This is a genomic window from Achromobacter spanius, from assembly GCF_003994415.1.
Lineage (GTDB): Bacteria > Pseudomonadota > Gammaproteobacteria > Burkholderiales > Burkholderiaceae_B > Achromobacter > Achromobacter spanius_C.
In genome coordinates, this window is sequence record NZ_CP034689.1 from 6,480,122 (window position 1) to 6,594,081 (window position 113,960).

Here is a 113,960-nt window from a genome sequence, read left to right on the forward strand (position 1 = left end):
GCGGTTCATGTCACTGCGCGGCCAGCGCCTGTTCAACCGAAGCCATCACCGCTTCGCGCGACGGCGAAGCGCCCCGGTCACCCAGGCTGGCGGTGTAGTTGGACCCGACCAGCGGGGTGCGAACCGGTGTGGAGGCACGGTAAATGCCGATGGTCGGCCGGCCCAAGGCGGCGGACAGGTGCGTCAGGCCGCTGTCCAGACCGACCATCAGGCGCGAGCCGGCCAGCAGGCGCGCCACGTCCGTCAAGTCCATGCGGGGCATCACTTCCGCCCCGTCCATGCCTGCCACCAGCAGGCTGGCGCGTTCAGCTTCCTGGTCGTTGCCCGCCAGCAACTTGAGCGCACAACCGGCATCGCGCAGGCGACGGAACACCGCGCGCCAATCGTCCTCGGGCCAAAGTTTGTCGTCGCGGCTGGCCGAGGGCATGATCACGGCATAGCCGCGGTCGGTATCCAGGTGATGCAGGCGCGGTAGTTCCTTGGCATCCAAGCCGGCGCTGGAGACTTCGTGAACCGGGTCGGCACCGCCCTCCCGGCCCTGCGCCGCCTGGCGCAAAAACGTCTGCAGGCCGAAATCGGGCAAGCCGCCGTGCTGGTAACCAAATGTCAACGCCGCGAGCTTGCGCTGGCGAATGACGGCCGGTTGCCAGAATTCCACCCGATGCCGTACGTCATAGAACAGTGATGCGAGAGGCTCGCGCGCCGAACGCCAGTCCAGCCCGTGACGCACGCCGCGCGCCTGCCGCACCAGCCACGCGGACTTCAGCAGGGCCTGCATATCCAGCACAATGTCGTACTGCTTGGACCGCAAGCGCTCGCGCAACGCCCTGCGTTCGGCTCTCACTTGCGCCGACCACCAAGCCTTGCGCCAGCGGCGGTGGGCCACCTTGATGACCTCATTGACCGCTGGATGCCACATGGGAATTTCGGCGAAAGCCTCTTCGGCGATCCAGTCGATTTCGGCGTCCGGCACATGGCGGGCGATGTCGGAAATGGCGGGCAGCATATGCACCAGATCGCCGAGTGACGACGTGCGGACAATGAGAATGCGAGTTGGCATCAAGTCTTAGTCTAGAGGTTTCCCAACGCAACCCCGGCAGGCGCCAGGGACGTTCACGGTATCATTCCCGACTGTGCCGGGGCGCACATTCGAAGAATCCCGGCAATTTACAACAAACTCATCACAATGAATCTTCCTCCGATTAGTGATCGAAAGATCCGTTTTGCCCTGGTCGGCTGCGGGCGCATCTCCAAGAATCACATTGCCGCCCTTGCCCAGCATTCCGACCGCGCAGAACTGGTTGAGGTCTGCGACACGAATCCTGAATCGTTGCGCAATGCAGTACAGGCGACAGGCGCCAGGGGCTTTGCCTCGCTGACGGAACTGCTGCAGCAGGGCAATGCCGACGCGGTGGTGCTGGCCACCCCCTCCGGACTGCATCCATGGCAGGCGGTGGAAGCCGCGCAAGCCGGGCGCCACGTGGTGAGCGAAAAACCCATGGCAACCCGCTGGGAAGACGGCAAGCGCATGGTCAAGGCATGCGATGAAGCCGGGGTGCGTTTGTTCATCGTCAAGCAGAATCGCCGCAACGCGACGCTGCAGTTGGTCAAGAAAGCGATCGATAGTGGCCGTTTCGGTCGCATTTTCATGGTGACGGTCAACGTATTCTGGACCCGCCCGCAAGAGTATTATGATGCGGCTCGCTGGCGCGGAAAATGGGAATGGGACGGCGGCGCCTTCATGAACCAAGCCAGCCATTATGTCGATCTGCTGGATTGGTTGATCGGTCCGGTGGAAAGTGTCTACGCCTATACCGCCACGCTTGCCCGCCGTATCGAGGCGGAAGATACTGGTGTCGCGGCAGTGCGCTGGCGCCACGGCGCCATGGGCTCCATCAATGTCACCATGCTGACCTATCCGCAAAACCTGGAAGGTTCCATCACCATCCTGGGCGAAAAGGGCACGGTGCGCGTGGGCGGCGTGGCGGTCAATCGGATCGACGAGTGGAAATTCGCCGACGAGCAGGCCGACGACGCCAAGATCCGCGAAGCCAACTATGAAACCACTTCGGTCTACGGCTTCGGCCATCCTCTCTATTACGACAACGTCATCAAAACGTTGTGCGGAGAATGCGAGCCTGAGACCGACGGTCGCGAAGGTCTCCAGTCGCTGGCTCTATTGACGGCCATCTACCGTTCAGCCCGCGACGGTATTCGTGTCCCCCTGCCACTGGACTGAACTTCATGAGCATCCACCCCACCGCTATCGTCGACGCGGGCGCCCGCGTCGGGGCCGGAACGCGAATCTGGCATTGGGTCCATGTCAGCGCCGGCGCCGTGATCGGCGCCGGTTGCTCGCTGGGCCAGAATGTCTACGTCGGCAATCAGGTCCGTATCGGTGACCGCGTCAAGATTCAGAACAACGTGTCGGTCTATGACAACGTCACCCTGGAGGACGATGTCTTCTGCGGGCCGAGCATGGTGTTCACCAATGTCTACAACCCCCGCGCGGCCATCGAACGCAAGAACGAATACCGCGATACGCTGGTCCGCCAGGGGGCGACGCTGGGCGCCAATTGCACCATCGTGTGCGGTGTGACGGTTGGTCGCCACGCCTTCGTGGGCGCCGGCGCGGTGGTGAACAAATCGATTCCGGATTTCGCTCTGGTGGTTGGCGTGCCCGCCCGCCAGATCGGCTGGATGAGCCGTTACGGCGAACAATTGGACCTGCCCCTCAGCGGAAACGCCCAGGCCATCTGTCCCGCGACCGGTGAGCGGTACGTGTTGAACAACGGCGTTTGCGAACTAGCGTGAGCCCCATGCAATTCATCGATCTCAAGAAGCAATATCAAGTCCTGCGTGATCCCATCAACACCCGCATCCAGCAGGTGCTGGACCACGGTCAGTACATCATGGGTCCGGAGGTCAAGGAGCTTGAGGCCGCGTTGCAGGCCTATACGGGTGCCAAACACTGCGTCACCGTCGCCTCCGGCACGGAAGCCCTGCTGATGTCGCTGATGGCGCTGGGCATCGGGGCAGGCGATGAGGTGATCACCACTTCGTTCACCTTCGTCGCCACGGCCGAAGTCATCGTGCTGCTGGGCGCCACCCCCATTTTTGTCGACGTCGAACCCGACACTTGCAATATCAAGGTCGCCGATATCGAAGCCAGGATCAGCTCGCGCACCAAGGCGATCATCCCGGTGTCCCTTTATGGGCAATGCGGTGACATGGACGAAGTCAACGCCATCGCGGCCCGGCACGGCATTGCCGTAATCGAGGACGCCGCCCAGAGCTTCGGCGCCACGTACAAGGGCAGGAAAAGCGGCAACCTGTCGACGATTGGCTGCACCAGCTTCTTTCCCAGCAAGCCGCTAGGCTGCTATGGCGACGGCGGCGCGATTTTCACCAATGACGACGCGCTGGCGCAGGCATGCCGGGAGATTCGCGTCCACGGGCAATCAGCCCGCTACTACCATACCCGGGTCGGGGTGGGCGGCCGCATGGATACCCTGCAGTGCGCTGTCGTGCTCGCCAAGCTGGAGCGCTTTGGCTGGGAAGTGGAACAACGGATCCGGATCGGCGCGCGCTATCAGGCCCTGTTCGCTGATGTGCCCAACGTGCGGACCGTCACCGTCCGGCCCGACCGCGACAGCGTCTGGGCCCAGTTCACGATCATGGTGCAGGATCGCGATGGCATCATTGCCGCGCTGAAGGCGGCGGACATCCCTACCGCCATCCACTATCCGCGTCCGATCCACACACAGCCGGCTTACAGCCGGTACGCGGATGGGTCCACCCCGGTCTCTGAAATGCTGGCGAGCCAAGTGCTCAGCCTGCCCATGCATCCCGACCTGGACGCGGAGACGCAGAACCATATCGTCCAAACGGTCATGCAGGCCGCTCGCTGACACCATGGCGCCTTCGTACTCCCCGGTTTGCCCTATGGCAGGAAACAGCGGAGCGGCGGCGCCACACGCCACCCAATGAATATTCTCCTGATCAATCACTATGCCGGGTCGCCGCGCCATGGCATGGAATTCCGGCCCTACTACCTGGCTCGGGAATGGATCGCGCAAGGTCACCGTGTCACGATCGTGGCAAGCAGCGTGTCCCATATCAGACAGCGTAGCCCGGAGTTCAACGGTCCAACGCATGCCGAGACCCTCGACGGCGTGGACTATCTCTGGCTGCGCACACGTCCCTATCGGGGCAATGGCGCGGCTCGCTTGCTGAACATGCTGCAGTTCACCGGCTTGCTCTACCGACACGCCAAGGCCTTGGCGGCCGAGCGGCCGGACGTCGTGATCGCCTCTTCGACCTATCCCTACGACATCTGGCCCGCTCGCCATATCGCCCGGCGTGCCGGCGCCAAGCTCGTGTACGAATTGCACGATGTCTGGCCGCTGACCCCGCAGATGCTCGGCGGCTTCTCGAAATGGCATCCAATGATTTTCTCGATGCAATGCGCCGAGAACTACGCCTACGCCCATGCAGATAAAGCGGTCTCGTTACTGCCGGGCACCGAAGCCCATATGCGCGACCATGGCTTGCGCGGCGACAAGTTCGTCTACATCCCCAATGGCATTGACCCAGGCGCTGCTCCCACGCCAGTACCCGATGCAATCCGCACGCAAATTGCACAGTTCCGCGAGAAATTTGAAACTCTTTGCATCTACGCGGGCGGACATGCGGTCTCAAACGCGCTGGATCCCTTTATTGAAGCGGCCGGCCGCCCTAGTGCGCAAAATATAGGACTGGTACTAGTGGGAAATGGGGCCGAAAAGGATAGACTGCAACGCAAAGCGCGCCAGCTGGGATTGGCCAATGTGCAATTCCTGGATCCCATCCCCAAGACGGCAGTGCCGTCCCTGCTGGCCCTGGGAGACATGGCGTACATTGGCTGGCGTGACAGTCCGCTGTACGCCCAGGGGATGAGTCCCAACAAGTTGTTCGATTACATGATGGCGGGATTGCCGGTGGTCCACTCCACCAGCTCACCTTACGATATCGTGCAGGACGCAGGCTGCGGTATCAGTGTCCCGGCCGAAGACGTGGACGGAATCGCCAACGCGCTTGGCAGGCTCGCAGGCATGACTGCGGATCAACGACGCCAGCTGGGCGAAAATGGCCGTGGCTTCGTCCAATCGCACCACGCCTACCCAACCCTGGCTGCCAGATTCTTGCAAGCGCTGGGGCCCGCGCCGCGTCAGCAGAAAGAGGTCTGAATTCCTAAACCGCGTACTATCTGCCCCTGGGCTGAGATGCACATGAGAAAATTCCTTGGTTTTTCGCCCCTGTTCCCAAGACAGATGCGTGACTCATCAAAAATCAATAAGCTGGCTTGCGTTCGTGAATACGCGCCGGCATCACATCGCAGTATTGTGTCTGGCCAGCCATGAATCCATTTATCCCTTTCGCCCTGCCCGATATCGGGGACGAAGAAATCGAAGCCGTCACCAAAGCCATGCAATCCGGCTGGTTGACCACCGGCCCGAACGCGCGTGAATTCGAAATCGAATTCGCGCGCTATCTCGGTGGCGACGTGGAAGCAGTGGCCGTCAACTCCGCAACAGCGGGCCTGCATCTCGCTCTGGAAGCCATCGGTGTCGGCGAAGGGCATGAAGTCATCACGCCGTCACATACCTTCACCGCGACGGCCGAGGTCGCGCGCTATCTGGGCGCCGAGCCCGTGTTGGTCGATATCGACCCCGAAACGTTGTGCATTTCGCCCGCGGCCATCGAGCGCGCGATCACGCCCAAAACCCGGGCGATCATTCCGGTCCACTACGGCGGCCTGTCCTGTGACATGGACAGCATCCTGGCAATCGCGCGCAAGCATAATCTTCGCGTCATCGAAGACGCCGCGCATGCTCTGCCCACCACTTGGCAAGGCGACAAGATCGGCACGCTGGCCAGTGACCTGACCGTCTACAGTTTCTACGCCACCAAAACGCTGGCCACTGGCGAAGGTGGCATGGTGATCACGCGCGACCCGGCACTGGCCAAGCGCTGTCGCGTCATGCGCTTGCACGGTATCGACCGCGACGCCTTTGATCGCTACACGTCCAACCAGCCCAGTTGGTACTACGAAATCGTTGCGCCCGGCTTCAAGTACAACTTGCCGGACACCGCCGCGGCCATGGGACGGGTGCAACTGCGCAGGCTGCACGAGATGCAGGCCCGGCGCGCGAATATCGCCGACGCCTACAACACGGCGTTCGCTGATTTGCCGCTGACATTGCCCCCGCGTCCGGGCAATGCGGACATGCCGCATGCCGCTACCGACCTGCATGCCTGGCACCTGTATGTCGTGCGCCTGCACGACCAGAATCCAGCCCATCGCGACCAGTTCATCGCCAAGATGGCCGAAATAGGCATTGGCTGCAGCGTCCACTACGTGCCGTTGCACCTGCAACCCTACTGGCGCGACCGCTACGACCTGACCCCCGAGATGTACCCGCAATCGCAAGCGGCGTTCAACTCCATGGTCAGCCTGCCGATCTACTCGAAGATGACCGACGCCGATGTGGCGCGCGTTATTGAATCGGTGAAAGCCCTATTGTTCTAGGACGCTGGATGCTAAAGCGTCTTTTCGATATCTGCTGTTCGGCGTTGGGCCTGCTGGTGCTGCTGCCCTTCCTGGCCGTGCTCGCCATCGCGATCAAGCTGGACAGCCCCGGCCCGGTCTTCTTCCGGCAGGAACGCGTGGGACGCCGTGGTGTTCCGTTCCAGATCCACAAGCTGCGCAGCATGCAGGTACGGCAATCCGGCATCGACCGCCAGATCACCGTTGGCGCCGACGACCGCATCACCCGCGTAGGGAAGCTGATCCGCCAATGGAAACTCGATGAACTGGTGCAACTGATCGACGTACTCAGAGGCGACATGAGCCTGGTCGGGCCCCGGCCGGAAGTCCCGCGCTATGTCGCGATGTATCCAGTCGAGACGCGCGATGAGATCCTGTCGGTCAGGCCAGGCATCACTGACTTGGCCTCGATCCACTTCCGCAACGAAAGCAAAATCCTCGCCCAGTCGACAGATCCCGAGCGTGCCTACCTGGAAGTCATCCTGCCGGAAAAACTCAAACTGCAACAGCAATACGTGCGAACCCGCAGCTTCACGGGTGATCTTGGAATTCTCCTCAAGACCGCTGCCGCAATCTTCCATTGAGCCAATACCTCGAGCATACGCAACATGAAAATCGCGCTCCTGGGACCCGCGCACAGCATCCACACGATTCGGTGGGCCAATGGCCTGGCGAACCGAGGCGTGGACACGCACGTTCTGTCGCTCACCAGCCAGGATGACGCCTACAATCCGCGCGTGTCGTTGCACCGTCTGCCCTGGGGTCCGCCGCAGGGCTATCTGCTGGCGGCTCCTGCGTTGCGTCGCACGCTGCGCGAGATTGGCCCCGATCTGCTGAATACCCACTATGCCACGGGCTACGGCACCCTTGCTCGGCTGGCCGGTTTCACGCCCTCGCTGCTGTCCGCCTGGGGTAGCGATATCTACGCCTTTCCGTACAAGAGCGGCCTGCATCGCCGTGTCTTGCGCGGCAATCTGGACCGGGCCACCGCGGTAGCGGTCACCGGGCAGGCAATGGCCCGGCAGGTGCGTCAATTCACCGACCGGCCCGTGCATATCACCCCGTTCGGAATCGATACCGAGTGCTTTTCGCCAGCGCCGACGCCCCGGCCCGACAACGCCGGCCCCATCGTCATCGGCACGGTGAAGGGCCTGGAAACCACGTACGGCATCGATATCCTGCTGCAAGCGTTCGCTCAACTCCTCTCCACCCTCGAAGCCGATGCCTCTGCGGCCGCTAGCCGGCTGCTCCTCAAGATTTACGGTTCTGGCTCCCAGGCGCAGGCACTGCAGGCCATGGCCACCGAACTCGGCATCGCCGATCGCACCCAATTCCTCGGTCATATCGCCCACAGTGACGTCCCAGCCGCCCTGCGGGATCTGGACGTCTACGTGGCGTTGAGCCGGATGGACAGCTTTGGCGTGGCGATTCTCGAAGCATGCGCCTGTAGCATCCCGGTGCTGGTCTCGGATGCCGATGGCCCCGCCGAGATCGTGGTCGACGGCGTGACGGGCTATGTCGTACCCCGGCTGGATGCCGGCGCCGCCGCGACGCGGCTCCGGCAACTGGTGGCGGATCCGGCGCTGCGCCGGCAGTTAGGCGAGGCCGGCCGCGCACATGTCCAAATGCACTATTCTTGGCAGGCCAGTCTCGACAGCATGCTCGGCGCCTATCAAAACACGTTGCGGCAATACCGCAATACCGACGCAGGCACGCCATGACCTTCCTTCCCTATCTGGTCATTGCTAGCTACGCCAGCATCCACTTGCTGGAATATCTCAGTTATTACGCCCGCGTGGCGGGTCGCGTCGCCGGCAAACCCGTGACCGGCTATGCCATCCAGAACGCCACCACCACCGTTACCCGCTTCTTTTATCTAGCACTCCTACCCCTGCTGGGATTCATGGTGGACCGGCAGGTGCCTATATCGCTGTACATCAAGATGTGCCTAGGCGCGCTGATCTGCGCCTCCCTGCTGTCCTTGGCGGCGCGTTCCATGCGTTATGCATGGATTCGCCTACTTGCCAATTTCGTGCTACGCCGCGCTGGCCAGCCCCTCCTGAGCGCCGCGCAGATCCGCGCGCAACTGGACGTTCCATCCAATCTGAAACTGCGCAAGATCGTTGTGCTGGCCGCTGCGGTGTTCCTCTGCTACAGCCTGGGCGTACTGCTTTCGTACTTCTTCGCACTGGTTTTCCACGATTACCGGAGCACCATTTCACAACTATCCGGCATCATCAATGGCGCCGCCACGGTGCTGCTGACCTTCATCCTGGAGCCGAGGGTGGCGCGCATTGTCGACGACCATGCCACCGCCGATGTCTACCACGCCGTCCAGGCGATGCTGACGGGCCGGCTGATCGCAATCGGGCTGATCGCCCCGGTGCTTTTCCTCGGAATCAGCTATGGCTTCGCCTGACACTGAGCCCATACGCGTTTTCCGGCATCCTGCCACCATCGCCACATTTTCCTTCCTGCTGGCCTTCGCCGGCTCGTCCATACACCTGCTCGAGCCGCTGCGCCCGTTCCACTGGGGAGCCGGGCTGATCGTGGTGCTGTTCGCGATCAATCCCGAGTGGCGGCGCACGCTGGCGCAGACCCGCTCACGCATGGTGGTTGCCGTAGGAGGCGGCTTGATCCTGGCGTCATCCCTCTGGATGGTCGATTCGGGTCGCTACCTCAATTACGCTCTTTTCTTCACCATCGGCGCACTCTATATGGTGCTCGCGGAGACCATGGTTCGGCGGGGCATAGCTTTCGAACGCTGGTTTGTACCATTAGCGATCTACTGGTTCGTGACCGCCCTCTTCCCGATTTTCGATACATGGACCAACTCCACCCTGTTCCGGGACAGTCTGCCCATTACCGGTGGCGTCTGGTACAACATCAACGACATGGCGACGGCGCTGGTATTTGCGTGCGTGATCTGGATGCTGAGCCGGCGCCGCCTGCCCTGGTTCCTGTTTGCCGCGGCCTGGGTTTACGCCCTCGGCCTTAATCGACGCGCCGATGTGCTGGCGCTGGCCATTCTGGGATTGGGCTACTTGCTAATGGGGCTGAAAAACGTCATACCGCGGCTGCGCTTCGTGCTCGCCTGGGTGGCGGCCAGCGCGGCTGGCATGGCGCTGCACGGCGGCACCTTCTATATCGGGGCACTGCCCTCTCTGGTCCAGGAACCGCCCTTCCATCAATGCACCAACGTGCCGGCGGACGCCGTTCCTCTGGGCATGATCGCCGCGCAGTGCGTGCGCCCGCCTCCTGGAGTCGGCTCGGCCGATTGGCCGCCGCCGGTACCGCACGCGCCGCCGCTTCCGGCTACGCCAACCCCGGCCCCCTCCGCTGCGGCAGTACCGGGTGTGCCCGCCGGGCCAGCAGCCGCCGCGCCGGTCGCGCCCATCATCCCCTCCCCGCCCGCCACAGGCGCCACGGCATCGGCTGAGTCCATGGCCGCGCCGCCGATGCCACCCGCGGCAACGCCCACTACAACGGATGTCGTAGCCCATGGCGGTGACGTGTCGTCCGCCATCCGCAGCAAGATCCTGTATGAGATGTACGAGACGGCGCAGCACATGTCCTGGTGGAAATGGTTCACCGGCCTGGGTGTGGGGCAACTGAATGTGACCTGGCCGCTCGACAACCGCGCTTGGGCGTCGCCGCATTTCTTTTGGCTGGAAATGTTCTTTTTCTTCGGCTTGCCTTGGATCTTTTTCATCGGCTGGCTGTTATGGCGCGCCGACCGCTTTGGCCGTCTGGCGCTGATCGTGGTGTGCGCGGCCGGCATCGCGCCGAGTTCACTGGTATATTTCCAGCCCTTTTGGTTCCTTCTGGGCGTAGTACTGGCCACTCTTCCCAAGCGTCCGGATGACCTGGACAACCACGCCTGATCGCCAAAGGCGGAGCCGACCTCTTTTCAGCAACACGACATAACATGGTGCTTCCCTACGCGTTCAGGCGGATTTTCGTGAATCTGCCGCGGCCCGCGAAACAATTGCTGTCCGTGGCAGTTGACGCCGCCATCCTGTTGGCCGCGTTCCACCTGGCATTGTGGTTGCGCTTCGAATTGTTCTTCCTCACGCCACAATATCTGCTGCTGTCGGTCGTTGCCTGTGGCGGGGGCATAGTGGCAATGGCGGCGCTGGGCGTCTACTACTACATCCTGCGCTACATGAGCGAGCGCGTGATTCTGTCGATAGTCGGCGGCGTACTTGTATCGGTGATGGTCGTCACGGCGGCCAATACCTTCTTGCACATTTCCTCGGGCCTGTCGCGCGGTGTACTCGTCATATACGCCTCGCTAGCACTGGCTGGCTTGCTGGCCACCCGCTATGCCGCGCGCCGAGCGCTTTTCCCGAATGACGCCCGCGTCACCGCGGAACGTGAGCCCGTGCTGATCTACGGCGCGGGTGGCGCGGGGTCGCAACTCGCGGTCACATTGCGGGCGGGACCACATTACTATCCAGTCGCAATGCTGGACGACAATCCCAAAAAGCACCGGCTGATGGTGGCAGGTCTTCGGGTACACGCACCGTCGCAGTTGGAACGCCTCGTCACCAAACATAACGCAAGGCAGTTGCTGATCGCGATGCCGTCGGCCTCGCGGCCGCGGATCCGCTCCATTGTGGAGATGGCCGAACCCTACCATCTACGCATCCGCCTCGTCCCCAGCATGAAGGAACTGATCGAACCATCCAACGGCGTACGTCTGCGCGACGTCCAGGTGGAGGATCTACTCGGCCGCGACCCCGTGGCGCCCATCGGACAATTGCTGGGGCGATGCGTCACTGACCGTATCGTTATGGTCACGGGAGCTGGCGGCTCCATAGGTTCGGAACTGTGCCGCCAGATTGTGGCGCTGCAGCCACGTAAACTGATTCTTTTCGAAGTTTCTGAAGCGGCGCTATATAACATCGAGCAGGATATTTCTCGCCTGGTCAAAAAAGAGGAATGCGAAATAATCGCAACGCTGGGCTCAGTACGTGACAGGGAATACTGCCTGGACTTAATGCGGCGCCATTCGGTGGAAACCATCTACCATGCTGCCGCATACAAACATGTTCCGATCGTCGAAACTAATATCTCCGAAGGATTGCGCACCAACACTTTCGGCACATTGATGCTTACCCAGGCTGCGATTGCAGCAGGAGTAAAGGATTTCGTGCTGATTTCCACCGACAAGGCCGTACGACCGACCAATGTCATGGGTGCCTCCAAACGCATGGCAGAACTGGTCCTGCAGGCCCAGGCGCAGATTCAGGACGCCACGCGCTTTTCGATGGTCCGGTTCGGCAATGTGCTGGGCAGCTCGGGCAGCGTGGTGCCCCTATTCCGCAAGCAGATCCTAGCCGGCGGGCCCATCACTCTGACCCATCCCGACATCACCCGCTATTTCATGACGATTCCTGAGGCGGCCCAATTGGTGCTGCAAGCGGGCGCCATGGGGGGATCAGGCACGGTGATGGTGTTGGATATGGGCGCTCCTGTACGCATCCAGGAACTGGCCGAGCGGATGATCCGTCTCTATGGCCTCACGGTAAAGAGTCCAGAACAACCCGACGGGGACATCGAAATCCGCATTACCGGTCTGCGCCCTGGCGAGAAGCTCTACGAAGAGCTACTTATCGGCGACAACGTTCAGGAAACGCCACATCCCCGCATCATGAAGGCAACCGAGTCGTGTTTTTCCCATACCGAGCTCATGACGCAACTGACCGCCCTGGACGCCGCGTTGACGGCGTGCGACCACGCTCGGATTCTTCAGCTTTTGCGCCAAATCGTCAGCGAATATTCGCCGGCGCAACACTGACAGCGTGAACCACGCGCAGTTAGTGCGAAAATCGCCTGTCAAGCGATGTTTTGACTCTACTGGCAACAGAACTCAGCACCTTCATCAGTGCCCGGCGGTGGCAAAGCCGGTAAACTAATGCCAGTGAAAATCCGGTAGAAATTTCGCATAGCGTGGTTGCCGCTCGAGCCCCAGGCTATGAGAATTTTCTATAAATAGCTTGATTCTATTGGTCTCTCGAAATCCGCATCGTATTAATGAGAATTATTAACGATACGTTTAACGAGAAACTTCGTTCGGGTTCTGGCTGGTTTCAACCCGCGGAATCCATTAATCATTTGTCAGTCTGAAATAAAGACATCAGGGAGTTATCTTGAAAGTACTCGTCACGGGCGCGGACGGTTTTATCGGCTCTCATCTTACTGAAACCCTAATCGCTCGGGGCTACGACGTCCGTGCTTTCACGCTGTATAACTCATTCAATTCCTGGGGTTGGCTGGACCAGAGTCCGAAACACATTCGCGAGAAACTCGACGTTTTTTCAGGCGATATCCGCGATCCCCACGGCGTTAAGGCAGCGATGCAAGGCTGTGACGCGGTATTGCATCTGGCGGCCTTGATTGCCATTCCATTTTCTTACCATTCGCCGGACACGTACGTCGATACCAACGTCAAGGGCACGCTGAACGTGCTGCAGGCCGCACGCGAACTCGGTATTAAACGGGTCATCCACACATCGACCAGTGAAGTGTATGGCACGGCACGTTTCGTTCCTATTACTGAAGAACATCCTCTACAAGGACAATCGCCCTATTCGGCCTCAAAGATCGGCGCGGACCAACTGGCCTACTCGTTCCATGCCTCGTTCGACCTGCCGGTCGTGATCGCCCGGCCGTTCAATACTTACGGTCCGCGCCAGTCCGCCCGCGCCGTGATTCCGACGATCATTACGCAGATTGCCAACGGGCAACGCCAGATCAAACTGGGCGCGGTATCGCCGACCCGCGATTTCAACTTCGTTAAAGATACGGTTTCCGGCTTTATCGCCGCACTGGAAGGCACTGGTGGCCTGGGCGAGGTGGTCAACTTCGGCAGCAATTTCGAAATCTCCATCGGTGATACCGCGAAGCTGATCGCCGAAGTCATGGGCAAGGAAATCGAAATCGTCACCGACGAAGCGCGCCTGCGCCCCGAGAACTCCGAGGTGGAGCGACTCTGGGCCGCCAACGCCAAGGCCAAGGCGCTGTTCAACTGGGAACCATCCTATGGCGGCCGCGACGGCTTCAAGCGCGGCCTGGAAGAAACCGCCGAATGGTTCCGAAACCCGGCCAACCTGGCTGCATACAAAGCTGACCGCTACAACATCTAAGCAGCACGCCATGTCCGAAAAACACTATTCGCTTGAACAGCAACTGCTTGCCGGCCTGCACCAGGTTCTCGGCAAGCCCGAATCGCTTGTTGCGTTGCACGAGCCCGAATTCCGCGGCAATGAGTGGTCGTACGTCAAAGAGTGCATCGATACCGGCTGGGTGTCTTCGGTCGGCAAATACGTTGATGAATTCGAACGCCGCTTGGCGGAGGTCACAGGCGCCAAGCACGCCGTAGCCATTGTCAACGGCACGGCCGCGCTGCAAATCGCCTTGAACCTGGCTGGCGTCAAACCAGGCGACGAAGTGATCATCCCGGCGCTGTCTTTCGTCGGCACCGCCAATTCGGTCTCGCACTGCCAGGCCATCCCGCATTTCGTCGACAGCAACATGGACAGTCTCGGGCTTGATCCCGAGCTACTGGAGGCGCATTTTGAACGCATCGGCGAACACACACCCGGCGGCCTGCTCAATCGGCTGACGGGCCGCCGCATCGCAGCGATTGTGCCGATGCACGCTTTCGGCTTCGCCGTCGATCTGGACCGGCTGATGGCCGTGGCACGCCGCTTCGGCGTGCCCATCGTGGAAGACGCGGCCGAATCGCTCGGGACGACCTACAAGGGCCGTCATACGGGCACCTTTGGCGACCTGGGCATCCTGAGCTTCAATGGCAACAAGGTGATCACCACGGGCGGCGGCGGCGCCATCATTACCAATGATTCCGAACTGGCACGGCGCGCCAAGTACCTGACCACGACCGCCAAACGTCCGCATCGCTGGGAATTCTTCCATGACGAGGTCGCCTACAACTACCGCCTCCCCAACTTGAACGCCGCGTTGGGCTGCGCCCAACTGGAATTGCTGCCCGAATTCTTGCAGCGCAAACGTGTCCTGGCAGACAACTATCGTCAAAGCTTCGAAGCCACACCTGACATCGCATTCGTCTCCGAGCAGGCGGATTGCCACAGTAACTACTGGCTGAACGTAGTGCGCTTGAGAACGCCGGATATCGAAGCCCGCAATCGCTTGCTGGACGTTTCGAATGAAGCCGGTTTCCAGTGCCGCCCCGCCTGGACGCTTCTGCACAAGCTGCCCATGTACACCGAATGCCCACGTGCCGAACTGCCGGTTGCGCTGGCGCTCGAAGCCAGCCTGATCAATATTCCCAGCAGCCCCAAGCTCTCCGGAAAGCGCGCATGACGCACGCACGCACCGTCTGCGTTGTCACCGGCTCGCGGGCCGAGTACGGTCTGCTCAGCAGCACCCTGCGGGCGATTGACGCTGATCCCGCTCTGGCATTGCAGATCATCGCCACCGGCATGCACCTGTCGCCCGAATTCGGGCAAACCGTCCGGCAAATCGAAGCGGACGGTTTCACCGTGGATGCGAGAGTCGACATGCTGATCTCGGCCGATACGGAAGTCGCGGTCACGAAATCGCTCGGCCTTGGCGTGATTGGCTTTGCCGATGCGTACGAGCGGTTGGCGCCGGACATCGTGCTCGTACTTGGAGACCGTTTCGAGATCTTGGCCGCAGCGCAGGCCGCTCTGTTGGCTCGGATTCCGCTGGCCCATATACATGGCGGGGAAATCTCCGAAGGCGCCTTCGACGAGGCGATTCGGCATGCGATCACCAAAATGGCGCAATGGCATTTCGTGGCTGCCGAACCGTATCGCAAACGTGTGGTACAGCTCGGTGAAGCACCCGAACGCGTCTTCAATGTGGGGGCGCCTGGGCTGGACTATTTGTCGCAGCAGACGTGGATGTCGCCTCCAGAGCTGGCCGAATCGCTCGAGTTCCCCCTGAGGTCGCCGTTATTCCTCATTACCTACCATCCGGTGACGCTGTCCGGCAAATCCCCCGTGGGTCCCATGCAGGAACTGCTGGGGGCGCTGGAGGAATTTCCCCAGGCCACGCTGATCTTCACTTATCCGAATGCTGATACCGGTGGCCGCGCGTTGATCCAGTGCATCGACGACTTCGTTGCCAGGCACGCTGAACGCGCCAAGGCATTCGTGTCCCTGGGACAAAAACGCTACTTGAACCTGATGCGGCTGGCGGATCTTGTACTTGGCAATTCCTCAAGCGGATTGACCGAAGCCCCCGCCCTGCGCAGGCCGACGGTAAACATCGGTGATCGGCAAAATGGCCGCCTTAAGGCGGCCTCCGTGATTGACGTGCCCGAAAGCCGGGGCGATATCGTCGCCGCCATCCGACAAGCGTTATCACCAGTCTTCCAGGAAACCCTGCGCACCACCGAGTCGCTGTATGGCTCCGGCAATGCTGCGGCGGCGATTGTGGCTCAACTCAAACAGTCGCTGCCCGACATCCGGAAGCGTTTTTTCGATATAACGCACGGAAACTGACATGAAGACATTTATCATTGCCGAAGCGGGAGTGAACCACAATGGTTCGCTCGATATGGCAATACAGCTAATCGACGCCGCCGCGTCGGCCGGCGCCGACGCAGTCAAGTTCCAAACCTTCCGCGCCGCGCAACTGGCCTCGAAGGTGGCTCCCAAGGCGCACTATCAGACACGCACCACATCCAGCGCGGAAAGCCAGTTCGACATGCTTAAGAAGCTCGAACTTGACGAAGCCGCACACCTGAAACTGATTGCCCACGCCAAAACCCGCGGCATCGAGTTCCTCTCGACGCCGTTCGACAGCACCACCCTTGATCTCCTGACCGGTCGCTTAGGCCTGACCACCATTAAGGTTTCGTCCGGCGATATCACCAACGCGCCCTTCCTTCTGGAAATCGCCCGCGCCTCGCAACGCGTCATCCTCTCGACGGGTATGTGCGCCTTGTCCGAGGTCGAAGCCGCGTTGGGCGTGCTGGCGTTCGGCTTCGTCGCAGCAGTCGATGCCCCGCCCGGACCGGCGGCTTTCGACGCGGCATACGCCTCCGACGCCGGCCAAGCCGCCCTAAAGGCACGCGTCGCGGTCCTGCATTGCACCACCGAATATCCCGCGCCCATTGCCGAAGTGAATCTGCGCGCCGTCGAAACACTCAGGGCTGCATTCGGCCTGGAAACCGGCTATTCCGACCACACCGTCGGCATCCACATCCCGATCGCCGCCGTGGCGCGTGGGTCGACCATCATAGAAAAACACTTCACACTCAATCGCGAGTTGCCGGGCCCCGACCACAAGGCGTCGCTAGAACCCACTGAGCTGACCGCGATGGTTTCGGCCATCCGGGATATCGAAGTCTGTCTGGGCGACGGCATCAAGCGCCCAACGGCTTCCGAATCCCGCAATAAGATCGTTGCACGCAAGAGCTTGGTGCTGGCCCGGAACGTGGCAGCTGGAGAACCGCTGGCGCTGGCCTGCAAGCGCCCCGGCAACGGAGTGTCGCCGTATCTCTACTGGCAGTTGTCCGGTACTCCTGCTAACCGCCAATATGCCGCGGACGAGATCCTGGATGCGTGAGTTGCCCATCATCATTGTTGGCGCAGGTGGACACGGACGCGTGGTCGCGGACGCGCTGCAGGCTGCGGGACGACCGGTGCTCGGCTTCACCGACAACGATCCTGCCGCCTGGGGCACGACGCGCTGCGGCGCTCCGGTTCTAGGCAATGATGACGTGCTGAAAAGGCATGAACCGCAATCCGTGCTGCTGGCAAACGGCCTGGGCACGACCCGCGTCTCGACGCTGCGGCGCGACGTATTCCTGAAATTCAAGGCGCAAGGCTATCGCTTCGCCACTATCGTGCACCCCAGCGCCACCGTCTCCGAACACGCCTCGATCGGTGAAGGCTGCCAGGTCATGGCACGCGCGGTGGTCCAGGTGGGCGCGACCGTCGCCGCCAATACGATTATCAATACGGGCACGATTGTCGACCATGACTGCACGATCGGCGTACATAGCCACCTGGCGACCGGCGCGACTCTCTCGGGCGGCGTTACAGTCGGCGAAAACTGCCATATCGGCGCTGGTGCCACCATCATTCAAGGTGTGTCCCTGGGCGATCATTGCCTGGTCGCCGCGGGCGCCGTGGTTGTGCGCGATGCCGCTACGCGGTCCCGGCTAGCTGGCGTGCCCGCAAGACCAATGGAAAAGACATGAAAAACTGGAAGACCCTGCTGGTGCAACCCAGCACCCCGATCCGCGAAGCAATGTTAAAGATCGACGCGGCTGGCGCCCAACTTGCCATTGTCGTGGACGACGACGGCAAGTTGCTGGGCACCCTTTCGGACGGCGACATCCGCCGCGGTTTTCTCAAGGGTCTGTCCCTGCCCGACACGGTCGACAAGTGCATGAACCGCACCCCCCACGCTGTCAGCGCCGCTGACAGCCGGGACGTCAGCGTGGCGCTCATGCGCCGGCTGAAGCTGCACCAGATGCCCATCGTCGACAACGCCCAACGTGTTGTCGGCCTGGAGGTGCTGGACGACTATCTGCTGCCTGCCTGCCGCGAGAACTGGGTGGTATTGATGGCCGGCGGCCTGGGAACGCGATTGGGCGAACTGACCAAATCCACCCCCAAGCCGATGCTGAAGGTGGGCGATAAGCCGTTACTGGAAACCATCGTCCGCAACTTTCTGGACCAGGGCTTCAAGAACTTCTATTTCGCGGTAAATTACATGGCCGAAGTCATTGAAGACCACTTCGGCGATGGCGAGAAGTTCGGTGCGCAGATTCGCTACCTGCGCGAGAACAAGCGCCTGGGTACCGCCGGCGCGCTCAGCCTGATCCCCGAGATGCCCACCGAACCGCTGATCGTGGCCAACGGTGACCTGTTGGCCGATATCGATTATTCGCACATGCTCGATATGCATGTGGACACCGAAGCGGTAGCGACCATGGGCGTCAGCGAATATGAATTCCAGATTCCCTATGGCGTAGTGCACGAGCAGGGTGGTGATATTTCGCATATCGAGGAAAAGCCGGCCCACAAGTCGCTGATCAGCGCTGGCATCTACGTCCTGTCGCCGGCCGCACTCGAATTGGTGCCGAAAGACCAGTTCTTCGACATGCCCACGCTGTTCGAACAAATGATCGACCACAAGATGCGGTCGCGCGTATATCAAGTCCATGGTTATTGGCTTGATATCGGGCGGCTGCCTGACTACCAAAAGGCGAACTCGGATATCAGCCGGGTTTTTCAGTAACACCGAGCTTTATTTTCCCGACTAGACATCGGAAGCACTTTTCCCCCTGGATATTGAATCATGGCAAACCAACACACTCTCATCGTTGCGGAAATGGCCTGGGCTCACGACGGCTCGATCGATAAGGCCATCGGCATCATGAAGGCCGCCAAGGACGCGGGCGCGGACGCTATCGGCATCCACATCACCGACCTGCCCACGTACATGGTTCCGCACTATGGCAGCGGCGAGGGCCGTGTGTCGGCTGGCAAGGAACACATGCAGGTCTACAAGTACCTGCAGGATATCAATCCGTCGAACGACGATTGGGTCCGCTTCGCCAAGGAAGCGCGCGCCGCGGGCATCGCGCTGTGCGTCATGGCGAATGACCAGGCCAGCCTGGCATTCTGTGAAGCTCAACTGCAGCCCGAGTATTACGTGCTGACGGCCGCCGCCTTTGTGGAAGAGGAGTTCATCCACGCGCTGGCCAAGACCGGTCGCCCTACGCTGTTCCGCGCCGGTGGTGCCACCATTGGCGAAGTCGAAAATGCGCTCAACATCTTCAAGGCCAATGGCGGCGGCGAAGTGACCGTGCTGCACGGCTTCCAGAACTATCCGACCAAGCTCGAAGACACCAACGTCCAGCAAATGCAGACGATGGGCAAGCTGTTCGGCGTGAAGGTCGGTCTGGCCGACCACATCGACGGCGCAGACCCCATCGCCAAGGCCATCCCCATGCTGGCGTTGGCGCTGGGCGCAAGCTGCCTGGAAAAGCACATCACCTGGGATCGTGCGGAAAAGGGCGAGGATTTCGAGGCTGCCCTGAACCCGAGCGATTTCAAGGAATTCGTCGCCTACGTGCGCGCCGGTGAAATCGCCCTGGGCCAGGAAAACTGGACGGCCCTGTCGCCTGCCGCCGAGCGCTACCGCTCGGTATCGCGCAAGCGCATGGTAGCGGCGCGTCCGATCGCCTCGGGCACGGTGCTGACCCGCGCCGACATCACCTTCAAGCGCGGCGACGTCGGCATGAGCCCGGCCCAATTAAATGCCGTCATCGGTCGCACTACCAAGTCTAGCCTGGTCGAGAATGACGGCATCGCGCTGGAGGATTTGGTGTGAAGATCGGCTGCCTACTTTCCGTACGGGAAAAGGCTACCCGCCTGCCCAAGAAGGTCTTGCTGGACGTGGCTGGCAAGCCGCTGACGGCGCGCCTGCTGGAGCGGTTGGCGATGGCCAAGGGAATTGACGCCGTCATCCTGTCAACGTCGACACACAAAGACGATGCCGTGCTGGCGGACTTGGCCAAGAAGGAAGGCTTTGCGGCCTTCCGTGGCAGCGAAGAAGATAAGCTCGACCGCTACTACCAGACCGCCAAGCAATACGGTCTGGACGCGGTTGTGGTGGTGGATGGTGACGATCCTTTCTGCTTCCCCGAGGCCATCACAATGGTCGCCGAAGCGCTGCGTCAGGGCGACGCAGACTGCGTCTACCTGTCCGGCCTGCCGCTAGGCGCCGCTTCGACTGGCCTGACCACCACCGCGCTGGCACGCGTGCTGGAACTCAAAGATGAACTGGACACGGAAGTCTGGGGCGGCTATTTCATCGGCTCGGGCAAGTTCCGCGCCAAGGAAATAGCCGTCAAGGACGCCGCGCTGAATCATCCCGGCATCCGACTGACGCTCGACTACGAGGAAGACTATGCGCTGGTGTGCGAAGTCGTCAAAGCCTTCGACAACCGCACGGACTTCTCCAGCTTCGAGTTGATGGACCTACTGGTCAACCGCAGGCCCGACCTCGCCACTCTCAACGCCAGTGCCCAAGTGAAGTACGAGAACCACCTGCAAAAGGCAGCTCCCGTAAAGTTCAAGTAATCGCGAGATAGATCAATGAAGCTTCTAGTTGTAGGTCTTGGATCCATGGGCAAGCGCCGGGTGCGCAACCTGCTCGCCAATGGCATTTCGCCCAGCGATATCATTGGCGTGGACAAGCGCGAGGATCGCGCGGAAGAGGCGCGCACCAAATACGGCATCACGGCCCACACGACGCTGCGGGATGAAGACGTCGCCGCCACCAATGCCTTCGTGATCTCGACGCCGCCTGACCACCATCTGCCCTATGCGCAGAAGGCTGCCGCGCAGGGCAAGCACATGTTCATCGAAGCCAGCGTGCTGGCCGAGGGCCTGGAAGAGCTGGCGCAGGAAGTCGACAGCAAGAAGCTGGTCGCATTTCCATCGTGCACCATGCGCTTTTTCGCCGGCCCGCGTCGCGTACGTGAGTTGGTCCAGTCCGACGCCATCGGCAAGGTGCTCGCCTGGCAGTACCAGAGCGGCCAGTATCTGCCTGATTGGCACCCTTGGGAGCCGATCACCGACTTCTACGTCTCGAACCCGGAAACTGGCGGTTGCCGCGAAATCGTCCCGTTCGAGATGGTCTGGCTGGAACCCCTATTCGGCGCCGTGACCGACATCGACGGGCGCCACGCCAAGCGTTCGGACATGCCGGCCGCCATCGATGACATCTACATGCTGCAAACCCGGCATGAGTCTGGCGCGCTGGGCCAGTTGATCGTCGATGTGCTCAGTCGCTCGGCGGTACGCCACCTGCGTATCACTGGCTCAGAAGGCACGCTGGAGTGGGACGACAGCGCTAAACGCATCCGCGTCTACAGCGCCGCCACTGGCCAATGGACGGAAGAATCGGTGGGCCTGGGCACCGTGGAATCAAAGTACATCAATCCCGAAGAACCGTACATTGAGGAAATCCGTACCTATCTGTCTTGTATCCAGTCCAAGACGGCACCGACGTACACCCTCCGGGACGACATCAAGATTCTGGATTTGCTGTATCGCGCCGAGGAATCGGCAAAGACAGGCCGGCGAGTCGCCGCCTAGGCTCCAGCGAGGAAAACTCCATGCAATTCGAAAAGAGCAAAGCTTATGGGAAGATCGCGAACCAGCTGATTCCCGGCGGCGGTCATACCTACAGCAAAGGCGACGACCAGTTCCCTGAACTGTCGCCCGGCTTCATCACGCGCGGCAAGGGATCCCAAGCATGGGACCTAGATGGCAACCAGTTCCTTGACTGGGGCATGGGCCTGCGCTCGGTCTGCCTGGGCCACGCCTACGAGCCGGTGCTCGACAGCGTGCGGACGCAGCTCGAGAACGGGGTCAATTTCACGCGGCCCGCGCCGCTGGAAGCCGAACTCGCCCAACTGCTGGTGGACTTGGTACCCTGCGCCGAGATGGTCAAGTTCGCCAAGAACGGCTCCGACGTCACCACCGCCGCAGTCCGCCTGGCGCGCGCCTTCACCGGCCGCGACATGATCATCCGCTGCCTCGACCACCCGTTCTTCAGCGTGGATGACTGGTTCATCGGCGATACCGCCATGGACGCCGGCATCCCCCAGAGTTCGAAGGACCTGACGCGCCATTTCCCGTTCAATGACGCCAAGGCTTTGGAGCGCCTGCTTGAAGAGAACAATGGCAAGGTCGCGTGCATCATCCTGGAGGCAGCAGCCACGTCCGCGCCGGTGCCGGGTTTCTTGGAGCGTGTGCGCGAGCTGGCTACCCAGCATGGCGCAGTGCTGGTGTTCGACGAAATCATCAGTGGCTTCCGCTGGAATGTGCGTGGCGCCCAGCATTTCTATGGCGTGACGCCCGACCTTGCCACGTTCGGCAAGGCCATGGCCAACGGCTTCTCGCTGTCGGCCTTGGTGGGACGGCGCGACATCATGGAACGCGGCGGCCTGGATCACCCACATCCCCGCGTATTCCTGTTGTCGACCACCAACGGTGCGGAAACGCATTCGCTGGCCGCATCATTGACCACCATCAAGCTGCTGCGTGACACGTCGATCATCGAAGAGAACTGGAATGTCGGCAAACAGCTGACTGCTGGCTTCAACCGTTCGGCCCAGCAATACGGCATTGGCGAACGCGCCAAGATGGCCGGAGTGGAAATCAGCCCCTGGTACGCGTTCTACGATGCGTCCGGTAAGGTGGACATGGCCCTGCGTACGCTGTTCCTGCAGGAGACCATCCGTCAGGGTGTGCTGATCCCTTACATCGCCATCTCGGCCTCGCATCGCCAGGCAGAAGTGGACCGCACGCTGGAAGCGATGGATGCAGCATTGAAGGTCGTCGCCAACGCCATCGACAAAGGCAGCGTCGAAGGCCTGCTGACCGGCCCCGTAGTCAAGCCAGTCTTCCGCAAGTACAACTAGTACCGCAAGCCATCGAACGGCATCCCCACGTGCCCGCCAACTCCAAATAGGGGTTGGCGATCACGAACCGTCGGCCCAAGACCGCGAATCCGCGCCCACAAGGCGCCCGGGCCGTCGCCCGACGCATCTGTATTGACACCCCGGCAGTGGCCCAGCTCGGACCCTGCCGTCTTTTCCTTTGCCAGATCGAACTTTCGACATGACTACCGCCACTGAACTGTTCAAATTGAACGACAAGATCGCCGTGATTACCGGCGGCGTCGGCATTCTCGGCCGTGGCTATTGCCGCGCCATGGCCGAACTGGGTGCTACGGTCATCATCGCCGACCGCAGCCAGGAAGACTGCGACAAGCTGGCAACGACGCTTGCCGCCGAAACCGGCTCGCGGGTCGTCGGCATGGCCGTGGACCTGAGCTCAGAAGCCTCGATCAAGGATTGGGCCAAGCGTATCCTGGATACTTTTGGCCATGTCGACGTGCTGATGAATAATGCGGCGGCCAAGGCCGATGGCTTCTTCGCACCTCTAGAGTCCTATTCGCTGGAGACCTGGAACGCGGTAATGGCGGTGAACGTCAATGCACTGTTTCTGACAGTTCGCGAACTGGGACCGTCGATGGCCGCACGGGGTTCGGGCAGCATTATCAATGTCTCTTCCATCTATGGGCTCGTCGGCCCCGACCAGCGCATCTACGAAGGTTCTTGGTATGCCGACCTGGGCGGCGCCATCAATACCCCGATGATCTACTCGACCACCAAAGGCGCCATCGTCTCAATGACGAAATACCTGGCGACATACTGGGGCCCCAAGGGCGTGCGTGTGAACTGCATCACTCCTGGCGGCGTGTCGTCGGGCCAGAACGAGGAATTCGACACGCGCTACTCCGCCCGTGTCCCGATGGGCCGTATGGCACAGGCTAACGAAATGATCGGCGCCGTCATGTACCTGGCCGCCGACGCCTCCAGTTACGTCAACGGACAGAACCTAGTCGTCGACGGTGGCTGGACGGCCTGGTAGACGCAGCTCTGCTTAGCCTGCTTCCACTATGAGCATCAACAGGATTTACAGCAATGATCAATAAGCAATGGCGCGCGCTGAGTCCCCAGCCCGCACCTGACAGTTTCGTACTCAAGGTAACGCCGCAAGGTATCGTCGAGCGCAAGCCCGCATGGAAGGAACGCCTTCACCAACTCGGCATCGATCTGCAACGGATCCGCTTCATCGTGGGTTCCGAGGCTCGCACCCGTATCTTCGACAAGGCGTTGGGCCAGGCTTGGTTGCTGCTCGAGCCCATTGTCATGGCCGTGCTTTACTTCTTCATCACCACGGTTATCTTCACGTACAGCGGAGAACAGCGTCAGTTCCTTTTTATCCTGACTTCAGTGGTGTTCTGGCGGTGGTTCTCGCGCACCATTGACGGCGCGCCGCTCAGTATCATCGGCTATGGCGCGGTGCTCAAGCAGACACGCTTCCCGGTCATCATGGTGGTGCTGGGCTTTATGGCCACCGAGACATTCTTCTTCCTGATGTCCTTCATCGTGCTGGCGGTGTTCCTCGGATGGCATGGAGCGTTCCCGACTACTGCGTATGTCTACCTGCCATTGGTGGTCGCGGCGCAATTCTCGCTAATGCTCTTCCTGACGGTCGTATTCGCCGTGATTGGCACCTTCATCAAGGACCTGAGCGGTGTGCTGTACGCCGTGACCGGCATCTGGTGGTACCTGTCTCCCGGTATCTATCCGGTATCCAAGATTCCCGAGCAGTATCTCTGGATCTACATGCTCAATCCGTTCGCCCACATCCTGCCCGCCTATCGCGACATCTTAATAGACGGTATTGCGCCGGCCACCGGCCCACTGTGGTTGATCCTCGGCGTGTCCTCGGTGCTCTGTGTGCTGGCAATCCGCGTTTTTAACTGGGCGCGCTACTATTTCTTCGCGTTCCTGTAAGGCGCTAGGCGAATCATGAGTCTCGAATCGAAAATTCTTCCTGCGTCGCTGCACGCCATCTTGGAAACGGCGGACAACGGCTTTTTCACAACCGCCGCACAAGCCTGCGCGAATGTGGCGCACGGCGAGGCGCTGCCCGCCGACCTGTTCCGCGCGCTTGGCGATTTCGACACTTCGCCTGCCCTGCTGGACGCCTATCTGGAGGCGCAAGCTACACAGACTGGCGCCAGCCGCATCTTCAGAACTTGGGCGATGTCTCGCGGGCAGGAATGGCTGGAGCATTTCACCCAGGAAGGTAACGGCACGGCGCGGCCAGGGCCGGGGGTCGAACTCGTCACGCTCGGCGCACAGAGGATTTCGCTCGAGTATTCGAACCTGCCGGCCGGCGGCAGCTATGCTGTTCACTTCCTGGCCAGCTTCCCGAGCAACATCGGCGACAATTTCTACCTCGCGCTGGAAGGTGCCAATGGGAGCGAGAGCATCCGCTTCAGTAACTCCAACGTCTCCCTCATCCACGATGGCGTGGTGTTTGCCTGCAATGCGCGGGTACTAAAGCTGTACTCCCTGGTAGTTAACGACACCTCGGCGCGTCTGTACGTCAATGGCGTGCTCGAAAAGAGCAAGCAACGCGCGGGACACCGCGATTTCGACCGCTTGGCCATACGGCTGCTGGGCGACCCGGGTCCCGATCTGGGTGGCTATATCCATGGCATCGAGATCCAGCATACGCCCTCCGCGGTCCTGCAGCCGTTCGGAGAAGACCGACCCCTGTTCGCCACCCGCGCCGTCGAACTGATTGACAGCGGCGATACCAGCAAGGTGTATCACCTGCTCAAAGGTGTGGATGAGAAGTGGCTGTCCGGCATCGAAGACAAGATCCTGGCGCTGCTCGAAACGCAGTTGACCAAGCACGGCGTACAGGAATGGATTTATGACACGCTGCTGAACTGGGTGTCGCCCGACCGGGCGGCGCAATGGACCAAGGAACACGAAGGCTCGCTGCCCACGCCCATTCTTTCCGTCAATCACCTCACGGCACAGTTCATGCTGACGCCGAACAAGCGCTTTGCACTGAGTTCGCTGATCAAGCGATCGGGAAGGGAGCGGTTCCTGGTGCTTGATGACGTCAATTTCGACGTCTTTCCCGGCGACATCGTCGGTATCGTTGGTGCCAACGGCGCCGGCAAAAGTACCCTGCTGAAAGCGGTGGCAGGCCTGCTGCCTATCCACAAAGGCGAGATCATCCTGCGTGCCCACCACCTGCTGTTGAGCGCAGGACTGGGTGCGCGCAACGAACTCACCGGCCGCGAGAACATCTATCTAGCCGGCACCTTCATGGGCTTGTCCAAGGCGCAGTTGGACAAGCTGTTCGATGAAATCTGGGAATTCTCCGAGCTGGGTCCCGCCATCGACAAGCCCTTCAAGTACTACTCGGACGGCATGAAGGGGCGTCTGGTGTTCTCCCTGGCGACCAGCGTGTCGCCAGACTTGCTGATGCTGGATGAATTGCTCAGCGCGGGCGACATCAAGTTTCAGAAAAAGGCCGCCGACCGCATGAGTCAGTTGATCGACCGCGCCAAGGCCGTGATCATCGTCACCCACAGCATGCCGTTCGTTGCCCAGCGCTGCAACAAGGCGGTGCTGATCTCGGGTGGCAAGATGAAGGCTTACGGGGACCCCCAGGAAGTCATCTCGCATTACCTCAATGTGTTGCACATGGGCGATGCCAGCCCCGGTACGGATTTCAATCCCCTGGACATGGCCATCCAGCAACAAATGCAGACCAGCGGGTTTGCAGACACGGCGCGCCACTAATGAACGCACCGACGGTCCAGCCAGAATCGCCCCTGTCCCCTGGCAGCGGCCCCAAGCCATTGGTTTTTGTACAGGGCGTACTTTCCGCCACGCAGATCCGCGAGGCCTGCGAGGGTTTCGTAAACGCGCCAATCTGCGTCGAGGCAAGGTCGATGGGGGGGTTTCATGGCGATCCCGACGTCCGGCACATCTCCGAGTTCGGTCCGACCGATCCCGCCGATTCAGCACGAGCCAAGGCGCGCGACTGGGTAGCAGAGTTGTCCGCAACGGTGTTGAAGACCACCGGCAAGCCGATATATCAATCTTTCACGTACCAAGGCATCAGCGCATGGTGGTTCCTGGAGATCGCCTTCCAGGAACCAGCCTACCTTGCCATACGCCGCCAGGAAGCATTGCGCAAGGCCGCAGCCGCCCACGGCGACCAAGGCTGGGTGTCCCTGGGTGGCAGCCTGTACAGCCGGCTACCGGTCATGGCGGCGCCCATCAAGGGCCTGAATAAATCCGAACGCGCCCGCCTACGTTTCGACATCAAGACGGCCCGCTCGATCGCGAATCGGCAGTCGCTGAAGGATTTCCGAGACTGGATGCAGCGCACGGCGCGTGACCTCTACCGTGGCCTCTGGTTGGCGCAGCAACGGCGCGCGGATGTACTCAGCGTCATAGAGCTCGAAAACCTGCGGCGCCATGTGGATATAGGTGACGACGGCGTTACCGCGGTGCTGCCGTATGCAGAAGACGTCATCGAACAGACTCACGAGGCTCTGGGTGACCGCTATTCAGTGCATGCCAAGCGGGATGTCGACGTACCGACCGAGGGCTGGGACTTCCTACGCTCAGCGCTGCCTCCGCTCACTCTTAAGTCGCTGCCGCCCCCCTTCCTGCGGGCGCTGCACGAAGTATTCGAGATCAGCCGGCCTGTAATCGGCGGCTATCTGACGCTGCCCGTGCTGGTGGAAATTCTGACCGTGCGCCTGGCGGAGTTCGACGCCTATCTGCGGGTGCTGCGCAAGATAAAGCCGAAGGCCTTGTTCATGTATAACTGGGAAGGTGTGTTCCGCCCCTTGACCACCGCCGCCTTGCTCTCAGGATGCCGCGTCGTGGGCGTGCAGCAGGCGCTTGGGCCCTACCTGCATGCGCTGGATCACAAGCGCTTCGGCTACTACAGCGTCACCAACCCCCTAGGCTTCGCCACCCCGCACAAGATTGCACTGTGGGGTGACATGCATAAGGAACAGTTCCTGGATTTCGGCTACCGCGAAGACCAATTGGTCGTAACCGGGTACGCTCGCGTCGACAAGCACGCACGACTGCGCGCGCACAGCGAGGAAAGCCGTAACGCGAGGCTCAAGCGACTCAAGCTCCCAACCGATTGCCGCTATCTGATGTTCACCGGCCAGTCGAAGGTGCTCGATACCTTGCTGCTACGCGATGACCACTTCATCGACACGATCTCGACCCTGTGCCGCCTCGGCCAGGAATTTAACTTCCGCATCATTATGAAGCCCTGGACCAGCGACGATATGCCGCTGATCGAGAAAATTGCCACACTGAACCGCGACCGCATCTGGATCGCACCCCAGGATGTAGTGTTGGGCAATGCCGACCTGTTGGCGGTGACCGACTGGATTGTCGGTACCTTCTCGTCGATCCTTGGCGAGGCCACGGTAGCCGGCAATGCGTGCGTGCTTCTGAATTACCCCGAGTCCCGCTATTACTTCGACCTTCCCCATGTCGAGAACTATCGCGGCATGATGCCCTTTGTCGACCAGCCACAGGATTTAGAGGCCGCCCTTCGGCCTTTGCTCGAGCACGAGGCGGTGCGGCGTGAGTCGGTCGAGGCGGCGCGCAAGCTCGCGCAGCGTATTTTCGGCCCCTGCGACGGACAAGCGGCATCGCGGATCACCGCACTCATCCTGCAGGAAGCGGGCGTCCGCCAGGGTACGGCCAGCGCGGATCTATAGTCCGCAAGATCTGACGCATGATGACCACCCCTTCTATTACCTTCGTCCTCGATCCTGCACCGTGGCGAGACGCCCGCGACGGCTTCGCTGACACGTCGTGCTTCTACACGGATTCCATCGAGACAGAGGCGGCGCTGGCCCAGGCCGGCTTGACGTCCCGGTATCTATATCGCGATTGCGACGTCATCTTCGACAGCGCAGCCACCGCCGCGCTGTCGTGGCTGGCCACACTGCCTGAGCGTGCACGCGCCAGCGCCAGCGGATTCACCACGCTGTTCGACGCAGACACGCCATCCCTCTGGAACCTGTGCCACGACTCGCTGTTTGAAATTCGCGGCGGCATTTTCGAGTCAATTCTGCACCTGTTCCTGGTGCGGCAGATAAGCCGGAATCATCCCGGCGCCACGATCAATATTCTCGCGCCACAGGGGCATGCGATCGCCGCCGCACTCGCGCAGCTACCCGGCGTCCGGCTCAATCCGGTCTGGACCTCGCACGAGGCTGCGCCGCAACCATTGCGGCCACCCGGCAAGTTGGCAGGGATCTGGCGCCGCTTGGACACCCTAGTCATCGCCAAAGGCCTGATGACATTGCGCCGAATAATCGAAGGCCGCCGCTCGAACAAAAGACGGCTAGCGCTATTCTGCTCGCTTGGTGACATGACCAAGACGTTCATTGGCAAGGACGGAAAGCAGTTCATCAGCGATGTCTATTACGATCATATCGAAGCGGAGATCCGTGCCGAGTTTCCCGACTACGTAAAGACGGGCCTGCACCCGGCGCGCGCTGGCGGCGGTGCGCTGGCTCAGCAGTTGCATGCCTGGCGCGCCATCCTGACAGGCCAATACCGTCCCTGGTATACGTACGCCCGCTTCGCCGACATGCGAGCCATCTGGCGAGCCCGGCGCGACTTCCAGGCCCGCTTTGCCACCTGGGACACCGAGCCCGCGTTCCAGGCGTTGTTCTCGGCCGACGGCATGGAGTTCTATCCCCTGGTACGCGCAGCGCTGGCCGAACTGATGCCGTCATTGCTGGCCGCGGGTGCGCTGCATTCCGCGATCGCACAGCGCTTCGTTGCGCACGAGCGCATCGGCCGCGTCCTCGCCGTGGAATCCTTTTCCAACCTGGGCCGTTCGCTGGCGTTGGCGGTACACCAGGCCGGCGGAGAGCTCTGGGGCGTACAAGGCGGCATCATTACCCCGCAACGCGTCACCAATGCCGGCTTTTACCTGCCCGCCCTGGAATCCGATACACGCTTGATCCCGGATCGCTTCTTTGTGTGGGGCCCCGGGTACCGCGATACGCTGTTGCGCTACGCGCTGCCCGCACAACGCTTGGATATCATGGGATTTAACCGGTCGGCCGACCTGCCGCAGACGGACAGAGCCTCCCCCCGCGCATTCTGTATTTGACCGGCGCCAATGCGCTGGTCTGTCCGTACCTGATGACCGTGGAGGAGGAAGCCTTCACACTTCGCGCCCTCGCCCGACATCTACCGCGGGGGGCTGATCTGGTGGTGCGAACCCACCCGCGCCATGTTCCCGAAGACTACGAGCGCATGCTTGAGGGCTTACCGAACGTCCGCGTGGTTTCGGGCACGCAAACGGAACTGGCTACTGAGCTGGCCCAGGCCGCCGTGATTGTGGGCAAGGCCAGCACCGTACTTCTGGAAGCGGCTAACGCCAACCGGCCTGTCCTGCTCATCAATCTGGCGGGCACCCCAGAGTTCACTGGTTTCTCGATCGCCACGCCGCCATTGCCTTACGTGACCCGCCCCGATCAGATAGAGCGAGCATTACAGGCCCTGCTAGACGCCCCCCCTGATCAATTTCACTCCGCAAGCCGTGAGTTTTCGAATCAATGGTGCGCCGGCGACGGCCCATCTGCGGCACGTTATCTTGTGCAGCAAATGAAAGCGCGGCCGCTATGAAACCGCTTCCCCATATCCTCTTTGCCTGTAGCAGTGCGCTGCACGTCAAACTGTTCACGCCGACCTTGCGCACCTTGCTGGAACAGGGAAAATTGCAGCCGGTCATGGTGTCGCTGGACAGTTTCTATCGCGGCATTCACGGAAACGTCGCCTCGGCCGTCGCGGCCCAGCGTCTGGATCTGCCGATGGAGCAGATCTCCACCATTCGTGCCGACGATGGGTCGCGTCTGGTCCGCACGATGAAGCGCGCTTTGGCCGCGCGACGTGATGGTATGCGAGATTTCAGGCAGATGCTGGTTCGCAACCAAGCAAGACTCCTGGTGCTGGGCAACGATACAGGCCATCTCGAACGCGCCGCGATCGCCGCAGCGCAATCCTTGCGCATTCCGACTCTACTCGTCCAGGACGGTTTCGTCTCCGACCAATTCTCGCTCGATTGGCGAGGCCGCCTGCATTTGCTACGCACCAAGGCATGGCTAGCTCTGGGTGGAGCACAACTGGGCCGTGTTCCGTATGGCATGGGTGGATGCGACCATATCGCCGCACATGGCGAAAGATGGGCCAAAATTCTGTCCGACAGGCAGCCGAGTCCGGGCACCACGGTACATATCACCGGTCATCCCAGCCTGGATATCTCCCATACCGAACCAGGCGTGTTCGACACCCGCGACGTGCTGTATTTCTGCACCAACTTCCTAAGTGGGATGGGAGATGCTCATGCCCATGAGAGGCAGATTGAGGAACTCCTGCAGCTACGCGGTGTGCTCGACCGGCGCTTGCCGAAGGGAGCCATCCTGCACATCAAATTGCACCCCGCCGATGACGTGGCAGCCTACAAAAGGCTGCAAGATGTACCTGGGCTGCAATTACATGTCGACATCGAGTTAAGCGCGCTGGTCGAACGTGTGTGGCTTTGCGTCACCAATATTTCGTCCGCCGCCGTGGAGAGCATCGCACGTGGGCGTATCTGCCTGATGTCGGGAATTTCGGTACGTTCGCCATATGACCAGCGTCTGTTCTCCTCGCTGCCCGGCACCAAATTCACCACTTGGGAAGAATTCGATACGCTTCTGGACACACTGGCAAACCCAGCCCAGTACCATGCGATGTTAGATACCGAACGACAGGAGATCCGGATGTATTTCGACTTTCGTCCGGACGCCCTGGCGCCCGCACGCCTTGCCGAGCTGATCGACTTGCTCACCGCTGGCACGGCGTCGCCAGCAGCCCCGGAATCTTCTCGGCCATGAACACCTTCGCTCTTGCCGGGGCCGCCACCGGAATGCCCGGGGCGCCGCGCTGCTCCGTCGTAATCGTCGCCTTCAACTGCTGGGACCTGCTGCACCCTTGTCTGGAAGCCCTGATGACACAGACTATGCCGCCCATGCGCATCGTTGTCGTCGACAATGGCAACGAATCTCCCGACGACGTCGCGCGACTGGCGCATCACACCAATCTGGTCTACGTCAAAGCGGCTGGCAACCTGGGTTTTGCCGCTGGCAATAACCTGGGATTCGCCCACGTGGGTGATTGCGAATGGATTGCACTGCTGAATCCGGACACCGTGCCGCATCCTGAGTGGTTGGCGCGGCTGGCGCAGGCCACCCTCGACTATCCGCAGTTTGCCTTTTTTGGCTCACGCCTGCTGCGAGCAGATAATCCGGCCTTGCTCGATGGCAATGGCGATTGCTATCACGTCAGCGGCTATGCGTGGCGTAGCGGTATCAATCGGCCGGCCACCGCCTATTCCACGGATAACGGTGAGATATTTGCACCCTGCGCGGCGGCCGCACTATACCGGCGAGATATTATTCTTGCCGCCGGCGGGTTTGACGAAGATTTTTTTTGCTATATGGAAGATGTTGACCTCGGTTTCAGGCTGCGCCTAGCGGGCCATCGCTGCCTGGGCGTACCCGGTTCGACCGTATTGCATGCTGGCTCGGCCGTGACCGGAAAACAAAGCGAGTTCTATATTTATCATGGACAGCGCAATCTGGTCTGGACGTTTGCCAAGAATATGCCGGGGTACCTGTTCTGGCTCTTCCTGCCACTGCATATCGCGCTCAACATGCTTGGAATCGCGCGGTATGTCCGGCGTGGCAACTTTCGGGGTGTCATGCGCGCCAAATGGGATGCCATTCGCGGCTTACCAAAAATCTGGCGCAAGCGCCGGGTCCTGCAGCGCAACCGCTTGATCGCGCCCTTGCAACTGCTCCGCGTACTGAATAAGAAACCGTATAAAGACTAGCGCGCAGACAGCGCGCACTACAAATGAAAAGCCCTACTTCGATCATCATCGTGAACTACAACGCCGGCCCAGGATTGGCGGCCTGTGTCTTGTCAGCTATCGATGACGTGCAGGAAATCATCGTGGTCGACAACGCATCCGCGGATGACAGTCTGGCCATCCTCGAACAACGCTGCGCCGGTCGCGACAATCTAGTCATCCTACGCAACCCCGACAACCAGGGCTTCGCCAAAGCGTGCAATCGCGGAGCCCACTCAGCCAAGGGCAAGTATCTACTGTTTCTGAATCCGGATTGTGAACTGCAGCCTGGCGCGCTCGCGCGCCTGCAGGCGGTGTGCGAAGCAGATCCCAGGGCGGGCATGGTCGGCGGCCTGCTGCTCAATCCGGACGGCACCGAGCAGGCCGGTGGCCGGCGCGCCGTGCCCACGCCGTGGCGTTCCTTTGTGCGGGCATTCGGCCTGGCCCGACTTGCCAAGCGTTGGCCGAAACTCTTCACCGATTTCCACCTGCACAAGCAGCCGTTGCCACCCGCCCCGATCGAAGTCGAGGCCATCTCAGGCGCGTGCATGTTCACCCGTCGTGAAGCGCTCGACGAAGTCGGCCTACTGGACGAGGAGTACTTCATGCACTGCGAAGATCTGGACTGGTGCATGCGGTTCTGGCGGGCACACTGGAAGATTCTATTCGTGCCGGACGCGAAGGTGCTGCACTATAAGGGAGTCTGCAGCCGGTCACGACCCGTATTCGTGGAATGGCACAAGCACCGCGGCATGATGCGGTTCTACCACAAGTTCTTCAGTCACCAGTATCCAGGCGCCTTGATGTGGCTCGTCACCGCCGGCGTATGGCTGCGTTTCTCGCTAGTCTCGCTGTACCACACGCTGTGCCGATGGTTCGGTATCCAGGGACGCAAGAATGGCTGATGGCCGCCGCGTCGCCGTTCTGGGCGGATCGAGTCTGGTCGGGCAAGCCGTGCTGCCGCTACTGGCGGCGTCCGGATGGCATGCGTGTGTGTATTCCCGTCGTCCACGCCCGTCCGGCCTGGACGTGACGGGCATTCCGTGGCGCCTGATGCCACCCGTGCTCGCCTCTGACGAGGCGCAGATTCCTTGGTGGTTGTGCCTGGCGCCCATCTGGACACTGCCTCAGTATTTCGCGGCGCTGGAAGCCTGTGGCGCGCGCCGGGTCGTGGCGTTGTCCTCGACCAGCCGATTCACCAAGATCGATTCCAGCGACGACGAGGAAAACGCTGTAGCACAGCGGCTCACGCAAGCGGAAGAACAAGTGCGGCAATGGGCTGAACGCCGCAATATCGAATGGGTGATCTTGCGACCAACGCTGATCTACGGCTTCGGCCAAGACAAAAACGTCTCCGAGATTGCCCGCCTCATACAGCGCACTACGCTGTTTCCACTCTTGGGACCCGCTCAGGGGCTGCGCCAACCCGTCCACGCTCTGGATATTGCCAGCGCCTGCGTCGCGGCATTGACCTCGCCTGCGGCCGCCGATCAAGCCTACAACCTGTCCGGTGGCGAGACCTTGCCCTATCGCCAGATGGTGGCACGAATTTTCGAGGCCCTGGGCCGACCGGTACGAATGATCGCCATCCCGCTGTTCATGTTTCGAATCGCGGTATGCCTTGCGCGCGTGCTACCTCGCTTCCGGAAATGGTCGCCCGCCATGGCGGAACGGATGAACCGCGATATGGTGTTCGACTATACCGCCGCCCGCCAGGACCTTGGTTTCCGCCCTCGCCCCTTCCATCTTTCACCAAACGACATCCCGGCATGAATCCAGGCCTTATCCTCCTGAGCGCCGCGCTGCTGCTCTCCGGTCTCGTCACCGTGCTGACGCTGCGTTTCGCAGCCCGGCTGGGCCTGATCCAGGCGCCCAATCAGCGCTCGTCGCACGAGGTGCCCACACCAGGAGGCGGCGGCGCGGGTATGGCGGTGGCCGGTGTCGTCTCCGGATTGTGGATCGCGACGCAAAGCGCGCAGCCGCAAGCGTGGGTAGCGCTCGCTGGCGCCGGCGGCATCCTGGCCCTGGTCGGCTTCCGCGATGATGTCGCGCCTGTTTCAGCACGCGTGCGCTTCTTGGTACAGATTGGGGTATGCGCCACGCTCCTGATCGTGTTGCCCCCGTTGCCACCATTGGTCCTGCCGGGCGGTTGGTCACTGAGTGGCGCTATGCAACTGGCCCCGCTACTGTTTATTGGAATATGGTGGGTCAACCTGTTCAACTTCATGGACGGCGTGGATGGCCTGGCCAGTGTCCAGGCTCTGTTCATGGCAGTGGGGGGTGCCGTACTGACCGCAGTCGTCGCGCCCGCTGTTCCCGACAGCCATCCCATCTGGCTCTGGAATTTGGCGTTAGTGGGTGCGATCACCGGTTTTCTGCCATTCAATTGGCCTCCGGCAAAGATATTCATGGGTGACGTGGGCAGCACATTCCTGGCCTTCTCTCTGTTCGCACTTGCCCTGCTGTCGGCCTCGGCAGGCTGGATGCCGCTGACGACATGGTTGATTCTTGCCGCCGTATTCGTATCGGATGCCACGTCGACGCTATTGCGCCGGATGATGGCAGGCGAGCGCTGGTTGCAGGCCCATCGCAGCCATGCCTATCAGCACCTTGCACGCCGTTGGCATGGACCGCGCAAGCGTGGCCACCGCCGAGTCACCTGCCTTGTGCTGGCCGTGAATGTATTGTGGTTGGCGCCCCTGGCAGCGGCCAGCGTCGCCTGGCCTAAATGGCAGTGGGCGTTCGCCGTGCTTGCCTATTTGCCGCTGGTCGCCGCGGCCATACGCCTGGGCGCCGGACGTTCGGAAACCGCGGCCAGTCAGTCGAACACCTGAGCTTCAGCCAAGACCACCCCGGCCTGATCCTTGGCCGACAGGGCCGGCACACCCTCGAATGGCCAGTCGATGCCAATCGACGGGTCATCCCATTTGAGGCTGCGCTCGTGCTCCGGTGCGTAATAGTCCGTCGTCTTGTAAAGAAAGCTGGCGTAATCCGACAACACCACAAAACCATGCGCGAAGCCTTCCGGCACCCATAGCTGCTGCCGATTTTCCTGGGACAGGACCGCGCCGACCCATTTCCCGAACGTGGGCGACGACTTGCGCAGGTCTACGGCCACGTCAAACACTTCGCCTTCCACCACCCGTACCAGCTTGCCTTGCGTGCGCTGGATTTGATAGTGCAGCCCGCGCAACACGTGGCGGGCCGACCGCGAATGATTATCCTGCACGAACTCGACCTTACGACCCACCGCCGCGTCAAACGCGGCTTGGTTGAAACTCTCGTAGAAATAGCCGCGCGCGTCGCCAAACACCCTGGGTTCGATCAACAGCACGTCACGAATGGCAAGCGGAGTGGCCTTCATCAAAACACCGATTCGTTCAGAATACGCAACAGGTACTGACCATAACCATTCTTGGCCAAAGGCTGCGCCAGCGCTTCGAGCTGCGGCCCGTCGATCCACTTCTTGCGGTAGGCAACTTCTTCGGGACAGGCGACTTTCAAGCCCTGGCGATTCTCCAGCGTAGCGATGAACTGGCTCGCGTCCAGCAGGGAATCATGCGTACCCGTATCCAGCCAGGCGTAGCCGCGGCCCATGATTTCGACGTTGAGTTGATCCTGTTCCAGGTACAAACGGTTCAGATCCGTGATCTCGAGTTCGCCCCGCGTCGATGGACGGATTCGCTTGGCCAGCTCGACCACCTGGCGATCATAAAAATACAGGCCCGTGACCGCGTAGTTCGATTTCGGCTGCGCCGGCTTTTCCTCGATCGACAGCACCTTTCCTGCCTGGTTGAACTCGGCCACGCCATAGCGCTCCGGGTCCAACACATGATAGGCAAACACGCTGGCACCCTGCTCACGCCGCATTGCGCTGCCCAGTAGTTGCGGAAAGTCGTGACCATAGAAGATGTTGTCGCCCAGGACCAACGCGCACAAGTCGTCGCCGATGAACGACTCGCCGATCAGGAATGCCTGCGCCAAGCCATCGGGAGACGGCTGCACCGCATACTGGAGGTCCAACCCCCAGCGCTCTCCGGTACCCAGCAATTGCTGAAACCTGGGAATATCCTGTGGTGTGGAAATAACCAGAATTTCCCTGATGCCAGCCAGCATCAGCGTGGTCAGGGGATAGTAGATCATCGGTTTGTCGTAGACCGGCAGCAACTGCTTGCTAAGCGCCAACGTCGCTGGATGCAGTCGGGTACCGGATCCGCCCGCCAGGATGATGCCCTTGCGCTTCATGATCGATTTTCCTGTTTGGTGAGTTGATCCACGACGCGGTCCACGTGAATCGTCCAATGGGGCAATTGCAGCCCCAACGCCTCGGACAAGGCGGCGCAGTCCATGAGGGAATTCCGCGGCCGGACGGCGGGCAAGGGATAATCTTCCGTGTTGATCGCCGTGATGCCGCGTTCGTCGACCTTCAACGCCACGCCGTTGTGGCGAGCGCGAGCCACGACATGCCGAGCCAAACCGCACCAGGACGTCATGCCAGATGCGGTCAGATGGTATACGCCCGCTGCCAGCGCGCCACGTTGGTAGGCCACGATCGCCAGCGCGGTCGTATCCGCCACCAGTTCGGCGGCCGTCGGGGCGCCGAACTGGTCGTCCACCATGCGCAGGGCATCACGGCTGCCAGCGAGCCGCAGCACCGTCTTCACGAAATTCGCCCCGGTCGCTGACACCACCCAGCTGATGCGAAAGACCAGCGCCTGGCAGCCGCTCTGAACGATAGCCCGTTCGCCTGCCAGTTTCGAACGCCCATACGCGTTCAAGGGCGCGGGCGTGTCGGTCTCGCGATATGGCCGATCCAGCGTTCCATCGAACACATAGTCCGTGGAGTAGTGCACCAGCAGAATGCCAGCCTGCCTGGCGTAGGCCGCCAACGCCGCGACCGCGACAGCATTGACCGCGTCGGCGGCATCCGGCTGGCTTTCGGCTTGGTCCACCGCCGTATAGGCAGCCGCATTGACAATCAGGTCGGGCGCGCAGGCGGCCAGCATCGACGGCAAGGTGTCGGGGCTGGCCAGATCGGCGTCTTCCCGCCCCCAGGCAGTAACCTCCGCCAGCGGCAATAACGTCCGCCGCAATTCCTGCCCCACTTGGCCATTGGCACCGATCAGCAGAATTTTCATACGTCGTACTGTACCTTCATCCAGTTGCGGTACGCACCGCTGGTCACGTCCGCCACCCACTGCGGATTATCCAGATACCACCGCACTGTCTTACGGATGCCGGACGCGAAGGTCTCGGCCGGCTTCCATCCCAGCTCTCGTTCCAGCTTGCGCGCATCAATGGCGTAACGTCGGTCGTGGCCAGGGCGATCCTTGACAAAGGTGATCTGCGCCTCGTACGGCTGGCCGTCCGTACGCGGCTTGAGCTCGTCGAGCAGACGGCAGATGGTCTTGACGACGTCAAGGTTGGACATTTCGTTCCAGCCGCCCACGTTATAGGTCTCCCCTGCCCGGCCGCCCGCCAGCACGGCACGGATAGCGCTGCAATGATCCTTGACGTACAGCCAGTCGCGAATCTGCTGGCCGTCGCCGTAGATCGGCAGCGGCCGATCGCCCAGCGCGTTGTGGATCACCAGCGGAATCAGCTTCTCGGGGAAATGATAGGGGCCGTAGTTGTTCGAGCAATTCGTCGTCAGCACCGGTAGCCCGTAGGTATGGTGGTAAGCGCGTACCAGATGATCACTTGCCGCCTTGCTGGCCGAATACGGACTGTTGGGTTCGTACCGGTGCGTCTCGCTGAAGGCTGCGTCTCCGGGTGCGAGCGAGCCATACACCTCGTCGGTGGAGATGTGCACGAAGCGAAAGGCCGCACGTTCCGAAGACGGCAGCGCGGCCCAGTAGGTCCGCACCACTTCGAGCAGATTGAAGGTGCCGACTATATTGGTCTGGACGAATTCACCTGGCCCGAGAATGGATCGATCAACATGTGATTCTGCAGCGAAATTGACCACGGCCCTCGGACGGTGCTGCGCAAGCAGGGACTCAACCAACTTGGTGTCGCCGATATCGCCCACCACCAGCTCATGCCGCAGATCGCCATTCAGCGACGCCAGATTGGCGGGATTGCCCGCGTAGGTCAGCTTATCCAGCGTGACCACCGGTTCGCCAGAGTCGCCCAACCAATCGAGCACGAAATTCGAGCCAATGAAACCGGCCCCACCGCTAACAAGAATGCTCATGGAAATGCGCGCCAGAGTAGATTGCCGCCACCCCTCGGGTTATGACCGGCGGAACTCGGTATTTTACCTCTACGCCATGGGGATACCCAGGTCCCCTGCAGCGCCTGCCGAAGTATGGTTGGCATTTCCGTGGATTAAGTCCAAAATGAACTTACAACTACGCCAAGCAAGGAGACAACCATGCGCATTGCAGATGCCCAATGGATTCCCTCCACCCAGCACCAAACCTGGGATTCCCTCACGGATCCGGCGGTGTTGCAACGATGCATACCGGGATGCGTGAACGTGACGCAACGGTCCGCTACCGAATACGCCGTCACCTTGCGGGCCAACATCGCGGGGATCGACACTGACTACGAGGGCGAGATCCTGCTCTCGGACGTCAACGCCCCTGACAGTTGCACGCTGGTCTTCGAAGGCAAGGGCCGCGCGGCCTGCCTGGCCATCGGGACCGCCCAGGTCAACCTCAGCACCAAGGACCAAGGCACCCGCGTCGCCTACACCGTGGCCGGCATGGCCGGGGGCAAGCTGGCTGAGTGCGGAGAAGGCCTGCTGCTGAAAGCGGGCGACAAAATCATCCAGAAGTTCTTTGCCGCCTTCATCGACCACATGGCTGCCCAGCCACGCGTCGCGCCTCCCCCCCGCCTCCCGAACCCGAACCCCGCGGTCTGTCCAATTCCCGTTGGTCTTGGCTGTTGGTCGTATTGGTTATCGCGGTTTTCTGGGGTTATCACTCGTTTTACAAGTGAAAACCCTAGTGGGCCGGTGATATCCTAGGCGGCATGACTCCGCCGCCGCCACCGACACAGCCAGCCGCCGATTCCACTCGCTCTCGACGAGACTTGCTGATGGCCATGGCGGGCGTATCGGCGACGGTGGTGCTGGCCGCGCTGGATTCCACCATCATCAGCACCACACTGCCTCGCGTGGCCGAGGCCCTGAACGGCATGGCGCTCTACGCCTGGGTGGGCACCGGCTATCTGCTGGCCACCGCGGCGTCCATCCTGATCTTTGGCCGGCTGGGCGACATGTTCGGCCGCAAACCCTTGATGCTGGTTTCCGTGCTGATCATCGCGCTGGGCTCCATCGCCTGTGGACTGGCGCAGTCCATGACCCAGTTGATCGTGTTCCGCACCTTGCAAGGGGTAGGCGGGGGCATGATGATCGCCACTGCTTTCGCGGCGCCCGCCGACCTGTTTCCCGATGCCAAGCAGCGGGTGCGCTGGATGGCGCTTGTGTCCGCCGCCTTCGCCATGGCCAGCGGAATCGGCCCGGTGCTGGGTGGCGCGGCGACCCAGGCGCTGGGATGGCGCGCGGCGTTCTTCATTTCTCCGATTGCAGCGGCCGGCGCATTTTTTCTGCTGGCCCGGTACTTCCCCCGTATCCGCCCCATTCACGACGGCAGCCGAAAGATCGACTGGGTGGGCGCCATCCTGCTGGTCTTGGCCGTGGGCGCTCCGCTCGCAGCGCTGGAACTGGCCTTTGCCCAGGGCGAACATGCCCATCCCCTGCTGGGCGCCATGTTGGCGGTGGTTGGCGTGGCCGCCATCGCCATCCTGATTCCCACTGAACGCCGCGTAAAGTCGCCCATTTTTCCGCTGCGTGTGCTGGCGGGGCAGGAATCCCGCCTGCTGAACCTGGCCGCCATGATGGTGGGCGCGGTGATGTTTGTGCTGATCTTCTATAGCCCGCTGTTGTTGCAGCAGGTGCTGGGCTATTCCCCCAGCGAAGCGGGTTTGCTGCTGACTCCGCTGGTCGCCGCGATTTCGGTGGGCAGCATCATCAATGGCCGGATGTTTCCCAAGCAGGCCGAACCACAACGCCTGATGGTGTTCGGCGGCCTGCTGCTGGCGGGCGGCACGCTGATGGTGCTGTTGATCTCGCCCGGGACGTCGGCATGGTGGATTCTTGCCGCCTTCTTCGTCAACGGCTGCGCGCTGGGATTCCTGCTTCCCAACCTGACGCTCTTCATGCAGATGCTGAGCGAACGCCGCGACGTGGGCGTGGCGTCGGCGCTGGTCCAGACCACGCGCGCGATCGGCAGCGCCTTGGGTACCGCGCTGGTGGGCATCATGATTTCACACGGCACGGTACTAAACGGAGTGCGGGCCGGCCTGGTCTTGTGTATTGTCCTGTCCCTGGCCTGTGCGCTGCTTGCGCATCGGGTCAAGATGAAGAATCTGGTCACTGGCCGGAAATAAGGCAAACCGAGATACATCATGCGTCAACGCAATCTGTTGGACCTGCTGCTGCTGGCGGCGGTCTGGGGCGGCTCTTTCCTGTTCATGCGCCTTGCCGTGCAGGACTTCGGGCCCATCGCCCTGATCGAGTTGCGTGTCGGCCTGGCCGCGCTGTTCCTGCTGCCGGCGGCCATCTGGCGCGGCAAGCTGCCCTTGATTGCGCGGCACTGGAAGGCGCTGCTGGTGGTGGGCACCTTGAACGCCGCCGTGCCCTTCCTGCTGTATGCCTACGCGGCACAATCGCTGGGCGCGGGGTTCCTGTCGGTGGCCAACGCGGTGACGCCGGTATGGGGCGCGGTTGTCGGGTGGCTGTGGCTGAAAGACAGGTTGCCCTGGATGCGGTCGCTGGGCCTGTTGATTGGTTTTGTGGGCATTATCGTGCTGGTGTGGGACAAGCTGAATTTCCAGGCCGGGGGCACCGGGCCCGCCGTGCTTGCCGCCGTGTCGGCGCCCGTGTTCTACGGCATCGCCGCCAACTGGACCAAGCGTTTCCTGACCGGCGTGGACGCCTTGGCCAGCGCCACGGGCAGCATGATCGCCGCGTCGCTCGTGCTGCTGCCGCTGGCGATATCCGCCTGGCCGGAGACGCCAGCGTCGATGACCGCCTGGATCTCCACGATCTTGCTGGCTGTCGTCTGCACGGGCGCGGCCTACATCATCTTCTTCCGGCTGATCGCCAATGTGGGGCCGACCGGCGCCGTCAGCGTCACCTTCCTGGTGCCGATCTTCGGCGTGGTGTGGGGCGCGTGGTTGTTGGACGAGAGCATCACGCCGTCCATCGCGCTGGGGGCCGCCATCATTCTGATAGGGACCGCGTTGGCGTTGGGGCTGATCAAGCGCCGGGCCTGAGCAGGCGCTTCAGTATTTATCCGACGACCCCGTCAACGCCACACCTATACGCAGCAGCGTGTAAGACACCGCGTCCACCCAGCGCCGCAACCATCCCCGGCGCTGGTAATCCAAGGGCCGGATGAAGCGGCCGCCTTCGCGGATGGCCGTTTCCAGGCGTTCTTGCAGGTCCCACGCAAAGGGCTGGCTGTCGATGACGACGTTGGCCTCGCGCGCCAATAGCAGGCTGAACGGATCCAGGTTGGACGAGCCCACCGTGGCCACGTTATCAATGACGGCAACTTTGGCGTGCAGGTATCCCGGCATGTACTCGAAGATCTCGATGCCGTCGCGCAGCAGTTGGTCGTACAGGGAACGGGTGGCGTGGTACTGCATGCGGTATTCGACCTTGCCCTGCAACAGCAGCCGCACCCGCACACCGCGCGCGGCGGCTTTGGCCAGCGCGCGGCGGAACTGGCGTCCTGGAAAGAAATAGGCGTTGGCGATCAAGATATCGCGGCGCGCCTGCGTGATGCCATACAGATACGCGCGTTCGAACGTCTGGCGATACCGCAGGTTGTCACGCAGCACCAGCGCCGCGCGCAATGTGCCGCAAGGTTCAACCGGCGCATGGTGCGGCTTGGTGAGCCGCATGCGGCTCCAGTCGCGCGGATGGCGCCGCAACCGCGCCCAGTTCAAGCGCACCCACAGCAAGTCCTGCGCATAGGCCGCTTCGGTGACGAGCGGGCCTTCCACCTGCACCGCGAAATCAAAGCGCGGCGCGGATATGCCGTCCGTGGGATCCAAATCATCGTAATCGTCGATGACGTTGATGCCGCCGATGAACGCAATGCGTCCATCCACAATGCTGACCTTGCGATGCAGCCGTCGCAGCCGGCTGCGCGACGGAATAAAGCGAGCGAACCAGCGCGGTTCAGGCCGGAAGATGCGGCATTGGGCACCTGCGTCCAGCAGCATCGCGCGCACGTGCTCGACGCTCATGGCGCTGCCGAAGCCATCCAGCACCACCCGCACTTTGACGCCGCGCCGCGCCGCCGCCGTCAGGCACTCCAGCACCTGCGAACCGGTGCGGTCCACCATGAAAATATAGGTTTCCAGATGCACGCTGACCTGCGCGGCATCGATAGCCGAACACAGCGCGGGGAAGAAGTCGGCGCCGTTCTGCAACAAGCGGATGTGGTTGCCGTCCGTCCATTCCAGCTTGACCTGCTCGGTCTTCACGGAAGTTCCAGCTCCGCCAGCAAGGGGGAGTGATCCGACAGCCGCGCCCACTCCCGCCCGCGCAATACCCGCGCGCTGCGCACGGCAAACCCGCGCTGGTAGATGCGGTCCAGGCGAAACCACGGAAACACGGCCGGAAAGGTGCGAGGCGGCGGCTGCAGCATGCGCGCGCTGCCGCCCATGCCCAGTTGGTTGGTGCGTTCCATGACGGATAAGCCGCCATTGGGCAAGCCGCGCAGCGCGTTGCTCAGCCGTTTGACCGAATCGCGCAAGCGCGGCAATTCACCGCCATGGCTGCGCGGCGCATGGGAAAACACTTCGTACAGCCCCAACTGTTGAACGAACAACGGCGCCAGGCGGTCATTCCAATCGTTGAAATCTCCCGCGATCAGAATGGGCTCGCCGTCCGGCACCATGCGCCGGATCCGCTCGGTCAAGGCCAGCACCTGACGCGTACGGCTGCCGGCAAACAGGCCCAGATGCACCACAAAGCAATGCACCGGGCGGTCGCCCACGTCGATGCGCGCGTGCAGCAGGCCGCGTTGCTCCAGGCGGTGGTCGGAGATGTCGAGATTTTCGTGATCAAGAATGGGAAAGCGCGAGAGCAGCGCGTTGCCATGGTCCGTGGCGTGGCGGATGGCATTGCGGCCGTAGGCCACATCTAGCCGCAAGGCGGCGGCAAGCGATTCGTGTTGCGCGTGAAGCAAGGATCGTTGCTCGTTGCGGCCCTGAACTTCCTGCAGGAAGACCAGGTCGGGGCGCAGGCCATACAGCCCCAAGCGAAGTTCATTCAGGGAGTCGAGCCGGCCCAATGCCGAACGGCCCTTGTGAATGTTGTAGCTGACGACACGGATGAGCGACATAAAAGCGATGGCGCCTTTGAAAGCAGAGGAACCACGAGCCAGGCCCAACAACAGCCCCGGCAAGCACCGCCAACAAAGCGGCGTCTGCCAGATTACTCCAATTCAGCAAGCCCTAGCCGCAACAAGAACACACTTATCGCAAGCCAAGCCGCCAAAGAACGCAACCCGCCGCAAGCCCATGCCGCCCCACAAGCCGGGCCGCCGAGGATCCGGCTCCGCCGGTCCCGTGAGGCGCCCCCTGGGGGGGGAGGCGCCCCCTGGGGGGGGAGGCGCCCCCGGCGCCTCGGGGGGGCTTACTTTTCTACGTTACGCAAGCGGATGTGCAACTCGCGCAACTGCTTTTCGTCGACTTCGGAAGGCGCTTGCGTCAGCAGATCCTGAGCGCGTTGCGTCTTCGGGAAGGCGATCACGTCGCGGATCGATTCGGCGCCGGTCATCATCGTGACGATGCGGTCCAGGCCGAACGCGATACCACCGTGCGGAGGCGCGCCATACTGCAACGCGTCCAGCAGGTAGCCGAACTTTTCCTGGGCTTCCTCGGCACCGATCTTCAGCGCGCGGAACACCTTGCTTTGCACTTCTTCGCGGTGGATACGGACCGAACCGCCGCCGATTTCCCAACCGTTCAGCACCATGTCGTAAGCCTTGGCGAAGGCCTTGCTGGGATCGGTTTCCAGGAAGTCTTCGTGGCCGTCCTTGGGGCTGGTGAACGGGTGGTGGGCAGCGGTGTAGCGGCCGTCTTCCTCGTCGTATTCGAACATCGGGAAGTCAACCACCCACAGCGGCTGCCAACCGGCTTCGAACAGGCCCGTCTTCTTGCCGAATTCGCTGTGGCCGATCTTCACGCGCAGCGCGCCGATGGCGTCGTTGACGACCTTCTCGCGATCCGCGCCAAAGAAAATGATGTCGCCGTCTTGCGCGCCGGTACGCTTGACCAGTTCGGCCAGCGCGGCGTCGTGCAGGTTCTTGACGATGGGCGATTGCAGGCCGTCACGGCCCTTGGCCACATCGTTGACCTTGATGTAGGCCAGGCCCTTGGCGCCGTAAATGCCCACGAATTGCGTGTAGGCATCGATTTCGCTGCGGGACATTTCCGCGCCACCCGGCACGCGCAGGGCAACCACGCGGCTGCCAGGCGCCGTGGCGGCGGCGGCAAACACCTTGAAGTCCACGTCGCGCATGACGTCGGTCATGTCGGTGAATTCGAGCTTCACGCGCAGGTCCGGCTTGTCCGAACCGTAGCGGCGCATCGCTTCCGTCCACGGCATGATGGGGAACGGCGCAGCCAGGTCCACACCCTGCACGACCTTGAAGACGTGACGGATCAGGTTTTCAAAGATTTCACGAATCTCGAACTCGTCCAGGAACGACGTTTCGCAGTCGATCTGGGTGAATTCGGGCTGGCGGTCAGCGCGCAGGTCTTCGTCGCGGAAGCACTTGGTGATCTGGTAGTAGCGGTCAAAGCCCGACACCATCAGCATCTGCTTGAACAGTTGGGGCGATTGCGGCAGCGCGAAGAAGTGGCCGGCGTTCACGCGCGAGGGCACGAGATAGTCGCGCGCGCCTTCGGGCGTGCTCTTGGCCAGCATCGGCGTTTCGATGTCGATGAAGCCCAACTGGTCCAGGAACTTGCGCGTTTCGATCGACACGCGGTAACGCAGCATCAGGTTGCGCTGCATCTGCGGGCGGCGCAGGTCCAGCACGCGGTGCGTCAGGCGGGTGGTTTCGGACAGGTTGTCGTCGTCCAGCTGGAACGGCGGCGTGACCGACGCGTTCAGGATTTCAACTTCCTTGCACAGCACTTCGATTTCGCCCGAAGCCAGTTCGCTATTGGCGGTGCCGGCCGGACGCTCGCGCACCAGGCCGGTGACGCGGACGCAGAATTCATTGCGCAGGCGCTCGGCGGTGGCGAAGGCGGCATTGTCCGGATCGAACACGATCTGGGCCAGGCCCGCGCGGTCGCGCAAATCGATGAAGATGACCCCGCCGTGGTCGCGGCGGCGGTTCACCCAGCCGTACAGGGTGACGGTCTGGCCGAGATGGTCACGGCAAACCTGGCCGGTGTAGCAGGTACGCATGCGGGATGACTCCGTTGTGTGCTTAGTTGTAGCGTAAGGGTTACGAATCGGCGCGCGGCGCGTCTTGCGCGCCAGCCGCCGGAGAGAGCGGGGCCGATTGGCCTTCAGGCGTGAACGCCTGGGCCGGGGCGACCACGCCCATGGAAACGATGTACTTCAAGGCCGCGTCCACGCTCATCTGAAGATCGATCGCGTCGGCGCGAGGCATCATCAGGAAAAAGCCGGACGTGGGGTTCGGCGTCGTCGGCACATACACGCTGATGTGGTCGCCTGGCATCAGGCTGGCCACTTCACCGCTGGGCGTGCCGGTGACGAAAGCGATGGTCCAGGAACCCGCCCGCGGATACTGCACCAGCACCGCGCGGCGAAACGCCTGCCCGTTCGGGGCAAGCACGGTATCGCTGACCTGCTTGACCGAGTTGTAGATGGAACGCACCAGCGGAATACGGCCCAGCAGGTTTTCCCACTGGTCCACCATGGTACGGCCGATCAGGTTGGCCGCAAACACGCCCGTCAACAGCACCACCACGATGACCAGGACGAAGCGGAAGCCGGGGATGTCGATGCCGAACAGCGATTCGGACGACAGAAAGCCAGGCACGAACCCTTCCAGGGTGGCGACCAGCAAACCCAGCACCCACACCGTGATGACCAGGGGAACCCAGATCAGCAGGCCGGTGATGAAATACTTTTTGATAAGGCGCATCCGCATCGCGAGGGCTCTAGGCGGCAGGCGTACCTGCGGCAGGCGATCCTGCGGCAGGCGTACCTGAGGCAGGGGCGCTTGCCGCAGGAGCCGCCGCCGGCGTGGCTGCCGGCGCCGCGGCAGGCGCACCGCCTTCCGCTGCCGCCCCGGTGGACGCAGCGCCCCCGGAACCGTTACCGCGAAAATCGGTGACGTACCAGCCGGAGCCCTTGAGCTGGAATCCAGCCGCGGTCACCTGCTTGGAAAACGTGCTTTGGCCGCATTCGGGGCAAACCGAAAGGGGCGCATCGGAAATCTTCTGCAAGACGTCTTTGGCATGGCCGCAGGCGCTGCATTTATAGGCGTAGATGGGCATCAAGGGCTCCCAGGCGCGCGCCCGGAAAATCATAAGCCGTCAGTCGCCAGGCAAGGAATGCCGGGAGCAACGGGAGGGCAAGGCCGGAAAAAAATTCGGGAAAGTCTTGAATTTTAGCGGTTTTTCATTAACCGTCGGTGTCTGGCCCGGCCTGGGGCGCCGGGCGGCATCCGCCGGGGGCCGGCCGCGGCGACGCCAGCCGACTTTCCCAGGCTTTTCCCTATACCGGCAGCAGGAACATGATGGCCGCAACCAGGGTCGGCGCCAGCGCCGACAGGAATAGGCGGCCCGACGAAATACTGCCGTCCGGAAAGTGGTTCTTCAGAATTGCAAAGCCCGCCGGGTTGGGCGCGTTGGCAATCACGGTCAAACCGCCGCCCGTCACCGCGCCGGCCACCAGCATGTAGCGCCAGGTCTCATTCGTGCCTTCAACCAGCGAGCCCAGATACGTCAACGCGGCGTTGTCGGTAATGGCCGTCAGCGCCGTGGCGCCCCAGAACAGAACAAAGGGCTCAAGCCCGCCCAGCAAGTCCTGCAGCCACCACTTTTGCAAGCCGCCCAACACCACCAGGCCAGCCAGGAAGAAGCCCACCATCAGGCCTTCCTTGATCAGCAGGCGGTTCTGGTGACGCTTGTAGGCTTCCGAAAAGCCGATGAACATCATCAGCAGGCCCATGAAGATGGCCGGGTGGTGGGCGGTGAGCACCACGGCCACCAGGAACGCCAGATGCACCAGGATGACCAGCACAGGCACCGGGGGACGCGAGTCCGACCCTTCCGGCGCATCCACCCCGCCGCCCGTACCGACCGAGCGTTCCATCAGCGCCTTGCGGCAGACGAAGGTCAGGATGCCTGCGTTCAGGAAGACCGCCACCGCGGCGCGCCAGCCGAAATGCTGCACCATGTGCGCGGCGTCCCATCCGAAGGTGGAGGCCACCATCAGCACCGGCGGCGCGGCGTATGACGTCAACACACCACCGATGGACACGTTCACGAACAGCACGCCCAAGGTCAGGTACTTGAAGCCGGCGCGGCCGCTGGTGCGGAAATAGGCGTCGCGCAGCAAGATGGCGGCCAACGTCATGGCGGCGGGCTCGGTAATGAACGAGCCGCCCAGCGGCACCAGCGACATCACCACGAAGAACGTCGCCAGCTCGCGCGGCAGCGGCAGCACGCGCGCCACGATGCGCACCATCAGCCCCACCATTTCCAGAATCGGCCGGCTGGCCGCCACCACCATGATCACAAAGACGAACAGCGGTTCGGTGAAGTTGCGCGTATCCATGTAGCCGACGGCGCTGGCGGGGCCGGACAGCGCCGCCATGGTCACGATCAGCGCAAACGCCCAGACGCCGAACACCGCCTCCACTTCGGCAAACAGATGCCAGATGCCCGCGTGCGGGCCGCCGCGGTGGGCAAGCCGCGCAAAAACGGGAACGGAAAAGGTATGAAGAACCGCCACGGCAAACAGAATGGTGGCGATGACTTCAATGGGTTGAGGCATAGGAGGGACTTCCGAAATAAAGAATCACGCAACGGGAATTCACGCGAGGCGAGCGCGATCCGGCGCTGCTGACCGAACAAGGCAGGCAATATAACGCAGGCATATTGCCGTGTAACGCAGGGTCTATACCAACACGCCCCGCGCCAAGCCCGATACGCCGGCCCGCTCCAGGGCCCTGCCTAGCTGATCGGCGCGGGCGGTTCCGCGCCCTGCTGCGCCGCCTTCATCTCCATCAACAGACTGTGCAGCATTTCGGTGGACAAGCCGTGCAGCACCAGGCGGTAGCCCGCGCGCAAGGTCGACATGGGCACCAGCGGATGGCTGTTGTTGACCAGAATCAGGTGCTGCGGCGCGCCCAGCAACTTGGCCGCGTAGATGCCAATGGTTTCGTCCAGCTGCAACGAATTGGCCGCACGCCAGAAGTCGTTGTCGGTCAGCATCAGCTGATACAGCGGCGTGAACAGTTCGATGGCGCTTTGAAGGTCCAGGAAGTTCAGCCTGCCCTGCGGCATGTCTTCCAGCTTCAGCGGCGGGTCCTGGATCATCGAAAAGTCGACTGTCTCGGGCGCGTGCATTTCCACGCCAGCTTCGCGCAGCGCCTGGTTCAAGCGGATGACGAAGTTGAACAGGTTCAGGTCGTGCTTGACGAAGAGTTCGTCCTTCAGATCATCAATCTCCATTGGCTCAAGCGGCGTGGTGGTGATCGGCACCGGGGAATTGGCGGCGATGAACGCCAGCACCTGCGCGCCCAGATGGAAGTGACGCAGGATCAGCCAGTTGGCCTCGGGCGACACGAAACGCTTGAGCCCCCAGGCCAGAATGCGATGCAGCAGCTTTGAATGCGACCAGCGGCGCGGCACGAACGTCTTCACTACCTGGATCAGGATGATGAAGGCGCGCGCCAGCGGCCGCAGAAACGGCAATAGGTATTGACGCGAGGCGCAACTGGAATCCGTCAGCCAGGCCTTTTTCACCTTGTCCGGCAAGGGTGTGCTGCGGTCCAGATACAGGGCAAGCCAGGGATTGGGGTCGGCCGGGTCGTGCGGCTTGGCCAGAAATTCGGGTTCCTTGCTCATGCTGCATCGCCCTCCATGACGTGATGGAACTGCATCAGATACAAGGCCGCCGTACGACGCGCGGTGTCCACGATGCGTTGTTCGGCGCGGCCATCTTCGTCGCAATCCAGCGCCAGTTCCACCGCCGACAGCCAACGCGCCAGGTGATGCTCGTCGTTGTGGCCGTGGTATTCCAGAAAGCGGAAGGCGTCGGGCGGCAGCTTCAGGCTGGCTTTCAACAGCGGCAGCAGCGCCGGCACGATGCGCTGGCCGGTGCCTTCGATGATGTAGATGGCGCCCAGCAAGCCAATCGGGTCGCGCGTGGCGGCCAGACCGTGCAGATAGGCGTTCAGCGCTTCGCCGCCGGGGTTGCGGCGCAGCGCGTCGATGTTGTCGACCGCGCCGCCCGCCGTTTGATAATCCTGGAACAGAATCTGGAAGTCGTTCTGCTCTTCGCCGGCATGCATGTCGATCAGCGCGGCCAGCGGCGCGTATTGCTCCGTCAGCGACGCGGCGCCCTCGCGCATCCACTTGCTGCCTTCACGCACCTGCGGAATCCAGTTCTCCATCCAGTTCAGGTAGTCGGCCGTCTGGAATTGGCGGTTGCGCAGCCGGCGCACTACCGGCGTGCGCCATACTCGCGAACGGTAGTCGTGCCAGATCGCGGCCAGCTCGGTCAGCAGTTGGCCCAGGCCTTGCGGGGCCATGTCAGGGTCGTGCGGGGGCGCGATGGCGTCGGCGTCATCGCTTTGCGTGTCGTCGCGGGTCGCCGGCTTGGCGGCGGACGTCGTGATTCCGGTCGCGGCTGGCGCATGTACCGCCTCAGCCTCCAGCAGCATGTAGGCCGCCATGAAGCGCCCCGATTCCGGGATGTAGCAGAAGATCTGCTCGCCCGGCTTGATCTCTCGCGTTTCCAGGAACTCGGCCAGCATGATCAGGATCGATGCCGCGCCCGTGTTGCCGCGCCACGTCAGATTGCTGAACCAGCGCTCGCGCGGAATCACCAGGCCCGCCTTCTCCATCAGGTCTTCGACCACGGGAATGAATTTCTCGGATGAGTAATGGCACAGGAAATGGTCCACCTGGTCCGGGTCCAGCCAACCATCGCGCACCAGCTTGGCGTACTCGTGGATACCGATGTCGAACAGATGCGGCAACAGGCGGATGTCCTGGCGCAGCGACAGCGCGCCGTCGGCCTCGGCCTCGTTCCAGGACGGATAATCCAGATGGCCCTTTTGGCGATCAGCGGACAGGCCCAACTGCATGCACACGGGGTAGTCGCCCGAGAACGAGCGCTGATGCACCCATTTCAATTTCAGCCGCACGCCGCTGGACGCCCCCGCCAGCGCGCGGCCCGAGTTGCCCAGCAGCAACGCGCCCGCGCCGTCCGACAGCATCCAGCGCAGGAAGTGCGCGTCGAAGTCCGCGTCATAGCCGCGCGCCGCGAAGCGCGACCGCTTGAACAGGCGCGACGGCAGTTCGCTGGCTACGGCCAGGGCGCTGGCGTGTCCGCCCATCTCCACGCCCTGCGCCGCCACCTGGATCGCCGACACACCGGCCGCGCAAATGCCATGTACCGACAGCGTTTCCATGGGCTGCGCGGCAAGCTCGCCCTGGATCATGTTGGCAAAGCCCGGCATCAGGGCGTCACCACCCGACGATCCGCTGGTCAGCAAGGACACGGCGGCAAGCTCACTGTCATTGCGCCGCAGGCAGTCGCGGATGGCGTTGGCCGCCAGTTGCGCGTTGGTGTAGACGGTCTGGCCTTCCGGATCAATGGCGTAGTAGCGCTGCTTGATGCCGTTCTCGGCAAGGATGCGGCTTTTGATGCGGCTGGACATCCGGTTCAGCGGCGCGATGTAGCGGTCCATGGCGTCGTTGGACACGGCTTCGCCCGGCATGAAATAGCCGGCGCTTTCCAGGTAGACACGATTAAACGCGATGGGCATGTGACAGGCCTCGTTGGGGAAAGGATAGGGCGCTAGCGGACATGCTCGGGCGCCATGCGGGAACGGCTGCGCAAACGCGGCACGAACGCCGCCAACACGAAGACCCGGCACATATAGGGCAGCAGCCCGCGCTCATTGAGTACCGGGTCGACGCCCGCGCGATAGTGCTCGCGATGCAGTCGGGTCAGTTCGGACCAATGCGCGCGCGGATGCTCGTGATGCGCGGTGTGCAGGCCGATATTGAACAACAACGGGTTGACCAGCCCTTCGAAATTACGCGCGTAGTTCAGGCCCGCAACCTGGCGCGGCCCGCCATCGGCATGCGCATGCTGCAAGTAATTGGTGGCCAGCAGCCAGTGCAATCCGTGCAATTGCGGCACGATCACCAGCACCAGCGCCTTGACGGGGTTGACCATCAGCAGCCCGCCCCACAAGCCCAGCCACGCGCCGTATTGCGCCAGGCAATAACGCCAGGCGCCTGGCCAATGGCGGCGCAGCCGGCCCAGCCACGCGAAAAACAGCGGGTACAGCACCCAACCCGCCTGCAGCGGGTGTAGCAGGTAGCCCGCAAGGTGATTCGTGTCGCCGCCAAAGCGATAGGTGCGCGCCACGTCGCGTTCGCCGTGCTTGAACCGGTGATGGTTGGCCACATGCGCCGGATAGAACACAAACGTGGGGTGCCCTTGCAGCAGCGTGATCCAGAAATCGGTGGCGCGATTGGTCCAGCGGCCGCGCCACATGCGCAGATGCGTGTGGTTGTGGTGGATGACGCCGATGCCCAGCGTCAGGAAAAGCATCAGCACGTAGAGCGGCCACCAAATGCCGTAGACCCATTGCCAGGCCGCCAACGCGGGCAGCGCGGCCAGGTAAGCCAGGCTTTGCCAATCGCGCGGGTTACGCAGCGACGGCAGTCGGCGCCGAATGCTAAGCCCTTGCGCCAACAGATTCTCTGCGCTGAAACGCATCCAGCTGCGGGGCCGCGGCGTCGGCGGTCAGGCGGGTGCGGAACAAGCGGTCCATGAAGGTGAACTGAAAGCCGTAATTGCCGTTGTAGCAAGCGTGGTGCAGATGGTGGCGCCGGCTGGCGGCGAACCAGTGCGCGTAGGACACCTTGGGGAAAAAATCGTAGTTGGCGTGCCCGATGCAATTGAAGAACAGGCTGAACAGCGGCACCGACGCCAGCGCCCAGAAACTGAAATCGTGCAACACCATGGGCAGCAAGATCACGTTGCCCAGCATCAGCGCTTCAATCGGGTGAAAGCTGTAGGTCGAGAACGGCGTGGTCACCACCGACCGATGATGCGGCAGGTGAAAGCGGCGCAGCGGCTTGGTATGCAGCAGCCGGTGGTTGACCCAGAAATGCACGTCGTTCCAGGCCACCAGCACCAGGATTTCAAGCATCACTTTCTGCCAGCTTGGGTTCGGGTCCAGATGCGCCCAGCCCAGTTGCAGCAGGCCCCAGGGAAAGATCATGCCGGTGCCGAACAGCAGGATGGACAAGCCAGATTGCGCCAGCTCGCGCCGCATCTGGCCAGGGGCCAGCGGGCGCGGGTCCAGCGGCCGCCCCATGCCCAGCGCCGGCAACACGTGCCGCGTCAGCAGCCACGTAGCCGCGCCGAAGGCCAGATAGATACCGCCGAAGAACAGCAGCCCCGCCAGCATTACCTGCCACGCGGACAAGGCTTCAAATGCTTGAGCCATGAACGTTTTGTTTCACCCGAAGAATGGCCGCATGATAAGCAATCCGTCAGCTTCCCGGTGATGCATGTATTACCAAATGCATCAAGGCACCACAAAGCGGAAGAGCCTTGCTCTTGCTACGGCCTGACTCCGGGCTAGTGGCAGGGATACCGGCGGTTCAGGCTGGCCACCGCCGCGTCCAGGCGCGTCGCCAACGCCGCGCTGGCCGCGGGCATGGGCAGCCGCAATTCGTCGGTCAACAAACCTTGCCGCCCCAGTTGCGCCTTCAACGGTCCCGGGTTCGGCTCTTCAAACGCCAACTGGATGACGGGCGCCAAGGCATGAAACAAGCTGCGCGCCAGATCCAGTTGTTGGCCCCGCACCGCTTGATACATCGCCACGAACAGGTCGGGCCGCAAGTGCGCGGCGGCCGCGATCATGCCGGTGCCCCCCAGGCAAAGCACCGACAGCGTTTGCAGGTCTTCACCCGCCAGCACGTTCATCTGGCCGTCGGCGATCAATGCCAGCGTCTTGTCCAGGGCCCCCCCGCAATCCTTGATGGCGGCAATGTTCGGATGCGCCGCCAGCGACAGCAAGGTCGATGTGTCCAGCGTGGTGCCCGTGCGGTACGGAATGTCGTAGAGCACCAGGGGAAAGCGCGAAGCATCGGCCAGACAGCGGAAATAGGCGGCGGCCCCTTCTTGCCCGGCCCGCACGTAGTACGGCGCGGGCGCCAGAATGCCCGCCAGCGGCCGGGTGCCAAAGGCCGACAGGCGTTGCAGCACATGCCCCTGGTGGTTGCCGGCCAGGCCCATGATGACCGGCAGCCTGCCGGCTTCAGTCAACACCGCGTCCAGCACGGCCAACTGCTCGGCGTCGTCCAGCGAGGCGGCCTCGCCCGTGCTGCCGCACACGACCAGCCCGTTCACGCCCGCCGCGGCATAGTGGCGCACCAGTCGGCGCAATGCGCCGCCGTCAACGGCGCCGCCAGCAAATGGGGTAACCAAGGGCACCCAGACGCCCTGGAACACAGATTGTTGAATAGACATGAGAACACTCCTTCGATGTAGGCGGACCGCGGTTGGACCGTACAGAAGTGCTCGGGATACCAGGGGATGCGCGCGGAGGCGCTGCTGCGCCGCCAGGAGGCCGCTGTTCCGTCGCCCATCTGACGGAACAGCATGCTCCGGTCAGATGAGCGGCTGTTTTTTGGATTTCAGGCCGACCGCAGCCAACACCACGCCCAGGGCGCGGATGCAGGAAACGGATTGGATGGCCTGATGAATCATGAATGAATAAAACGATAAGACGCGCCAACAAGACACAGGTGGCGGCTGATGCGGAAATCTACCGGGCGGCCGTCAACGTGTCAACGGCGCGCGGTGGCGGGCGGCTTGCGCGCATAGGACGGCTCGAAGGCGCTCAGCCCGCCCTTGTCTCGCCTAACCCAGGCTGGCCAGGAACACCGCGCACAGCGCCTGCATGCCTTGGCGGTCGTCTTCGTCGAAGCGATCCGGCACGGGGCTGTCCACATCCCAGACCCCGATCAATTCGCCCTGATGCACCAGCGGCACCACGATTTCCGAACGCGACGCAGCGTCGCAGGCGATGTGGCCGGGGAAAGCATGCACGTCGGGCACCAACTGCGTCTGCCGTTGGCTGGCGGCCGCGCCGCACACACCGCGATTCAAGGGAATGCGCACGCAGGCCGGCTTGCCCTGGAAGGGTCCAAGAACCAGCTCGGTGCCATCAAAAAAATAAAAGCCCGCCCAGTTCAAATCGGGCAAGGCCTGGTAGGCCAGCGCGCTCAGGTTGGCGGCGTTGGCGATGCGGTCGGGCTCACCTTCCAGCAGCGCGCGGGCCTGCGCCACCAGTTCGGCGTACAGGGCGGACTTGGATTCGGCGACGATAGGGGCGGCTTCGAACATGGCGATAAATGTAACTGTACAGGCGGTTTTCGATGCAGGTGATTTTAGGGGTTCCGCGCGTTAAAGGGGCCGGGCTGCTACCGTATGGGACAATACTTTTTTGTCGCAGTGCCTGTTACAAGCCTCTCCCTTTACCCTTCTTCTTCAAGAAGCAATCCATGGACAAGCCTCTAGAACCTGCGTTTTCCTTTTCGGAACGCGCTCAGCAACTCACCAGCTCCGCCATCCGCGAGATCCTCAAGGTCACCGAGCGCCCCGAAGTCATTTCGTTCGCTGGCGGCCTGCCGGCGCCCGGCGGCTTCCCGGTAGAAGTGGTACGTGCTGCGTTCGACAAGGTACTGTCCACGAACGGTCGCGCTGCCCTGCAATACGGCCCCACCGAAGGCTATGCGCCGCTGCGCCAATGGGTTGCCGACGACCTGAACCGCGCGGGCGCCAACGTCGCCGCCGACCAGATCCTGATCGTTTCGGGTTCGCAGCAGGCGCTGGACCTGCTGGGCAAAGTGCTGATCGACAAAGACAGCAAGGTGCTGGTCGAAGACCCCAGCTACCTGGGGGCGCTGCAATCGTTCAGCCTGTATCAGCCGAAGTTCGTGCCGGTGCCCACCGACGAAGGCGGCCTGATCCCCGAAGCCATCACGCCCGAACTGGCTGACGGCGCGCGCTTCCTTTACGCGCTGCCCAACTTCCAGAACCCCACGGGCCGCACGCTGAACCTGGAACGCCGCATCGCGCTGGTCAAGCGCGCCGCCGAACTGAACCTGACCATCGTTGAAGACGACCCCTACGGCGAGCTGCGCTACGCAGGCGAGCCGCAGCCGGGCCTGGTTGCACTGGCCGCCGAATACGGCGCCAACGTGGTGCGCCTGGGCACGTTCTCGAAGGTACTGGCCCCCGGCCTGCGCCTGGGCTACATCGCCGGCGCACGCTCGCTGATCAACAAGCTGGTGCAGGCCAAGCAAGCCACCGACCTGCACACGCCCACGCTGACGCAGATGGCCGTGTACGAAATCGTCAAGGACGGCTTCCTGGAAGAGCACTTGCCCAATGTGCGCGAAATCTACCGCGCACAAGGCAGTTGCATGCTGGACGCCATCAAGCAGGAATTCCCGTCCACCGTCACCTGGACCAAGCCTGAAGGCGGCATGTTCATCTGGCTGACGTTGCCCGAACACATGGACAGCACCAAGCTGCTGGAAAAAGCCATCGCGCAAAACGTGGCCTTCGTGCCGGGCGCGCCGTTCTACAGCGGCGCGGGCAAGCCGAACACGCTGCGCTTGAGCTTCGCCACCGTGCCGGAAGACAAGATCCGCACGGGCATCGCCATCCTGGGCAAGCTGCTCAAGGAATACACGGCCTGAAAAACGCCGGCTTGAACGTCGCTTGAACTTCCACGGCCGGGCGCAATGCCCGGCCGTTGTTTTATGCTGTCGGCTTTCCCGACCATTTTCTGACCGTGACAGTGAGCGCCTCGCAACAATCTCCCGTCGATCTCAGCGACATCGTCTTCACCGACTGGGTCGAACGCTGGCTTCCGAAGTCGTGGCGGCCCTACGCTCGTCTGTGCCGCCTGGACCGGCCCATCGGCACGTGGCTGACGCTGCTGCCGGCCATCGCCGCGCTGGTTCAATCGGCGGGCGGGCTGCCCGACCTGCAACGGCTGGTCGTCTTTTCGCTGGGCGCGCTGCTGATGCGCGGCATCGGCTGCACCGTCAACGACATGTGCGACCGCAACTTCGACAAGCACGTCGAACGCACGCGCTTCCGTCCACTGACCAGCGGCCAGTTGTCGATGAAGAACGCCGTGTGGTTCCTGTTGGGCCAGTTGCTTGTTTGTGGATCGTTGCTTTTTTTCCTGAACGAAATGAGCCGCTGGCTGGCCCTGGCCGTGCTGCCTTTCGTCTTCATCTACCCGCTGTGCAAACGCGTCACGTACTGGCCGCAAGTGGTGCTGGGCATCTGCTTTAACTGGGGCATGCTGATGGCCTGGTCCGACACGCAGAACGTGGTGCCGCTGGCCGCCATCGCCATGTGGCTGGGCGCGGTGCTCTGGCAGGTGGGCTACGACAGCATCTACGCCTATGTCGACGTGCGCGATGACCGCAGCCTGGGCCTGCACTCCACCGCCATGCGCTTTGGCGACCAGGGCAAGCTGTGGATCGGCGGCTTCTACGCCGCCACCGTGGTGCTGTGGGCCTGGGGCGGGTACGCCATGGGGCTGTCGTGGGCGTATCAGGTGGGCATGGCCGCCGTGGCGGTACATCTGGCGTGGCAGTTGAAGGTGTTCGACATCCAGCGCCCCGACCGCAACTTCATGCTGTTTCGCGCCAACCTGTGGCTGGGCGCGCTGCTGGTGGCGGCCGCGTTGGCGGGCACGCTGATCCGCTAGGAAGGGCAAGGGGCGCATGAGCCGGCCGCGATTTGCCGCGCGCATTGCCGCCTGGGTCGGATCGCGCCATCATGGCGCTTGTCGAAACGACTTACGGAGACACCGCATGCCCTCTTTCGTGAAATCCCTGGCGACTGCCGCCGCCGCATTTGCCGTGTTCGGTGCAATGCCCGCGCAAGCCGCCACCGATTGCTCAGCGCAGCGCGGTTGCGCGGCCAAGTTCTGCGAGATCGAAAACGACATCGCCGCCGCTCAGGCACAGAACAACACCCGCCGCGAAGCCGGCTTGAAAAAGGCATTGGCCGAAGCCCGGGCAAATTGCACGGACAGCCGCCTGCAATCGCAACGCGAAGCCGACGTGCGTGAGAAACAAGCCAAGGTGTCCGAACGCGAGCAAGAGCTGAAGGAAGCGCGCGCCAAGGGCAAACAAGACAAAATCGACAAGGCCCAGCGCAAACTGGAAGAAGCCCAGTCCGACTACAACGCCGCGCTGGTTGAGTTGAACCGCTGAGACGGTTCCGTCCTGTTTGGGCTCCATCCACCCCGGGCATGCCCCGGGGTTTTGTTTTTGTCATCAGATGGAAATATCGCCATCTATGGTGACGATTGGCAAAATCTAAATCGATTAGTGCGGATTTTGGAAAGATGTTTTCAGAGAATAAGGGTTTATCCCAGGGGTCTTTGAGCACAGAATGCACTTCATCGGGACACAGCAAGCGAACCCTGGCAATGACGCCAGCGGTTCGAATCCCAAGCTCACAAGACACCGGAGGTCTGCTATGAAAACCCTTGCTACCGCATTGATGCTGTCCATGTCCGTTCTGGCTGCCGGCGCGCAAGCCGCCGAAGCCGACCAAGGCCCGACCCGCGCACAGGTTCAGGCCGAACTGCAACAAGCCAAGGTTTCGGGCCAATACACGTTCGGCGAAGAAGGCTACCCCGCCCCCATCGCCCAGACGTCCAGCCTGACCTCGCAACAAGTCCAAGCTGAACTCGCGCAAGCCAAGAGCGCTGGCGAAGTCACCTTCGGCAACCTCGACTACCCGCCCGTCGCCGCTGCTGCACAAGCCACGTCGCTGAGCCGCTCGCAGGTCCAGTCGCAACTGGCCCAAGCCAAGGCAGAAGGCCTGGTCACCTTCGGCAATCTGGACTACCCCCCCATGGGCAGCTGATCCACGGGCCTGCAAAGGCCGTGACAGCCCCATCGAAAGCCCCTCGGCAAACCGCCGAGGGGCTTTGTTTTTGACGATTCGACAGCAAATTAAGTCATATCGGCGTTAACTTAAACCGTTACGACGGATTTGATTCTACAAATCGACAGCGCTCCCGAATAGGATGAGGCCACCCCATTCCTTTCCTTGCAGGAGCCGCACCATGTCTACCTCAGCCACTCGCCCCATCGTTTTGCTGGGCGCCGGAAAAATCGGTTTCGCCATTGCCCTGATGCTGGAACGCAGCGGCGACTACACCGTCCTGGTTGCCGATCAAGACCCTGCCCGGCTGGCCGTTCTGGCCGAGCTGGGTTGTGAAACCCGCCAGATCAGCGACGACGCCTCGGTAGCGCGCTGCATCGAAGGCGCCTATGCCGTGGTCAACGCCCTGCCCTTTCATCGCGCCACCGCCGTCGCAAGCCTTTGCGCCCGCGCCGGCGTGCACTACTTCGACCTGACCGAAGACGTCGCCAGCACCCATGCCATCCAGGCGTTGGCGGGCGATGTGCAAAGCGTGTTGATGCCGCAATGCGGCCTGGCCCCCGGCTTCATCGGCATCGTCGGCAACGCGCTGGCGCGCCGCTTCGATACCTTGCTAGACCTGCGCATGCGCGTGGGCGCGCTGCCGCGTTACCCCTCCAATAGCTTGCGCTACAACCTGACCTGGAGCACCGAGGGGCTGATCAACGAATACTGCAACCCTTGCGAGGCTATCGTTGATGGGCAACTGACCAGCGTGCCGGCGCTGGAAGGCTACGAAACATTCGCGCTGGATGGCGTCGAATACGAAGCCTTCAACACCTCTGGCGGGTTGGGGACCTTGCCGGCGACGCTGCTGGGCCGCGCCCGCAACGTCGACTACAAATCCGTGCGCTATCCCGGCCACTGCAACATCATGAAGTTGCTGCTCAACGACCTGCGCCTGCGCGATCGCCGCGATCTGCTCAAGGATATCTTCGAGTCCGCCATCCCCACCACCGAGCAGGACGTCATCGTCATCCAGGCCTCGGCATCGGGCCACCGCCACGGGCGGTTGGAAGAAGAGTCGTATCCGATCCGCGTGTTCGGCGCGGACGTGGACGGCCATCGCCTAAGCGCCATCCAGTTGTCGACGGCGGCAGGCATTTGCGCGGCGCTGGATCTGGTGGCGCAAGGCGCCTTGCCGCAAAAGGGATTCGTGGGCCAGGAAGCGATTGATCTGGACGCCTTGCTGAACAACCGCTTCGGCCGTGTGTACGCCGGCAAACCGCTGGCGCTGGCTGGCTGCGCGACGGCCGACCGCTAAGGGCCGCTGCCCATCGCGCGCGCACACACGCCCGCCCGCGCGGCGTTACGTCCAGCCTTCCAGACGTAGCGTCGCGCGCACCAACCGTTGTTCTTCCTGTTCGATATCCGACAAGCTCTGCCGCACGCTATCTACATGGTCCGCCGCGGCCTTGCGGGCCTGCTCTGGCTGGCGCCCCGTTACCGCGTGGAACAGGCGCGTGTGCTGGCGATCAATCTGCCGCTTTTCCGGCTCGCGGTGGTACAGATTGTTCACGCAGGCAAACACCGACCCCAGCAGCAGATCCGTCAGCGATTGCAGCGTGTGCACCAGCACCGGGTTGTGCGATGCCTCGCAAATCGCCAGGTGGAAGGCGTGGTCCAGATGGGCGTGGGTGGCCGTATCGGTAGCCGCGCCTTGCGCCGCCACCATCTCGTCATAACGGCGGCGGATCATGATGAAATCTGCCTCGGTGCCGCGTATGGCAGCAAGCCGCGCGGACTCGGCTTCCAGCAACGAACGCACTTCCAGCAAGTCGTAAAGCGTGCGCGGCTGCGAATTGAACAGATGCATCAAGGGCCCGGCGTCCACCTTTGAAATATGCGCCACGAACGAACCCTTGCCTTGCGAGGTATGGATGATTTCGCGCGCGCGCAACAGCTTCAGCCCTTCGCGCAGCGCCGTGCGCGACACGCCCAGCTTTTCGGTCAAGCGGCGTTCGGACGGCAACGCCTGCCCCGCCTTGAGCACGCCATCCAGGATCAGGCGTTCGATTCTTTCAGCGACCTCGTCCGCCACCTGCCGGGGCTTTTCTTCTGTTTCCGCGTACATGCAATCTCCGCACCAGTGGTATGACCAAGCCGAACGCTTGTTTTTGGCGAATTGGCGCACCGCCGTAAGTGGCTGATATAAAACCATAAAAACAAGCGGCCTGTCTTCACGCGCGTAAACAAACTGGTATGACCAGCTGGTTTTGATATAGACATTGCAGCGGGTGCGAACGATGATGTCAAAACAGATTCGCCCGGCGCCCCGGCGCCGGCCAGCCCTACTTACCGCTAGAGACCCGCATGACTCAACGCATCCAGCACCACGGCCTGCAAGTGGCGGCCAATCTCAACCAATTCATCGAACAAGAAGCCTTGCCCGGCACCGGCCTGGATGCCGACGGCTTCTGGCAAGGCTTTGCGGCGCTGGTACACGACCTGGCGCCCAAGAACCGCGCGCTGCTGGCCGAACGCGACCGCCTGCAGGCCGAACTGGACACCTGGCACCGCGCCAACCCCGGCCCCATCGCCGATCCGGCGGCCTATCGCAAGTTCCTGGAAGGCATCGGCTACCTGCTGCCCCAGCCCGCCAGCGTGCAGGCCACCACCGACAACGTCGATACCGAAATCTCGCAGCAGGCCGGCCCGCAGTTGGTCGTGCCGATGTCGAATCCCCGCTATGCCTTGAACGCCGCCAACGCGCGCTGGGGCAGCCTGTACGACGCCCTCTACGGCACCGACGCCATTCCCGCCACCCCGGGCGATACCGGCAAGGGCTACAACCCCGAGCGCGGCGCCGCCGTCATTGCGCGCGCGCGCAGCTTCCTTGATACCGCCGCCCCGCTGGCCAACGGTTCGCACGCCGACGCGCAAAGCTACACCGTTGAAGGCGACCAACTGCGCGTGGCCTTGGCCAAGGGCGTGGTCACCGGGCTGAAGTTCGGCTCGCAATTCGCCGGCTACCAAGGCGAGGCGTCCGCCCCCACGGCCATCCTGTTGAAGAACAACGGCCTGCACTTCGAAATCCAGATCGACCGCGCCAACCCCATCGGCAGCACCGACGCCGCCGGCGTCAAAGACGTGCTGGTCGAAGCCGCGCTGACCACCATCATGGATTGCGAAGACTCGGTCGCCGCCGTCGATGCCGACGACAAGGTCCATATCTACCGCAATTGGCTCGGCCTGATGAAGGGCGACCTGACCGAAGACGTCACCAAGGGCGGCAAGACCTTTACCCGCAAGCTGAACGCCGACCGCCAGTACACGCGCCCGGACGGCGGCGCACTGACCCTGCATGGCCGTTCGCTGATGTTCGTGCGCAACGTGGGCCACTTGATGACCAACCCCGCCGTGCTCGACCGCGACGGCCAGGAAATCCCGGAGGGCATTCTGGATGCCGTGGTTACCAGCCTGGCCGCTTTGCACGACCGCACCGCCAAGCTGAATTCGCGCACGGGATCCGTCTACATCGTGAAGCCCAAGATGCACGGCCCCGATGAAGCCGCCTTCGCCAGCGAACTCTTCGACCGCGTGGAAGACCTGATCAAGGTGCCGCGCAACACGCTGAAGATGGGCATCATGGACGAAGAGCGCCGCACCAGCATCAACCTCAAGGCCTGCATCGGCGCGGCTGCCTCGCGCGTTGCCTTCATCAACACGGGCTTTCTGGACCGCACCGGCGACGAAATGCACTCCAGCATGGAAGCCGGCCCGATGCTGCGCAAGGGCGACATGAAGTCCACCGCCTGGATCACGGCCTACGAACGCAACAACGTGCTGGTTGGCCTGGACACCGGCCTGCGCGGCCGCGCCCAGATCGGCAAGGGCATGTGGGCCATGCCCGACCTGATGGCCGCCATGCTGGAACAGAAAATCGCGCACCCGAAGGCGGGCGCCAATACCGCCTGGGTGCCCTCGCCCACCGCCGCCACGCTGCACGCGCTGCACTATCACCAGATCGACGTGCAAGCGGTACAGAAGGAACTTGAGCGCACCAAGCTGGATAGCGTGCGCGACGACCTGCTGAACGGCCTGTTGACCGTGCCGGTTGGCGATCCGTCCAAGTGGTCCGCCACGGACATCCAGCAGGAGTTGGACAACAACGTGCAGGGCATCCTGGGTTACGTGGTGCGCTGGATCGACCAGGGCGTGGGCTGCTCCAAGGTGCCGGACATCCACAACGTGGGCCTGATGGAAGACCGCGCCACGCTGCGCATCTCCAGCCAGCACATCGCCAATTGGCTGCGCCATGGCGTGACCAACAAGGAACAGGTCATGGAGACCTTCAAGCGCATGGCCAAGGTGGTGGACGGCCAGAATGCGGGCGATGCACTCTACCGGCCGATGGCAGGCAATTTCGATACGTCCCTGGCCTTCAAGGCGGCATGCGCCCTGGTGTTTGAAGGTCTGACGCAGCCTAACGGCTATACCGAACCCTTGTTGCACAAGTATCGTCTGCAGTTCAAGGCGGCCTGATCGCCATTCGCGCGACACGCAAACCGGGCAGCCTTGGCTGCCCGGTTTTTATTGTCATCGAAAAACTCCTTATTAATTTCGCACGATCGTGCTAAATTCTGCCGCATGACTGCCGGAACAGACACTGCCAAAACCGGAAAAAGCGAGCTGACCTTCGCCGCCATCGTGGATGCGTCCCTGGACATGGCCGCGACCCAAGGCATGGAAAGCCTGTCGCTGGGCCAGGTAGCCAAGCGGCTCGGTATCAGCAAAAGCGGCGTGTTTTCGCGCGTGGGCTCGCTGGAAGCCTTGCAGCAGGCCGTGCTGGACGAATATGACCGGCGCTTCGTGGCCGCCGTCTTCACCCCCGCCATGGCGCATCCGCGTGGCTTGCCGCGCTTGAATGCGCTGGTGTCGCTGTGGGTTGAACGCGCCAGCAACGTCGAATTGGCGACGGGCTGCGTCTACGTGGCGGGCGCCTTCGAATATGACGACGTGGAATCGCCACTGCGGACGGTACTGGAAGGCAACCTGCGACGCTGGCGCTCGGCCATGGTGCGCACGGTGCGCCAAGCGCTGGAAGCCGGCCATCTGCGGCCCGACACCGATCCGGAACAGCTTGTGTTCGAGGTCTACAGCCTGATGATCGGCCTGATGCATGACGCCCGCTTCCTGCGGGACCCGAAAGCCCCCGCGCGCGTACGCGCCGCCTATGACAGGCTTATCTCGACCTATCGTAGCTTTACCTACCTGGAATAACCCTATCCCCTCGCCGGCTGACGCCGGCGATTCTTTGATCTAATTTCGCACGGTCGTGCGAAATATTCTTTGGATACTGCCATGTGGATGCTGATCGCCGCTCTTGCCCTCGCCGTACTGGCCTACCTTTGGCGGCAGTGGCGCGCCTTGCTGCGTCAACTGCCTGACTGCGCGGAACATCTGGTGCTGTTCTAGTGGTCAAGCCTCATCCCGGTCTATATTCCGGAAAAGGTCATCGAAATTCCCCATGCCGCGTTCCGTCCATTTATTGATTGTCGACCCGCAGAATGATTTCTGCGACCTGCCCGAGCCATACCTGCCCAGGGATCCCCAGACGGGCGAGGCCGCCCAGCCCGCCCTGCCGGTGCCGGGCGCCCATGCCGACATGCAACGACTGGCGCGATTCATCGACGCCACCGCGCCTGCCTTGAGCTCGATCACCGTTACGCTGGATTCGCACCATCGCGTGGACATCGCGCATCCCACGTTCTGGCATGCGGGTGCAGGCCAGGCGGTCGAGCCGTTCACGCTGATCTCTGCCGCCCAACTGCGTGCGGGGCACTTTGTGCCCCGCCACGCTGACGACCTGCCGCGCACCTTGACCTATCTTGACGAGCTTGAGGCCCGCGGCCGTTACACGCTGATGGTGTGGCCGGTACATTGCGAGATCGGCACATGGGGTCACAACGTGCACCCCGACGTGCGAGCGGCGTACAACCGTTGGGAAGACGCTGGCCAGTTCATTGTGCGCAAGGTGCCCAAGGGCACCAACCCGTGGACCGAACACTACAGCGCGCTGATGGCCGAAGTGCCCGACCCCGACGACCCGCGCAGCCAACTCAACCGCAGCTTGCTGGGTTCGCTGGATCGGTCCGACCTCATCCTTGTCGCAGGTGAAGCGGGCAGCCATTGCGTGCGGGCCACGGTAGAACATCTGGCCGAACACCTGCCAGGCGGCAATCTGTCGCGGATCGTGCTGCTGACCGACTGCATGAGCCCCGTTCCGGGATTCGAAGACGCTCAAACCGCCTTCCTGCAACGCATGCGCGATCTGGGCGTACAGGAACGCACCAGCACCGACATGGCTCGCGCGCTGCAAAGCGACATCCCTGACTGACGACCGGGCTTTACGTTCGTCCTTGACGCGCATGACAACGGCCGCCTGCTTACGCCGGGCGGCCGTGAAGTACTACGCCAAAAAGTGCTGCTGAACGCCTGTTGCCAGGCCGACTGCTTAGACGCCAGCCGCGGGCTTGGCAACGTTGTCGCATGCCACGTACAAGGCGCTGATGGCCTCGCACAACGCGGGCGGTTGCTGGAACAGTCGCGAGACAAGTAAGCAACCTTGCACGGTGGCGAACACCGCGCGGCCGGCGGCCTCGGCCGAGCCAGAGAATCTCAGCGTGCCCTCAGCCGCGCCTTGGGCCAGCACACGCGCCAACCAAGCTTCGTGCGCGCGGAAAAATCCCTGCAATGCGCCGCGTACGCGATCAGACAGGCTCATGATGTCGGCGGCCAACATGCCGCCCAAACAGAGCTCACCTTCGCCGCAGGCCGCCGATTCCATCATCGACAGGTACGCCTTAAGCTGCGCTTGGGCAGGCTGTGCGGTGTCGATGCCGCGTATGGCACCCAGCGCGCGCGTGCTGTAGGCTTCGACCGCTTCGTACAGCAGGTCGTCTTTGCCTGGGAAATAATAGTGAATGCTGGACGTCTTCACGCCCACGTGCTCCGCCAGGTCGCGGTAGCTGAAACCGTTGCATCCGCGCGTGCGGATGAGCTTTTCGGCATGCGCCAGCAGCAGGTCTCGGGTTGTGTTGGGGGTCGGAGTGTCCATGGCTGAATATTACCTACTAATAGGTCGGTCCGTCATTGGTGGCCGCCCTAGTGTGTGGACCGAAGCCCGTGCGAACCCCGGCCGGGAAACATCCCGCCCCCCGGGGTTCGCATGTGCCGGCATCGGCTTAGCCTTGCACGGGCGGGTAGTCGAGTTCGCCGGTGTCGGTCAGGCCTTGGGCACGGGCGGCAGCCAGTTCCTGCTTCACTTGGGCGCGGGTCTTGTCGGCGCCGACGGCGGCAAACGCGGTCGCGGATTCGCCTTCTTCACCGAACACCAGTTCACCATTGGCGCGGGCGTTGGCTAGCTCTTGCTGCACTTGGGCGCGCGTCACGGTGCTGGCGGTGTTCAGGGGAGGCGGGTAGTCCAGTTCGCCAGCTTGGGCGACGCCGATAAACGAGGCGGACAGGATCAGGGCGGATACGAGGGTCTTCATGGTTGATCTCCAGTAAGGATCAGTGCTGCGTCAGTTGAAAGAGTCAGGGTGGGTAAACACGTTGCAGATGCTATCTATGCCTAGATAGATAAGGCTTCAAAAAAACTCAGCCTTGCACGGGCGGGTAAGCCAGTTCATTGCTTTCGGTCAGGCCTTGAGCACGGGCATCGGCCAATTCCTGCTTCACTTGGGCACGGGTCTTGTCCGAGCCAGCATCCGCAAACGTCGTGGCGGCGTAGCCTTCTTCACCGAACTCCAATTCGCCATTGGCACGGGCGGCGGCCAGTTCTTGCTGCACTTGAGCGCGCGTCACGGTGCTGGCGGTGTTCAGGGGGGCGGGTAGTCCAGTTCGCCAGCTTGGGCGGCGCCGATGAACGAGGCGGACAGGATCAGGGCGGATACGAGGGTCTTCATGGTTGAACTCCAGTAAGGATCAATGTTGCTAAACGTGGGTAAGGTCGTTACGGCTATCGGGTAATGCTGGAAGGGCTATCTATGCCTAGATAGATAAGGCTTCAAAAAAACTCAGCCTTGCACGGGCGGGTAAGCCAGTTCATTGCTTTCGGTCAGGCCTTGAGCACGGGCGGCGGCCAATTCCTGCTTCACTTGGGCGCGGGTCTTGTCCGAGCCGGCATCCGCAAACGTCGTGGCGGCGTAGCCTTCTTCGCCGAATTCCAGTTCGCCGTTAGCGCGGGCGGCGGCCAGTTCTTGCTGGACTTGAGCGCGCGTCACGGTGCTGGCGGTATTCAGTTCGGGCGGGTAGTCCAGTTCGCCAGCTTGGGCGGCGCCGATAAACGAGGCGGACAGGATCAGGGCGGATACGAGGGTCTTCATGGTCAGTTCTCCAGATGGAATAAGTGAAAAGTGCTTCAGTTGAGTTTGGGTTACGATCACTAGCTATCTACTTATAGATAGATGCTGCGATAAATAAAAAGGGCCAATCAAAATCGTCCTGCTGTATTTCTGGTTTCGGCGGCAGCGGTGTTTCCTGGGTGTTGCCTGTACTGACTTGCTGCGTTTGCTGCTTGTGCTGCGTCGATGGATGAATCTTACCTACTACTAGATAGACAACGCAAGTGGGTTTTGTGAAACTAAATATTTCATGGTGCCGGCAAGCAACGCTGTCTCGGCCCGGGGTTGGGGCCAAACCTGGGGCTACCAGGATCGCGGCGACGCGCCATAGCGCAGTTTGAAGACCTTGCTGAAATGGCTCAGGCTGGAAAAACCCACCTCGCCCGCTACCTGCGTGACGCTCATGCCGGCCTGCAACAGATCCGACGCGCGAGCCAGCCGCATGTCGCTCAGATAGGCATGTACCGAACGGCCCACGCATTCGCGCATCAATTGCTGCAGGCGCTTCTCTGACAGCCCTACCGTGCGCGCCACTAGCCCCGGCGGCCAATGTTCCGCGCAGCGGTCCCGCAACAGTTGGCACGCGCGACGAACCCGTTGATGCTCATTTTCCACGGGTCCGGCCAGCGCGTCCGGCAACGACAATAGCTGCACGAATGCCGACAGCATTTCAAGAGACTTGGCGCGATACCAGAGGCGTCGCGCCTCTGCCGCAGACGGTGCATCGCTGGAAAAGCTGCCCGCCAACGCCCGCAATCCGGCTGGCGCGTCCAGCGCCGCAACCAGGGACCCGTGCGCCGGCACGCTGACATCGCGACGAAACCGCTGGCGCAGCAAGCCGATGGGCATCGTGCCACCCAAGCGCGCCAGCGCGTCCGGCGTGTAGCGGATGTCCACCATCCGCACCCGGCGCTTGGCTGGCAGATGCGTGGCCCAGCCCATCACACGCTCGTGATTGAACAGCAGCGCTGCGCCACCCGTCACGCGCAGCGGTTCGCCCCCCTCCAGCGCCAACAGGGCCTCGCCTTCCAGCCACACCTGCATGCCGAACACCGGCGCGCCCGGCGCCGGAATCGTCAAGGTCCGGCCTGGACAACCATCCAACACCACCAGGCTGACGCCCTCATCCACCCGCTGCACCCGCTCGATAACATCTTCCCAGTCGTCGGTGGCAGGCACGGTCGGCAGCGTGCCACGCCACCATTCATGCGGCTTGACGGGACCCGTGCAGGGGTCGGGCAATGACAGAGAGGACAAGGGCGCGGCGGCGCTGGCAGGCATAGGTGTCGGGCGCAAAAAACGGGGCGGCAGCAAAACCGTCAATGGGCGCCGAAGAATCGTCAGACAGAAAAACAGAGATCTGGAATCATGCCGACGCTTAGGAATGATTCTTGTTAATTATAAATTGAACCAGGGGTAACACCGTGTCCTTTTCCAAGAAGCCGCTGCCGTTGGCGCTGTTGGCCGCCCTTGCCGCGTCGCCGGCTCTCGTCGCCGCCCAAACCGCACCGCCTGCCGCAAGCGGAGTGACCACGCTGGCCCCAGTGGTAGTGCAAGGCGCACGCGACGCGTCGCCCACTTCTGGCGCGGACTACGTGGCCACGCGTAGCCGCTCCGGCACCAAGTCAGACGCGGAACTCATCAACACGCCCCAGACCATCAACGTCATTACCCGCAACGAAATGGACCAGCGCGGCGTCACCTCGGTCGCCCAGGCCGTGCGTTACACCCCGGGGGTGATCGCGCAATACGGCGACAACGACGTGCGCTATGACTGGCTGACCATACGCGGCTTCACGCCGTCGCGCTATCTGGACGGCCTGCTGCTGCCCTTTGGCGCGCGCGGCTATTCGCAGCCACGTATCGACACCTATGGCCTGGAACGCATCGAAATCCTGAAAGGCCCGTCGTCCGGCCTATACGGCCAAAGCGCGCCGGGTGGTCTGGTCAACATGACCAGCAAGCGCCCCACCGCCGAGCCACTTAACGAAGTGGTGCTGCAGGCGGGCAGCTTCAACCGGTTCCAGGGCGCGTTCGACTTCTCAGGCCCGGCCGATGAAGAGGGCAAGTTCCTGTACCGGTTGACGGGCACGCTGCGCGACAGCGATACGCAGTATCAACACGTTGACGACGAACGCCAGTTCATCGCGCCCAGCTTCACCTGGCGTCCGTCTTCCGACACCAGCCTGAACCTGAGCGCCCAGTATCAGAAGATCACCAGCCATGGCGGCGGCGGCGCCCCCGTGCTGCCCGTCATCGGCACACTGGAAAAAAGCGACACCGCGGGCTACATCCCGCGCGACCGCTTCGTGGGCGAACCCGGCTACGACATCTTCACCAACGAACAAACCATGGTCGGCTACACGCTCGACCACCGCGTGAACAACACCTGGAGCCTGCGCCAAAGCGCCCGCTACACGAACGTCGACACCAACACGCGGCGGGTGCAGATTGGCGCGATGGTGTCAGACACCCAGGCCATTCGCTACGCCTGGGCCTTTCCCGAAACCTCGCACACCTTCCAGATCGATAACCAGTTGAACGCCAAGTTCAGCAGCGGCCCGATGCGTCATGACCTGACCTTCGGCCTGGACTACCTGCGCGAAAAGTCGCGCTACAACGAGAGCAGCCTGGGCCTGATGCTGCCCCCGGCATCCCCCTTGTTCAACGTGTTCGACCCGGAGTACGGCACCTCGGTGACGCGCCCGGCCACCGCCACGAAGATCAACATGACGCGCACCCAATTGGGCCTGTACGCGCAAGACCAGATTGAACTGGACCGCCTGCGCTTCACGTTCGCCGGCCGCTATGACTGGACCGAAGGCACCACCGACAGCGGCACCGTGGGCAGCGGCGGCCAATGGGGCTGGACGTCGCGCACGGCCGATGCCGACCGCTTCACCGGCCGCGCCGGCGTGACCTACCGCTTCGACAACGGCCTGGCGCCGTACCTGAGCTATTCCACGTCTTTCCAACCGATGACGGGCGTCACCCGCGACGGCTCGGCGCTCAAGCCGACCACGGGCGAACAGTACGAAGCCGGCGTAAAGTTCCAGCCCGATGGCTACGACAGCTTCGTCACGCTGTCAGCCTTCCAGATCACGCAAAAGAACGTCAGCACGCCGGACCCCGTCAACACCAGCTTTGTCGTGCAGACCGGCGAAGCGCAGGTGCAGGGCATCGAACTGGAAGGCAAGGCCAGCTTCGACAACGGGCTGGACCTGACCATGTCGTATGCGTTGAGCGACAGCGAAATCACCAAGACCAACGTGGCCGCGCAACGTGGCAACCAGTTGATCTTCGTGCCGCGCCATCAAGCTGCGCTGTGGGCCGACTACACGCTGCGCGACGGCCCACTGCAGGGCGTAGGCGTGGGCGCGGGCGTTACCTATCGCGGCGGTTTTTATGGCGACTTGAACAACCGCTACGCCATCCCCGCCGTCACGCTGGTGGACGCGGCCATTCGCTACGACCTGGGCCGCGTCAGCCCCACACTGGCCGGCGCGCAGGTGGCGCTGAACGTGTCGAACCTGTTCGACAAGCGCTACGTCGCCAACTGCCTGGGCACCGCCGTCAGCTGCTACTGGGGCGCGGAGCGCACAGTGATGGCGACGCTGCGGTATCGCTGGTAAATCGGGCGGGGATCGCGGGTGATTCGCGGGTGACCTGCTGAGAACGACCCGCTGAGAATGACCCGCTGGGGGTCCGCCGGTGATTCGCCGGCAAACCCTCAGCGGCCCCGGCCTACGCCGACAATTGCCGCATGACGGTGATCAGGTCCGACTTGCCTTCGAAGCCGATGCCGGGCAGCTCCGGCATCGTGACGTAGCCGCCGTCGACTTTCACCCCATCGGGAAAGCCGCCGAAGGGCTGGAACAGGTCCGGGTAGCTTTCGTTGCCGCCCAGCCCCAAGCCTGCCGCAATGTTCAGGGACATCTGGTGGCCGCCGTGCGGAATGCAGCGGCTGGCCGACCAGCCGTGCTGCTTCAGCATGTCGAGCGTGCGCAGATACTCCACCAGCCCGTAGCTCAGCGCGCAATCAAATTGCAGCCAATCACGGTCCGGGCGCATGCCGCCATGGCGGATCAGATTGCGCGCGTCCTGCATCGAAAACAGATTCTCGCCCGTCGCCATGGGGTTGGCGTAGTAGTTGCGCAGCGTGGCCTGCAACTCGTAATCCAGCGGGTCGCCCGCCTCTTCGTACCAGAACAGGTCGTACTGTGACAGCGCCTTGGCGTACTGGATGGCGGTGTCCAGATCAAAGCGGCCGTTCGCGTCCACCGCCAGCTTCTGCCCATCTTGCAGCACGCTCAAGATGGAATCGATGCGGCGCAAATCCTCGTCCAGCGACGCGCCGCCAATCTTCTTCTTCACGACCGTGTAGCCACGGTCGATATAGCTGCGCATTTCGTCCTTGAGCTTGCCGTGGTCCTGGCCCGGGTAGTAATACCCACCCGCCGCGTAGACAAACACGCGACGGTTGGCCTGGCCGTTGCCGTAGCGGTCGGCCAGCAACTGAAACAGAGGCTTGCCCTCGATCTTTGCGACCGCGTCCCACACCGCCATGTCGATGGTGCCGATAGCCACCGAGCGCTCGCCATGGCCGCCCGGCTTTTCGTTCGTGAACATGGCGTTCCAGATCTTGTGCGGATCCAGGTTCTTGCCCGTCGCGTCCACCAGCGATTCAGGATCCGCCTCCATGACGCGCGGAATGAAGCGTTCGCGCATCAGCTTGCCCTGGCCGTATCGGCCATTTGAATTGAAGCCGTAGCCCACCACCGGCTTGCCGTCGCGGATCACGTCGGTGATCACGGCGACCAGGCTCAGCGTCATCTTGCTGAAATCGATATAGGCGTTGCGGATGGGCGAGCTGATGGGCAGCGTCTGTTCGCGGATCTCGACGATTCTCATGGGTGTCTCCTGATGCGCCGGGTGTGACGGCGTAGTGGCATGGGGAACCGCTAGCGTAGAGGCGAATACCCGCACTAAGATTCACCATTATTCATTTGATTATTTACTTTCAGTGAAAACCGACATCGCGTCCGAACTGGAGTTCTTCATCCACCTGGCCCGGCTGGGCAGCCTGTCCGCCGCCGCGCGCGAGCTCAACCTGACGCCGCCCGCCGCCACCAAGCGCTTGGCGCTGATGGAGCGGCGCCTTGGAGTGCGGCTGGTGAACCGCAGCACGCGCAACCTGAGCCTGACAAGCGAAGGCGAGACGTATCTGTCGCACGCCACCAAGATCCTCGAAGATCTGCGCGACATGGAAGACGCCGTCTCCAGCAGCGGCGCCACCCCGCGCGGCGCGCTGAAAGTGAACGCCACCTTGGGGTTCGGCCGCACCACCATCGCCCCGCTGGTCTCGGACTTTGCCAAGCGCTATCCCGACGTCCAGGTCCAACTGGAAGTCACCGACCGGCCGGTGGATCTGGTGGAAAGCGGCTTCGACCTGGCGATCCGCTTCGGCGAACTGCCCGACAGACGCCTGAGCGCGCGGCGCGTCATGTCCAACCGCCGCTTCTTGTGCGCCGCGCCGCGCTATCTGGACAAACACGGCACGCCCGCCACGCTGGCCGATCTTGCATCCCACCGCTGCATCCTGCATACGCAAAACGATGAGGCGCACGGCGTGTGGCGATTCACCCGCGATGGGGAAAGCGTGGCAATCAAGGTGGATGGAGCCTTGTCCAGTAATGACGGAGATATCGTGCTGGGCTGGGCGCTGGACGGCCATGGCATATTGATCCGCTCGGAATGGGATCTGGCCAAGTATTTGCAAAGCGGACGGCTGCGAGTGGTATTACCCGACTTCACGCTGCCGTCCGCCGACCTCTTTGTGTATTACCCACAACGCAGAAATCAAACCGCCCGGGCCAGGGCGTTTATTGATTATCTGGTTGAGGTGTTCCAGCGGTCGGTGTGACGAGCCCCGCTAACTGCTAACTGCTACACGTCGCGGTTCTTTTTTGTGTTGATCCGGCCCGTCAAAAACAATGCCCCCGCATTGCGGGGGCATGGATTGAAACCGTGCGATAGCCGGGATTAGAACGGAATATCGTCGTCCATATCCGCCAGATTCGCACCGCTGCTGGCCGGGGCCGCAGCAGGCGCCGGGCGCTGTTGCGGGGCCGGGCGTTGCGCCGGGGCGCGTTGTTGTTGCGGGCGCGACGGAGCGTCGTCATAGCCGCCGCCACCACCGTAGCTGGCGCCACCGCCACCGCCGTCTTCGCGGCCGCCCAGCATTTGCATCTGGTCAGCCACCACTTCGGTGCTGTAGCGATCAGCGCCGGTGTCCTTGTCTTGCCACTTGCGCGTCTTCAGACGGCCTTCGATGTAAACCGAACGGCCTTTCTTCAGATATTCGCCGGCGATTTCAGCCAGGCGGTTGTACATGACGACGCGGTGCCATTCGGTTTCTTCGCGGCGCTCGCCCGATGCCTTGTCCTTCCAGGTGGAGGTGGTGGCGATGGACATGTTGCAGATTGCAGCCCCTTCCGGGCTGTAGCGGACTTCCGGGTCGCGACCCAGATTGCCCACGAGTATGACTTTGTTAACCGATGCCATGCCGATGTCCCTCAGTTGTTGACAGCCTGCGCCTGTGCGTTGCCGCGAGCGCGCCGGCAACAACATAAAAAGCGATGTTGAAGACCGGCTTCATGAAACACGCCGGTCATCATGACAATGACCGGCGACGCCTGGGATCCTGATGACCCCTACTTCCGTGAAGCCCTAATTTGGTACGTATTATCGACGAAAAGCCCTCACCACGCCAAACGCGATTCGTGACAAAGCGATCCACCCAGGGAATCCATTTAGAGGCTGTTGGCCGTCATTCGCAGCGCGATCAGTGACGTTTCGGGTGGGGTCGGGGACGCATCACCCGGCCGATCGCCAGCCTTGTATCACCCGTCTCATCACCCTTATGCCAGCGGCCGCAGCGCCCAGGTCACCACCAGCCACACCGCCGACAAAACAGCCGCGCCGATGAACACCGCGCTGGCGCCTGAATGAGCCGCCAGCCAGCCGCCCAACGCGCCGCCCGCGAACAGCCCCGCCGCCTGCGCCGTGTTGTAGAAGCCCAGCGCCAAGCCCTTGTAGGCCTGCGGCGCCACGCGCGACACCAGCGACGGTTGCAGCGCTTCCAGCACGTTGAAGGCGACAAAGAAGCCCGTCAGCGCGATGGCCAACGAGTAGAAACCATGGCTGGCCGCCGGCATCAATGCGCACACCAGCACCAGGCCCGCCACGGCGGCGCGCAAGGCGCCGCGATGGGCGCGGCGTTTTTCCGCCACGAACACCACGGGCACCATCAGCACGAACGACACCAGGATGACGGGCAGATAAACCTTCCACAGCTCGCGCGCGTCAAGGCCGCCTACCTTGGCCAGCAGGGCCGGCACCACGACAAACATCGACACCTGGATCAAATGCAGCACGAACACGCCGAAGTTCAGGCGCAGCAGGTCGCGGTGGGTCAGCACTTCCATCGGCCGGGCGGCTTGCATGGTGCGGGCCTGGGTGCGCGGCACCACGGGCACGACGAAACGCGCCACGGCCAGGCAGATCACGCCCAGGCAGGCAATGGTCCAGAACAGGCCGGACAAGCCCCACCAGCCCACCAGCACGGGCGACAGCACCAAGGACACCGCGAAAGACAGGCCAATCGATGCGCCCACCATGGCCATGGCGCGGGTGCGGACTTCGTCGCGGGTGGCGTCTGCCAGCCAGGCGGTGACGGCGGCCGAGATGGCGCCCGCCCCCTGGATGGCGCGGCCGATGGTGATCCAGTACACGTCATCCGCCTGCGCACAGACGATGCTGCCGGCCACGAACAGCAGCAGGCCGAACAGCACGACGGGGCGCCGGCCCCAGCGGTCGGACGCCAGGCCGAAAGGAATCTGCATGAACGCCTGGGTCAGGCCATACATGCCCAGCGCCAGGCCAACGCGCGCGGGGTCGTCTCCACCCGGCATGCCAGCCGCCGCCACGGCGAACACCGGCAGCAACAGGAACAGCCCCAACATCCGTGCGGCGAACAGGCCGGCCAATGCCACGCTGGCGCGGCGTTCGGAAGGGGTCAATTTCAGTTTGATGTCTGCCGGCATGCGGAAAATTCAACAATGACAAGGGCGGTGCGCGCGCGTGGATGTCACACGCTCACAGTCTGATCTGGCGGTGCGGCGCCGTGGCCCATACAGCCCAAATGGCGGACTGCCTTGAACGCGGGGGGACTCGGCGCGCTATAGTAACAAGTTGGCCTTTGAAACCGCTTAAAAGAGCCTGATGGACACCCGATCGACGTGACAATACGCATACGGGGTGCACGCACCCACAACCTCAAGAACGTTTCGCTGGACCTGCCGCGCCACAAACTGGTGGTCGTCACCGGCTTGTCCGGCTCTGGCAAATCTTCGCTGGCGTTCGATACGCTGTACGCGGAGGGCCAACGACGTTATGTGGAAAGCCTGTCCGCGTATGCCCGCCAATTCCTCCAACTGATGGACAAGCCGGACGTCGACCTCATCGAAGGTCTGTCGCCCGCCATCTCCATCGAGCAGAAGGCCGCCGGCCACAACCCGCGTTCCACTGTCGGCACCATCACCGAGATCCACGACTACCTGCGCCTGCTGTATGCACGGGTGGGCACGCCCTACTGTCCCGAGCACGGCCTGCCGCTACAGGCGCAGTCGGTCAGCCAGATGGTTGACGCGGTGCTGGGCTGGACGCCCGAAACGCGGCTGGCCGTGCTGGCGCCCATTGCGCGCGGCAAGAAAGGCAGCTTCGAAGACGAATGCGCCAGCCTGCAGGCGCAAGGCTATGTGCGTTTGCGCGTGGACGGGCAGTTGATGGAAATCGACGGCATGACGCCGTTGAAGAAGACCGAAAAGCACGACATCGACGTCGTCATCGACCGGCTGCGCATCAAGCCGGAAAGCAAGCAGCGCCTGGCGGAAAGCTTCGAAACCGCGCTGCAACTGGCCGACGGCCGCGCGCTGGCGCTGGACATGGACAGCGAGCACGAACAGGTGTTCTCCAGCCGCTACGCCTGCCCGGTGTGCAGCCACAGCCTGCCCGAACTGGAGCCGCGCCTGTTCAGCTTCAACAACCCGATGGGCGCCTGCCCCAGTTGCGACGGCATCGGCCAGGTGGGCTTTTTTGACCCCAAGCGGGTCGTGGCCTTTCCGGAACTGAGCCTGGCCGCTGGCGCCATCCGTGGCTGGGACCGCCGCAACGCCTTCACGCATTCGCTGTTGGCCAGTCTGGCGGCGCATTACGAGTTCGATATTGAAGCCCCGTTTGAAGAGCTACCCGAAGCGTTGCGCGACAAGGTGCTGTACGGCTCGGGCGAAGAAGAAATTTCGTTTCTCTACCTGAATGAAAAAGGCCGCAGCACGGTCAAGCGGCATACCTTTGAAGGCGTGATCCCGAACCTGGAGCGCCGCTGGCGCGAAACGGACTCGGCGACGGTGCGCGAAGAACTGGGCAAGTACCGCAATATCAAGACCTGCCCCGACTGCGCGGGGTCGCGCCTGCGTCCCGAAGCCCGCAACGTGCTGATCGGCCACGATCCGCGCGGCGGCGAGCGCCACGGCCAGGCTATCTATGAAGTCGAGGCCATGCCGCTGTCGGGCTGCCTGGCCTGGTTCCGCGACCTGAGCCTGACCGGGGCCAAGCAGGAAATTGCACAGCGCATCGTGCGCGAGATCGAAGCGCGGCTCAGCTTCCTGAACAACGTCGGCTTGAATTACCTGTCGCTGGACCGCAGCGCCGACACCATTTCAGGTGGCGAGGCCCAGCGCATCCGGCTGGCCAGCCAGATCGGCTCGGGCCTGACGGGCGTGATGTATGTGCTGGACGAACCCTCCATCGGTCTGCACCAGCGCGATAACGACCGCCTGATCGGCACCTTGCAGCACCTGCGAGACCTGGGCAACAGCGTCATCGTGGTCGAGCACGACGAAGACATGATCCGCATGGCGGACTGGGTGGTCGACATGGGCCCGGGCGCGGGCGAGCACGGCGGCGAAGTGGTGTCGCAGGGCGATCCAGAAACGGTGCAGCGCGATCCGAATTCGCTGACCGGCCAGTACCTGAGCGGCGCGCGCGAGATCGCGATTCCCGCACGCCGCCCGGTCAACGACGAACTGCCCTGGCTGACCCTGAGCGGCGCCAGCGGCAACAACCTGAAAGACGTTGAACTGCGCGTGCCTGCTGGCCGCCTCGTCTGCGTGACGGGCGTATCGGGTTCCGGCAAGTCCACGCTGATCAACGACACGCTGGCAGTCGCCGTGTCGCGCCAGTTGCATCACGCGCAAAGCGAACCCGCCCCCTACGTGTCGATGCAGGGGCTGGACAATTTCGACAAGATCATCAGTGTGGACCAAAGCCCCATCGGCCGCACGCCGCGCAGCAACCCGGCAACCTACACCGGGCTGTTCACGCCCATCCGCGAGCTTTTCGCGGGCGTGCCCGAGGCGCGTACCCGCGGCTACGATCCCGGCCGATTCAGCTTCAACGTCAAGGGCGGGCGCTGCGAAGCCTGCCAGGGCGACGGCGTGGTCAAGGTGGAAATGCACTTTCTGCCCGACATGTACGTGCCCTGCGACGTGTGCCACGGCAAGCGCTACAACCGCGAAACGCTGGAAATCCGCTACCGGGGCCGCAACATCAGTGAAGTGCTGGACCTGACGGTTGAGCAGGCGCTGGAATACTTCGAGTCCGTGCCGGCCATCTCGCGCAAGCTGCACACGCTGATTGACGTTGGCCTGTCCTACATACGCCTGGGCCAAAGCGCTACCACGCTGTCGGGCGGTGAAGCGCAGCGCGTGAAGCTGTCGCTGGAACTATCGCGCCGCAGTACCGGACGCACGCTGTACATCCTGGACGAACCCACCACCGGCCTGCACTTCCGCGATATTGAATTGCTGCTGCAAGTGCTGAACCAGTTGGTCGACAGCGGCAACACCGTGCTCATCATCGAACACAACCTGGACGTCATCAAAACGGCGGACTGGCTGATCGACATGGGTCCGGAGGGCGGCGATGGCGGCGGCTACGTGGTGGCGCAAGGCACGCCGGAAGACGTCGCGAATACGCAAGCCAGCCACACCGGGCAATACCTGGGCAAGCTGCTGCGACGCAACGCAAGCAGGTAGATCGACTTATCAACACCCCGCGAGAAACCACGCCATGTACACCCTGATCATCGGCAACAAGAATTACTCTTCGTGGTCCTTGCGGCCGTGGCTGGCGTTACGAGCCACGGGCATCGCCTTCACTGAGCAAAAGCTCGCGTTCTTCACGGAAGAGTTTTCGCGCAAGGTGGGTGCGGTGTCACCCGCCGGGCTGGTGCCGGTATTGCTGGACGACGACTTCGCCGTGTGGGATTCGCTGGCCATTTGTGAATACGTGGCCGAACGGCATCCAGATGCCGGGCTATGGCCCAAGGATGCCAAGGCCCGCGCCCGCGCGCGTTCGCTGGTGGCGCAAATGCACAGCGGCTTCGGCGCCCTGCGCAACGCCCTGCCGATGAATATCGAAGCGCATCTGCCGGGCATCAAGCTGCCCGAGGCCGCCCAACAAGACATCTCGCGCCTGCAAGCCATCTGGCACGACACTCGTGCTGAATTCGGCCACGGCGGCCCGTTCCTGTTCGGCGCATTCTCGATTGCCGACGCATTTTTCGCGCCGGTGGTGTCGCGCTTCACCACCTACGGCATCGCTGCCGCGGGCGCCGTGCGCGACTACATGGATGCGGTCCTGGCATTGCCGGCCATGCAGGATTGGATGCGGGATGCGCGCGCCGAAGCCACGTTCGTGCCCGAAGACGAACCCTACCGCAGGCACCGCTAAGCAAGCACCGCGCGCGGCCAGCCCGCCGCTTCAGCCCATCTCGAACAGGCGCTTGTGTTCTCGGATGGCGTAGCGGTCGGTCATGCCGGCGATGTAATCGGCAATGGCGCGCGCCTGCTCGTTGAACACCGGGCGCCGGTAGTCTGGCGGCAGCAGCCTCGGGTCATCAAGAAACGCCCCGAAAAGCTCACGCACGATGCGGCGCGCCTTGGCCGTCATGCGCAGCACCTGATAGTGCCGATACAGGTTGTCGAACAAGAACTTCTTCAGGGCATCGGCCTCGCGCCGGATGTCGTCCGAAAACCCCGCCAGCGGCGGTGAGCGGCGCACGTCGTCCACGCTGGCCGGCGCCGCGTCGCGGATGCGCGCCAGCGAGGTTTGCGTCAAATCGACGATCAACGTGTTGATCATGCGGCGGATGGTTTCCGCCACCGCGCGGCGCGGCGCCAGGCCCGGATAGCGGTCCAGCACATAGGCGTGATGCCGTTCGAAGATCGACACGTCCTGCAGTTGCTCAATCGTGATCAACCCGGAGCGCAGGCCGTCGTCGATATCGTGGTTGTTGTAGGCGACTTCATCGGCCAGGTTGGCCAGTTGCGCTTCCAGCGATGGCTGCGTGCGGTTCAGGAAGCGTTCGCCCACATCGCCCAACTGGCGCGCGTGTGCGGCCGAGCAATGCTTGAGGATGCCTTCGCGCGTTTCAAAGCAAAGGTTCAGGCCGTTGAAGTCCGCGTAGCGCTCTTCAAGCTCGTCCACCACACGCAGGCTTTGCAGGTTGTGCTCAAAACCGCCCGCCTCGGGCGCCAGTTCGCGCATGCAGGCGTTCAGCTCGTCCTGCCCTGCGTGGCCGAAGGGCGTATGGCCCAGATCGTGCGCCAGCGAAATGGCTTCGGTCAGGTCTTCCGACAGTTTCAGGCTGCGGGCCAGCGTGCGCGCAATCTGCGCCACTTCCAGGCTGTGCGTCAGGCGCGTGCGAAAGAGGTCGCCTTCATGGTTGACGAAGACCTGGGTCTTGTACTCCAGCCGGCGAAACGCGCCGGAATGCACGATGCGGTCGCGGTCGCGCTGAAATTCGGTCCGGTTCTCGGGCGGCGGCTCTGCCGTTTTCCGACCACGCGATTGAGACGGGTCGGATGCGTAAGAAGCCAGTTCATTCATCTGCAACACCGTCTCCAATCGCGGTTACTGGGTGGTTCGGGACAAGACGGCGCGCACAGCGTCGTCGGGGGCCGCGCGCATGAAGGCTTCGCCGATGCGCGGCATGAGCACGTAACGGATGGACCCGCCTTCCGTTTTCTTGTCGACCTGCATCAGGTCCAGCCAGCGGTCGGCGCCCAGGTCGGGCGCCACGACCGGGCAGCCGATGGCGGCCACCAGCGCGCGCACGCGCTCGACATCGGCGCGGTCAAAGCCGGCCACGTCGGCAGACAATTCCGCCGCCTGCACCATGCCGCAACCGACGGCCTCGCCGTGCAGCCAGGCGCCATAACCCAGGCCGGATTCAATGGCGTGGCCGAAGGTGTGGCCCAGGTTCAGGATGGCGCGCAAGCCGGATTCGCGTTCGTCCTTGCCCACCACCTGCGCCTTCAGTTCGCACGAACGGCGGATGGCATGGGCGACGGCCTGCGGGTCCAGCGCGCGCAGCTTCGCGGCGTTTTCTTCGCACCAGGTCCAGAAATCGGGGTCCAGGATCAGGCCGTACTTGATGACTTCGGCCAGCCCCGCCGACACTTCCCGCGCGGGCAGGGTGTTCAGCACATCGGTGTCGATTTCGACCGCCACGGGCTGGTAGAAGGCCCCGATCATGTTCTTGCCCAGCGGATGGTTGACGGCGGTCTTGCCGCCCACGGACGAGTCCACCTGGGCCAGCAGGGTGGTGGGCACCTGCAGAAAGCGCACGCCGCGCATGTAGACGGCGGCCGCAAAGCCCGTCATGTCGCCGATGACACCGCCGCCCAACGCCACCAAGACGCAACGGCGGTCCAGGCGGTGGGTCAGCAAGGCGTCGAAGATCAGGTTCAGCGACTGCCAGTCTTTGTAGGCCTCGCCATCCGGCAGTTCGATGCGCAACACGCGCTTGCCGGTGCGCGCCAGCGCCGCTTCGGCGCGTTCGCCGTACAGCGCCGCCACCGTGGGGTTGGTCACAACCGCAATCGCGGTGGCGTCGGCGGGAATGCACTGGTCCAGGGCATCGATGCGGCCGGGGCCGATGTGGATCGGATAGCTTCCGCCCGGGGTGTCGACGTCAACAACGTTCATATGCGCTTCTCAAAGGCTTGTAATTGCGGCAGCAGCGCCTTGACCAGGGTGTGGATGGGCGTCGCGCCCGTTTCCACGACCAGATCGGCCACTTCTTTATAGAGGGGTTCCCGCAGGGTCATCAGGTCCCGCAGGGTGCCGCGGGGGTCCGCCGTGGCCAGCAAGGGCCGGTTGCGGTCGCGGCAGGTCCGGCGGAATAATTCGTCCACGCTGGCCCTTAAATAGATGACAATTCCGCGCTCGCGCAGCCGCTGGCGATTTTCAGCGGCGAGGATGGCGCCACCGCCCGTGGCAAGAATTATGTTGCGCCGTTGGGTACACTCCTCCAAGGCGGCGGACTCTCGGCGACGAAAACCGGCTTCGCCCTCGATTTCGAAGATAACCGGCACCCGAACGCCGCAACGCGCCTCGAGCTCATGATCCAGATCCATAAACTCGCGCCCCAACGCACGCGCCAGACTACGGCCTATGGTGGTCTTGCCCGCGCCCATCATCCCCACAAGGAAGACAGGCAGATCGTGCGGCAACGGCACCGTCTTGCCTGTGCATTCGATGGCGCAAGGCACGTTTTCGGGCGCCTCGCCAGTGGGCGCTGGGTCCGGGTCAGCTTCCGGACATGAGTGGGCGGAAAAGTTCATGCCGGCATTATCACATCTGCCGCCAGTTGCCCGCGCACCACACAGAACAATCTTGTTACAGAAACCGATCCTTCTCGCTGAGATGGGCCCGGAGATACCCGTAAAATCGCCGCGATGAGCAAGCCCCAGAATTCCTCCAAGAAAGACAAGCCCGCCAAGAGCGGCTCCCCGATCCTGCGATTCTTCGTAAAAACCGGCATCTTCTGTGTCGGTCTGTTCCTGTGCGGCGTATTGCTGGCCGCAATGGCGCTGGCGCTGGCTTGGCCCAACTTGCCAAACCTGAACGCCATGACGGACTATCGCCCGCGGGTGCCGCTGCGCGTCTACACGGCGGATCGCGTCCTGATCGGCGAGTTCGGCGAAGAACGCCGCAACGTGCTGCGCTTCAATGAGATTCCCGACGTCATGAAGTCGGCGGTGCTGGCGGCCGAGGATGACCGCTTCTACCAGCACGGCGGGATTGACTGGATGGGCGTGGTGCGGGCTGGCCTGACCAACCTGATCAACATGTCGAAGACGCAGGGCGCCAGCACGATCACAATGCAGGTGGCGCGCAACTTCTACCTGTCGTCGGAAAAGACCTATTCGCGCAAGTTCTACGAACTGCTGCTGACGTTCAAGATCGAGAACGAGCTCACCAAGGACCAGATCCTGGAGCTCTACATGAACCAGATCTACCTGGGCCACCGCGCTTACGGCTTCGCGGCCGCATCGCGCGCCTATTTCGGCAAGCCGCTGTCGGAAGTGACGCCGGCCGAAGCCGCCATGCTGGCCGGCATTCCGAAGGCGCCCTCGCGCTTCAACCCGATTTCAAACCGCCCCCGCGCCGAACTGCGCCAACGCTACGTGCTGGGCCGCATGCTTTCGCTGGGCTACCTGACCGAGCCGGAATACAAGCAGGCGATGGCGCAACCCATCGTCATGAAGTCGGCGGAAGGCACGCCAGCCGGCGGTTATGCCATCCATGGCGAATACGTGGCTGAACTGGCGCGCCAACTGCTCTACAACGTCTATCAGGACAACGTCTACTCGCGCGGCATCAACATCTACACCACCGTGCAGTCCAAGGACCAGGAAGCGGCCTATCGCGCCGTGCGTGAAGGCGTGCTGGACTACACCCGCCGCGCGCCCTACCCCGGCCCCGAAGAGCAGTTGGACCTGCCGCCGGGCACCGAGAACAATCCGGCCGCGCTGGATGAATTCCTGGACGGCGTGTTCGACAAGTTCAGCGACAGCGGCGACCTGCTCACCGCCCTGGTGCTGTCGGCCAGCCCCACCGAAGTGAAGCTGGCGCGCAGCTCGCGCGAAATCATCACCATCACGGACAAGAAAGTGCTGGCCGTCGTGGCGCGCGCGCTGAACGACAAGGCCAAGCCCGACCAGCGCATCAAGCGTGGTTCGGTGGTGTACATCCGCAAGTTCGGCGACCACTGGGAAATCATCAACCTGCCGGCGGTGCAAGCGGCATTCGTGGCCCTGACCCCGCAAGACGGCGCCATCCGCGCCATGGTGGGCGGCTTCGATTTCTATCGCGGTAACTTCAACCGCGTGACGCAAGCCTGGCGCCAGCCCGGTTCCAACATCAAGCCGTTCATCTACGCCGCCTCGCTGGAGCGCGGCCTGACCCCGGCCACGCAGATTTCCGACCAGCCGTTTGAACTGACCGCGGCGCAAACCGGCTCCAAGGCCTGGAACCCCAAGAACTACGGCAACCAGTACGAGCCCATGCTGACCTTGCGCCAGGGCCTGTACAAGTCGAAGAACATGGTGTCGATCCGCATCCTGCAGGCCATTGGCCCGCAATACGCGCAAGACTATCTGACCCGTTTCGGCTTCGACAAGGCGCGTCAGCCGCCCGTGCTGCCGCTGGCGCTCGGCGCGGGCTCCGTGACGCCGCTGCAACTGGCGGGCGCGTTCTCGGTGTTCGCCAACGGCGGTTACCGCGTCACGCCCTACCTGATCGACCGCGTTACCGACAGCAGCGGCAAGGTCATCATGCAGTCCCGGCCCGTGGTGGCCGGCGACGCGGCGGCACGCGCCATTGATCCGCGCACCGCCTGGGTCATGGACGACATCCTGCGTGGCGTGGCCACCTACGGTACCGCCGCGCGCGCCCGGGTGCTGCTCAAGCGCAACGACATTGCCGGCAAGACGGGTACCACCAATGAATCCGTGGACGCCTGGTTCTCGGGCTACACCCCGAACCTGGTGGCAACGTCCTGGCTGGGCTTTGACCAGCCCAAGTCGCTGGGTTCGCGCGAAACCGGCGGCGGCGTCGCCATGCCGATCTGGGTCGATTACATGCGGGAAGTGCTGAAGGGCGTGCCGGAAGAAAAGCCGCGCCCCCGTCCCGACGGCCTGATCGTGGAAAACGGCGAGTTCTACTTCTCGGAGTTTCCCCCGGGGCAGGCCGTCGCCCGCCTGGGCCTGCCCGAGGCTGATACGCTGGGTGAATTCCTGAACGGCCTGGGTAGCAGCAACCCGGACACGCAGATCAAGGTGGCACCGGGCGTGGGCACGCAAAACACCGCGCCCTGGTCGCAGAAGATCCCGTTCTGACGCAACAAGGCCGGCCTGGATAGGCCGGCCTTATTACTGCTGACAGCTTCCAGCGCCTTACCGCAGCACTGCTTCGGCCGGCCTGAAACGCTTGAAATCCCAATGCCTGCCTGGCGCGGCGTCCAGCAACTGACGCGTGTAGCCGTCCTGCGGCCGGGTCAGCACCTCGGCCGCCTCCCCTGCCTCGACGATCTGCCCCGACTTCATCACAACGATGGAGTTGCAGATCTGCGCCGCGACCCGCAGGTCGTGCGTAATGAACAGCACCGCCGTGTCGGTGCGGGCGCGTATGTCTTCAATCAGTTCCAGCACCTGCGCCTGTACCGACACGTCCAGCGCGGACACCGCCTCGTCGGCGATCAGGATGTCGGGCCGCAGGGCAAGCGCCCGCGCGATGCAGATGCGCTGGCGCTGCCCGCCCGAAAACTGATGCGGATAGCGATCCATGGTGTCCGCCCCCAGCCCGACGATATCCAGCAGCTCGATGGCTCGCGCCCGGGCTTCGTCTTGCGGCACGCCAAAATTGCGCATGCCCTCGACAATGGAATCGCCCACGCGGATGCGCGCATTGAGCGAGCGGTACGGATCCTGGAACACGACCTGGATGCGTTTGCGCACGGGATGAAATTCCCGTTTGCTGGCGGTGGCGATCTCGGTACCGTCTAGGCGCACGCTGCCTGAACTGGGGTCGATCAGGCGCGCGATGCAGCGCGCCAGGGTGGACTTGCCCGAACCCGACTCGCCCACGATGCCGACGATCTCTTTCTTGCGCAGCGTAAAGCTGACGTCGCGCACGGCGTGCACCGCGCGCCTGGCCTTGAAAAAGCCGCGTTCGGCATAGGTCTTTTGCAGCCCCTTTACCACCAGCACGGGTTCGCCTTCAGGCGTCTGCCGCGCTGCCGGCGCCAGGCCCGGCACCGACGACACCAGCATGCGCGTGTAGGCCTCTTTCGGGCGCGCCAGGATCTCGTCGCGGGTTCCAACCTCCACCAGCCTTCCACGGTTCATCACCGCAATGCGGTCGGCAATCTCGGCCACCACGCCGAAGTCGTGCGTGATGAACAACACCGCGGTGTTGTGCGACTTCTGCAGCTCCAGGATCAGCGCCAGAATCTGCTTCTGGGTCGTCACGTCCAGCGCGGTGGTGGGCTCGTCGGCGATGAGCAGCTTGGGGTTCAGGATCAGCGCCATGCAGATGACGATGCGCTGGCGCTGTCCGCCAGACAACTGGTGCGGATAGGACTGGTAGATGCGCTCCACGTCCGGCAACCGCACCGACTCCAGCATGTCCAGGATCTTGCGCTTGCGGGCGGCCGCGTCCAGGCCGCTATGGGTACGCAGCACCTCGTCGATCTGCCAGCCCACCGTGCGCACGGGGTTGAGCGCCGTCATGGGTTCCTGGAACACCATGGACATGCGGGTGGCGCGCAGTTCCCGCAGGCGCTCCGGCGTGCACGCCAGCACATCTTCGCCGTCAAGCAGGATGCGGCCGGCACTGGCCCGCAGCGCGTCGGGCGCCAGCAGGCCCATCACCGAAAACGACGTAACGGATTTGCCCGATCCGGATTCCCCGACCACGCACAGGGTTTCACCGGCGTGTATGTCGAAACTGATGCCTTCGACCACGTGGCGCGGCTCATCCGCCGGCGCGCCCACCAGCGCCACCGACAGGTTCTGCACTTGCAACACCGGCATTGTGGAATCGTTCATGTCAGACCCTCCGTGCCATCTTGGGATCCAGCGCGTCACGCATGGCGTCGCCCAGCATGTTCACACTAAGCACGATCAACGCCAGGAACAGGCCCGGCAGCAGGATCAGCCCAGGCTTGATCTGGAAGTACATGCGGCCCTCGGCAATGACGTTGCCCCAGGACGGGAACTCCGGCGGCATGCCCACGCCCAGAAAGCTCATGACCGCCTCGGACAGCATGGCGGACGCGAAAATGAAGGTGCCCTGCACGATCAGCGGCGCCACCGTGTTGGGCACCAGATGGCGCATCATCAACACGTGCGTGGGCGTGCCCAGCGAGATGGCGGCTTCCACATAGGGCTCGTCGCGCAGGCTCAGGATCAGGCCACGCACCAGGCGCACCACGCGTGGAAATTCAGGCACGGCAATGGCGATCAGCACCGTCAGCATGCTGGCGCCGGTCACCGCAACCAGCGCGATGGCCAGCAGAATACTGGGCACGGACATGATGCCGTCCATGACGCGCATGATGACCATGTCGGCCGCGCGAAAGTAGCCGGCGATCACGCCCAGCAGCAGGCCCGGTATCAACGCGGCCACGGCGGTGCCCGCGCCGATCATCAGCGAGATGCGCGCGCCGTGAACCACGCGCGACAGCACGTCGCGGCCGTAGGCGTCGGTGCCGAACCAATGCTCGGCCGAAAAGCCCTGCAGGCGCTGCACAGGGTTGATGGCCATCGGGTCGGCCAGGCCCAGCAGATTGGCCAAGATGGCGGCCAGCACGATGATCGCAAGCATCACCAGCGCGGCCATGACCGGCCAGGTGGACAGCGTGCGCATCAGCGCGGACCTGGGTCGTTTGCGGATGGCGGGCGCGAGGCCGGCCCCACCCGCTATCGAGTGTATGGAAGTGGACATGCGGGTTCCTTCAATAACGGATGCGCGGATCGAACACCGAGTACAGGACGTCGATGGTCAGGTTCACGCCGATGTAGACCAGCGAGAACAGCAGGATCAGCCCCTGGATCAGCGGATAATCCCGGGCCAGCACGGACTCGACCACCAGCCGGCCCAGGCCGGGCAGGTTGAACACCGACTCCGTGACGACCACGCCGCTGATAAGCAGCGCGATGCTGACGCCGATCACGGTGATGATGGGCACGGCCGCGGTGCGCAGCGCGTGCGCCATCATCACGGCGCGTTCGGTAATGCCCTTGGCGCGCGCGGTGCGGATGAAGTCTTCGCCCATCACTTCCAGCACGCTGCTGCGCGCGATGCGCGCAATCAGGGCGACAAAGCCCGTGCTGAGCGCAAGGGTGGGCAGCAGCAGTTGCATGCCGAAGGCCCAAAGGCCCGCCGACGGCGACTTATAGCCCTGCACGGGCAGCCAGCCCAACTTCATGGCGAAGAGCAGGATCAGGGCATAGCCGGTGACGAAGATGGGCACCGAAAAGCCCAGTACCGAAAATGCCATCACCGCCCTATCCGCGCGGGTGCCGCGCCGCCAGGCCGCGAACACGCCCAGCGGCACCGCGATCAGCGTGGACAGCAAGATGGTCGACAGCGCGAGGGCCAGCGACGGCCCCACGCGGCTGCTGATCATCGCGGTGACGGGTGTGCCCGAATGCAGCGACACGCCCAGATCACCCCGCAGCACCTGCCCGCTCCACAGGAAAAACTGGGTGGCCAGCGACCGGTCCAGCCCCATGTGTTCGCGGATCTGCGCCAGTTGCGTCTCGGTGGCCGCATCGCCCGCCAGCATCAGCGCCGGATCCCCCGGCGTCAGCCGCAGCAGGCAGAACACCAGCACGGCCACCGTCAGCACCACGGGAACCGTGGCCAGGATGCGTCTGAGTAGGTAGCTGAACATGCTGGCTTACCGGCTGGCTTTCTTGATGTTCCAGAACACCGGCGCGGGCGATTCCAGCACGCCCGACAGCTTCTTGCTGTAGGCCGCGGCCGTCTCGATCTGGCCCAGTGTGATGGCCACGCCTTCATCCAGCATCACGTCCTGCAACTGCTCGGCGATCTGCTTGCGTTCGGCTTCCGTCGCCGCCACCAGGAACTGGTCGCGCAGCGCTTCCACCTTCGGCACGGTCGGCCAGCCGAACCAGGCCTTCTCGCCGTTGGCCGACACGCCATAGTTGCGCAGCGGATCCATGATTTCGCTGACGTGCCACGTGGTCACGAAGATGCTCCAGCCGCCCTTGGCCGGCACGTCGCGGTTGGCGCGGCGCGACAGCATGGTCATGAAGTCCATGGCTTGCAGTTGCACGTTGAAGCCTGCCTGGCGCAACTGCTGCGCCATCACCACGGGAATGGCGGAGGCCATGGCAATGTCGGTGGCGTGCAGCACCACCACGGGCGTGCCGTCATACTTGGCTTCTTTCAGCAGCGCCTTGGCCTTGTCGATGTTGGACGGCACGATCATGTCGGCGCGCGTATCGCTGGAATAAGGCAGGCCGCAGCCGAACACCGCGCCGCAAGTCTTGAAGAATTCCGGATCGCCTACCTGCGCCTTCAGGATGTCGTCCTGGCCGACCGCGTACATGGCGGCCTGGCGTACCAGCTTGTTGTCGAAAGGCGCGTTGAGTTGGTTGAAGCGGTACATGGGCTGGTAGCCCATCTTGTCCAGCACCCGCAGCGTCAGGTCGGGTGAACTCTTCACCATCGGCACCAGGTCGAAGGGCACGGTCTCGATGTAATCGACCTCGCCGCCCAGCAAGGCGTTCACGGTCGTCATCGGGTCGGCCATGGCCACCCATTCCACGCGGTCCACGTTCACCACCTTGCCGCCCGCCGTCCAGCTGGGCGCTTCCTTGCGCGGCACGTAGTCGGTGTTCTTTTCGTAGACCGTCTTCACGCCCGGCTGGAATTCCTTTTGCACGAACTTGAAAGGCCCCGACCCCGTGTAGTCGGTGATGGCCTGCGCCACCGGCGTCTGCGCCACGCGCTTGGGCATCATGAAGCTGGGCAGGCCGCTGGGCTTGCCCAATGCCGACAACACGTCCGCGGGCTCCTTCAGCACGATCTTGAAGGTCTTGTCGTCAACGACATCCATCGACGTGACCAGCGGCATCAGCTGGCGGCCAGTCTTGTCCGACTGCGCCCAGCGCTGGATCGACGCCACGCAATCCTCGGCTTTCACCGGCGTGCCGTCATGCCATTTCAAGCCATCGCGCAGCGTGAACGTGTAGGTCTTGCCGTCCGGCGAGATCTCCCACTTGTCCGCCATCTGCGGCTGGACCTTGTTGTTCGCGTCCGTCGCCAGCAGCGTGTCGTAGATCATGTAGGCGTGATTGCGCGTCTGGTGCGACGCGGTCAGCACGGGGTCCAGCACGGTCAGCTTGCTGGCCATCACCACCGTCAGCGTTTCCGCCTGCGCGGGCGCCCAGGCTAAGGCGGCGGCGCAAGCCAGCGTGGCGCCGACGCGGCCCAGACCGTAGCGGGTTTCAAGTCTTTCAGCGTTCAGATAAGCCATGTCATTCCCTTGAAGTTTTTATGGATGAACGGGGCCTGTGGCCGGCCCCTTGAGTCGGTAGCGATCGGATCAGACGATGTCGAACGACAGCGGCGACATCTGCTCGGCGCTGCGGCCAGCCACCAGGTCGCGCGAAGGCACCAGCGCCTCGGCGCGGCGCTGGGCCTCGTCCACCTGCTCGGCGGCCTTGCGGTAGTCCAGCGAATGCACCTGCCCCTCATGCACCACACGATGGCCGTCGATGTACACGGTATGCACGGCGCGGTCCGCGGCGGCGTAAACCAGGCTGCGCACCGGGTCGCGTGACGGGCGCATCAAGTGATGCGTCATGTCGACCATCACCAAGTCGGCACGCGCGCCCACGGCGATGCGGCCCAGGTCGTCGCGGCCCAGCGCCTTCGCGCCCCCGACCGTCGCAGCGTGGAACACTTCGCCCGTGGTGACGGCGCGTGGCGTTTGCGCCATCAAGCGGGCCAGATAGCCCACGTGGCGCATTTCCTCGATCATGTTGTGCGGATAGGTGTCCGTGCCGATGCCCAGGTTGATGCCCGCGCGGCGATAGCGCCCGAAGTCGCGCAGCGCCATGCCCCGGCGCATGAAGACCGTGGGACAGTGCGCCACGCTGGCGCCTGTTTCAGACAGAATGGACAGGTCGGTCGCCGTGTTCCAGTGCGTATTCGGATGGTCGTCCACGAAGATGCCGTGGCCCACGATGCTGCCGGGGTCCAGCACACCCAGGCTGTGCAGCCACTGAATCGGCGTCAGGCCATGGCGGCGCGTGATCTCGTGAAATTCCGGCAGCGACTGCGCGGCGTGCGTCTGCCAGCCGATGCCACGGCGCTTCGCCTCCTGGTGGCTGGCCTTCAGCAGTTCCGGCGTGCAGGTGTCGATCTGCGCCGGCACCAGCATGCCCGTCAGCCGGCCGCATGCATGCGCCTCGGCCTTGTCGATCAACGCCAGCGCGCGTTCCATGCCCGCCTCGCCGGCCTTCTCGTTCCATTCGTATTCCACAACATGGCCGTTGCGCGTGTACCAGCGCGCCGAGCGGAACATGGGCGCGATATAAGCCCGCAACCCGCTCTGCACCATGATGTCGATCCACTGCTCGTGCGCCACCGACATATCCACCACGGTCGTCACGCCGGACATCAGCAGTTCGGCGGCGGCCAGCGTCAGTTGCGCGGGCGCGGCCTCGTCGTCGCCTTCCATCGTGGGCATGTACTCGTACAGGTTTGAGTTGTACAGGCCCGCCGATCCGGTCTCGTCCGTGTAGCCCTTGTTGATGGGCTCATGCACCAGATGGCTGTGGATGTCCACCAGGCCCGGCATCACCATCATGCCGCTGCCACTGACGATTTCCGCATCTGGCGCCACCGCCTGCGCGCCCGGCCCGACGTGCGTGATGCGCCCGTCCGCGAACGCCACGTCGGCGTTCTTCATGTAGACGTGCCGCTGGCGTGCTTCGTCCCAGGCAACCACAACATCGGCGTTCTTGATCAAGGTAGTTTTCAACGCAATATCCTCCGAATGAATGACGGGTATCCGTGTGGCACGCTAGCGCCAGGCGGGCTGCGCGCCCTTGCGGGCGCTGGGTGGCGCAAGACTGGGCAGCCCGCGCGGCAAGAACGTTCCCTGGCCCGGCGCGCCGGCAAAACGCTCGCCGTCCCAAACGACTTGTCCGCGCAACAGGGTCATCGCGGGCCAGGCCCGCAGCGTCATGCCCGCATATGGCGTGTAGTCCACCGCGTGGTGCAGGTGTTGGTTGGTGAGCGTGAATTCGCGCTCTTCCCAGATCACCAGGTCGGCGTCGCTGCCGATGGCCAGCGTGCCTTTTTGCGGGTACAGGCCATAGGCGCGCGCCGGCTGGGTCGCGGTCAGCTCAACGAAACGGTTCAGGCTGATGCGCCCGCCCAGCACGCCTTCCGAATACAGCAGCGGCATGCGCGTTTCAATGCCGGGGATGCCATTCGGAATATGGCGAAACGCCACCTCTTTGCCGCCGGGCGTCTTGCCGTCGTCGCCGGTCAGATTGAAGGGCGAGTGGTCCGACGAAAACACCGTGAACAGGCCGTCCGCCAGCCCCTGCCAGATATCGTCCTGGCTGGACTTGTCGCGCGGCGGGGGGCTGCACACGCAGCGAGCGCCGACATAGCTGTCGTCCGTGCCCAGGTCGGCGGCAGTCAGCAAAATGTATTGCGGGCAGGTTTCGGCATAGACGTTCAGGCCCTTGGCGCGCGCGTCACGGATCTGCGCGACGGCCTCGCCGCCCGAGATATGCACCAGCAGGATGGGCACGTCGATAAGTTCGGACAGCGCGATCGCGCGATGCGCGCCCTCGCGCTCCACCAGCGTCGGCCGCGACACGGCATGAAAGCGCGGCGCGGTGCGGCCCGAGGCTTCCAGCCGGCGCGTCAGCCAGGCGATGCAATCCGAATTCTCGGCATGAATCATCGCCATGCCGCCATGCGTGCGCGCCACGTCCAGCACGTCCAGGATCTGGCCGTCGGACAGCTTGAGCGCGTCGTAGGTCATGTACAGCTTGAACGAGGTGTAGCCTGCCTTGATCAGCCGCGGCAGTTCGTCGTTCAGCACGGCGGGCGTGGGGTCGGTCAGGATCAGGTGGAAGGCGTAGTCCACGCAGGCGCGGCCTTCGGCACGCTGGTGGTAATCGTCAATGGCGGCCTGCACGGTGCCGCCCTTCTGCTGCGCCGCGAACGGAATCACGGTGGTCGTACCACCGCAGGCGGCTGAACGCGTGCCGGTGAAAAAGTCGTCCGCCAGTTTGACGGGCGGCGCCATCGGTTGGTCCAGGTGGCAATGCGCGTCAATGCCACCCGGCGTCACCACGCGCCCGGCCACATCAATCTCGCATAGGCCCGGCGCCAGGCCACGCCCGATCTGCACGATGCGGCCATCCGATATCCCCAGATCCGCGCGACAGGTATCGCCAGCGGTCGCCAGCACCGCGTCGCGCAGCACCAGGTCAAAACCTTGCTTCGTCATATGCGTCAGCCCGTCTGATCCGCCCTTTCCGTGTCGCGAAAAGCGCGGCCGGATGGACATGTTGTGAGCGGATTCTAGGCTGAATACAAGAATGATTACGCTAGTGATTACCCTGAAATATACATTTCAATAGTAAATTGTTAACATTATTTCCGACCGCACCTCAAGCCGCGTCTCCAACGGCGGCGGCTGATCGGGTATCTTCACGTTCACCCGTCATGTTGCGAACAACATGAGGTCTACAAGCGGCAAGAAGCCGCTCATTACCCAGGGCGGCGATCCCGTCCTGGCTTTTCACGCGCAAACCAAGAACGAGCCCATGGCATCAGACAAACGCGAAACTTCGGTCACCGGCATCTACGAGCGCATCTATCGCGCCATCCTGGACAACCGCCTGAAACCCGGCACCAAGCTGGTCGAAGAGCGCCTGGCCGAAATCTTCGAAGTCAGCCGGCCGCGCATCCGCGAGGTGCTTGCGCGCCTGGCCCACGAACAGATTGTTGAACTGTTTCCCCAGCGCGGCGCGTATGTGGCCAAGCCGTCGATCGAGAAAGCACGCGACGTCTTCGAGGCCCGCAGGCTGATCGAACCCGCCGTGGTGCGGCGCCTGACGCAGAACCTCACCCCTGAAAAACTGGCGCGCCTGCGCGAGCACGTCGTCCTGGAACACGACGCCCGCAAGCGCGACGACAAGCGCGCCATCATCCGGCTGGCGGGGGAATTCCATATCCTGCTAAGCGAATTGGCGGGCAACGGCGAACTGGCGCGCACCATGCGCGAACTGTCCACGCTGACCTGCCTGGTCATCTTCCTGTACAACCTGCCCACCGCCACAAGCTGCCGCGACGACGAGCACGAACTCATCACCGAAGCCATTGCGGCCCGCGACGCCCAGCGCGCCGAGGAACTGACACTGCATCACCTGGAGCACATCGAACAAAGCGTAAAGCTGGAATCGGTGGAAGAAACCGTGGACCTGGAAGAAGTGTTCAAGTTCTGACCCTGGCCACATAAGCCCGGCGAAGAAAACAATAAGCCCCAGGGTCGTAAAACCTGGGGCTTATCAACAAGCTTGAATGCATGCCTGCGCTGGGCAGGCCGGCCGTTTACCAGCCAGGCCGGCCTTACAGTTTCAGCGTAACGGGCACGCCGGCCGCAGCCGAGCAGATCTGGGACAAGGCGTCTGGCAGTTGCGGGCCACCCCGGGTGTCGTTCCAGTGTTGGCCGTCGTAGCGGTAATGGAAGCCGCCGCTGCGCGCGGCCACCCAGAGCTCCTGCATGGCGGCCTGACTGTTCACGACGACATGGGTGTTATCTTCAAAGACCATGGTCAAGACATTGCCGCTGCGGCTGGTTTCCACATCGACGTCGAGCGAAGCCGCCCAGTCATCGGCCTGGCTTTCGATGCTGTCCAGCACCTGGTCGATCAACGCAAGAAATTCGGTTTCGGTCATAATCGAGCCTGCAAGAATTACGGAGTTCCCAGTGTTCCAATTGGCATTCAGCCGCATGGCTCTTCGCATTGTAGCCACGCTTGTGGCCTCCGGCATGGTGGCGGCCTGCGGGTACAAGGGGCCTTTATATATGCCGACGCCTGACGGCAAGCCGCCGTCGAGTTCGCAACCCACGCCGCAAATTCCGGCCCCGCCCTCGATTCCATGACGTCTGCCTATCCCTTGCCGCCCGAGCTGGCCGGTCATCCTTATTTCCAGTACCGCAATAACGTACTGTACGCCGAGGATGTTCCCCTGGACCATCTGGCGCATAGGCTAGGCACCCCGCTGTACGTCTATTCGCGCGCGGCCCTCAAGGCCGCCTGGGAAACCTACCATAGCGCCATCGGGCAACGCCCCGTGCTGGTCTGCTACGGCATGAAGGCCAATTCAAATCTGGCGGTGTTGAAGGAATTCGTGCGGCTGGGCGCGGGCTTTGACATCGTTTCGGGCGGGGAACTCAAACGCGCGCTGGCGGTGGGCGCCGATCCGTCCAAGGTCGTATTTTCCGGCGTGGGCAAGCAAGCCTGGGAAATGCGCGACGCGCTGGCGGCCAAGGTGAAGTGTTTCAACGTGGAGTCCGAAGCCGAGCTGCACCGCCTGTCCGACGTGGCCGAAGCACTTGGCGTGCGAGCCCCGGTGTCGCTGCGCGTGAACCCCGACGTGGACGCGCAGACGCACCCCTATATCTCCACCGGCCTGAAAGAGAACAAGTTCGGCATCGCCATCGAATCAGCGCTGGACGCCTATCGCGTTGCGCGGTCCTTGCCGGGCCTGGACATCGTGGGCGTCGACTGCCATATCGGCTCGCAACTGACCGACATCAGTCCCTATTTCGATGCGCTGGAAAAGTTGCTGGACCTGATCGACGCGTTGGATCACGAAGGCATTCGCATCGCTCATCTGGACCTGGGCGGCGGCCTGGGCATCCGCTATACGGATGAAACACCCCCTTCGCCCAAGGCGTTGCTGGATCGCGTGTTTGAACGCCTGAATGCGCGCGGCCAGGGGCATCTGCATCTGGTGCTGGAACCAGGCCGTTCGCTCGTCGGCAACGCGGGCGTGCTGCTGACCACCGTGCAGTATCTAAAGCATGCCGAAGCCCGCAACTTCGCCATTGTCGACGCCGCCATGAACGACTTGCTGCGCCCCGCGCTCTATGAGGCCTACCATGGCGTGCAAGCGCTGCGCCCGCGCGCCGGCGATCAAGTGGAATATGACATCGTCGGCCCCGTCTGCGAAAGCGCCGACTGGCTGGCCAGACAACGCAAGCTGGCGATCAAGCAGGGCGATGTGCTGGCGGTGGAATCGGCGGGCGCCTACAGCATGGCGATGGCCAGCAACTACAACACGCGCGCCCGCGCCGCCGAAGTCATGGTCGACGGCGGCAACTATCACGTCGTGCGCCAGCGCGAGACGCTGGACGATTTGCTGCGAGGTGAATCCACACTGTGATCCTCGGACGGGCCAATGCTGGCGAGTACATTGGCGCGGTAGCCCGGCAAGTCCCAATGAAAAAGGCCCCGAGGGGCCTTTTGGTCAGTCTTCCGCGTATTTACAACTGACCGTACGAGTGCAGCCCCGACAGGAACATGTTCACGCCCAGGAATGCAAAGCCGGTGATCAGCAGGCCCATCAACGCCCAGTAGGCCGCCATGGTGCCGCGCAAGCCCTTGATCAGGCGCATGTGCAGCCAGGCCGCGTAGTTCAGCCAGACGATCAGCGCCCAGGTTTCCTTGGGATCCCACTGCCAGTACGCGCCCCAGGCATCCGCTGCCCACAGTGCGCCCAGAATCGTCGCCACCGTGAAGAAGGCGAAGCCGATCGCGATGGCGCGATACATGATGTCGTCCAGCACCTCCAGCGAGGGCAGCGCGGCGGCGATGCGGCGGCGGCCCAGCAGGATGGCGCCCACGATCACGGCGCCCACGCCGAAGTACAGCATCCAGGTGGCGGACAGGCCGTCGGTGCGGAACACCATCGGCTCGGCGCACAGCAACACGCCCAGAATGAACAAGGGCGCCAGCTTGGCCCACGACGTGGTCTGCCCGTGCTGCTTGACCAAGTAGGCAAAGCCCACCATCGCCGCCAGCGAGAACGTGCCGTAGCCGATGAAGTTGGCGGGCACATGCAGCTTCATCCACCAGCTTTTCAACGCCGGCACCAGCGGTTGGATCTGGCCGGCATCGCGCGTGAAGGAATACCAAAGCAGGAACACGACGGCTGACGTCACCACCAGCAGCACGAAACCGCCCAGTGCGCGCGTGGCGTACTTGCGTTCGTAATACAGGTAGAACAGCGCCGTGATCAGCGAAAACAGGACAAAGACTTCGTACAGGTTGCTGACGGGGATATGCCCCAGGTCAGGCCCCATCAGGTGGCCTTCGCGCCAGCGCACCAACAAGCCGGTGACGCCGGCAAACACCGCGCCCCACGTCAACGCCGTGCCCAGCCACGCGGCGGTGGGGCTGAATACGCCGATCCAGTAACAGACCATGGCCAGCGCAAACAGCGCGCACATCCACAGAATGGCGGACTGCGACGAGAACAGGTACTTCAGGAAGAACACCTGCTCGGCGCGGGCCAGGTCATTGCCGTACAGCATCAAGGCCAGGCCCGCCGCGATCGCACAGGCGACCATCAAACGGCGCAGCGGTCGCCACAGCCAGCCCAGCCACGCCAACGCGGGCACGGTGCCGCACAGGATGATCTTCTCGTAATAGTCCATCGCGTTGCCGTGCCGGGTCAGCGCGAAGGCCGCGCCCACCGACAGCAACAGGAAGAAGACTACGTCGGTCCAGTCCGGCTTGCCGCGTCGGGCGCGGTTGTCGCCCGTTTCCGACAGGCTGTCTTGCCAGAGAACCTCGGGCGCCACGTTCAGCGTGTCCGGCGAGGAAGGGTGCGGGGTGGTCGTCGTCGACATAAGAAAACCTTAAGACCTTTTCTGGCGCAGCAGCGCCTGCTTGAAGCGTTCAAACTCCTGATTGAAGTCGAGTGTACGCTTCTGGGACGTCATGGCCGCCAGGACGCTGCTGCCACTGCCTTGCGGCTTGACCCAGATCCAGACGCGGCGGTCGCGGATGTAGAACATCGAAAACACCCCCAGGACCAACAACAGGCTGCCCAGGTAGACCGTATTCTTGCCCGGCGTGCGGCTGACCTGGAACACGCTGGCCTGCACATGGTTGAAGTCGGCCAGCGACAGAAACACCGGCGCGGGATAGACCGTCAGATCGGACAGTGCCGCCACGGCCAGGCGCGACCATACTGCCGCGCGCTCGCCGTCGGGGCCTTCGACCGCAACGGGGGGCAAGCCGGCGCGTTCGCGTTCAATGGCGCGCAGTTCGTTCATGCTGGCCCCGATCAGCCGGATCACCACATCAGCGGCCCGCTCCAGGTCGGCGGCGGGCGTGTTGGCTTGCAGAAAAGCGGCCACCGCTTGCAGGCCGCCTGACGCAAAGGTCTCCAGCGCGCGCTCGGCAGCGGTTTGCAGGGGTTGCTGGTCAGCGCCGGACGGGCTGTTGCGCTCGGCGAAACGGCGGGCAGCTTCGCGGCGCGCGGCCGGGTCGGCCAGCGTGGCGCGCAGCCGCATGAATTCCGCGATCGAGCTGTCGTCGTCCGCCGGGATGCGCAGATAACGGAACGGCTCGGACGCATTGTTGCGCACGCCGGCCAGGAAGACGCTGGCGCCGTCCAGTTCCATGGGCAGCATGTAGTTCTGGAATTCGTGCGCCTGGCCCGCATCGTCGATCAGCTTGTATTCAACGCTGGGGCCCACGTTGCGCAGGTTCTCGTTCTTTTTGCCCGCCGCGCTGCCCGACACCGAGGCCACGTGTTCAGCAAAACTCTGGTTGGCGCCCTTGGGATCGCCGCGGGTCAGGTCTTCCACATTGATCGGCCGCATGGCCGTGATTTCGACGCCCATGCTGCGCGGACCGCCCGACGTGTGAGCGGTCACTTCGCTTGTCTTGCCCACCGTGCCGTCCACCGTAAACGTGGCATCCTGAGAACCTACCAGCGGATAACCCTTCAAGACCACCGTGCTGCCGCCATCGTCAAAGCTGGACTGGTACACCGTCATGCCCTTGAAGCGCAGCGGTTCGTTGACCTCGATGGTGGAATCGAAGGTCTTGCCCGTATCCGGGTCGGTAACTTCGACTTCGCTGGCGAAACGGCTGGGCATGCCGGTCGAGTAGTAATCGACCACGAATTTCTTCAGCTTCAGCGTGAAGGGCATCGGCTGCACCAGAGCCCCGTCGCCCACCATCACGACCGCCGTGCTGGCCTGGCCACCTTCCGGCACCAGCACGCTGGCGCGGAAACTCGGGTTATTGACCGACAGGCGGCCGCTTTCCGGCACTTCCGAAATCAGCATGTTGTCGACAATGGGCTGCTTGCCGCCGAACATGACTTGCAGCCGCACGGGCAACTCGCTGTCGAGCAGGCCGCCCACGCAGATGATGACCATGGCCGCGTGCGCGAACACATAGCCCAGGCGGTTGGCGCTGCCCTTCTTGGCGGCCAGCAGCACGCCGTCGTTGTCCTGCCGTACACGCACGGCGTAACCCAGCCGTTCCAGCAATGACTTCAGGCCGGCCGAGGTCTGCGCGACGTCGGTGGGTTCTTCCGTTTCCACGCGATGCGGGAAGGCACGCAGGCTGCTGGCGCGCACATGTTCGCGGAACGAGCGCGCGTCGCGCAGCATCTTGGGTGCGTTGCGGATCAGGCACACCGATGTCGACACGACCAGGAAGCCCATGATCAGCAGGAACCACCAGCTGTTATAGACGTGCCAGATGGAGAACTTGTCGAACACTTCGTACCAGAACGGACCGAACTGGTCGATGTAGTTGCTGGACGATCGGTTCTGCTGCAACACCGTGCCCACCAGGCTCGCCACGCAGATGAACATCAACAGGCTGACGGCGAACCGCATCGAACCGAGCAGTTCGAAGAAGTCACCGGGCAGGCTGCGCAAGGAGGGGCGAGTGTGGGTGCGTGTTGAATTCATGAAAAAAGGGGGGCCGCGCGATCGGCTACCCCCCTCATAGACAGCGCGTAACGGAATCGGGTTCCGTCACGCTCAGGTTGCGTGAACGCGGACCAGCCGCGCGTGTTGCGGGCTGACGCCTACCGCAGGCCTGCCGCGTAGTCGGACACCGCCTTGATATCGGCATCCGACATGCGGTCGGCAATCGCGAACATGATGTCGTTCTTGCGGTCGCCGCTGCGGAACAGCTTGAGCTGCTCTTCGATGTACGTGGGGAACTGCCCCGACAAGCGGGGGTACTGGGCGGGAATGCCGGCGCCATTGGCAGCGTGGCAAGCCGCGCAGGCCGGCACATTGCGTTCGGGCAACCCGCCGCGCCAGATCTTCTGGCCCAGATCCACCAGCTTCTCCTGGCCTGCCGTGGCGGGTTCCTTGAGAGGCTGCTGCGCCAGGTACAGCGCGATGTTCTGCATATCGGCAGGCGTCAAGTTTTGCGCCATGGCGGTCATCGGGGTGGGATTGCCGCCCGGGCCATTGCGCACGGGCAGCTTGGCGCCCTGCTTGATCTGGAAGTCGGCCAATTGCTTGGCCAGATATTCGTGGGGTTGCGCGGCCAGGTTGGGGTTCACCGGGATGGTGCTGTTGCCCGCCGCGCCATGACAGGACGCACAGGCGATGATGCCTCTGGAGGCGTCGCCCTGGTCAAACAGCTGACCGCCCTTGGCGGCATCTGGCTTGGCCGGGCCCGCAGCGCCGTCAGCGGCGAAACTGGGTGTAGAGAAGGCGGAGGCGCCGAGCAACAGCCCGCTCGCAACCAACATTCGGGACAGCACACGCTTCATGAAGACCTCGACGATCACATCGATCAAGGCGCAAAAAGGCGCCCACGCCTGCCCCGCACACCCTGGAAAACCGTATCGAACCTCGTTTGCCCATTCTGCCTGCCAAGTTGCCGCAGGCACCTAAACAGTAAGCAAAAAAGACGGCTCCGCGCACGGGGACCACTGTTGCAAACGCCGGATTATACAATAGGGCTCGAAACCAACCGTATCCAAAGCCCATCCGTGTCCCTCCTACATCGCGCCTCCTTCCTTACCTCCGCAGCTCGCCTCGACCAGTTGCCGGCCGCCGGCGCTCCCGAGGTCTGCTTTGTCGGCCGCTCAAACGCCGGCAAATCCACGGCCATCAACGTGCTGTGCAACCAGCGCCGTCTTGCGTTTTCCAGCAAGACGCCGGGCCGCACGCGCTTGATCAACATGTTCGGCTTGCCCGACCCGCTGGATCCGGAAGGCCACATCGGTTTTCTCGTTGACTTGCCCGGCTACGGCTATGCGTCGGTCGCGCGCAACGAAAAAGAAAAATGGGCGGACATTCTCGGCGGCTATCTGCGCGACCGCGAGTCGCTTGCAGGCATCGTGCTGCTGATCGACATCCGCCGCGGCGTCACCGAACTTGACCGCCGCCTGGCCAACTTCATCGCCCCCACCGGACGCCCTGTGCTGGCGCTGCTGACCAAGGCCGACAAACTGCCTTACGGCCAGCGCATGCGCACGGTGTTCTCCGTCCGCAAAGACCTGGCCGACATCGGCGCCCTGCACACCATCCCGTTCTCGGCGCCCGAGCGCATCGGGCTGGAAGAAGCCGGCGCCCACATTGAGAATTGGATTTCCCCCAAGGTCGAATCATGAACCCGCAGATCATCACCCCTGAGTTTCCGGTTTCCCGCCCTCGCCGCCTGCGCCGCGACGACTTCACCCGCCGCCTGGTGCGCGAAAATGCGCTGACGGTCAATGACCTGATCTACCCCGTCTTCGTGGCCGACGGCACGGGCGTGCAGCAAGCCGTGGCGTCGTTGCCCGGCGTGGTCCGCTATTCGCTGGACACGCTGCTGCCGGTTGCCGAGCAATGCGTGAAACTGGGCATACCGGTGATGGCGCTGTTCCCCGTCATCGACCCCTCGCTGAAAACGCCCGACGGCGTCGAAGCCACCAACCCGCGCGGCCTGATTCCGCGCGTGGTGGGCGAACTGAAAAAGCGTTTCCCCGAACTCGGCATTCTGTGCGATGTGGCGCTGGACCCCTACACCAGCCATGGCCAGGACGGCGTCATCGACGAGAACGGCTACGTCATCAATGAAATCACGGTCGAGATCCTGGTCAAGCAGGCGCTGACCCAAGCCGCGGCCGGCGTCGACATGGTTGCCCCCAGCGACATGATGGACGGCCGCATCGGCGCGGTCCGCAAAGCACTGGAAGCCAACGGCCACATCCACACGCAGATCATGGCTTACTCGGCCAAGTACGCCAGCGCGTTCTACGGCCCGTTCCGCGACGCCGTGGGCTCGGCCACCAACCTGGGCAAGTCCAACAAAATGGCTTACCAGATGGACCCGGGCAACCTCGATGAAGCCTTGCGTGAAGTGGCGGCCGACCTGCACGAAGGCGCGGACATGGTCATGGTCAAGCCCGGCATGCCGTATCTGGACGTGCTGCGTCGCGTGAAAGACACCTTCCGCGTACCCACGTTCGCCTATCAGGTCAGCGGCGAATACGCGATGATCAAGGCCGCCGCCGCCAACGGCTGGCTGGACCACGACAAGGTCATGATGGAAGCGCTGCTGGCGTTCAAGCGCGCTGGCGCCGACGGCATCTTGACGTACTTCGCCATCGAAGCGGCTACGCTGCTCAAGGCACAGCGCTAAGCGGCTTTACGGGCAGGCGCCGGCGTCGTCCGGCGCAGCCCCAGCCACGTTCCGCCCAACACGCAGGCCAGGCCCAGCACATGGATCAAGGTGACGTGCTCATCCAGGAACAGCGACGCGAACAGCAGCCCGAATATCGGCAGCCAGTTCACGAACAAGGCCGCGCGGCTGATGCCCAGCCGCGCGATGCCCGCGTTCCAGATGATGTTGCTGACGCCTGAGGCGATCACCGCCGAAAACAGCAGCACCAGCCACGGCCACCACGTCATCTGCCACGTATCGGTCTGATAAGAAGACGGCGTCACCAGCGCGTGCGCCACCAGCATCAGCCCGCCTGCCAGGTACATGTACCAAAGCATGCCCAGCGGATCCATCGTGCGCGACATGCGCTGGATCACCAGCCCGCCACACACGAACACCAGCACGGCCACGAAAACAACCGCATCGCCCCAGCCGGTCAGGCCGAACTGCGCCCCACTGCCCGCCACCACCATGCCCACGCCCAGCAGGCCGAGCAATGCCCCGCAGATGCGTACCGTGGTCAGTTTTTCGCGATAGAACAGCGCGGCCAGCAATGCCGACAACAATGGGCTGGTGGCCATGATCAGCGTGCCGTTGGCCGCCGACGAGAACCGCAGCCCGGACACCAGCGCTACCTGGTGCGCGTACACCACCAGGAAGCCCGCCAGCGCCACCCAGCCCAGCTCCACGCGACCCAGCTTGGGTACGCGGCCTCGACGGGCCTTGATGATCAGGGTGACGGTGATGAACGCAATGACGATCCGAACGGCGGCCAGCGCCTGGATGTCCATATGCTGCGTGAGGTACTTGATGGAGACGATGTTCAGGCCCCATGTGGCCATGACGAACATCAATTGAAGATAGATAAGACCTTGTCGGTCTTGGCTTGCATCAACTGTTGGGGACGTCACGGGCGCCGGCCTGGTGGGAGTGGGATGCGCCGCCCACGCGGCGCAGCCGCCATGGTATATCGCCCGTCGTCAGCGCACCAGCACCTTGTCCAACGATTGGGTGAAGCGCTTGGCGTCCTGGAAACCGACGACGCGCGCGTCCGGCAGTTCCTTGCCGCCCGGTTCAAAGAACATGATGCCCGGCGGGCCGAACAGGCGGAAGCGCTTGAGCAGGGCCCGGTCATCAGCGTTGTTCGCGGTGACGTCGGCCTGCACCAACAACATGCCCGACATGCGCTGCGCCACGCCCGGATCAGTAAACGTGAACCGCTCCATTTCGCGGCACGACACGCACCAGTCGGCATAGAAATCCAGCATGACCGGCTGGGTGCTCTGCGCCAGCAGCGCATCCAATTCCGCGTTGTTGCGCACGCGGGTGAACTGAAGCTCGCCTTTGGTGACGGCCGTGCCCACGGATGCGTCGGCACGCGCGGCCAGATGCGACAAGGGTTGCAGCACGTCGCGCCCGCCGCTGGCCGCGCCCACCAGCCATGCGGCGGCGGCAAGCGCCAGCAGCAGCCCCAGCCCCTTGCCGAACATGCGTCCGGCACCGGCACCGTCGGGCAAGGAATCAAACGCACGCAGCATCACCGCCGAAACAACCGCCAGGAAGGCCCAGCCCGTCATCTGCACCCAGGTGGGCACCACCGGTATCAGCATCCACCACGCCGTCGCCAGCAGCAGCATCCCGAACAGGCGCTTGACGCCGTCCATCCAGGGGCCGGCCTTGGGCAGCAAGGCGCCCGACGATGCGCCCACGATCAACAATGGCACGCCCATGCCCCAGGCCATGGCGAACAGGGCCGAGCCGCCCAGCACCACGTCGCCCGTCTGCGAGATATACAACAGCGCTCCGGCCAGCGGCGCGGCAACGCAAGGCCCGACGATCAGGGCTGACAAAGCGCCCATCACCAGCGCACCGGTGTAGCGGCCGCCTGGAACGCGCGACGAGCGCTCGGACAGCTTGGCCTGCACGCCTGACGGCATCTGGAACGTGAAGACATCAAACATCGCCAGCGCCAACACGGTCAGCAGGATGGCGAACAGCGTCAGGATCCACGGGGTCTGCAACCAGGCGGCCAGGCCGGCGCCGCTCAAGCCGGCGGCCACGCCCAGCGCGGTGTAGACCACTGACATGCCCAGCACATACATCGCCGCCAAGGCCAGGCCGCGTCCCCGCGAGGGTCGGGCCTGCGCCGCGCCGCCCAGCACGATCGACGACAGGATGGGAATCATCGGCAGCACGCAGGGAGTGAACGCCAGCAACAAGCCCAGAATCAGGAACACGCCGGCCGTCTTGGCCCAACCCAGGCCGCCCAGCGCGTCGGCCAGGCCGGTGTCGCCAGCATTGACCAGTGCGCCCAAGCCCGTGGATGCGGGGGCCGACGTGGCCTGTCCGTCTTGTATCGCTTGTCCTGTTGTTCCGGCCGACCCGCCCGCCAGCGCATAACCGCCCGCAACCGGAGTCAGCTTGACGCTGCTGTCCATGGGCGGATAGCACAGGCCAGCATCCGCGCAGCCCTGCCCGGTCAAAGTCAGGGTAAAGGGCTGCCCGCCCGCGCCGACCGGCACGCGGATCATCACATCCTTGTGAAAGACCTCCATGTCCTTTTCAAAGGTCGGGTCGTACTTGACCTCGCCTTTGGGGTAGACCGCCTCGCCCAATGTGGTGGCGCCGATCGGGCTAATCGTGATGCCGAAGCGCTCACGGTACATGTAGTAGCCGGGCGCGACCTTGTAATGCAGTTCCAAGGTATCGGGCGCGGCCATCCGCGCACTGAACACGAACGCCTTTTCGGGTTCCAGGAACTCGGTTTCGGCCTGCGCGGCCGCTTGCCAGGTCAGCAGCAACAGCGCCGTCGCCAGCAACACCAGGCTGCGCCAGATCAAGGCGCGCGCCGCGCGGATGGCATGAATCGGGCGCCCCGGCGCACCGACGATACCGGCAAGTTGCAACATTATTCTCTCTTGGTTTGCTTGACAGCCGTCTGCTCGCGAACCCAATCCAGATAGGGTGCGGCGCCGCCGATTACCGGCAGCACAATGATTTCGGGCACATCGTAGGGATGCATCTGCGCCAGGGCCTGAACAACGGCCTGATGACGCGCGTAGGTGGTCTTGATGTGGATGGGGACTTCTTCCGTCCCCTCGACCACGCCGTTCCACAGATAGATGGACAGGCCCGGCGCGCCAAGGTTCACACATGCGGCCAATCCGTCTTCAACCAGCACATGCGCGATGCGCTTGGCCAGCAAGAGATCAGGCGCATTGCTGATGACCAGCACGACGTCGTCATCGCGCAACATGGAGGCTCCTTGAGATACCCTTGTGGGATGTAACTCGGGGTATTTTATCGGTATTGCGCCGAACGCCGGTTGTCGAGTCCAGGCCCGCAAATCCGCGCTCGGACCGCCGCAGCCTGCATCTGCTGCCGTATCGACGCCGCCATCATGCCACCCGCTTTCACGAGGCCCGCATGCCAGACCAATGCCTGTTCTGCCGGATCGCCCGGCACGAGATTCCCGCCCACATCATTCATGAAGACGAGCGTTTGATGGCCTTCCTGGACATCCAACCCGTGCGGCCGGGACACACGCTGATCATTCCGAAGCAGCATTACCCGTACTTCGAGGACATGCCGGCCGACCTGGCGGGGCACATCGTGAATCTAGGGCAAAAGCTGGGCCGCCACATGAAGCGCCTGTACGACGTGGAACGGGTGGGATTCGCCTTCACCGGCATACACGTGGCGCACGCCCACGCGCACGTCATTCCCATGCACCACACGCAGGACGTCACGTCCACGGCATACATCGAACAGCAGAACCTGACGTTCAAGATGCCGCCACAACCGCCTCAGGAGGTGCTGGCGGCCACTGCCGCGCAATTACGCGGGGAACTGCACGCGTCCTGATTTGAAGCGCGAGGCGGATGCGCCAACGCCGGACACGCAAATGCCCAGCGCAAATAAAACAAGGGCGGGTCCGAAGACCCGCCCTTGTCGCTTATCTAGCAACCGAATTTATTCGGCGCTGTCCTCAGCGGCTTCATCAACTTCCGGACGGTCAACCAGTTCCATGAAAGCCATGGGAGCGTTGTCGCCTTGACGGAAGCCCATCTTCAGCACGCGGGTGTAGCCACCGTTACGGGCCGCGTAGCGCGGGCCGATTTCGGCAAACAGCTTCACCACCGCATCGCGATCGCGCAGACGGGCAAATGCCAGACGCTTGTTCGCCAGCGTGGGCTCTTTGCCCAGCGTGATCAGGGGTTCGATGACGCGGCGCAATTCTTTCGCCTTCGGCAGCGTGGTCTTGATGGCTTCGTGAGTGATCAACGAAACGGCCATGTTGCGGAACATGGCAAGACGGTGACTGCTGGTGCGGTTGAGCTTACGCAAGCCATTACCGTGACGCATGATAAGTTTCCTTTGAATCTAAAGATGGCGTTCGCCATCGGGTTGCCGGCTCTTCTATCAACCTGCAATCAGGCTGCGGTCCGGTAGAAAACGGTGCATTTTACGACGAATTCGCAAACCGCCCGACGGGGTTGCCGGGCGTTGCAGGAGACGCCCCGTTGCCAGGGCGCCACCCGTTTAAAGCTTAGGGACGCTCCAGGCCCAGGGGCGGCCAGTTCTCGAGCTTCATGCCCAAGGTCAAGCCACGCGCAGCCAGAACTTCCTTGATTTCGTTGAGCGACTTGCGACCCAGGTTCGGGGTCTTGAGCAGCTCGTTTTCGGTACGCTGGATCAGGTCGCCGATGTAGTAGATGTTTTCGGCCTTCAGGCAGTTGGCCGAACGCACGGTCAGTTCCAGGTCGTCGACCGGACGCAGCAGGACCGGGTCGATCTGCGGCGTGCCGCGGACCGGCGCTTCGTACGAATCGCCAGCACCTTCCAGCGCGGCGAAGACCGAGATCTGGTCCATCAGGATGCGAGCCGACTGGCGAACCGCTTCCTCGGGCGAGATCACGCCGTTGGTTTCGATGTCCAGAACCAGCTTGTCCAGGTCGGTGCGCTGTTCCACACGGGCGCTTTCCACCGCGTAGCTGACGCGGCGAACCGGGCTGAACGAAGCGTCCAGAACGATGCGGCCGATGGTGTGGGTGCGGTCTTCCGACAGCGCGCGCACGTTGCCCGGCACGTAGCCACGGCCCTTCTCGACCTTGATCTGCATTTCCAGCTTGCCTGCGTCCGTCAGGTTGCAGATGGCATGGCCGGGGTTGATGATCTCGACGTCGTGCGGCAGCTCGATGTCGCTGGCCAGCACGGTGCCCGCGCCGGTCTTGCGCAGAACCAGGGTCACTTCGTCGCGATTGTGCAGCTTGAAAACCACGCCCTTCAGGTTCAGCAGGATGTCGACGACATCTTCGCGAACGCCCGGGATGGTCGAATATTCGTGCACCACGCCCGTCATTTGCACTTCGGTCGGCGCGTAGCCGGTCATCGAAGACAGCAGGATGCGGCGCAGGGCGTTGCCCAGAGTATGACCGTAGCCACGCTCGAACGGCTCCATCACGATCTTGGCATGGTGCGTGCCGACCGGTTCGACTTCAATGGAGCGCGGCTTCAGAAAACCTTGAGTGGACATTTACTGTGTTCCTTTTCAATACCCTCGGCTCGTTACACCGATAAGGCTGATGGACAGGGTGAAACATGAAACTCGGGCGGCGCGAAAACGCCGGCCGATACTTACCGCAAAGCCCGCCCCACCAAACGGCGGAAAGCGGGCTGCTGCGAGACGTGCAAACGGGTCGCGAGACCAGTAGCCGGCACACCTGCGAAGGAGGCGCCGGCCGACCTGATTAACGCGAGTACAGTTCGACGACCATCGATTCGTTGATGTCGCGAGCGACGTCAGCGCGATCGGGAGCCGACTTGAACGTACCGGTCAGCTTGGTCGTGTCGACTTCCACCCATTGGGGGATGCCGATGCTGGTGGCCAGGTCGAGCGATTCCTTGATACGGCCTTGCTTCTTGGCCTTTTCGCGGATCGAGATGACGTCACCAGCCTTGACCAGCATCGAAGCGATGTCAGCCGTGTGGCCGTTCAGTTCGATGGCGCGGTGGCTGACCAACTGGCGAGCTTCGGCGCGCGTCGAGCCGAAGCCCATGCGGTAGACGACGTTGTCCAGGCGCGATTCCAGCAGCTGGATCAGGGTTTCGCCCGTGTTGCCACGGCGACGCTCTGCTTCAGCGAAGTACTTGCGGAATTGCTTTTCCAGCACGCCGTACATGCGCTTCAGCTTTTGCTTTTCGCGCAGCTGCAGGCCGTAGTCGGAAGTGCGGGCACCCGAAGTGCGGCCGTGTTGGCCAGGCTTGGAATCCAGCTTGCACTTGGAATCCAGCGAGCGACGGGCGCTCTTCAGGAACAGGTCAGTACCCTCGCGGCGCGAGAGCTTGCATTTGGGTCCAATATAACGTGCCATGTGGATTCCCTTTAGATACGACGACGCTTCGGCGGACGGCAGCCGTTGTGCGGAACGGGCGTGATGTCGGCGATGGACGAAATCTTGATGCCCAGCGCGTTCAGCGCGCGGACAGACGATTCGCGGCCAGGACCGGGGCCCTTGATGCGCACTTCCAGCGTCTTGATGCCGTATTCCAGCGCGACGCGGCCAGCCGTTTCAGCGGCGACTTGCGCGGCAAACGGGGTCGACTTACGCGAACCCTTGAAACCAGCACCACCCGAAGTGGCCCACGACAAAGCGTTGCCCTGACGGTCGGTGATGGTGATGATGGTGTTGTTGAACGAAGCGTGAACGTGCGCGATGCCGTCCGAGACGTTCTTCTTAACCTTTTTGCGCACGCGCGAAGCGCCGCTGGTGGAAGCTTTCGCCATAATCCAGTTCCTCGATTATTTCTTCAGGGACGCAGCAGCACGACGCGGGCCCTTACGGGTCCGGGCGTTGGTGCGAGTGCGCTGGCCGCGCACGGGCAAACCGCGCTTGTGACGCATACCGCGGTAGGTTCCCAGGTCGATCAAACGCTTGATCGAGAGCTGTACTTCACGACGCAGGTCGCCTTCAACCGTGAACAAACCAACATGTTCGCGGACGCGTTCCAATTCAGCGTCGTTCAGATCCTTGACCTTTTTGTCAAAGGGTACGTTTGCCGCTTCGCAGATTTTGCGAGCGCGCGTACGACCAATGCCAAAAATGGCGGTCAGTCCGATCTCGGCGTGCTGTTGCGGCGGGATGTTAATGCCAGCAATACGGGCCATGACTATTCCTTGAATAAATCTGTTGCGTAGTCGCTAACCCGAGTTAGCCTTGACGCTGCTTGTGACGCGGGTCGGTGCAGATAACACGCACCACGCCGTGACGTTTGATAACTTTGCAGTTGCGGCAGATCCGCTTAACCGATGCCATTACTTTCATGGTTGACTCCTAATTTTCCGTAATCCGGTTCCGCTCATTTGGAGCGGAAAACTATCCTGGCTCGCGTCAGATCATAGGGCGTGAGCTCCACTGTGACCTTGTCACCCGGCAGGATCCGGATGTAATGCATACGCATCTTGCCGGAAATATGGCCCAACACCACGTGGCCGTTTTCGAGCTTGACGCGAAATGTCGCGTTCGGGAGGTTCTCAAGAACCTCGCCTTGCATCTGAATGACGTCGTCCTTGGACATTCTTTTGCTTACCGCATCGGCAAACCCGCGCCCTTGAAGTTGGCCTTCTTGAGCAACGAGTCGTACTGGTGAGACATCATGTAGGCCTGAACCTGTGCCATGAAATCCATCGTCACCACCACAATAATCAACAGAGACGTACCACCGAAGTAGAAGGGAACGTTCCAGCGCATCACCAAGAATTCAGGCAACAGGCACACCAAAGTGATGTACAAGGCACCCGCCAGCGTCAGACGCATCAGGATCTTGTCGATGTAGCGCGCCGTTTGCTCGCCCGGACGAATACCCGGAACAAACGCACCACTCTTCTTCAGGTTGTCCGCCGTTTCGCGGCTGTTGAACACCAGAGCCGTGTAGAAAAAGCAGAAGAAAATAATCGCGACGGAGTACAGCGTGATGTAGAGCGGTTGACGAGGCGACAGGGCCGCAGCCAGGTCACTAAGCCAGCGCATGTTCTCACTGCTGGAGAACCAGCTCGTGATCGTGGCCGGGAACAGAATGATCGACGATGCGAAAATCGGCGGAATCACCCCTGCCATGTTCAGCTTCAGCGGCAAATGCGAGCTTTGACCACCGTAGACCTTGTTGCCGACCTGACGCTTGGCGTAGTTCACCGTGATCTTGCGCTGTCCGCGTTCCACGAACACCACAAAAGCGGTAACCAGCACCACCAGAGCCACAATGAACAGTGCCGAAAGCACGGACATCGCGTTGGTGCGGACCAGGTCCAACAGTGCAGCCAGCGCCGCGGGCAGACCCGCAACGATACCTGCGAAGATCAGGATGGAAATCCCGTTGCCCAGACCGCGTTCCGTGATCTGTTCACCCAGCCACATGACGAACATGGTGCCGGTGACCAAAGTCACAATGGTCGTGAAGCGAAACAGCATACCCGGATCGATCACCAGTCCCTGTTGGGACTCCAACGCTACCGAAATGCCCACTGCTTGCACCAGCGCCAGCACGACTGTGCCGTAGCGGGTGTATTGGGTAATCTTCCGACGACCGGCTTCGCCCTCTTTCTTGAGCGCTTCCAGCGACGGCACCACCACCGACATCAACTGCATGATGATGGATGCCGAAATGTACGGCATGATCCCCAGGGCAAAAATCGAGAAACGCGAGAGCGCCCCACCCGAGAACATGTTGAACAGGCCCAGGATCCCGCCCTGGTTCTGACGGAACAAGTCCGCCAGCGCATCCGGATTAATACCCGGTACGGGGATGTGTGTACCCAAACGGTAAACCACCAGAGCGAGCACCAGGAACACAAGACGGCGCTTCAAATCACCGTACCGTGCTCCGGTTTTGCCCAATGCCTGCGCGTTAGCCACTCGTCACCTCATGATCAAGCAAGCGAGCCGCCCGCGCCTTCGATGGCGGCGCGAGCGCCGGCCGTCGCGGTAATGCCCTTGAGCACGACCTTGCGCGAGAGTTCACCCGACTTGATGACCTTGGCGTAACGAACCGCCTGGCCAATCACGCCAGCCGCCTTGAGCACTTGCACATCGATTTCGTCGATGGGCAGGGCTTGCAGGTCCGACAGACGGACTTCGGCGTACAGGTGTTGACCGAGCGGGGTGAAACCACGCTTGGGCAGACGACGCTGCAGCGGCATTTGACCGCCTTCGAAGCCAACCTTATGGAAACCGCCCGAGCGCGACTTCTGACCCTTGTGGCCACGGCCGGCGGTTTTACCCAGACCCGAACCGATACCACGGCCGACGCGGCGCTTGGCGTGCTTGCTGCCCTCAGCGGGCTTCAGCGAATTAAGTTGCATATCCGACATGGTGATTCCTTAGGCTTCCGAGACGGAAACGAGATAATCCACCTTACGGATCATCCCACGCACCTCGGGCGTATCGACCAACACGCGGCTGCTGTTGATACGGCCCAAGCCCAAACCGCGAACCGTGTCACGGTGCGATTGCTTGGTACCGATCACGGAGCGCACGAGGGTCACTTTGATCTGCTTCTGAGCCATGATTTACCCCAGGATTTCTTCGACCGACTTGCCGCGCTTGGCAGCAACATCGGCCGGGGTCAGGGAAGCGCGCAGACCATTCAACGTGGCGCGAACCATGTTGTAGGGGTTGCTCGAGCCCAGGCTCTTGGCAACCACGTTACGCACACCCATCACTTCAAAAATAGCGCGCATCGGGCCGCCGGCGATAACGCCAGTACCTTCAGCAGCCGGCGAGATCAGCACGGTAGCGGCGCCATGCTTGCCAACCACGGTGTGGTGCAGCGTGCCGTTCTTCAGGGCAACCTTGAACATGCCGCGGCGGGCCTGTTCCATTGCCTTCTGGACGGACACCGGCACTTCACGCGCCTTGCCCTTACCCATGCCGACGCGACCATCGCCATCGCCAACCACGGTCAGCGCGGCAAAGCTCATGGTGCGACCACCCTTGACCACTTTGCTCACGCGGTTGACCGCGATCATCTTTTCGCGGAGGCCGTCATCGTTCTCTTTTTCCGCGGCGTTCTTGCCTTGTACTTTAGCCATTTGACAGATCCTCGCTTAGAACTTCAGGCCGGCTTCACGCGCGGCATCGGCCAGCGCTTTCACGCGGCCATGGTAACGAAAGCCCGAGCGATCGAAAGCGACCAGTTCAATACCGGCAGCCTTGGCCTTTTCGGCCACGCGCTTGCCAACCAGCGTCGCAGCGGCAGTGTTGCCACCCTGACCGGTTTGGCCGGCCAGTTGCGCACGCACTTCGGCTTCCACCGTCGAGGCGCTGACCAGAACGCGATCGCCTTCCGGCGAAATGATGTTGGCGTAGATGTGCTGGTTCGAGCGGAAGACCGAGAGGCGGTGAACGCGCAGCTCGTTGATCTTCCGGCGGGTCGGAACCGCACGACGCAAACGGGAAACTTTTTTGTCCATGATTCGTCCTTGCGTGCGCCGTTATTTCTTCTTGGTTTCTTTGATGACGACGCGTTCGTCCGAGTAACGCACACCCTTGCCCTTGTAGGGTTCGGGTTCGCGGTACGCGCGGATTTCAGCGGCCATCTGACCGACGACTTGCTTGTTGGCGCCCTTGATGACGATTTCCGTCTGGGTGGGGCATTCGGCCTTGATACCGGCCGGCAACTGATGCAAAACGTCGTGCGAGAAACCGAGCTGCAGCTTAACGGCATCGCCTTGGATCGAGGCGCGGTAACCCACGCCAACCAGGGTCAGCTTGCGCTCGAAGCCCTTGCTCACGCCGGTAACCATATTGGCAACCAGAGCGCGCACGGTACCCGACATGGCATTGGCGTGACGAGTTTCGTTGGCGGCGGCAAACGTGAGCTTGCCTTCGTCCATCGCAACCGTGACGTCGCCAGTCAGGGCTTGAGTCAGGGAGCCCAGCGGGCCCTTGACGGTGATCTGATCCTGCTTGATGTCAGCTTCGACACCCTTGGGCAGTTCGACCGGATACTTAGCGATACGTGACATTCGAATTTCTCCTTAGGCCACGTAGCAAAGCACTTCGCCGCCGACGCCGTTGGCGCGAGCCTTACGGTCGGTCATGACGCCGCGCGAGGTCGAAACGATAGCCACGCCCAGGCCGTTCATGACCTGAGGAATGCTGGTACGGCCCTTGTAGATACGCAGACCGGGGCGCGAAACGCGTTCAATGCGCTCGATAACCGGACGACCAGCGTAGTACTTCAGGGTGATCTCGAGCTCAGGCTTGGCCTGGGTGCCCTTGATTTCAAAGCTGTCGATGTAGCCTTCGTCTTTCAGCACAGCGGCAATAGCCGCCTTCAGCTTCGAGGAGGGCATGCTCACCGTAACTTTGTCCACTTGCTGCGCATTGCGAATGCGGGTCAGCATATCGGCGATGGGATCGCTCATGCTCATAATGTATCTCCTACCAGCTGGCCTTGGTGATGCCGGGGATTTCGCCCTTCATCGCCATTTCACGCAGTTTGTGACGCGTCAGGCCGAACTTGCGGAACACACCGCGCGGACGACCGGTGACCACGCAACGGTTACGTTGGCGCGTCGGATTGGCATTGCGCGGCAGCTGTTGCAGCTTGAGCCGAGCTTGGTAACGTTCTTCGTCGGTCTTCGACTGGTCGTCGATGATCGCCTTCAACTCAGCGCGCTTGGCAGCGAACTTGTCAGCCAGC

The 113,960-nt window shown here is 62.7% G+C and carries 109 protein-coding genes and 2 pseudogenes (2 of these 111 running past the window's edge); 53 read left to right on the forward strand and 58 right to left on the reverse strand.

Annotated features, from left to right (window positions below; all coding sequences use genetic code 11):
* Window positions 1-9, reverse strand: the start of a protein-coding gene (locus tag ELS24_RS29735; protein WP_127186117.1) for a 3-deoxy-D-manno-octulosonic acid transferase. The gene continues 1,326 nt to the left of window position 1, outside the view; the window shows 9 of its 1,335 coding nt (coding positions 1-9); it begins with the start codon at window positions 7-9; its stop codon lies beyond the left edge, outside the window.
* Between the two features lies 1 nt (window position 10).
* Window positions 11-1,060 (reverse strand): lipopolysaccharide heptosyltransferase I, encoded by a 1,050-nt coding sequence (gene waaC / locus ELS24_RS29740; protein WP_127186118.1) that lies wholly within the window; start codon window positions 1,058-1,060, stop codon window positions 11-13.
* A 126-nt stretch (window positions 1,061-1,186) separates the two neighbouring features.
* Here waaC and ELS24_RS29745 point away from each other — a divergent pair, with 126 nt between their 5' ends.
* The 31 genes from ELS24_RS29745 to ELS24_RS29895 all read left to right on the forward strand — a co-directional run bounded on the left by ELS24_RS29745 (window position 1,187) and on the right by ELS24_RS29895 (window position 35,810).
* A complete protein-coding gene (locus ELS24_RS29745; RefSeq protein ID WP_127186119.1) occupies window positions 1,187-2,239 on the forward strand; it encodes a Gfo/Idh/MocA family protein in 1,053 nt (350 codons plus the stop codon).
* A 5-nt stretch (window positions 2,240-2,244) separates the two neighbouring features.
* Entirely contained in the window at window positions 2,245-2,814 is a 570-nt protein-coding gene (locus ELS24_RS29750) for an acyltransferase (RefSeq protein ID WP_127186120.1), read from the forward strand.
* Between the two features lie 5 nt (window positions 2,815-2,819).
* The gene (locus tag ELS24_RS29755) at window positions 2,820-3,911 is read left to right on the forward strand and encodes a DegT/DnrJ/EryC1/StrS family aminotransferase (protein WP_127186121.1); all 1,092 of its coding nucleotides are present in this window, start codon (window positions 2,820-2,822) and stop codon (window positions 3,909-3,911) included.
* A gap of 75 nt (window positions 3,912-3,986) precedes the next feature.
* Window positions 3,987-5,228, forward strand: coding sequence for a glycosyltransferase family 4 protein (locus ELS24_RS29760; RefSeq protein ID WP_127186122.1), 1,242 nt, complete (start codon window positions 3,987-3,989; stop codon window positions 5,226-5,228).
* A 170-nt stretch (window positions 5,229-5,398) separates the two neighbouring features.
* Complete coding sequence (locus ELS24_RS29765; protein ID WP_127186123.1) at window positions 5,399-6,571, forward strand: DegT/DnrJ/EryC1/StrS family aminotransferase; 1,173 nt, start codon at window positions 5,399-5,401, stop codon at window positions 6,569-6,571.
* 8 nt (window positions 6,572-6,579) lie between these two features.
* Complete coding sequence (locus tag ELS24_RS29770; protein ID WP_127186124.1) at window positions 6,580-7,173, forward strand: sugar transferase; 594 nt, start codon at window positions 6,580-6,582, stop codon at window positions 7,171-7,173.
* A 24-nt stretch (window positions 7,174-7,197) separates the two neighbouring features.
* Complete coding sequence (locus ELS24_RS29775; protein WP_127186125.1) at window positions 7,198-8,310, forward strand: glycosyltransferase; 1,113 nt, start codon at window positions 7,198-7,200, stop codon at window positions 8,308-8,310.
* Window positions 8,307-9,008, forward strand: a complete 702-nt coding sequence (locus ELS24_RS29780) for a lipid II flippase family protein (protein WP_127186126.1) — start codon at window positions 8,307-8,309, stop codon at window positions 9,006-9,008. The genes ELS24_RS29775 and ELS24_RS29780 overlap by 4 nt, the downstream gene beginning before the upstream one ends.
* A complete protein-coding gene (locus tag ELS24_RS29785; protein WP_127186127.1) occupies window positions 8,995-10,473 on the forward strand; it encodes a hypothetical protein in 1,479 nt (492 codons plus the stop codon). Before ELS24_RS29780 ends, ELS24_RS29785 begins: the two co-directional genes overlap by 14 nt.
* A gap of 44 nt (window positions 10,474-10,517) precedes the next feature.
* Window positions 10,518-12,392, forward strand: a complete 1,875-nt coding sequence (locus ELS24_RS29790; RefSeq protein WP_127186128.1) for a polysaccharide biosynthesis protein — start codon at window positions 10,518-10,520, stop codon at window positions 12,390-12,392.
* A 352-nt stretch (window positions 12,393-12,744) separates the two neighbouring features.
* Window positions 12,745-13,740 (forward strand): NAD-dependent 4,6-dehydratase LegB, encoded by a 996-nt coding sequence (locus tag ELS24_RS29795; RefSeq protein ID WP_205736945.1) that lies wholly within the window; start codon window positions 12,745-12,747, stop codon window positions 13,738-13,740.
* Window positions 13,741-13,750: 10 nt separating this feature from the next.
* Window positions 13,751-14,938 carry a LegC family aminotransferase gene (locus tag ELS24_RS29800; protein ID WP_127186130.1) on the forward strand — a complete coding sequence of 396 codons (1,188 nt, stop codon included), beginning with the start codon at window positions 13,751-13,753 and terminating at the stop codon, window positions 14,936-14,938.
* Complete coding sequence (gene neuC / locus ELS24_RS29805; protein WP_127186131.1) at window positions 14,935-16,104, forward strand: UDP-N-acetylglucosamine 2-epimerase; 1,170 nt, start codon at window positions 14,935-14,937, stop codon at window positions 16,102-16,104. The genes ELS24_RS29800 and neuC overlap by 4 nt, the downstream gene beginning before the upstream one ends.
* A gap of 1 nt (window position 16,105) precedes the next feature.
* A complete protein-coding gene (gene neuB, locus ELS24_RS29810; RefSeq protein WP_127186132.1) occupies window positions 16,106-17,173 on the forward strand; it encodes an N-acetylneuraminate synthase in 1,068 nt (355 codons plus the stop codon).
* Window positions 17,166-17,810 (forward strand): acetyltransferase, encoded by a 645-nt coding sequence (locus tag ELS24_RS29815; protein WP_127186133.1) that lies wholly within the window; start codon window positions 17,166-17,168, stop codon window positions 17,808-17,810. The genes neuB and ELS24_RS29815 overlap by 8 nt, the downstream gene beginning before the upstream one ends.
* Window positions 17,807-18,856 (forward strand): nucleotidyltransferase family protein, encoded by a 1,050-nt coding sequence (locus ELS24_RS29820; protein ID WP_100853827.1) that lies wholly within the window; start codon window positions 17,807-17,809, stop codon window positions 18,854-18,856. The genes ELS24_RS29815 and ELS24_RS29820 overlap by 4 nt, the downstream gene beginning before the upstream one ends.
* 60 nt (window positions 18,857-18,916) lie before the next feature.
* Window positions 18,917-19,954 (forward strand): N-acetylneuraminate synthase family protein, encoded by a 1,038-nt coding sequence (locus tag ELS24_RS29825; RefSeq protein ID WP_100853826.1) that lies wholly within the window; start codon window positions 18,917-18,919, stop codon window positions 19,952-19,954.
* On the forward strand, window positions 19,951-20,706 hold the full coding sequence (locus tag ELS24_RS29830) for a cytidylyltransferase domain-containing protein (RefSeq protein WP_100853825.1): 756 nt from the start codon (window positions 19,951-19,953) through the stop codon (window positions 20,704-20,706). Before ELS24_RS29825 ends, ELS24_RS29830 begins: the two co-directional genes overlap by 4 nt.
* 15 nt (window positions 20,707-20,721) lie before the next feature.
* Complete coding sequence (locus tag ELS24_RS29835; RefSeq protein WP_127186134.1) at window positions 20,722-21,726, forward strand: Gfo/Idh/MocA family protein; 1,005 nt, start codon at window positions 20,722-20,724, stop codon at window positions 21,724-21,726.
* A gap of 20 nt (window positions 21,727-21,746) precedes the next feature.
* Complete coding sequence (locus ELS24_RS29840) at window positions 21,747-23,057, forward strand: glutamate-1-semialdehyde 2,1-aminomutase (RefSeq protein WP_127186135.1); 1,311 nt, start codon at window positions 21,747-21,749, stop codon at window positions 23,055-23,057.
* A gap of 199 nt (window positions 23,058-23,256) precedes the next feature.
* A complete protein-coding gene (locus ELS24_RS29845; RefSeq protein ID WP_127186136.1) occupies window positions 23,257-24,072 on the forward strand; it encodes an SDR family oxidoreductase in 816 nt (271 codons plus the stop codon).
* A gap of 53 nt (window positions 24,073-24,125) precedes the next feature.
* Window positions 24,126-25,004, forward strand: a complete 879-nt coding sequence (locus ELS24_RS29850; protein WP_127186137.1) for an ABC transporter permease — start codon at window positions 24,126-24,128, stop codon at window positions 25,002-25,004.
* Between the two features lie 15 nt (window positions 25,005-25,019).
* On the forward strand, window positions 25,020-26,819 hold the full coding sequence (locus ELS24_RS29855; RefSeq protein ID WP_100853821.1) for an ABC transporter ATP-binding protein: 1,800 nt from the start codon (window positions 25,020-25,022) through the stop codon (window positions 26,817-26,819).
* Window positions 26,819-28,780 (forward strand): hypothetical protein, encoded by a 1,962-nt coding sequence (locus ELS24_RS29860; RefSeq protein WP_127186138.1) that lies wholly within the window; start codon window positions 26,819-26,821, stop codon window positions 28,778-28,780. Before ELS24_RS29855 ends, ELS24_RS29860 begins: the two co-directional genes overlap by 1 nt.
* A gap of 17 nt (window positions 28,781-28,797) precedes the next feature.
* Entirely contained in the window at window positions 28,798-30,192 is a 1,395-nt protein-coding gene (locus ELS24_RS29865) for a hypothetical protein (protein ID WP_127186139.1), read from the forward strand.
* Window positions 30,189-30,710, forward strand: coding sequence for a hypothetical protein (locus tag ELS24_RS29870; protein WP_127186140.1), 522 nt, complete (start codon window positions 30,189-30,191; stop codon window positions 30,708-30,710). The genes ELS24_RS29865 and ELS24_RS29870 overlap by 4 nt, the downstream gene beginning before the upstream one ends.
* Window positions 30,707-31,960 (forward strand): hypothetical protein, encoded by a 1,254-nt coding sequence (locus tag ELS24_RS29875; protein ID WP_127186141.1) that lies wholly within the window; start codon window positions 30,707-30,709, stop codon window positions 31,958-31,960. Before ELS24_RS29870 ends, ELS24_RS29875 begins: the two co-directional genes overlap by 4 nt.
* Window positions 31,957-32,958 carry a glycosyltransferase family 2 protein gene (locus ELS24_RS29880; RefSeq protein ID WP_205736946.1) on the forward strand — a complete coding sequence of 334 codons (1,002 nt, stop codon included), beginning with the start codon at window positions 31,957-31,959 and terminating at the stop codon, window positions 32,956-32,958. Before ELS24_RS29875 ends, ELS24_RS29880 begins: the two co-directional genes overlap by 4 nt.
* A gap of 23 nt (window positions 32,959-32,981) precedes the next feature.
* Window positions 32,982-33,881 carry a glycosyltransferase family 2 protein gene (locus ELS24_RS29885; protein WP_127186142.1) on the forward strand — a complete coding sequence of 300 codons (900 nt, stop codon included), beginning with the start codon at window positions 32,982-32,984 and terminating at the stop codon, window positions 33,879-33,881.
* Window positions 33,874-34,749 (forward strand): NAD-dependent epimerase/dehydratase family protein, encoded by an 876-nt coding sequence (locus ELS24_RS29890; protein ID WP_127186143.1) that lies wholly within the window; start codon window positions 33,874-33,876, stop codon window positions 34,747-34,749. The genes ELS24_RS29885 and ELS24_RS29890 overlap by 8 nt, the downstream gene beginning before the upstream one ends.
* The gene (locus ELS24_RS29895) at window positions 34,746-35,810 is read left to right on the forward strand and encodes an MraY family glycosyltransferase (protein WP_127186144.1); all 1,065 of its coding nucleotides are present in this window, start codon (window positions 34,746-34,748) and stop codon (window positions 35,808-35,810) included. Before ELS24_RS29890 ends, ELS24_RS29895 begins: the two co-directional genes overlap by 4 nt.
* Here ELS24_RS29895 and rfbC read toward each other — a convergent pair.
* The 4 genes from rfbC to rfbB are packed head-to-tail and all read right to left on the reverse strand — an operon-like array spanning window position 35,795 to window position 39,172.
* Window positions 35,795-36,340: a dTDP-4-dehydrorhamnose 3,5-epimerase gene (gene rfbC / locus ELS24_RS29900; protein WP_127186145.1), complete on the reverse strand. Its 546-nt coding sequence runs from the start codon at window positions 36,338-36,340 to the stop codon at window positions 35,795-35,797. The two genes, ELS24_RS29895 and rfbC, sit on opposite strands and share 16 nt — an antisense overlap.
* Window positions 36,340-37,221 (reverse strand): glucose-1-phosphate thymidylyltransferase RfbA, encoded by an 882-nt coding sequence (gene rfbA / locus ELS24_RS29905; RefSeq protein ID WP_127186146.1) that lies wholly within the window; start codon window positions 37,219-37,221, stop codon window positions 36,340-36,342. The genes rfbC and rfbA overlap by 1 nt, the downstream gene beginning before the upstream one ends.
* Window positions 37,218-38,114: a dTDP-4-dehydrorhamnose reductase gene (gene rfbD, locus ELS24_RS29910; protein WP_127186147.1), complete on the reverse strand. Its 897-nt coding sequence runs from the start codon at window positions 38,112-38,114 to the stop codon at window positions 37,218-37,220. The genes rfbA and rfbD overlap by 4 nt, the downstream gene beginning before the upstream one ends.
* Window positions 38,111-39,172, reverse strand: coding sequence for a dTDP-glucose 4,6-dehydratase (gene rfbB / locus ELS24_RS29915; protein ID WP_127186148.1), 1,062 nt, complete (start codon window positions 39,170-39,172; stop codon window positions 38,111-38,113). The genes rfbD and rfbB overlap by 4 nt, the downstream gene beginning before the upstream one ends.
* A gap of 180 nt (window positions 39,173-39,352) precedes the next feature.
* Here rfbB and ELS24_RS29920 point away from each other — a divergent pair.
* From ELS24_RS29920 to ELS24_RS29930, 3 genes and pseudogenes are all read left to right on the forward strand, one after another.
* Window positions 39,353-39,921 (forward strand): annotated as a pseudogene (locus ELS24_RS29920) (SRPBCC family protein).
* A gap of 99 nt (window positions 39,922-40,020) precedes the next feature.
* Window positions 40,021-41,373 (forward strand): MFS transporter, encoded by a 1,353-nt coding sequence (locus ELS24_RS29925; RefSeq protein WP_050446098.1) that lies wholly within the window; start codon window positions 40,021-40,023, stop codon window positions 41,371-41,373.
* Window positions 41,374-41,391: 18 nt separating this feature from the next.
* Entirely contained in the window at window positions 41,392-42,261 is an 870-nt protein-coding gene (locus ELS24_RS29930) for a DMT family transporter (protein WP_127186150.1), read from the forward strand.
* 9 nt (window positions 42,262-42,270) lie between these two features.
* On the opposite strand, the gene clsB is transcribed toward ELS24_RS29930, so the two are convergent.
* The 12 genes from clsB to ELS24_RS29990 all read right to left on the reverse strand — a co-directional run bounded on the left by clsB (window position 42,271) and on the right by ELS24_RS29990 (window position 55,600).
* Window positions 42,271-43,482 carry a cardiolipin synthase ClsB gene (gene clsB, locus ELS24_RS29935; RefSeq protein WP_050446096.1) on the reverse strand — a complete coding sequence of 404 codons (1,212 nt, stop codon included), beginning with the start codon at window positions 43,480-43,482 and terminating at the stop codon, window positions 42,271-42,273.
* Window positions 43,479-44,345 carry an endonuclease/exonuclease/phosphatase family protein gene (locus ELS24_RS29940; RefSeq protein WP_050446242.1) on the reverse strand — a complete coding sequence of 289 codons (867 nt, stop codon included), beginning with the start codon at window positions 44,343-44,345 and terminating at the stop codon, window positions 43,479-43,481. Before ELS24_RS29940 ends, clsB begins: the two co-directional genes overlap by 4 nt.
* A 293-nt stretch (window positions 44,346-44,638) precedes the next feature.
* Entirely contained in the window at window positions 44,639-46,423 is a 1,785-nt protein-coding gene (gene aspS / locus ELS24_RS29945; RefSeq protein ID WP_127186151.1) for an aspartate--tRNA ligase, read from the reverse strand.
* A gap of 40 nt (window positions 46,424-46,463) precedes the next feature.
* Window positions 46,464-47,129 (reverse strand): DUF502 domain-containing protein, encoded by a 666-nt coding sequence (locus ELS24_RS29950; protein WP_164741322.1) that lies wholly within the window; start codon window positions 47,127-47,129, stop codon window positions 46,464-46,466.
* Window positions 47,130-47,145: 16 nt separating this feature from the next.
* A complete protein-coding gene (locus ELS24_RS29955) occupies window positions 47,146-47,484 on the reverse strand; it encodes an FmdB family zinc ribbon protein (protein WP_127186153.1) in 339 nt (112 codons plus the stop codon).
* A 220-nt stretch (window positions 47,485-47,704) separates the two neighbouring features.
* Entirely contained in the window at window positions 47,705-48,988 is a 1,284-nt protein-coding gene (locus ELS24_RS29960; RefSeq protein WP_050448337.1) for a putative Na+/H+ antiporter, read from the reverse strand.
* Window positions 48,989-49,167: 179 nt separating this feature from the next.
* A complete protein-coding gene (locus ELS24_RS29965) occupies window positions 49,168-50,064 on the reverse strand; it encodes a DUF6999 family protein (protein ID WP_127186154.1) in 897 nt (298 codons plus the stop codon).
* Window positions 50,061-51,992, reverse strand: a complete 1,932-nt coding sequence (locus ELS24_RS29970; protein ID WP_127186155.1) for an iron-containing redox enzyme family protein — start codon at window positions 51,990-51,992, stop codon at window positions 50,061-50,063. Before ELS24_RS29970 ends, ELS24_RS29965 begins: the two co-directional genes overlap by 4 nt.
* Window positions 51,993-52,024: 32 nt before the next feature.
* A complete protein-coding gene (locus tag ELS24_RS29975) occupies window positions 52,025-52,957 on the reverse strand; it encodes a fatty acid desaturase (protein ID WP_230693732.1) in 933 nt (310 codons plus the stop codon).
* On the reverse strand, window positions 52,917-53,693 hold the full coding sequence (locus tag ELS24_RS29980) for a sterol desaturase family protein (RefSeq protein ID WP_127186157.1): 777 nt from the start codon (window positions 53,691-53,693) through the stop codon (window positions 52,917-52,919). The genes ELS24_RS29975 and ELS24_RS29980 overlap by 41 nt, the downstream gene beginning before the upstream one ends.
* Before the next feature lie 134 nt (window positions 53,694-53,827).
* Window positions 53,828-54,721: a 4-hydroxy-tetrahydrodipicolinate synthase gene (gene dapA / locus ELS24_RS29985; RefSeq protein ID WP_127186158.1), complete on the reverse strand. Its 894-nt coding sequence runs from the start codon at window positions 54,719-54,721 to the stop codon at window positions 53,828-53,830.
* Between the two features lie 393 nt (window positions 54,722-55,114).
* The gene (locus ELS24_RS29990; RefSeq protein WP_050448331.1) at window positions 55,115-55,600 is read right to left on the reverse strand and encodes a GAF domain-containing protein; all 486 of its coding nucleotides are present in this window, start codon (window positions 55,598-55,600) and stop codon (window positions 55,115-55,117) included.
* A gap of 158 nt (window positions 55,601-55,758) precedes the next feature.
* Between ELS24_RS29990 and ELS24_RS29995 the strand changes: the two genes are divergently transcribed.
* From ELS24_RS29995 to ELS24_RS30015, 5 genes are all read left to right on the forward strand, one after another.
* Complete coding sequence (locus ELS24_RS29995) at window positions 55,759-56,961, forward strand: PLP-dependent aminotransferase family protein (RefSeq protein WP_127186159.1); 1,203 nt, start codon at window positions 55,759-55,761, stop codon at window positions 56,959-56,961.
* A 101-nt stretch (window positions 56,962-57,062) separates the two neighbouring features.
* Window positions 57,063-57,989 (forward strand): 4-hydroxybenzoate octaprenyltransferase, encoded by a 927-nt coding sequence (gene ubiA / locus ELS24_RS30000; protein WP_050448350.1) that lies wholly within the window; start codon window positions 57,063-57,065, stop codon window positions 57,987-57,989.
* Between the two features lie 106 nt (window positions 57,990-58,095).
* On the forward strand, window positions 58,096-58,500 hold the full coding sequence (locus tag ELS24_RS30005) for a DUF1090 domain-containing protein (protein WP_050448329.1): 405 nt from the start codon (window positions 58,096-58,098) through the stop codon (window positions 58,498-58,500).
* A 268-nt stretch (window positions 58,501-58,768) separates the two neighbouring features.
* On the forward strand, window positions 58,769-59,161 hold the full coding sequence (locus ELS24_RS30010; RefSeq protein WP_127186160.1) for a DUF4148 domain-containing protein: 393 nt from the start codon (window positions 58,769-58,771) through the stop codon (window positions 59,159-59,161).
* A 202-nt stretch (window positions 59,162-59,363) separates the two neighbouring features.
* Window positions 59,364-60,485: a saccharopine dehydrogenase family protein gene (locus ELS24_RS30015; protein ID WP_050448327.1), complete on the forward strand. Its 1,122-nt coding sequence runs from the start codon at window positions 59,364-59,366 to the stop codon at window positions 60,483-60,485.
* Window positions 60,486-60,530: 45 nt separating this feature from the next.
* Here the strand turns inward: ELS24_RS30015 and glcC are convergent, their stop codons facing one another.
* Entirely contained in the window at window positions 60,531-61,295 is a 765-nt protein-coding gene (glcC, locus tag ELS24_RS30020; RefSeq protein ID WP_050448326.1) for a transcriptional regulator GlcC, read from the reverse strand.
* A gap of 239 nt (window positions 61,296-61,534) precedes the next feature.
* Between glcC and ELS24_RS30025 the strand changes: the two genes are divergently transcribed.
* From ELS24_RS30025 to ELS24_RS30035, 3 genes are all read left to right on the forward strand, one after another.
* Window positions 61,535-63,706 carry a malate synthase G gene (locus ELS24_RS30025; protein WP_050448325.1) on the forward strand — a complete coding sequence of 724 codons (2,172 nt, stop codon included), beginning with the start codon at window positions 61,535-61,537 and terminating at the stop codon, window positions 63,704-63,706.
* Between the two features lie 105 nt (window positions 63,707-63,811).
* On the forward strand, window positions 63,812-64,444 hold the full coding sequence (locus ELS24_RS30030; protein ID WP_050448324.1) for a TetR/AcrR family transcriptional regulator: 633 nt from the start codon (window positions 63,812-63,814) through the stop codon (window positions 64,442-64,444).
* A gap of 247 nt (window positions 64,445-64,691) precedes the next feature.
* The gene (locus tag ELS24_RS30035) at window positions 64,692-65,561 is read left to right on the forward strand and encodes a cysteine hydrolase (RefSeq protein WP_127186161.1); all 870 of its coding nucleotides are present in this window, start codon (window positions 64,692-64,694) and stop codon (window positions 65,559-65,561) included.
* 117 nt (window positions 65,562-65,678) lie between these two features.
* Here ELS24_RS30035 and ELS24_RS30040 read toward each other — a convergent pair whose 3' ends face one another.
* The 5 genes and pseudogenes from ELS24_RS30040 to ELS24_RS30060 form a co-directional block, all read right to left on the reverse strand.
* Window positions 65,679-66,281: a TetR/AcrR family transcriptional regulator gene (locus tag ELS24_RS30040; RefSeq protein WP_050448322.1), complete on the reverse strand. Its 603-nt coding sequence runs from the start codon at window positions 66,279-66,281 to the stop codon at window positions 65,679-65,681.
* A 127-nt stretch (window positions 66,282-66,408) separates the two neighbouring features.
* Window positions 66,409-66,717, reverse strand: a complete 309-nt coding sequence (locus ELS24_RS30045; protein ID WP_050448321.1) for a DUF4148 domain-containing protein — start codon at window positions 66,715-66,717, stop codon at window positions 66,409-66,411.
* A 106-nt stretch (window positions 66,718-66,823) separates the two neighbouring features.
* Window positions 66,824-67,131, reverse strand: a pseudogene (locus ELS24_RS30050) (DUF4148 domain-containing protein).
* 111 nt (window positions 67,132-67,242) lie between these two features.
* A complete protein-coding gene (locus ELS24_RS30055; RefSeq protein WP_050448319.1) occupies window positions 67,243-67,551 on the reverse strand; it encodes a DUF4148 domain-containing protein in 309 nt (102 codons plus the stop codon).
* Between the two features lie 321 nt (window positions 67,552-67,872).
* Window positions 67,873-68,850 carry a helix-turn-helix transcriptional regulator gene (locus ELS24_RS30060; RefSeq protein ID WP_050448318.1) on the reverse strand — a complete coding sequence of 326 codons (978 nt, stop codon included), beginning with the start codon at window positions 68,848-68,850 and terminating at the stop codon, window positions 67,873-67,875.
* 143 nt (window positions 68,851-68,993) lie between these two features.
* On the opposite strand from ELS24_RS30060, the gene ELS24_RS30065 reads away from it, so the two are divergent.
* Window positions 68,994-71,201: a TonB-dependent siderophore receptor gene (locus ELS24_RS30065; RefSeq protein WP_127186162.1), complete on the forward strand. Its 2,208-nt coding sequence runs from the start codon at window positions 68,994-68,996 to the stop codon at window positions 71,199-71,201.
* A gap of 112 nt (window positions 71,202-71,313) precedes the next feature.
* On the opposite strand, the gene ELS24_RS30070 is transcribed toward ELS24_RS30065, so the two are convergent.
* Entirely contained in the window at window positions 71,314-72,480 is a 1,167-nt protein-coding gene (locus ELS24_RS30070) for a mandelate racemase/muconate lactonizing enzyme family protein (protein WP_127186163.1), read from the reverse strand.
* A 112-nt stretch (window positions 72,481-72,592) separates the two neighbouring features.
* Here ELS24_RS30070 and ELS24_RS30075 point away from each other — a divergent pair, with 112 nt between their 5' ends.
* A complete protein-coding gene (locus tag ELS24_RS30075) occupies window positions 72,593-73,492 on the forward strand; it encodes a LysR family transcriptional regulator (RefSeq protein ID WP_127186164.1) in 900 nt (299 codons plus the stop codon).
* 119 nt (window positions 73,493-73,611) lie between these two features.
* Here ELS24_RS30075 and ssb read toward each other — a convergent pair whose 3' ends face one another.
* A complete protein-coding gene (gene ssb, locus ELS24_RS30080) occupies window positions 73,612-74,133 on the reverse strand; it encodes a single-stranded DNA-binding protein (protein WP_046802916.1) in 522 nt (173 codons plus the stop codon).
* Between the two features lie 356 nt (window positions 74,134-74,489).
* Window positions 74,490-75,674 (reverse strand): MFS transporter, encoded by a 1,185-nt coding sequence (locus ELS24_RS30085; protein ID WP_127186165.1) that lies wholly within the window; start codon window positions 75,672-75,674, stop codon window positions 74,490-74,492.
* 195 nt (window positions 75,675-75,869) lie between these two features.
* On the opposite strand from ELS24_RS30085, the gene uvrA reads away from it, so the two are divergent.
* Both uvrA and ELS24_RS30095 read left to right on the forward strand, forming a co-directional pair.
* Complete coding sequence (uvrA, locus tag ELS24_RS30090) at window positions 75,870-78,725, forward strand: excinuclease ABC subunit UvrA (protein ID WP_417219380.1); 2,856 nt, start codon at window positions 75,870-75,872, stop codon at window positions 78,723-78,725.
* A gap of 34 nt (window positions 78,726-78,759) precedes the next feature.
* A complete protein-coding gene (locus tag ELS24_RS30095) occupies window positions 78,760-79,422 on the forward strand; it encodes a glutathione S-transferase family protein (protein ID WP_127186167.1) in 663 nt (220 codons plus the stop codon).
* 30 nt (window positions 79,423-79,452) lie between these two features.
* Here ELS24_RS30095 and ELS24_RS30100 read toward each other — a convergent pair whose 3' ends face one another.
* From ELS24_RS30100 to ELS24_RS30110, 3 genes are read right to left on the reverse strand one after another with little or no spacing between them, the layout of a single operon-like run.
* Window positions 79,453-80,580: a deoxyguanosinetriphosphate triphosphohydrolase gene (locus ELS24_RS30100; RefSeq protein WP_050448349.1), complete on the reverse strand. Its 1,128-nt coding sequence runs from the start codon at window positions 80,578-80,580 to the stop codon at window positions 79,453-79,455.
* A gap of 24 nt (window positions 80,581-80,604) precedes the next feature.
* Window positions 80,605-81,681, reverse strand: a complete 1,077-nt coding sequence (gene aroB / locus ELS24_RS30105) for a 3-dehydroquinate synthase (protein ID WP_127186168.1) — start codon at window positions 81,679-81,681, stop codon at window positions 80,605-80,607.
* Complete coding sequence (locus tag ELS24_RS30110; RefSeq protein WP_230693797.1) at window positions 81,678-82,175, reverse strand: shikimate kinase; 498 nt, start codon at window positions 82,173-82,175, stop codon at window positions 81,678-81,680. The genes aroB and ELS24_RS30110 overlap by 4 nt, the downstream gene beginning before the upstream one ends.
* Before the next feature lie 258 nt (window positions 82,176-82,433).
* On the opposite strand from ELS24_RS30110, the gene ELS24_RS30115 reads away from it, so the two are divergent.
* On the forward strand, window positions 82,434-84,878 hold the full coding sequence (locus ELS24_RS30115; protein ID WP_050448309.1) for a penicillin-binding protein 1A: 2,445 nt from the start codon (window positions 82,434-82,436) through the stop codon (window positions 84,876-84,878).
* A 57-nt stretch (window positions 84,879-84,935) separates the two neighbouring features.
* Here ELS24_RS30115 and ELS24_RS30120 read toward each other — a convergent pair whose 3' ends face one another.
* The 6 genes from ELS24_RS30120 to hydA all read right to left on the reverse strand — a co-directional run bounded on the left by ELS24_RS30120 (window position 84,936) and on the right by hydA (window position 93,052).
* Window positions 84,936-86,588, reverse strand: coding sequence for an ABC transporter ATP-binding protein (locus ELS24_RS30120; RefSeq protein WP_240669410.1), 1,653 nt, complete (start codon window positions 86,586-86,588; stop codon window positions 84,936-84,938).
* 1 nt (window position 86,589) lies between these two features.
* Window positions 86,590-87,486 carry an ABC transporter permease gene (locus tag ELS24_RS30125; protein ID WP_127186169.1) on the reverse strand — a complete coding sequence of 299 codons (897 nt, stop codon included), beginning with the start codon at window positions 87,484-87,486 and terminating at the stop codon, window positions 86,590-86,592.
* 10 nt (window positions 87,487-87,496) lie between these two features.
* Entirely contained in the window at window positions 87,497-88,438 is a 942-nt protein-coding gene (locus ELS24_RS30130; RefSeq protein ID WP_127186170.1) for an ABC transporter permease, read from the reverse strand.
* 6 nt (window positions 88,439-88,444) lie between these two features.
* On the reverse strand, window positions 88,445-90,049 hold the full coding sequence (locus ELS24_RS30135) for an ABC transporter substrate-binding protein (RefSeq protein ID WP_127186171.1): 1,605 nt from the start codon (window positions 90,047-90,049) through the stop codon (window positions 88,445-88,447).
* A gap of 69 nt (window positions 90,050-90,118) precedes the next feature.
* Window positions 90,119-91,561 carry an amidohydrolase family protein gene (locus ELS24_RS30140; protein ID WP_127186172.1) on the reverse strand — a complete coding sequence of 481 codons (1,443 nt, stop codon included), beginning with the start codon at window positions 91,559-91,561 and terminating at the stop codon, window positions 90,119-90,121.
* 42 nt (window positions 91,562-91,603) lie between these two features.
* The gene (gene hydA, locus ELS24_RS30145; RefSeq protein WP_127186173.1) at window positions 91,604-93,052 is read right to left on the reverse strand and encodes a dihydropyrimidinase; all 1,449 of its coding nucleotides are present in this window, start codon (window positions 93,050-93,052) and stop codon (window positions 91,604-91,606) included.
* Between the two features lie 319 nt (window positions 93,053-93,371).
* On the opposite strand from hydA, the gene ELS24_RS30150 reads away from it, so the two are divergent.
* On the forward strand, window positions 93,372-94,052 hold the full coding sequence (locus tag ELS24_RS30150; RefSeq protein WP_050448347.1) for a GntR family transcriptional regulator: 681 nt from the start codon (window positions 93,372-93,374) through the stop codon (window positions 94,050-94,052).
* A gap of 124 nt (window positions 94,053-94,176) precedes the next feature.
* Here ELS24_RS30150 and cyaY read toward each other — a convergent pair whose 3' ends face one another.
* Window positions 94,177-94,506, reverse strand: a complete 330-nt coding sequence (gene cyaY / locus ELS24_RS30155; RefSeq protein ID WP_006227433.1) for an iron donor protein CyaY — start codon at window positions 94,504-94,506, stop codon at window positions 94,177-94,179.
* A 94-nt stretch (window positions 94,507-94,600) separates the two neighbouring features.
* Here cyaY and lptM point away from each other — a divergent pair, with 94 nt between their 5' ends.
* Window positions 94,601-94,714 (forward strand): LPS translocon maturation chaperone LptM, encoded by a 114-nt coding sequence (lptM, locus tag ELS24_RS31475; RefSeq protein WP_240669585.1) that lies wholly within the window; start codon window positions 94,601-94,603, stop codon window positions 94,712-94,714.
* A complete protein-coding gene (lysA, locus tag ELS24_RS30165) occupies window positions 94,711-96,000 on the forward strand; it encodes a diaminopimelate decarboxylase (RefSeq protein ID WP_127186175.1) in 1,290 nt (429 codons plus the stop codon). The genes lptM and lysA overlap by 4 nt, the downstream gene beginning before the upstream one ends.
* Window positions 96,001-96,100: 100 nt before the next feature.
* Here the strand turns inward: lysA and ccsB are convergent, their stop codons facing one another.
* The 3 genes from ccsB to ELS24_RS30180 all read right to left on the reverse strand — a co-directional run bounded on the left by ccsB (window position 96,101) and on the right by ELS24_RS30180 (window position 100,377).
* Complete coding sequence (gene ccsB / locus ELS24_RS30170; RefSeq protein ID WP_083447463.1) at window positions 96,101-97,468, reverse strand: c-type cytochrome biogenesis protein CcsB; 1,368 nt, start codon at window positions 97,466-97,468, stop codon at window positions 96,101-96,103.
* Window positions 97,469-97,477: 9 nt separating this feature from the next.
* Window positions 97,478-99,556 (reverse strand): cytochrome c biogenesis protein ResB, encoded by a 2,079-nt coding sequence (locus tag ELS24_RS30175; RefSeq protein ID WP_205736947.1) that lies wholly within the window; start codon window positions 99,554-99,556, stop codon window positions 97,478-97,480.
* A gap of 119 nt (window positions 99,557-99,675) precedes the next feature.
* Window positions 99,676-100,377 carry a c-type cytochrome gene (locus ELS24_RS30180; protein ID WP_127186176.1) on the reverse strand — a complete coding sequence of 234 codons (702 nt, stop codon included), beginning with the start codon at window positions 100,375-100,377 and terminating at the stop codon, window positions 99,676-99,678.
* Window positions 100,378-100,599: 222 nt separating this feature from the next.
* On the opposite strand from ELS24_RS30180, the gene yihA reads away from it, so the two are divergent.
* A complete protein-coding gene (gene yihA / locus ELS24_RS30185; RefSeq protein WP_006216506.1) occupies window positions 100,600-101,223 on the forward strand; it encodes a ribosome biogenesis GTP-binding protein YihA/YsxC in 624 nt (207 codons plus the stop codon).
* On the forward strand, window positions 101,220-102,236 hold the full coding sequence (gene hemB, locus ELS24_RS30190) for a porphobilinogen synthase (protein WP_050448301.1): 1,017 nt from the start codon (window positions 101,220-101,222) through the stop codon (window positions 102,234-102,236). Before yihA ends, hemB begins: the two co-directional genes overlap by 4 nt.
* On the opposite strand, the gene ELS24_RS30195 is transcribed toward hemB, so the two are convergent.
* From ELS24_RS30195 to cutA, 3 genes are all read right to left on the reverse strand, one after another.
* Window positions 102,233-103,108 (reverse strand): DMT family transporter, encoded by an 876-nt coding sequence (locus ELS24_RS30195; protein WP_050448344.1) that lies wholly within the window; start codon window positions 103,106-103,108, stop codon window positions 102,233-102,235. The two genes, hemB and ELS24_RS30195, sit on opposite strands and share 4 nt — an antisense overlap.
* A 129-nt stretch (window positions 103,109-103,237) precedes the next feature.
* On the reverse strand, window positions 103,238-105,166 hold the full coding sequence (dsbD, locus tag ELS24_RS30200) for a protein-disulfide reductase DsbD (protein ID WP_127186177.1): 1,929 nt from the start codon (window positions 105,164-105,166) through the stop codon (window positions 103,238-103,240).
* Window positions 105,166-105,513 (reverse strand): divalent-cation tolerance protein CutA, encoded by a 348-nt coding sequence (cutA, locus tag ELS24_RS30205; RefSeq protein ID WP_127186178.1) that lies wholly within the window; start codon window positions 105,511-105,513, stop codon window positions 105,166-105,168. The genes dsbD and cutA overlap by 1 nt, the downstream gene beginning before the upstream one ends.
* A gap of 170 nt (window positions 105,514-105,683) precedes the next feature.
* Here cutA and ELS24_RS30210 point away from each other — a divergent pair, with 170 nt between their 5' ends.
* The gene (locus ELS24_RS30210; RefSeq protein WP_127186179.1) at window positions 105,684-106,121 is read left to right on the forward strand and encodes an HIT family protein; all 438 of its coding nucleotides are present in this window, start codon (window positions 105,684-105,686) and stop codon (window positions 106,119-106,121) included.
* Between the two features lie 108 nt (window positions 106,122-106,229).
* Here the strand turns inward: ELS24_RS30210 and rplQ are convergent, their stop codons facing one another.
* The 15 genes from rplQ to rpsN form a co-directional block, all read right to left on the reverse strand.
* Entirely contained in the window at window positions 106,230-106,622 is a 393-nt protein-coding gene (rplQ, locus tag ELS24_RS30215) for a 50S ribosomal protein L17 (RefSeq protein WP_006389635.1), read from the reverse strand.
* A gap of 184 nt (window positions 106,623-106,806) precedes the next feature.
* On the reverse strand, window positions 106,807-107,793 hold the full coding sequence (locus ELS24_RS30220) for a DNA-directed RNA polymerase subunit alpha (protein WP_006216514.1): 987 nt from the start codon (window positions 107,791-107,793) through the stop codon (window positions 106,807-106,809).
* Between the two features lie 214 nt (window positions 107,794-108,007).
* Window positions 108,008-108,631: a 30S ribosomal protein S4 gene (gene rpsD, locus ELS24_RS30225; RefSeq protein WP_006389633.1), complete on the reverse strand. Its 624-nt coding sequence runs from the start codon at window positions 108,629-108,631 to the stop codon at window positions 108,008-108,010.
* A gap of 11 nt (window positions 108,632-108,642) precedes the next feature.
* Window positions 108,643-109,044, reverse strand: a complete 402-nt coding sequence (gene rpsK, locus ELS24_RS30230) for a 30S ribosomal protein S11 (RefSeq protein ID WP_006216516.1) — start codon at window positions 109,042-109,044, stop codon at window positions 108,643-108,645.
* Window positions 109,045-109,059: 15 nt separating this feature from the next.
* Entirely contained in the window at window positions 109,060-109,425 is a 366-nt protein-coding gene (gene rpsM, locus ELS24_RS30235) for a 30S ribosomal protein S13 (RefSeq protein WP_006216517.1), read from the reverse strand.
* A gap of 43 nt (window positions 109,426-109,468) precedes the next feature.
* Window positions 109,469-109,582, reverse strand: coding sequence for a 50S ribosomal protein L36 (gene rpmJ, locus ELS24_RS30240; protein ID WP_003806928.1), 114 nt, complete (start codon window positions 109,580-109,582; stop codon window positions 109,469-109,471).
* Between the two features lie 34 nt (window positions 109,583-109,616).
* Window positions 109,617-109,835, reverse strand: a complete 219-nt coding sequence (gene infA / locus ELS24_RS30245) for a translation initiation factor IF-1 (RefSeq protein WP_003806927.1) — start codon at window positions 109,833-109,835, stop codon at window positions 109,617-109,619.
* A gap of 8 nt (window positions 109,836-109,843) precedes the next feature.
* Window positions 109,844-111,169, reverse strand: coding sequence for a preprotein translocase subunit SecY (gene secY / locus ELS24_RS30250; protein ID WP_050448298.1), 1,326 nt, complete (start codon window positions 111,167-111,169; stop codon window positions 109,844-109,846).
* Between the two features lie 14 nt (window positions 111,170-111,183).
* Window positions 111,184-111,624 carry a 50S ribosomal protein L15 gene (gene rplO / locus ELS24_RS30255; protein WP_006216519.1) on the reverse strand — a complete coding sequence of 147 codons (441 nt, stop codon included), beginning with the start codon at window positions 111,622-111,624 and terminating at the stop codon, window positions 111,184-111,186.
* Between the two features lie 9 nt (window positions 111,625-111,633).
* Window positions 111,634-111,819 (reverse strand): 50S ribosomal protein L30, encoded by a 186-nt coding sequence (rpmD, locus tag ELS24_RS30260; RefSeq protein WP_006216520.1) that lies wholly within the window; start codon window positions 111,817-111,819, stop codon window positions 111,634-111,636.
* 3 nt (window positions 111,820-111,822) lie between these two features.
* Window positions 111,823-112,344 (reverse strand): 30S ribosomal protein S5, encoded by a 522-nt coding sequence (gene rpsE / locus ELS24_RS30265; RefSeq protein WP_006216521.1) that lies wholly within the window; start codon window positions 112,342-112,344, stop codon window positions 111,823-111,825.
* Window positions 112,345-112,359: 15 nt separating this feature from the next.
* Window positions 112,360-112,725: a 50S ribosomal protein L18 gene (gene rplR / locus ELS24_RS30270; protein ID WP_006227039.1), complete on the reverse strand. Its 366-nt coding sequence runs from the start codon at window positions 112,723-112,725 to the stop codon at window positions 112,360-112,362.
* 21 nt (window positions 112,726-112,746) lie between these two features.
* Complete coding sequence (gene rplF / locus ELS24_RS30275) at window positions 112,747-113,280, reverse strand: 50S ribosomal protein L6 (RefSeq protein WP_050448297.1); 534 nt, start codon at window positions 113,278-113,280, stop codon at window positions 112,747-112,749.
* Window positions 113,281-113,292: 12 nt separating this feature from the next.
* The gene (rpsH, locus tag ELS24_RS30280) at window positions 113,293-113,688 is read right to left on the reverse strand and encodes a 30S ribosomal protein S8 (protein WP_006216525.1); all 396 of its coding nucleotides are present in this window, start codon (window positions 113,686-113,688) and stop codon (window positions 113,293-113,295) included.
* A 10-nt stretch (window positions 113,689-113,698) separates the two neighbouring features.
* Window positions 113,699-113,960 carry the 3' portion of a 30S ribosomal protein S14 gene (gene rpsN / locus ELS24_RS30285; protein WP_006216527.1) on the reverse strand. It continues 44 nt past the right edge of the window, so only the last 262 of its 306 coding nucleotides appear in the window; its start codon lies off the right edge, out of view; the stop codon is at window positions 113,699-113,701.

Bases quoted from the DNA above. Each gene is read 5' to 3' on its own strand.
- ELS24_RS30175 (WP_205736947.1), bottom strand. From the start codon at position 99,556: ATGAATTCAACACGCACCCACACTCGCCCCTCCTTGCGCAGCCTGCCC.
- ELS24_RS29875 (WP_127186141.1), top strand. From the start codon at position 30,707: ATGAAACCGCTTCCCCATATCCTCTTTGCCTGTAGCAGTGCGCTGCAC.
- ELS24_RS30025 (WP_050448325.1), top strand. From the start codon at position 61,535: ATGACTCAACGCATCCAGCACCACGGCCTGCAAGTGGCGGCCAATCTC.
- rfbA (WP_127186146.1), bottom strand. From the start codon at position 37,221: ATGAAGCGCAAGGGCATCATCCTGGCGGGCGGATCCGGTACCCGACTG.
- rplF (WP_050448297.1), bottom strand. From the start codon at position 113,280: ATGTCACGTATCGCTAAGTATCCGGTCGAACTGCCCAAGGGTGTCGAA.
- rplR (WP_006227039.1), bottom strand. From the start codon at position 112,725: ATGGACAAAAAAGTTTCCCGTTTGCGTCGTGCGGTTCCGACCCGCCGG.
- lptM (WP_240669585.1), top strand. From the start codon at position 94,601: ATGGTGGCGGCCTGCGGGTACAAGGGGCCTTTATATATGCCGACGCCT.
- ELS24_RS29975 (WP_230693732.1), bottom strand. From the start codon at position 52,957: ATGCGTTTCAGCGCAGAGAATCTGTTGGCGCAAGGGCTTAGCATTCGG.
- ELS24_RS30010 (WP_127186160.1), top strand. From the start codon at position 58,769: ATGAAAACCCTTGCTACCGCATTGATGCTGTCCATGTCCGTTCTGGCT.
- ELS24_RS29940 (WP_050446242.1), bottom strand. From the start codon at position 44,345: ATGTCGCTCATCCGTGTCGTCAGCTACAACATTCACAAGGGCCGTTCG.
- ELS24_RS29955 (WP_127186153.1), bottom strand. From the start codon at position 47,484: ATGCCCATCTACGCCTATAAATGCAGCGCCTGCGGCCATGCCAAAGAC.
- ELS24_RS30220 (WP_006216514.1), bottom strand. From the start codon at position 107,793: ATGTCCACTCAAGGTTTTCTGAAGCCGCGCTCCATTGAAGTCGAACCG.
- ELS24_RS29995 (WP_127186159.1), top strand. From the start codon at position 55,759: ATGGACAAGCCTCTAGAACCTGCGTTTTCCTTTTCGGAACGCGCTCAG.
- rfbD (WP_127186147.1), bottom strand. From the start codon at position 38,114: ATGAAAATTCTGCTGATCGGTGCCAATGGCCAAGTGGGGCAGGAATTG.
- ELS24_RS30195 (WP_050448344.1), bottom strand. From the start codon at position 103,108: ATGTTCGTCATGGCCACATGGGGCCTGAACATCGTCTCCATCAAGTAC.
- ELS24_RS29755 (WP_127186121.1), top strand. From the start codon at position 2,820: ATGCAATTCATCGATCTCAAGAAGCAATATCAAGTCCTGCGTGATCCC.
- ELS24_RS30030 (WP_050448324.1), top strand. From the start codon at position 63,812: ATGACTGCCGGAACAGACACTGCCAAAACCGGAAAAAGCGAGCTGACC.
- ELS24_RS29780 (WP_127186126.1), top strand. From the start codon at position 8,307: ATGACCTTCCTTCCCTATCTGGTCATTGCTAGCTACGCCAGCATCCAC.
- ELS24_RS30125 (WP_127186169.1), bottom strand. From the start codon at position 87,486: ATGTCCACTTCCATACACTCGATAGCGGGTGGGGCCGGCCTCGCGCCC.
- rplO (WP_006216519.1), bottom strand. From the start codon at position 111,624: ATGTCGGATATGCAACTTAATTCGCTGAAGCCCGCTGAGGGCAGCAAG.
- ELS24_RS29885 (WP_127186142.1), top strand. From the start codon at position 32,982: ATGAAAAGCCCTACTTCGATCATCATCGTGAACTACAACGCCGGCCCA.
- ELS24_RS29960 (WP_050448337.1), bottom strand. From the start codon at position 48,988: ATGCCTCAACCCATTGAAGTCATCGCCACCATTCTGTTTGCCGTGGCG.
- hydA (WP_127186173.1), bottom strand. From the start codon at position 93,052: ATGACGAAGCAAGGTTTTGACCTGGTGCTGCGCGACGCGGTGCTGGCG.
- rplQ (WP_006389635.1), bottom strand. From the start codon at position 106,622: ATGCGTCACGGTAATGGCTTGCGTAAGCTCAACCGCACCAGCAGTCAC.
- rpsH (WP_006216525.1), bottom strand. From the start codon at position 113,688: ATGAGCATGAGCGATCCCATCGCCGATATGCTGACCCGCATTCGCAAT.
- ELS24_RS29970 (WP_127186155.1), bottom strand. From the start codon at position 51,992: ATGCCCATCGCGTTTAATCGTGTCTACCTGGAAAGCGCCGGCTATTTC.
- ELS24_RS29880 (WP_205736946.1), top strand. From the start codon at position 31,957: ATGAACACCTTCGCTCTTGCCGGGGCCGCCACCGGAATGCCCGGGGCG.
- ELS24_RS29760 (WP_127186122.1), top strand. From the start codon at position 3,987: ATGAATATTCTCCTGATCAATCACTATGCCGGGTCGCCGCGCCATGGC.
- lysA (WP_127186175.1), top strand. From the start codon at position 94,711: ATGACGTCTGCCTATCCCTTGCCGCCCGAGCTGGCCGGTCATCCTTAT.
- waaC (WP_127186118.1), bottom strand. From the start codon at position 1,060: ATGCCAACTCGCATTCTCATTGTCCGCACGTCGTCACTCGGCGATCTG.
- cyaY (WP_006227433.1), bottom strand. From the start codon at position 94,506: ATGACCGAAACCGAATTTCTTGCGTTGATCGACCAGGTGCTGGACAGC.
- rpsD (WP_006389633.1), bottom strand. From the start codon at position 108,631: ATGGCACGTTATATTGGACCCAAATGCAAGCTCTCGCGCCGCGAGGGT.
- ELS24_RS30035 (WP_127186161.1), top strand. From the start codon at position 64,692: ATGCCGCGTTCCGTCCATTTATTGATTGTCGACCCGCAGAATGATTTC.
- ELS24_RS29775 (WP_127186125.1), top strand. From the start codon at position 7,198: ATGAAAATCGCGCTCCTGGGACCCGCGCACAGCATCCACACGATTCGG.
- dapA (WP_127186158.1), bottom strand. From the start codon at position 54,721: ATGTCTATTCAACAATCTGTGTTCCAGGGCGTCTGGGTGCCCTTGGTT.
- ELS24_RS29745 (WP_127186119.1), top strand. From the start codon at position 1,187: ATGAATCTTCCTCCGATTAGTGATCGAAAGATCCGTTTTGCCCTGGTC.
- ssb (WP_046802916.1), bottom strand. From the start codon at position 74,133: ATGGCATCGGTTAACAAAGTCATACTCGTGGGCAATCTGGGTCGCGAC.
- ELS24_RS29895 (WP_127186144.1), top strand. From the start codon at position 34,746: ATGAATCCAGGCCTTATCCTCCTGAGCGCCGCGCTGCTGCTCTCCGGT.
- ELS24_RS30180 (WP_127186176.1), bottom strand. From the start codon at position 100,377: ATGAAGCGTGTGCTGTCCCGAATGTTGGTTGCGAGCGGGCTGTTGCTC.
- ELS24_RS29790 (WP_127186128.1), top strand. From the start codon at position 10,518: ATGGTGCTTCCCTACGCGTTCAGGCGGATTTTCGTGAATCTGCCGCGG.
- ELS24_RS29855 (WP_100853821.1), top strand. From the start codon at position 25,020: ATGAGTCTCGAATCGAAAATTCTTCCTGCGTCGCTGCACGCCATCTTG.
- ELS24_RS30135 (WP_127186171.1), bottom strand. From the start codon at position 90,049: ATGGCTTATCTGAACGCTGAAAGACTTGAAACCCGCTACGGTCTGGGC.
- ELS24_RS30085 (WP_127186165.1), bottom strand. From the start codon at position 75,674: ATGCCGGCAGACATCAAACTGAAATTGACCCCTTCCGAACGCCGCGCC.
- ELS24_RS29765 (WP_127186123.1), top strand. From the start codon at position 5,399: ATGAATCCATTTATCCCTTTCGCCCTGCCCGATATCGGGGACGAAGAA.
- glcC (WP_050448326.1), bottom strand. From the start codon at position 61,295: ATGTACGCGGAAACAGAAGAAAAGCCCCGGCAGGTGGCGGACGAGGTC.
- ELS24_RS30095 (WP_127186167.1), top strand. From the start codon at position 78,760: ATGTACACCCTGATCATCGGCAACAAGAATTACTCTTCGTGGTCCTTG.
- ELS24_RS29860 (WP_127186138.1), top strand. From the start codon at position 26,819: ATGAACGCACCGACGGTCCAGCCAGAATCGCCCCTGTCCCCTGGCAGC.
- ELS24_RS29785 (WP_127186127.1), top strand. From the start codon at position 8,995: ATGGCTTCGCCTGACACTGAGCCCATACGCGTTTTCCGGCATCCTGCC.
- ELS24_RS30040 (WP_050448322.1), bottom strand. From the start codon at position 66,281: ATGGACACTCCGACCCCCAACACAACCCGAGACCTGCTGCTGGCGCAT.
- ELS24_RS30045 (WP_050448321.1), bottom strand. From the start codon at position 66,717: ATGAAGACCCTCGTATCCGCCCTGATCCTGTCCGCCTCGTTTATCGGC.
- ELS24_RS29800 (WP_127186130.1), top strand. From the start codon at position 13,751: ATGTCCGAAAAACACTATTCGCTTGAACAGCAACTGCTTGCCGGCCTG.
- ELS24_RS29850 (WP_127186137.1), top strand. From the start codon at position 24,126: ATGATCAATAAGCAATGGCGCGCGCTGAGTCCCCAGCCCGCACCTGAC.
- hemB (WP_050448301.1), top strand. From the start codon at position 101,220: ATGAACCCGCAGATCATCACCCCTGAGTTTCCGGTTTCCCGCCCTCGC.
- ELS24_RS29865 (WP_127186139.1), top strand. From the start codon at position 28,798: ATGATGACCACCCCTTCTATTACCTTCGTCCTCGATCCTGCACCGTGG.
- cutA (WP_127186178.1), bottom strand. From the start codon at position 105,513: ATGTTGCGCGATGACGACGTCGTGCTGGTCATCAGCAATGCGCCTGAT.
- rfbB (WP_127186148.1), bottom strand. From the start codon at position 39,172: ATGAGCATTCTTGTTAGCGGTGGGGCCGGTTTCATTGGCTCGAATTTC.
- ELS24_RS30060 (WP_050448318.1), bottom strand. From the start codon at position 68,850: ATGCCTGCCAGCGCCGCCGCGCCCTTGTCCTCTCTGTCATTGCCCGAC.
- dsbD (WP_127186177.1), bottom strand. From the start codon at position 105,166: ATGTTGCAACTTGCCGGTATCGTCGGTGCGCCGGGGCGCCCGATTCAT.
- ELS24_RS29990 (WP_050448331.1), bottom strand. From the start codon at position 55,600: ATGTTCGAAGCCGCCCCTATCGTCGCCGAATCCAAGTCCGCCCTGTAC.
- ELS24_RS29965 (WP_127186154.1), bottom strand. From the start codon at position 50,064: ATGAGCAAGGAACCCGAATTTCTGGCCAAGCCGCACGACCCGGCCGAC.
- ELS24_RS29835 (WP_127186134.1), top strand. From the start codon at position 20,722: ATGAAGCTTCTAGTTGTAGGTCTTGGATCCATGGGCAAGCGCCGGGTG.
- ELS24_RS29815 (WP_127186133.1), top strand. From the start codon at position 17,166: ATGCGTGAGTTGCCCATCATCATTGTTGGCGCAGGTGGACACGGACGC.
- rpsE (WP_006216521.1), bottom strand. From the start codon at position 112,344: ATGGCTAAAGTACAAGGCAAGAACGCCGCGGAAAAAGAGAACGATGAC.
- ELS24_RS30055 (WP_050448319.1), bottom strand. From the start codon at position 67,551: ATGAAGACCCTCGTATCCGCCCTGATCCTGTCCGCCTCGTTTATCGGC.
- ELS24_RS29930 (WP_127186150.1), top strand. From the start codon at position 41,392: ATGCGTCAACGCAATCTGTTGGACCTGCTGCTGCTGGCGGCGGTCTGG.
- ELS24_RS29820 (WP_100853827.1), top strand. From the start codon at position 17,807: ATGAAAAACTGGAAGACCCTGCTGGTGCAACCCAGCACCCCGATCCGC.
- rpmJ (WP_003806928.1), bottom strand. From the start codon at position 109,582: ATGAAAGTAATGGCATCGGTTAAGCGGATCTGCCGCAACTGCAAAGTT.
- ELS24_RS29890 (WP_127186143.1), top strand. From the start codon at position 33,874: ATGGCTGATGGCCGCCGCGTCGCCGTTCTGGGCGGATCGAGTCTGGTC.
- ELS24_RS30210 (WP_127186179.1), top strand. From the start codon at position 105,684: ATGCCAGACCAATGCCTGTTCTGCCGGATCGCCCGGCACGAGATTCCC.
- aspS (WP_127186151.1), bottom strand. From the start codon at position 46,423: ATGCGTACCTGCTACACCGGCCAGGTTTGCCGTGACCATCTCGGCCAG.
- ELS24_RS30120 (WP_240669410.1), bottom strand. From the start codon at position 86,588: ATGAACGATTCCACAATGCCGGTGTTGCAAGTGCAGAACCTGTCGGTG.
- ELS24_RS29750 (WP_127186120.1), top strand. From the start codon at position 2,245: ATGAGCATCCACCCCACCGCTATCGTCGACGCGGGCGCCCGCGTCGGG.
- ELS24_RS29840 (WP_127186135.1), top strand. From the start codon at position 21,747: ATGCAATTCGAAAAGAGCAAAGCTTATGGGAAGATCGCGAACCAGCTG.
- ELS24_RS29950 (WP_164741322.1), bottom strand. From the start codon at position 47,129: ATGCGCCTTATCAAAAAGTATTTCATCACCGGCCTGCTGATCTGGGTT.
- ELS24_RS29980 (WP_127186157.1), bottom strand. From the start codon at position 53,693: ATGGCTCAAGCATTTGAAGCCTTGTCCGCGTGGCAGGTAATGCTGGCG.
- ELS24_RS29825 (WP_100853826.1), top strand. From the start codon at position 18,917: ATGGCAAACCAACACACTCTCATCGTTGCGGAAATGGCCTGGGCTCAC.
- infA (WP_003806927.1), bottom strand. From the start codon at position 109,835: ATGTCCAAGGACGACGTCATTCAGATGCAAGGCGAGGTTCTTGAGAAC.
- ELS24_RS30015 (WP_050448327.1), top strand. From the start codon at position 59,364: ATGTCTACCTCAGCCACTCGCCCCATCGTTTTGCTGGGCGCCGGAAAA.
- ELS24_RS30115 (WP_050448309.1), top strand. From the start codon at position 82,434: ATGAGCAAGCCCCAGAATTCCTCCAAGAAAGACAAGCCCGCCAAGAGC.
- ELS24_RS30070 (WP_127186163.1), bottom strand. From the start codon at position 72,480: ATGAGAATCGTCGAGATCCGCGAACAGACGCTGCCCATCAGCTCGCCC.
- ELS24_RS30130 (WP_127186170.1), bottom strand. From the start codon at position 88,438: ATGTTCAGCTACCTACTCAGACGCATCCTGGCCACGGTTCCCGTGGTG.
- ccsB (WP_083447463.1), bottom strand. From the start codon at position 97,468: ATGTCGACGACGACCACCCCGCACCCTTCCTCGCCGGACACGCTGAAC.
- ELS24_RS30150 (WP_050448347.1), top strand. From the start codon at position 93,372: ATGGCATCAGACAAACGCGAAACTTCGGTCACCGGCATCTACGAGCGC.
- ELS24_RS29925 (WP_050446098.1), top strand. From the start codon at position 40,021: ATGGCCATGGCGGGCGTATCGGCGACGGTGGTGCTGGCCGCGCTGGAT.
- neuC (WP_127186131.1), top strand. From the start codon at position 14,935: ATGACGCACGCACGCACCGTCTGCGTTGTCACCGGCTCGCGGGCCGAG.
- ELS24_RS30100 (WP_050448349.1), bottom strand. From the start codon at position 80,580: ATGAATGAACTGGCTTCTTACGCATCCGACCCGTCTCAATCGCGTGGT.
- rpsM (WP_006216517.1), bottom strand. From the start codon at position 109,425: ATGGCCCGTATTGCTGGCATTAACATCCCGCCGCAACAGCACGCCGAG.
- ELS24_RS29770 (WP_127186124.1), top strand. From the start codon at position 6,580: ATGCTAAAGCGTCTTTTCGATATCTGCTGTTCGGCGTTGGGCCTGCTG.
- rpmD (WP_006216520.1), bottom strand. From the start codon at position 111,819: ATGGCTCAGAAGCAGATCAAAGTGACCCTCGTGCGCTCCGTGATCGGT.
- ELS24_RS30110 (WP_230693797.1), bottom strand. From the start codon at position 82,175: ATGATGGGCGCGGGCAAGACCACCATAGGCCGTAGTCTGGCGCGTGCG.
- neuB (WP_127186132.1), top strand. From the start codon at position 16,106: ATGAAGACATTTATCATTGCCGAAGCGGGAGTGAACCACAATGGTTCG.
- rpsK (WP_006216516.1), bottom strand. From the start codon at position 109,044: ATGGCGAAAGCTTCCACCAGCGGCGCTTCGCGCGTGCGCAAAAAGGTT.
- ELS24_RS29845 (WP_127186136.1), top strand. From the start codon at position 23,257: ATGACTACCGCCACTGAACTGTTCAAATTGAACGACAAGATCGCCGTG.
- ELS24_RS30005 (WP_050448329.1), top strand. From the start codon at position 58,096: ATGCCCTCTTTCGTGAAATCCCTGGCGACTGCCGCCGCCGCATTTGCC.
- aroB (WP_127186168.1), bottom strand. From the start codon at position 81,681: ATGAACGTTGTTGACGTCGACACCCCGGGCGGAAGCTATCCGATCCAC.
- rfbC (WP_127186145.1), bottom strand. From the start codon at position 36,340: ATGAAGGCCACTCCGCTTGCCATTCGTGACGTGCTGTTGATCGAACCC.